Source organism: Frigoribacterium sp. 2355 (assembly GCF_054060695.1).
Genome location: NZ_JBSSDL010000005.1, coordinates 57,672 through 171,597, shown reverse-complemented (window position 1 = coordinate 171,597; position 113,926 = coordinate 57,672). Strand labels below are relative to the sequence as shown.

Annotated in this window: 103 protein-coding genes, 2 tRNA genes and 1 pseudogene (1 of these 106 running past the window's edge); 78 read left to right on the top strand and 28 right to left on the bottom strand. The window is 71.1% G+C overall.

Annotated elements, in window-relative coordinates:
- Positions 1–13: 13 nt before the first annotated feature.
- On the bottom strand, positions 14–484 hold the full coding sequence (gene bcp, locus ACVJ1F_RS08500; RefSeq protein WP_456885609.1) for a thioredoxin-dependent thiol peroxidase: 471 nt from the start codon (positions 482–484) through the stop codon (positions 14–16).
- A 97-nt stretch (positions 485–581) separates the two neighbouring features.
- On the opposite strand from bcp, the gene ACVJ1F_RS08495 reads away from it, so the two are divergent.
- Positions 582–654: transfer RNA gene (locus tag ACVJ1F_RS08495), tRNA-Lys, on the top strand.
- Positions 655–1,083: 429 nt separating this feature from the next.
- Here the strand turns inward: ACVJ1F_RS08495 and ACVJ1F_RS08490 are convergent.
- Positions 1,084–2,622, bottom strand: a complete 1,539-nt coding sequence (locus ACVJ1F_RS08490; RefSeq protein WP_123570384.1) for an amino acid permease — start codon at positions 2,620–2,622, stop codon at positions 1,084–1,086.
- A 490-nt stretch (positions 2,623–3,112) separates the two neighbouring features.
- Between ACVJ1F_RS08490 and ACVJ1F_RS08485 the strand changes: the two genes are divergently transcribed.
- From ACVJ1F_RS08485 to ACVJ1F_RS08470, 4 genes are all read left to right on the top strand, one after another.
- Positions 3,113–4,384, top strand: coding sequence for a quaternary amine ABC transporter ATP-binding protein (locus ACVJ1F_RS08485; protein ID WP_200412242.1), 1,272 nt, complete (start codon positions 3,113–3,115; stop codon positions 4,382–4,384).
- Positions 4,381–5,337 carry an ABC transporter permease gene (locus ACVJ1F_RS08480; RefSeq protein WP_456885608.1) on the top strand — a complete coding sequence of 319 codons (957 nt, stop codon included), beginning with the start codon at positions 4,381–4,383 and terminating at the stop codon, positions 5,335–5,337. Before ACVJ1F_RS08485 ends, ACVJ1F_RS08480 begins: the two co-directional genes overlap by 4 nt.
- Before the next feature lie 75 nt (positions 5,338–5,412).
- Complete coding sequence (locus tag ACVJ1F_RS08475) at positions 5,413–6,327, top strand: glycine betaine ABC transporter substrate-binding protein (RefSeq protein ID WP_056046265.1); 915 nt, start codon at positions 5,413–5,415, stop codon at positions 6,325–6,327.
- 249 nt (positions 6,328–6,576) lie between these two features.
- Positions 6,577–6,816 carry a hypothetical protein gene (locus ACVJ1F_RS08470; RefSeq protein WP_148053626.1) on the top strand — a complete coding sequence of 80 codons (240 nt, stop codon included), beginning with the start codon at positions 6,577–6,579 and terminating at the stop codon, positions 6,814–6,816.
- 62 nt (positions 6,817–6,878) lie between these two features.
- Here the strand turns inward: ACVJ1F_RS08470 and ACVJ1F_RS08465 are convergent, their stop codons facing one another.
- Positions 6,879–7,694 (bottom strand): alpha/beta hydrolase, encoded by an 816-nt coding sequence (locus ACVJ1F_RS08465; RefSeq protein WP_456885607.1) that lies wholly within the window; start codon positions 7,692–7,694, stop codon positions 6,879–6,881.
- Positions 7,695–7,755: 61 nt separating this feature from the next.
- Here ACVJ1F_RS08465 and ACVJ1F_RS08460 point away from each other — a divergent pair, with 61 nt between their 5' ends.
- Positions 7,756–9,048 carry a mechanosensitive ion channel family protein gene (locus ACVJ1F_RS08460; protein WP_082460288.1) on the top strand — a complete coding sequence of 431 codons (1,293 nt, stop codon included), beginning with the start codon at positions 7,756–7,758 and terminating at the stop codon, positions 9,046–9,048.
- Between the two features lie 69 nt (positions 9,049–9,117).
- On the opposite strand, the gene ACVJ1F_RS08455 is transcribed toward ACVJ1F_RS08460, so the two are convergent.
- Positions 9,118–9,297 carry a hypothetical protein gene (locus tag ACVJ1F_RS08455; RefSeq protein WP_043593989.1) on the bottom strand — a complete coding sequence of 60 codons (180 nt, stop codon included), beginning with the start codon at positions 9,295–9,297 and terminating at the stop codon, positions 9,118–9,120.
- Positions 9,298–9,419: 122 nt separating this feature from the next.
- Here ACVJ1F_RS08455 and ACVJ1F_RS08450 point away from each other — a divergent pair, with 122 nt between their 5' ends.
- A complete protein-coding gene (locus ACVJ1F_RS08450) occupies positions 9,420–10,574 on the top strand; it encodes an SLC13 family permease (protein ID WP_456885606.1) in 1,155 nt (384 codons plus the stop codon).
- 71 nt (positions 10,575–10,645) lie between these two features.
- Here ACVJ1F_RS08450 and ACVJ1F_RS08445 read toward each other — a convergent pair.
- Positions 10,646–11,374 (bottom strand): annotated as a pseudogene (locus ACVJ1F_RS08445) (sugar phosphate isomerase/epimerase family protein); the annotation flags it as partial.
- An 83-nt stretch (positions 11,375–11,457) separates the two neighbouring features.
- Positions 11,458–12,498, bottom strand: a complete 1,041-nt coding sequence (locus ACVJ1F_RS08440) for a magnesium transporter CorA family protein (RefSeq protein ID WP_123570380.1) — start codon at positions 12,496–12,498, stop codon at positions 11,458–11,460.
- A gap of 18 nt (positions 12,499–12,516) precedes the next feature.
- Between ACVJ1F_RS08440 and ACVJ1F_RS08435 the strand changes: the two genes are divergently transcribed.
- The 17 genes from ACVJ1F_RS08435 to serA all read left to right on the top strand — a co-directional run bounded on the left by ACVJ1F_RS08435 (position 12,517) and on the right by serA (position 31,658).
- Entirely contained in the window at positions 12,517–13,287 is a 771-nt protein-coding gene (locus ACVJ1F_RS08435) for a fructosamine kinase family protein (RefSeq protein WP_456885605.1), read from the top strand.
- 108 nt (positions 13,288–13,395) lie between these two features.
- A complete protein-coding gene (gene otsA / locus ACVJ1F_RS08430) occupies positions 13,396–14,895 on the top strand; it encodes an alpha,alpha-trehalose-phosphate synthase (UDP-forming) (protein WP_456885604.1) in 1,500 nt (499 codons plus the stop codon).
- Positions 14,892–15,671: a trehalose-phosphatase gene (otsB, locus tag ACVJ1F_RS08425; protein ID WP_456885603.1), complete on the top strand. Its 780-nt coding sequence runs from the start codon at positions 14,892–14,894 to the stop codon at positions 15,669–15,671. The genes otsA and otsB overlap by 4 nt, the downstream gene beginning before the upstream one ends.
- 141 nt (positions 15,672–15,812) lie before the next feature.
- Positions 15,813–18,815 (top strand): Na+/H+ antiporter subunit A, encoded by a 3,003-nt coding sequence (locus ACVJ1F_RS08420; RefSeq protein ID WP_456885602.1) that lies wholly within the window; start codon positions 15,813–15,815, stop codon positions 18,813–18,815.
- Positions 18,812–19,324 carry a Na(+)/H(+) antiporter subunit C gene (locus ACVJ1F_RS08415; protein ID WP_456885601.1) on the top strand — a complete coding sequence of 171 codons (513 nt, stop codon included), beginning with the start codon at positions 18,812–18,814 and terminating at the stop codon, positions 19,322–19,324. Before ACVJ1F_RS08420 ends, ACVJ1F_RS08415 begins: the two co-directional genes overlap by 4 nt.
- Positions 19,321–20,958 carry a Na+/H+ antiporter subunit D gene (locus ACVJ1F_RS08410; RefSeq protein ID WP_082460283.1) on the top strand — a complete coding sequence of 546 codons (1,638 nt, stop codon included), beginning with the start codon at positions 19,321–19,323 and terminating at the stop codon, positions 20,956–20,958. The genes ACVJ1F_RS08415 and ACVJ1F_RS08410 overlap by 4 nt, the downstream gene beginning before the upstream one ends.
- Complete coding sequence (locus tag ACVJ1F_RS08405; protein WP_056046254.1) at positions 20,955–21,575, top strand: Na+/H+ antiporter subunit E; 621 nt, start codon at positions 20,955–20,957, stop codon at positions 21,573–21,575. Before ACVJ1F_RS08410 ends, ACVJ1F_RS08405 begins: the two co-directional genes overlap by 4 nt.
- Positions 21,572–21,835: a monovalent cation/H+ antiporter complex subunit F gene (locus ACVJ1F_RS08400; protein WP_054145652.1), complete on the top strand. Its 264-nt coding sequence runs from the start codon at positions 21,572–21,574 to the stop codon at positions 21,833–21,835. Before ACVJ1F_RS08405 ends, ACVJ1F_RS08400 begins: the two co-directional genes overlap by 4 nt.
- Complete coding sequence (gene mnhG, locus ACVJ1F_RS08395) at positions 21,832–22,392, top strand: monovalent cation/H(+) antiporter subunit G (RefSeq protein ID WP_456885600.1); 561 nt, start codon at positions 21,832–21,834, stop codon at positions 22,390–22,392. Before ACVJ1F_RS08400 ends, mnhG begins: the two co-directional genes overlap by 4 nt.
- A 53-nt stretch (positions 22,393–22,445) precedes the next feature.
- On the top strand, positions 22,446–24,158 hold the full coding sequence (gene ilvD, locus ACVJ1F_RS08390; RefSeq protein ID WP_456885599.1) for a dihydroxy-acid dehydratase: 1,713 nt from the start codon (positions 22,446–22,448) through the stop codon (positions 24,156–24,158).
- A gap of 104 nt (positions 24,159–24,262) precedes the next feature.
- Positions 24,263–26,155, top strand: coding sequence for an acetolactate synthase large subunit (locus tag ACVJ1F_RS08385; RefSeq protein WP_082460282.1), 1,893 nt, complete (start codon positions 24,263–24,265; stop codon positions 26,153–26,155).
- Entirely contained in the window at positions 26,152–26,658 is a 507-nt protein-coding gene (ilvN, locus tag ACVJ1F_RS08380; protein WP_456885598.1) for an acetolactate synthase small subunit, read from the top strand. Before ACVJ1F_RS08385 ends, ilvN begins: the two co-directional genes overlap by 4 nt.
- A gap of 72 nt (positions 26,659–26,730) precedes the next feature.
- Entirely contained in the window at positions 26,731–27,756 is a 1,026-nt protein-coding gene (gene ilvC, locus ACVJ1F_RS08375) for a ketol-acid reductoisomerase (RefSeq protein WP_456885597.1), read from the top strand.
- 102 nt (positions 27,757–27,858) lie between these two features.
- Positions 27,859–28,998: a mannitol-1-phosphate 5-dehydrogenase gene (locus tag ACVJ1F_RS08370; RefSeq protein ID WP_456885596.1), complete on the top strand. Its 1,140-nt coding sequence runs from the start codon at positions 27,859–27,861 to the stop codon at positions 28,996–28,998.
- Positions 28,995–29,498, top strand: coding sequence for a hypothetical protein (locus ACVJ1F_RS08365; protein ID WP_456885595.1), 504 nt, complete (start codon positions 28,995–28,997; stop codon positions 29,496–29,498). Before ACVJ1F_RS08370 ends, ACVJ1F_RS08365 begins: the two co-directional genes overlap by 4 nt.
- On the top strand, positions 29,495–29,908 hold the full coding sequence (locus tag ACVJ1F_RS08360) for a hypothetical protein (protein WP_456885594.1): 414 nt from the start codon (positions 29,495–29,497) through the stop codon (positions 29,906–29,908). The genes ACVJ1F_RS08365 and ACVJ1F_RS08360 overlap by 4 nt, the downstream gene beginning before the upstream one ends.
- Before the next feature lie 160 nt (positions 29,909–30,068).
- Entirely contained in the window at positions 30,069–31,658 is a 1,590-nt protein-coding gene (gene serA / locus ACVJ1F_RS08355; RefSeq protein ID WP_056046242.1) for a phosphoglycerate dehydrogenase, read from the top strand.
- Positions 31,659–31,744: 86 nt separating this feature from the next.
- Here serA and ACVJ1F_RS08350 read toward each other — a convergent pair whose 3' ends face one another.
- Entirely contained in the window at positions 31,745–32,380 is a 636-nt protein-coding gene (locus ACVJ1F_RS08350; RefSeq protein ID WP_456885593.1) for an MBL fold metallo-hydrolase, read from the bottom strand.
- Between the two features lie 102 nt (positions 32,381–32,482).
- Between ACVJ1F_RS08350 and ACVJ1F_RS08345 the strand changes: the two genes are divergently transcribed.
- Positions 32,483–32,558: transfer RNA gene (locus ACVJ1F_RS08345), tRNA-Glu, on the top strand.
- 202 nt (positions 32,559–32,760) lie between these two features.
- Here ACVJ1F_RS08345 and ACVJ1F_RS08340 read toward each other — a convergent pair.
- From ACVJ1F_RS08340 to ACVJ1F_RS08310, 7 genes are all read right to left on the bottom strand, one after another.
- The gene (locus tag ACVJ1F_RS08340) at positions 32,761–33,744 is read right to left on the bottom strand and encodes a carbohydrate ABC transporter permease (protein ID WP_043593968.1); all 984 of its coding nucleotides are present in this window, start codon (positions 33,742–33,744) and stop codon (positions 32,761–32,763) included.
- Positions 33,741–34,880 (bottom strand): carbohydrate ABC transporter permease, encoded by a 1,140-nt coding sequence (locus ACVJ1F_RS08335; RefSeq protein WP_456885592.1) that lies wholly within the window; start codon positions 34,878–34,880, stop codon positions 33,741–33,743. The genes ACVJ1F_RS08340 and ACVJ1F_RS08335 overlap by 4 nt, the downstream gene beginning before the upstream one ends.
- 131 nt (positions 34,881–35,011) lie before the next feature.
- Entirely contained in the window at positions 35,012–36,370 is a 1,359-nt protein-coding gene (locus ACVJ1F_RS08330; RefSeq protein WP_056046236.1) for an ABC transporter substrate-binding protein, read from the bottom strand.
- Between the two features lie 129 nt (positions 36,371–36,499).
- A complete protein-coding gene (locus ACVJ1F_RS08325; protein ID WP_456885591.1) occupies positions 36,500–37,531 on the bottom strand; it encodes a LacI family DNA-binding transcriptional regulator in 1,032 nt (343 codons plus the stop codon).
- Positions 37,532–37,618: 87 nt separating this feature from the next.
- On the bottom strand, positions 37,619–38,263 hold the full coding sequence (locus ACVJ1F_RS08320) for an alpha-ketoglutarate-dependent dioxygenase AlkB (protein WP_456885590.1): 645 nt from the start codon (positions 38,261–38,263) through the stop codon (positions 37,619–37,621).
- Between the two features lie 52 nt (positions 38,264–38,315).
- Positions 38,316–39,761, bottom strand: a complete 1,446-nt coding sequence (locus tag ACVJ1F_RS08315) for a hypothetical protein (protein WP_456885589.1) — start codon at positions 39,759–39,761, stop codon at positions 38,316–38,318.
- Complete coding sequence (locus tag ACVJ1F_RS08310) at positions 39,758–41,257, bottom strand: outer membrane protein assembly factor BamB family protein (RefSeq protein WP_456885588.1); 1,500 nt, start codon at positions 41,255–41,257, stop codon at positions 39,758–39,760. Before ACVJ1F_RS08310 ends, ACVJ1F_RS08315 begins: the two co-directional genes overlap by 4 nt.
- Before the next feature lie 218 nt (positions 41,258–41,475).
- Here ACVJ1F_RS08310 and leuC point away from each other — a divergent pair, with 218 nt between their 5' ends.
- The 6 genes from leuC (at position 41,476) to ACVJ1F_RS08280 (ending at position 48,067) form a co-directional block, all read left to right on the top strand.
- Positions 41,476–42,966, top strand: coding sequence for a 3-isopropylmalate dehydratase large subunit (leuC, locus tag ACVJ1F_RS08305; RefSeq protein ID WP_456885658.1), 1,491 nt, complete (start codon positions 41,476–41,478; stop codon positions 42,964–42,966).
- The gene (gene leuD, locus ACVJ1F_RS08300; protein ID WP_456885587.1) at positions 42,966–43,562 is read left to right on the top strand and encodes a 3-isopropylmalate dehydratase small subunit; all 597 of its coding nucleotides are present in this window, start codon (positions 42,966–42,968) and stop codon (positions 43,560–43,562) included. Before leuC ends, leuD begins: the two co-directional genes overlap by 1 nt.
- Entirely contained in the window at positions 43,563–44,930 is a 1,368-nt protein-coding gene (gene murA / locus ACVJ1F_RS08295) for a UDP-N-acetylglucosamine 1-carboxyvinyltransferase (protein ID WP_043593953.1), read from the top strand.
- Between the two features lie 7 nt (positions 44,931–44,937).
- Positions 44,938–45,720, top strand: a complete 783-nt coding sequence (locus ACVJ1F_RS08290; protein WP_233568353.1) for a lysophospholipid acyltransferase family protein — start codon at positions 44,938–44,940, stop codon at positions 45,718–45,720.
- Positions 45,721–45,793: 73 nt separating this feature from the next.
- The gene (locus ACVJ1F_RS08285; protein WP_277958990.1) at positions 45,794–46,807 is read left to right on the top strand and encodes an NAD(P)H-dependent glycerol-3-phosphate dehydrogenase; all 1,014 of its coding nucleotides are present in this window, start codon (positions 45,794–45,796) and stop codon (positions 46,805–46,807) included.
- Positions 46,808–46,975: 168 nt separating this feature from the next.
- The gene (locus ACVJ1F_RS08280) at positions 46,976–48,067 is read left to right on the top strand and encodes a D-alanine--D-alanine ligase family protein (RefSeq protein WP_456885657.1); all 1,092 of its coding nucleotides are present in this window, start codon (positions 46,976–46,978) and stop codon (positions 48,065–48,067) included.
- 28 nt (positions 48,068–48,095) lie between these two features.
- On the opposite strand, the gene ACVJ1F_RS08275 is transcribed toward ACVJ1F_RS08280, so the two are convergent.
- On the bottom strand, positions 48,096–48,659 hold the full coding sequence (locus tag ACVJ1F_RS08275; protein WP_056046223.1) for a DUF3515 family protein: 564 nt from the start codon (positions 48,657–48,659) through the stop codon (positions 48,096–48,098).
- A gap of 24 nt (positions 48,660–48,683) precedes the next feature.
- Between ACVJ1F_RS08275 and thiL the strand changes: the two genes are divergently transcribed.
- Entirely contained in the window at positions 48,684–49,703 is a 1,020-nt protein-coding gene (thiL, locus tag ACVJ1F_RS08270; protein ID WP_159826257.1) for a thiamine-phosphate kinase, read from the top strand.
- A 28-nt stretch (positions 49,704–49,731) separates the two neighbouring features.
- Here the strand turns inward: thiL and rsmD are convergent, their stop codons facing one another.
- Positions 49,732–50,307 carry a 16S rRNA (guanine(966)-N(2))-methyltransferase RsmD gene (gene rsmD / locus ACVJ1F_RS08265; protein WP_043593946.1) on the bottom strand — a complete coding sequence of 192 codons (576 nt, stop codon included), beginning with the start codon at positions 50,305–50,307 and terminating at the stop codon, positions 49,732–49,734.
- Positions 50,308–50,457: 150 nt separating this feature from the next.
- Between rsmD and ACVJ1F_RS08260 the strand changes: the two genes are divergently transcribed.
- From ACVJ1F_RS08260 to ACVJ1F_RS08210, 11 genes are all read left to right on the top strand, one after another.
- Entirely contained in the window at positions 50,458–52,164 is a 1,707-nt protein-coding gene (locus tag ACVJ1F_RS08260; RefSeq protein ID WP_456885586.1) for an acyl-CoA dehydrogenase family protein, read from the top strand.
- A gap of 61 nt (positions 52,165–52,225) precedes the next feature.
- The gene (locus tag ACVJ1F_RS08255; protein WP_456885585.1) at positions 52,226–54,436 is read left to right on the top strand and encodes an ATP-dependent DNA helicase RecG; all 2,211 of its coding nucleotides are present in this window, start codon (positions 52,226–52,228) and stop codon (positions 54,434–54,436) included.
- Between the two features lie 81 nt (positions 54,437–54,517).
- The gene (coaD, locus tag ACVJ1F_RS08250; RefSeq protein WP_056046215.1) at positions 54,518–55,000 is read left to right on the top strand and encodes a pantetheine-phosphate adenylyltransferase; all 483 of its coding nucleotides are present in this window, start codon (positions 54,518–54,520) and stop codon (positions 54,998–55,000) included.
- Positions 55,001–55,029: 29 nt separating this feature from the next.
- Positions 55,030–56,061 carry an AAA family ATPase gene (locus tag ACVJ1F_RS08245; RefSeq protein WP_369794384.1) on the top strand — a complete coding sequence of 344 codons (1,032 nt, stop codon included), beginning with the start codon at positions 55,030–55,032 and terminating at the stop codon, positions 56,059–56,061.
- A gap of 2 nt (positions 56,062–56,063) precedes the next feature.
- On the top strand, positions 56,064–57,392 hold the full coding sequence (locus tag ACVJ1F_RS08240; protein ID WP_123570360.1) for a DUF58 domain-containing protein: 1,329 nt from the start codon (positions 56,064–56,066) through the stop codon (positions 57,390–57,392).
- On the top strand, positions 57,385–59,700 hold the full coding sequence (locus tag ACVJ1F_RS08235; protein ID WP_456885584.1) for a transglutaminase family protein: 2,316 nt from the start codon (positions 57,385–57,387) through the stop codon (positions 59,698–59,700). The genes ACVJ1F_RS08240 and ACVJ1F_RS08235 overlap by 8 nt, the downstream gene beginning before the upstream one ends.
- Before the next feature lie 77 nt (positions 59,701–59,777).
- On the top strand, positions 59,778–60,299 hold the full coding sequence (locus tag ACVJ1F_RS08230; protein WP_082452364.1) for a YceD family protein: 522 nt from the start codon (positions 59,778–59,780) through the stop codon (positions 60,297–60,299).
- A 71-nt stretch (positions 60,300–60,370) separates the two neighbouring features.
- The gene (gene rpmF, locus ACVJ1F_RS08225; RefSeq protein ID WP_043593937.1) at positions 60,371–60,574 is read left to right on the top strand and encodes a 50S ribosomal protein L32; all 204 of its coding nucleotides are present in this window, start codon (positions 60,371–60,373) and stop codon (positions 60,572–60,574) included.
- Positions 60,575–60,611: 37 nt separating this feature from the next.
- On the top strand, positions 60,612–61,364 hold the full coding sequence (gene rnc, locus ACVJ1F_RS08220) for a ribonuclease III (RefSeq protein WP_056046210.1): 753 nt from the start codon (positions 60,612–60,614) through the stop codon (positions 61,362–61,364).
- Between the two features lie 2 nt (positions 61,365–61,366).
- A complete protein-coding gene (locus tag ACVJ1F_RS08215) occupies positions 61,367–62,368 on the top strand; it encodes an Fpg/Nei family DNA glycosylase (protein ID WP_456885583.1) in 1,002 nt (333 codons plus the stop codon).
- 103 nt (positions 62,369–62,471) lie between these two features.
- Complete coding sequence (locus ACVJ1F_RS08210) at positions 62,472–66,212, top strand: chromosome segregation SMC family protein (RefSeq protein ID WP_456885582.1); 3,741 nt, start codon at positions 62,472–62,474, stop codon at positions 66,210–66,212.
- An 87-nt stretch (positions 66,213–66,299) separates the two neighbouring features.
- On the opposite strand, the gene ACVJ1F_RS08205 is transcribed toward ACVJ1F_RS08210, so the two are convergent.
- Both ACVJ1F_RS08205 and ACVJ1F_RS08200 read right to left on the bottom strand, forming a co-directional pair.
- Positions 66,300–66,881, bottom strand: a complete 582-nt coding sequence (locus tag ACVJ1F_RS08205; protein ID WP_056046205.1) for a histidine phosphatase family protein — start codon at positions 66,879–66,881, stop codon at positions 66,300–66,302.
- Positions 66,882–66,968: 87 nt separating this feature from the next.
- On the bottom strand, positions 66,969–67,985 hold the full coding sequence (locus ACVJ1F_RS08200; protein WP_456885581.1) for a TerC family protein: 1,017 nt from the start codon (positions 67,983–67,985) through the stop codon (positions 66,969–66,971).
- Between the two features lie 197 nt (positions 67,986–68,182).
- Between ACVJ1F_RS08200 and ftsY the strand changes: the two genes are divergently transcribed.
- Positions 68,183–69,064: a signal recognition particle-docking protein FtsY gene (ftsY, locus tag ACVJ1F_RS08195; protein ID WP_369813588.1), complete on the top strand. Its 882-nt coding sequence runs from the start codon at positions 68,183–68,185 to the stop codon at positions 69,062–69,064.
- A 20-nt stretch (positions 69,065–69,084) separates the two neighbouring features.
- On the opposite strand, the gene lipA is transcribed toward ftsY, so the two are convergent.
- Positions 69,085–70,071: a lipoyl synthase gene (gene lipA, locus ACVJ1F_RS08190; protein WP_456885580.1), complete on the bottom strand. Its 987-nt coding sequence runs from the start codon at positions 70,069–70,071 to the stop codon at positions 69,085–69,087.
- The gene (lipB, locus tag ACVJ1F_RS08185; RefSeq protein ID WP_056046200.1) at positions 70,068–70,751 is read right to left on the bottom strand and encodes a lipoyl(octanoyl) transferase LipB; all 684 of its coding nucleotides are present in this window, start codon (positions 70,749–70,751) and stop codon (positions 70,068–70,070) included. Before lipB ends, lipA begins: the two co-directional genes overlap by 4 nt.
- 104 nt (positions 70,752–70,855) lie before the next feature.
- On the opposite strand from lipB, the gene ffh reads away from it, so the two are divergent.
- Positions 70,856–72,427, top strand: coding sequence for a signal recognition particle protein (gene ffh / locus ACVJ1F_RS08180; protein ID WP_456885579.1), 1,572 nt, complete (start codon positions 70,856–70,858; stop codon positions 72,425–72,427).
- Positions 72,428–72,518: 91 nt separating this feature from the next.
- Here the strand turns inward: ffh and ACVJ1F_RS08175 are convergent, their stop codons facing one another.
- Entirely contained in the window at positions 72,519–73,664 is a 1,146-nt protein-coding gene (locus ACVJ1F_RS08175) for a glutamate--cysteine ligase (protein ID WP_456885578.1), read from the bottom strand.
- Between the two features lie 303 nt (positions 73,665–73,967).
- Here ACVJ1F_RS08175 and rpsP point away from each other — a divergent pair, with 303 nt between their 5' ends.
- From rpsP to trmD, 4 genes are read left to right on the top strand one after another with little or no spacing between them, the layout of a single operon-like run.
- Positions 73,968–74,384, top strand: coding sequence for a 30S ribosomal protein S16 (rpsP, locus tag ACVJ1F_RS08170; RefSeq protein WP_123570351.1), 417 nt, complete (start codon positions 73,968–73,970; stop codon positions 74,382–74,384).
- Positions 74,385–74,387: 3 nt separating this feature from the next.
- Positions 74,388–74,624: an RNA-binding protein gene (locus tag ACVJ1F_RS08165; RefSeq protein ID WP_043596309.1), complete on the top strand. Its 237-nt coding sequence runs from the start codon at positions 74,388–74,390 to the stop codon at positions 74,622–74,624.
- Between the two features lie 4 nt (positions 74,625–74,628).
- Positions 74,629–75,276: a ribosome maturation factor RimM gene (gene rimM / locus ACVJ1F_RS08160; RefSeq protein ID WP_456885577.1), complete on the top strand. Its 648-nt coding sequence runs from the start codon at positions 74,629–74,631 to the stop codon at positions 75,274–75,276.
- A gap of 3 nt (positions 75,277–75,279) precedes the next feature.
- The gene (trmD, locus tag ACVJ1F_RS08155; RefSeq protein WP_056046189.1) at positions 75,280–75,972 is read left to right on the top strand and encodes a tRNA (guanosine(37)-N1)-methyltransferase TrmD; all 693 of its coding nucleotides are present in this window, start codon (positions 75,280–75,282) and stop codon (positions 75,970–75,972) included.
- Between the two features lie 76 nt (positions 75,973–76,048).
- On the opposite strand, the gene map is transcribed toward trmD, so the two are convergent.
- Positions 76,049–76,819 (bottom strand): type I methionyl aminopeptidase, encoded by a 771-nt coding sequence (gene map / locus ACVJ1F_RS08150; protein WP_200412781.1) that lies wholly within the window; start codon positions 76,817–76,819, stop codon positions 76,049–76,051.
- 38 nt (positions 76,820–76,857) lie between these two features.
- Between map and ACVJ1F_RS08145 the strand changes: the two genes are divergently transcribed.
- The 9 genes from ACVJ1F_RS08145 to ACVJ1F_RS08105 all read left to right on the top strand — a co-directional run bounded on the left by ACVJ1F_RS08145 (position 76,858) and on the right by ACVJ1F_RS08105 (position 84,053).
- Entirely contained in the window at positions 76,858–77,427 is a 570-nt protein-coding gene (locus tag ACVJ1F_RS08145) for a hypothetical protein (RefSeq protein ID WP_456885576.1), read from the top strand.
- 160 nt (positions 77,428–77,587) lie between these two features.
- Positions 77,588–77,935 (top strand): 50S ribosomal protein L19, encoded by a 348-nt coding sequence (gene rplS, locus ACVJ1F_RS08140; RefSeq protein ID WP_043596315.1) that lies wholly within the window; start codon positions 77,588–77,590, stop codon positions 77,933–77,935.
- 67 nt (positions 77,936–78,002) lie between these two features.
- On the top strand, positions 78,003–78,752 hold the full coding sequence (gene lepB, locus ACVJ1F_RS08135; protein ID WP_456885575.1) for a signal peptidase I: 750 nt from the start codon (positions 78,003–78,005) through the stop codon (positions 78,750–78,752).
- The gene (locus ACVJ1F_RS08130; RefSeq protein WP_123570348.1) at positions 78,749–79,387 is read left to right on the top strand and encodes a ribonuclease HII; all 639 of its coding nucleotides are present in this window, start codon (positions 78,749–78,751) and stop codon (positions 79,385–79,387) included. Before lepB ends, ACVJ1F_RS08130 begins: the two co-directional genes overlap by 4 nt.
- Before the next feature lie 73 nt (positions 79,388–79,460).
- Positions 79,461–79,784, top strand: coding sequence for a DUF2469 domain-containing protein (locus ACVJ1F_RS08125; protein WP_056046179.1), 324 nt, complete (start codon positions 79,461–79,463; stop codon positions 79,782–79,784).
- Between the two features lie 153 nt (positions 79,785–79,937).
- Positions 79,938–80,303: a YraN family protein gene (locus ACVJ1F_RS08120; protein WP_173151084.1), complete on the top strand. Its 366-nt coding sequence runs from the start codon at positions 79,938–79,940 to the stop codon at positions 80,301–80,303.
- Positions 80,300–81,829, top strand: coding sequence for a YifB family Mg chelatase-like AAA ATPase (locus ACVJ1F_RS08115; protein WP_456885574.1), 1,530 nt, complete (start codon positions 80,300–80,302; stop codon positions 81,827–81,829). The genes ACVJ1F_RS08120 and ACVJ1F_RS08115 overlap by 4 nt, the downstream gene beginning before the upstream one ends.
- Positions 81,826–83,088, top strand: a complete 1,263-nt coding sequence (gene dprA / locus ACVJ1F_RS08110; RefSeq protein ID WP_456885573.1) for a DNA-processing protein DprA — start codon at positions 81,826–81,828, stop codon at positions 83,086–83,088. Before ACVJ1F_RS08115 ends, dprA begins: the two co-directional genes overlap by 4 nt.
- 50 nt (positions 83,089–83,138) lie before the next feature.
- Positions 83,139–84,053 (top strand): tyrosine recombinase XerC, encoded by a 915-nt coding sequence (locus ACVJ1F_RS08105; RefSeq protein ID WP_456885572.1) that lies wholly within the window; start codon positions 83,139–83,141, stop codon positions 84,051–84,053.
- A 95-nt stretch (positions 84,054–84,148) separates the two neighbouring features.
- On the opposite strand, the gene ACVJ1F_RS08100 is transcribed toward ACVJ1F_RS08105, so the two are convergent.
- Positions 84,149–84,709 carry a murein hydrolase activator EnvC family protein gene (locus ACVJ1F_RS08100; protein ID WP_456885571.1) on the bottom strand — a complete coding sequence of 187 codons (561 nt, stop codon included), beginning with the start codon at positions 84,707–84,709 and terminating at the stop codon, positions 84,149–84,151.
- Positions 84,710–84,842: 133 nt separating this feature from the next.
- On the opposite strand from ACVJ1F_RS08100, the gene ACVJ1F_RS08095 reads away from it, so the two are divergent.
- The 10 genes from ACVJ1F_RS08095 to ACVJ1F_RS08050 all read left to right on the top strand — a co-directional run bounded on the left by ACVJ1F_RS08095 (position 84,843) and on the right by ACVJ1F_RS08050 (position 93,561).
- The gene (locus tag ACVJ1F_RS08095; protein ID WP_456885570.1) at positions 84,843–86,291 is read left to right on the top strand and encodes a sugar porter family MFS transporter; all 1,449 of its coding nucleotides are present in this window, start codon (positions 84,843–84,845) and stop codon (positions 86,289–86,291) included.
- A 356-nt stretch (positions 86,292–86,647) separates the two neighbouring features.
- Positions 86,648–87,595 (top strand): 30S ribosomal protein S2, encoded by a 948-nt coding sequence (gene rpsB, locus ACVJ1F_RS08090; RefSeq protein WP_056046166.1) that lies wholly within the window; start codon positions 86,648–86,650, stop codon positions 87,593–87,595.
- A gap of 44 nt (positions 87,596–87,639) precedes the next feature.
- The gene (gene tsf, locus ACVJ1F_RS08085; RefSeq protein ID WP_056046164.1) at positions 87,640–88,467 is read left to right on the top strand and encodes a translation elongation factor Ts; all 828 of its coding nucleotides are present in this window, start codon (positions 87,640–87,642) and stop codon (positions 88,465–88,467) included.
- A gap of 151 nt (positions 88,468–88,618) precedes the next feature.
- The gene (gene pyrH / locus ACVJ1F_RS08080; protein ID WP_056046162.1) at positions 88,619–89,338 is read left to right on the top strand and encodes a UMP kinase; all 720 of its coding nucleotides are present in this window, start codon (positions 88,619–88,621) and stop codon (positions 89,336–89,338) included.
- A gap of 77 nt (positions 89,339–89,415) precedes the next feature.
- Positions 89,416–89,934, top strand: a complete 519-nt coding sequence (gene frr, locus ACVJ1F_RS08075; RefSeq protein WP_054145670.1) for a ribosome recycling factor — start codon at positions 89,416–89,418, stop codon at positions 89,932–89,934.
- Positions 89,934–90,932, top strand: coding sequence for a phosphatidate cytidylyltransferase (locus ACVJ1F_RS08070; protein WP_402751821.1), 999 nt, complete (start codon positions 89,934–89,936; stop codon positions 90,930–90,932). The genes frr and ACVJ1F_RS08070 overlap by 1 nt, the downstream gene beginning before the upstream one ends.
- Before the next feature lie 63 nt (positions 90,933–90,995).
- Positions 90,996–91,550 carry a DivIVA domain-containing protein gene (locus ACVJ1F_RS08065; RefSeq protein WP_056047652.1) on the top strand — a complete coding sequence of 185 codons (555 nt, stop codon included), beginning with the start codon at positions 90,996–90,998 and terminating at the stop codon, positions 91,548–91,550.
- 302 nt (positions 91,551–91,852) lie between these two features.
- Complete coding sequence (locus tag ACVJ1F_RS08060; protein WP_456885569.1) at positions 91,853–92,473, top strand: aggregation-promoting factor C-terminal-like domain-containing protein; 621 nt, start codon at positions 91,853–91,855, stop codon at positions 92,471–92,473.
- Positions 92,474–92,521: 48 nt separating this feature from the next.
- Positions 92,522–92,821, top strand: coding sequence for a hypothetical protein (locus tag ACVJ1F_RS08055; RefSeq protein WP_056046157.1), 300 nt, complete (start codon positions 92,522–92,524; stop codon positions 92,819–92,821).
- On the top strand, positions 92,818–93,561 hold the full coding sequence (locus ACVJ1F_RS08050) for an alpha/beta hydrolase (RefSeq protein ID WP_456885568.1): 744 nt from the start codon (positions 92,818–92,820) through the stop codon (positions 93,559–93,561). The genes ACVJ1F_RS08055 and ACVJ1F_RS08050 overlap by 4 nt, the downstream gene beginning before the upstream one ends.
- Positions 93,562–93,627: 66 nt before the next feature.
- Here the strand turns inward: ACVJ1F_RS08050 and ACVJ1F_RS08045 are convergent, their stop codons facing one another.
- Together ACVJ1F_RS08045 and ACVJ1F_RS08040 are read right to left on the bottom strand one after the other, a co-directional pair.
- Positions 93,628–94,686, bottom strand: a complete 1,059-nt coding sequence (locus tag ACVJ1F_RS08045) for an AI-2E family transporter (protein ID WP_285062825.1) — start codon at positions 94,684–94,686, stop codon at positions 93,628–93,630.
- 73 nt (positions 94,687–94,759) lie between these two features.
- Positions 94,760–96,643 (bottom strand): hypothetical protein, encoded by a 1,884-nt coding sequence (locus ACVJ1F_RS08040; protein WP_456885567.1) that lies wholly within the window; start codon positions 96,641–96,643, stop codon positions 94,760–94,762.
- 241 nt (positions 96,644–96,884) lie between these two features.
- Between ACVJ1F_RS08040 and ACVJ1F_RS08035 the strand changes: the two genes are divergently transcribed.
- Both ACVJ1F_RS08035 and ACVJ1F_RS08030 read left to right on the top strand, forming a co-directional pair.
- Positions 96,885–98,687 (top strand): hypothetical protein, encoded by a 1,803-nt coding sequence (locus tag ACVJ1F_RS08035; protein WP_456885566.1) that lies wholly within the window; start codon positions 96,885–96,887, stop codon positions 98,685–98,687.
- Positions 98,684–99,691 carry a tetratricopeptide repeat protein gene (locus tag ACVJ1F_RS08030; RefSeq protein WP_456885565.1) on the top strand — a complete coding sequence of 336 codons (1,008 nt, stop codon included), beginning with the start codon at positions 98,684–98,686 and terminating at the stop codon, positions 99,689–99,691. Before ACVJ1F_RS08035 ends, ACVJ1F_RS08030 begins: the two co-directional genes overlap by 4 nt.
- Before the next feature lie 78 nt (positions 99,692–99,769).
- On the opposite strand, the gene glgB is transcribed toward ACVJ1F_RS08030, so the two are convergent.
- Together glgB and ACVJ1F_RS08020 are read right to left on the bottom strand one after the other, a co-directional pair.
- Positions 99,770–101,950: a 1,4-alpha-glucan branching protein GlgB gene (gene glgB, locus ACVJ1F_RS08025; protein WP_456885564.1), complete on the bottom strand. Its 2,181-nt coding sequence runs from the start codon at positions 101,948–101,950 to the stop codon at positions 99,770–99,772.
- Between the two features lie 10 nt (positions 101,951–101,960).
- Positions 101,961–104,129, bottom strand: a complete 2,169-nt coding sequence (locus ACVJ1F_RS08020; RefSeq protein WP_456885563.1) for an alpha-1,4-glucan--maltose-1-phosphate maltosyltransferase — start codon at positions 104,127–104,129, stop codon at positions 101,961–101,963.
- A 233-nt stretch (positions 104,130–104,362) separates the two neighbouring features.
- Here ACVJ1F_RS08020 and ACVJ1F_RS08015 point away from each other — a divergent pair, with 233 nt between their 5' ends.
- From ACVJ1F_RS08015 to ACVJ1F_RS07995, 5 genes are all read left to right on the top strand, one after another.
- Positions 104,363–104,941 carry an alternate-type signal peptide domain-containing protein gene (locus ACVJ1F_RS08015; RefSeq protein WP_159826312.1) on the top strand — a complete coding sequence of 193 codons (579 nt, stop codon included), beginning with the start codon at positions 104,363–104,365 and terminating at the stop codon, positions 104,939–104,941.
- Positions 104,942–105,093: 152 nt separating this feature from the next.
- Positions 105,094–105,693 carry a TasA family protein gene (locus ACVJ1F_RS08010; protein WP_056046140.1) on the top strand — a complete coding sequence of 200 codons (600 nt, stop codon included), beginning with the start codon at positions 105,094–105,096 and terminating at the stop codon, positions 105,691–105,693.
- Entirely contained in the window at positions 105,690–106,595 is a 906-nt protein-coding gene (locus ACVJ1F_RS08005; RefSeq protein WP_456885562.1) for a hypothetical protein, read from the top strand. Before ACVJ1F_RS08010 ends, ACVJ1F_RS08005 begins: the two co-directional genes overlap by 4 nt.
- On the top strand, positions 106,586–107,494 hold the full coding sequence (locus ACVJ1F_RS08000; protein WP_456885561.1) for a hypothetical protein: 909 nt from the start codon (positions 106,586–106,588) through the stop codon (positions 107,492–107,494). Before ACVJ1F_RS08005 ends, ACVJ1F_RS08000 begins: the two co-directional genes overlap by 10 nt.
- On the top strand, positions 107,491–108,096 hold the full coding sequence (locus ACVJ1F_RS07995) for a signal peptidase I (protein WP_233568348.1): 606 nt from the start codon (positions 107,491–107,493) through the stop codon (positions 108,094–108,096). Before ACVJ1F_RS08000 ends, ACVJ1F_RS07995 begins: the two co-directional genes overlap by 4 nt.
- 30 nt (positions 108,097–108,126) lie before the next feature.
- Here ACVJ1F_RS07995 and ACVJ1F_RS07990 read toward each other — a convergent pair whose 3' ends face one another.
- A complete protein-coding gene (locus ACVJ1F_RS07990; RefSeq protein ID WP_456885560.1) occupies positions 108,127–109,800 on the bottom strand; it encodes an ABC transporter family substrate-binding protein in 1,674 nt (557 codons plus the stop codon).
- A 219-nt stretch (positions 109,801–110,019) separates the two neighbouring features.
- Here ACVJ1F_RS07990 and ACVJ1F_RS07985 point away from each other — a divergent pair, with 219 nt between their 5' ends.
- The 3 genes in view from ACVJ1F_RS07985 to ACVJ1F_RS07975 are tightly spaced (at most 9 nt apart) and all read left to right on the top strand, a layout consistent with a single transcriptional unit that may run on beyond the window.
- A complete protein-coding gene (locus ACVJ1F_RS07985; protein WP_456885559.1) occupies positions 110,020–111,006 on the top strand; it encodes an ABC transporter permease in 987 nt (328 codons plus the stop codon).
- A gap of 9 nt (positions 111,007–111,015) precedes the next feature.
- Positions 111,016–112,113 carry an ABC transporter permease gene (locus tag ACVJ1F_RS07980; protein WP_159826324.1) on the top strand — a complete coding sequence of 366 codons (1,098 nt, stop codon included), beginning with the start codon at positions 111,016–111,018 and terminating at the stop codon, positions 112,111–112,113.
- A protein-coding gene (locus ACVJ1F_RS07975) for an ABC transporter ATP-binding protein (RefSeq protein WP_456885558.1) crosses the window boundary here: on the top strand, positions 112,110–113,926 show its 5' portion. Its footprint extends 301 nt past the window's final position; the window shows 1,817 of its 2,118 coding nt (coding positions 1–1,817); its start codon is at positions 112,110–112,112; the stop codon falls past the right edge of the window. The genes ACVJ1F_RS07980 and ACVJ1F_RS07975 overlap by 4 nt, the downstream gene beginning before the upstream one ends.

Here is a 113,926-nt window from a genome sequence, read left to right as displayed (position 1 = left end):
GTCGCCGAAGGGGTCAGTCGAGGCCGAGCTTCTTGCGGAGCGACGCCACGTGCCCCGTCGCCTTCACGTTGTAGAGCGGCAGCTCGACGGCGCCCTGCTCGTCGACCACGAACGTCGAACGGATCGTGCCCGTCACGATGCGCCCGTAGTTGTTCTTCTCGCCGTAGGCGCCGTACGCCTGGTGCACCGTCAGCTCGGGGTCGCTGAGCAGCGGGAAGTTCAGCCCCTGCTCGTCCTTGAACTCCTGCAGGGCGGCGGGCTCGTCCTTCGAGACGCCCAGCACCTGGTAGCCCGACGACTTCAGCGAGCTGATGTTGTCGCGGAAGTCACACGCCTCCGTCGTGCAGCCCGGCGTCGACGCCGCCGGGTAGAAGTACACGATGACCTTCTGCCCCGAGTAATCCGCCAGCGAGACGGGCGAACCGTTCTCGTCGTCGAGGGTGAACGTCGGCGCGGCAGCGCCCTTCTCGAGCTTCGTGGACATGGTGCTCCGATCTGCGGGCGCCGCGGACGGCGCCGGTGGTTCTGAGTGGGTCGGATCTCATGCTAGTGTTGACCGTCGTTGCGAGAGATCGCAGCACGCACCTCTAGCTCAATTGGCAGAGCAACTGACTCTTAATCAGTGGGTTCTCGGTTCAAGTCCGAGGGGGTGCACGAAAGAATTGGGTCCCCCGTGTTCTGCAGTCGCAGAAGCGGGGGATTCTTTCGTCGTATGGGTCTGGTCCGCTCCGCGGACCGCGGCCCACCTCGCACGGGGAACCAGCCGGGCCCGCCAGGTCGCCGTGGCTCGGGGGTGACGTCGCTTCGCTCGTCACGGGGGGATGACATCGCTTCGCTCGTCACGGACGGGGAGCAAGCCGGGCTGGTCAGGTCGGCGTTGCTCGGGGGTGACGTCGCTTCGCTCGTCACGGAGGGTGACGTCGCTTCGCTTGTCACGGAGGGTGACGTCGCTTCGCTTGTCACGGAGGGTGACGTCGCTTCGCTCGTCATGGGGGAGTGACGTCGGGTGGGGCGTCAGCGGGGGGTGACGGCAGGAGGCGGGGGCGGGCGGCCCGCGCCTCCTGCGCTCAGGGGGTGGCGGGGTTACTGGCCGTCGCGGGGGACCTGCGAGGCGGCGTCGCGGCCGGTCACGGGGTACGGGCCCGTCATGCCCTCACGGAGGCGGGCGGCAGCCAGGATGCGGTCGCGCTGCAGGTGCCACCCGAGCATCAACAGAGGGATGATCACGACGAGCGACATGACCGTGAACGACCCGATCGGCCAGTCGATCGCCATCAGGACGACGACCGCGGCCAGGAAGGCCAGCGTCAGGTAGCTCGTGACCGGCGCCCCCGGCAGCCGGAACGAGGGCTCCTTGGCCTTGCCCTGCTTCGCCCACTGACGCAGTCGCATCTGGCAGAGGATGATCGTGCCCCACGCCGTCAGGATGCCCAGAGACGCGATGTTCAACACGATCTCGAACGCCGTGTTCGCCCCCACGATGGCGTTCAGCACGACGCCCAGCAGGGTGATGCTCGCGGTCAACAGGATGCCGCCGAACGGCACCCCGCCCTTCGACATCTTCGTCGTGAACTTCGGGGCCGAGCCGTTCATGCCCATCGAGTGCAACACGCGGCCGGTCGAGTACAGCCCGGCGTTTAGGCTCGACAGCGCGGCCGTCACGACCACGAAGTTCATGATCGACCCCGCGACGTCGCCCACCTCGGGGCTGCCGATGCTGCCGAAGAACGTGACGAACGGGCTCTCGCCCGCCTTGTACGCCGTGTAGGGCAACAGCAGCGAGAGCAGCACCAGCGACCCGACGTAGAACACCGCGATGCGGATGATGACCGTGTTGATCGCGCGCGGCACGACCTTCTCGGGGTTCTGGGTCTCGCCCGACGCCGTGCCCACCAGCTCGATCGCGGCATAGGCGAAGACGACGCCCTGCACCACGATGACGGCCGGCAGCAGGCCGTTCGGCAGGATGCCCGACGACGCCACGAGGCCCCAGCCGGTGTCGACCGCGGCACCGTCGTGCGTCACGGGGAACGCCGCCGCGAGCCACACGACGCCGACCACGAGGAACACCACGAGAGCGGCGACCTTGATGATCGCGAACCAGAACTCCATCTCGCCGAAGACCTTCACGGCCAGCAGGTTGACCGAGAGCACCACGGCGAGGGCCACCAGGGCCAGCAGCCAGTCGGGTGCTGCGGTGAACGCGGACCAGTAGTGCAGGTACAGGGCGACCGCGGTGACGTCGACGATGGCCGTCATCGCCCAGTTCAGGAAGTACATCCACCCGGCCGCGTAGGCGAACTTCTCGCCGAAGAACTCGCGGGCGTACGAGACGAACGACCCCGAGGAGGGGCGGTGCAGCACCAGCTCGCCGAGGGCACGCAGGATGAAGAACGCGAAGACGCCACAGATCGCGAACACGATCGCGAGAGCCGGACCGGCCGAGGCCAGTCGACCGCCGGCGCCGAGGAAGAGCCCCGTGCCGATCGCCCCGCCGATGGCGATCATCTGCAGCTGACGCGGCTTGAGCCCGTGCTGGAAACCCTCTTGCTCGTGCGAGAAGTCTTGCGGGAGGTGCGTCTCGGTGGAGGCGTCGCCGCCCCCGTTCGTGGGACTCGTCATCGGTCGACCGTAGCCCCTATCGCTTTCGCCCGCATCACCGCCGCGAGACGGGCGAACCCCCAGGAGGCTCGGTGCCGATTCACATGCGGGTAACGAATGGGTGACGATCACCAGGCCCGTAGGCATGGGCGACACGCCGGGACGCAGGGTGCGCGGGGTACACCCGCGGCGACGTCGGGCCGGTTCGCAATTCGGATGGACGACGGATGTCGGCTACGGTCGTGGAGGCCCGGGAGACCGGGCCCGTCATCATCAGGACGCGCCGACCGATGGTCCGATCAGTTCGGGTTCCGGTCGTCGTACGGTCTGGTGGCGCGAGGGTCCGGTCCCATGACCGACCCGGCGGAGGACAGGTTCGCCCCGTGGTTCCACGGTGGGCTTGAGCCGACACGGTCCGCACGCGTCGTCGACCCGTTCGCCCGACCCGATCGCCGCCGACGGCGAACCGGCCCGAGCGGCCGGTGCCCCCTCGGCGCGCCTGGAGACACCTGTGACCACTACGCCTGCCGTGCGTGCCCGGAACCTGTACAAGGTGTTCGGCCGCCGACCCAAGGACGCCGTCGCCCGACTCGAGGCCGGCGCCTCCCGCTCCGAGGCCGCCGGCCTCGGCACCGCTGCCGTCATCGACGCCTCGTTCGACGTCCGGCCCGGCGAGATCTTCGTCGTGATGGGGCTCTCCGGCTCGGGCAAGTCGACCCTCATCCGCATGCTGAACGGCCTGCTCGAGCCCACGTCCGGCTCGGTCGAGGTCGCGGGCTCCGCGATCTCGGACGTCCCGGCCAAGCGGCTCCGCGAGGTTCGTCGGCAGAACGTGTCGATGGTGTTCCAGCACTTCGCGCTGCTGCCGCACCGCACCGTCATCGACAACGTCGCCTACGGCCTCGAGGTGCAGGGGGTCGCGAAGGCGGCTCGTCTGGCCAAGGCTCGGGAGGTCACCGAGATCGTCGGCCTCGCGGGTTGGGAGGACGAGCTGCCGAGCCAGCTCTCGGGCGGCATGCAGCAGCGCGTCGGCCTCGCCCGCGCCCTCGCCGCCGAGACCGACATCCTGCTGATGGACGAGGCGTTCTCGGCCCTCGACCCGCTGATCCGCCGCGAGATGCAGGAGCAGCTCGTCGAGCTGCAGGCGAAGCTCGGCAAGACGATCGTCTTCATCACCCACGACCTGAACGAGGCGATGTTCCTCGGGGACCGCATCGCCGTGATGCGCGACGGCCGCATCGTGCAGATCGGCACGCCCGAGGACATCCTCACCGACCCCGCCAACGACTACGTCGCCCAGTTCGTGCAGGACGTCGACCGGGCGCGGGTCCTCACGGCGGCCAGCGTCATGGAGCCCGCCCGGGCGGTCGTCCCGCTCACGGTCGGCCCCCGGGGCGCCCTGCGTTCCCTGCGCGACCTCCAGACCGCCGCCCTGTTCGTCACCGGCCGTGACCGCAAGCTCCTCGGCTGGGTGCGCGACCGGCACGTCATGCGCCAGGTCAAGGCGAACGACACCGACCTCGCCGCCATCGTCAACGCGGAGTTCTCGAAGGTCGGGCCCGAGGCCGCGCTGGTCGACCTCTTCGAGTTGGCGGTCGAGAGTCCGCTGCCGATCGCCGTCGTGGACGACGCCGACCGCCTGCTCGGCGTCATCCCGCGCGTGACCCTGCTCGCGGCGCTCGGCAACGTCGACACGACCACCTCGCCCATCCCCGTGCTCGAGCCCGTCACCCGCATCTCGGACGTCGAGCTCGACGCCACCCTCGAAGGAGCCACCCGATGAACGAGTACCTCCGCATCCCCTTCGGCTCCTGGGTCTCGGACGTCGTCGACTGGATCACCACCCACCTGGGCGGCTTCTTCGAGGTCGTCCGCCTGGTCTTCACGTTCTTCTACGAGTGGGTCGCGTACTTCCTCGGCGCACCTCCCTTCTGGGCGGTCGTGATCGTGATCGCCGCCCTCGCCTTCGTCGCGAAGGGCTGGAAGTTCTCGGTCGGCACGGCCGTCGGCCTGCTGTTCATCGGAACGGTCAACCAGTGGGACAACGCGATGTCGAGCCTCGCCCTCGTGCTCGTCGCCAGCACGCTCGCCATCGCGCTGAGCATCCCGCTCGGCGTGCTCGCGGCGAAGTCGGGCGTCGCGTCGCAGATCATCCGGCCCGTGCTGGACTTCATGCAGACGACGCCCGCGTTCGTCTACCTCATCCCCGCCCTGCTGCTGTTCCGCGTCGGCGTCGTGCCCGGCATCGTCGCCACCATCGTCTTCGCCATGGCCCCCGGCGTCCGCCTGACCGAGCTCGGCATCCGCGGCGTCGACAAGGAGGTGGTCGAGGCCGGCCAGGCGTTCGGCTCGTCACCGTGGCGCATCCTGCGTCAGATCCAGCTGCCCCTCGCGAAGCCCAGCATCATGGCCGGCGTCAACCAGGTGATCATGCTCTCGCTCTCGATGGTCGTCATCGCCGGCATGGTCGGCGCGGGGGGACTGGGCGGCGACATCGTCGCGAGCCTCAACCGCATCGACGTCGGGCTGGGTGCCGAGGCCGGCATCTCGGTGGTCATCCTGGCGATCGTCCTCGACCGCATGACGGCGGCCCTCGGGTCCGACCGTCACGGCCGACGGCTGGCCCGGGCGCAGAACCGCCGGTCCGTTCCGCCGACCCCGGCTCCCGACCGCGCCGAGGCCGAGCAGCCCCTGCCCCCGGCCGACCGCCGCGAACCCGCGACGGCCTCGGCCTAGACATCGACCACCTGCGGGACGGGAGCAGCACGTACCCACCCGACCCGCGCCTCCTGCACCACCCGAAAGGAACACATGAAGAAGCGCACCATCGCCGCATCGATCGCCCTCGGCACCACCGCCGTCCTCGGACTGGCCGCCTGCTCGCCTCCCGGCAGCGGCTCGTCGGCCGAGGGCGAGACCCTCGACAACGGCGACCAGGCCGTCGTCGACCTCGCCGTGTTCAACGGCTGGGACGAGGGCATCGCGGCCTCCTGGCTGTGGAAGACCGTCCTCGAGGACGAGGGCTACACGGTCAACCTCGAGCCGGCCGACGTGGCCCCCGTCTACAGCGGGCTCACCACCGACGACTACGACGTCGTGCTCGACACCTGGCTGCCGACCACCCACGCCTCGTACATCGAGCAGTACGGCGACGACCTGACCGATCTCGGCGCCTGGAACGACGGCGCCAAGCTCGCGGTCGCCGTGAACGAGGACGCCCCGATCGACTCGCTCGACGAGCTGGCGGCCAACGCGGACCTGTTCGGCGGCAAGATCGTCGGCATCGAGCCGGGCGCGGGCCTCACGGCCGCCGTCCAGGACGAGACCATCCCCACCTACGGCCTGAGCGACCTGCAGCTGCAGACCTCGTCGACCGCCGCCATGCTGACCGAGCTCAAGAGCGCGACCGACGCGGGCGAGAACATCGCGGTGACGCTGTGGAGCCCGCACTGGGCCTACGACGCGTTCCCCATCAAGGACCTCGCCGACCCCGAGGGCACCCTGGGCGACGCCGAGGGCATCCACTCGTTCGGTGGCAAGAGCTTCACGGCGGACTTCCCGCAGCTGACCGAGTGGCTGCAGGGCTTCGAGATGGACACCGAGACCCTGTCCTCGCTCGAGAACGCCATGTTCAACGGTGACGAGGTCGACGGCGACGACTACGCCCCCGTCGTCGAGAAGTGGATCTCCGAGAACCAGGACTACGTCGACGGCCTCACCAGCTGATCCGATCCGCCTAGGACGTCGCCCCGGCCGGGCCCCGCTCGTCCGGGGCGTCGTCGTACCGGGCGCCCGGCGGGGTGCCGGGGCGGGCCCGGCTGGTGGGTGACGGAGCCGGGTGAAACCACAGCCGGACGACACCCGACGCACAGCGAACCCCGAGGTCACACCCCGGGAGGCGCGGGTAGCGTCGTCGACGGACGTCACCGAGACGTCGTCGCACCACCCGCACGAGCACCACGAGAGGCACCACCCGTGAGCACCACCGCACCGACCGACGTCCTGAGGAGAATGGCCCGCGTCATCACGCGCACCGTCTCGTCCGACCTCGTCCAGGTGTCGACCCCGGACCGCGTGCTCGGCCACGTCCGAGCCGAGCAGGGCGCCTTCGTCGCGCTGCGCGGCGCCGACCCCCGCTGGGGCGAGGTCGTCGGGCGGTACCCCTCCGAGGGGCTCGCCCTCGAGGCCCTGCGGCAGCGCAAGCGTTCGATCTGAACCGCCGCCGGGCCCGCCCGTCCGTGCGGCGCCACCGGTAGGGCGCAACGGGCGCTCGGGGGCTAGACGCCGACGCCCGCGAAGAACGACGTGAGCTGGCGCGTGATGCGGTCGCGCGCCTCCTCGTCCGAGATCGTGGCCGAACCGTCTCCGGACTGCTCGCCGTAGCTGCCGAACTGTGCGTGGTTCGACCCGTCGATCTCGACCACCGACGCGCTGCCCGGCAGCATGTCGCGGTAGGTCGCGATCTTCGCGGGGGTGCTGAGGCCGTCCTCGGAACCACCGAGGCTGAGGACGGCGAGCTCGTCGTCGTCCGAGAGGTCGGTCGTCGCGCAGTACGAGCCGAGGAGCACCAGGGCGTCCACCGACCTGTCGTCGGCGGCGTACTGACAGGCACGCACCCCGCCGAGCGAGTGACCGCCGACCGCCCACGCGTCGACCTCGGGGGCGAGGTCGGTGAAGGTCGAGAGCGGGCGGGGGTCGAGGATGCCGAACCCGAGCGTGGGTCGTTCGACGACGACGGTGACGCCGGTGGCGACGAGCCCCGCGAAGGTCTGTTCGTAGGCCTGCGGGTCGACCCGGGCGCCGGCGACGAAGACGAGACCCTGGCCGGTGGCGGTCGTCTCGGCCGGTCGCATCACGACCGTGTCGGGTCTGCTCGTCACCTCGACCCGTTCGTCGGCGGACACCGAGGCGAGCGAGGACGCCGTCGCCGACATCGGCGTCTTGGCCCAGACGAAGAACCCCGTGGCGGCGAGCACGACCACGGCGAACAGTCCGAGGGCCACGCCCTCGAGCACGCGTCGTCGCCGGGAGGCGTGACGCCGGGGAGGAGAGGGCGGGGCGGACTCGCGACGGGAAGCTGTGGATCGTCTCACCGTTCCATCGTCCCAGGGGCCAGCCGGGACGGAGCCGTGCGTCATGCGACAGGCTCGGGGGATGCCCTGGATACAACTCGTCATCTCGCTCGTCGCCGCCGTCGTCCTCACCTTCGTCATCTCGGCCGTCGTCGGCCTGGTCGTCGGCGTGGTCGCCAAGCGCAAGGAGTGGGCGCAGGCCTTCGTGACGCGCATGCGCCGCCCCTTCCGCGCCACGCTGCTCGTCGTGCTGCTCGTCGTCGCGCTGACCACGTCGTTCGACGCCCTGCTCCCCGCCGACTACCCGGGGGAGGGGTGGGTGTCACAGGCCTTCCGCTGCGCCGTCATCGTCGTCGTCGCCTGGTTCGTGGGTGCCCTCGCGATCTTCTTCGAGGACCTCGGCCTGTCGCGCTACCGGGTCGACACACCCGACAACCGGGTGGCGCGTCGGGTCCGCACCCAGGTGCTCATCCTCCGACGGCTGACCGTGGCCCTGATCGTGATCCTGGCCGCGGGCACCGTGCTGCTCGGGTTCCCGGGGGTCGAGGCGGTCGGTGCGAGCGTCCTCGCGAGTGCGGGGCTGGTCTCGGTCGTCGCGGGCCTCGCGGCGCAGTCGACCCTGGCGAACGTCTTCGCGGGCATCCAACTGGCCTTCAGCGACGCCATCCGCATCGACGACGTCGTCGTGGTCGAGGGGCAGTGGGGCCTGATCGAGGAGATCACCCTGTCGTACGTCGTCGTCCACGTCTGGGACGACCGGCGTCTCGTGCTGCCGTCGACCTACTTCACGACCACGCCGTTCGAGAACTGGACGCGGCGCAACAGCGAGCTGCTCGGAGCGGTCGAGTTCGACCTGGACTGGCGGGTCGACCCGGGGGCCATGCGGAAGGAGCTCGACGTGATCCTCGCGGGGACGGACCTCTGGGACGGACGCACCAAGGTGCTCCAGGTCACCGACGCCCAGGCCGGCTACGTGCGGGTGAGGGTGCTCGTCACGGCCAAGGACGCACCGACCCTGTTCGACCTGCGCTGCCTCGTCCGCGAGGACCTGATCGCCTGGCTGCACGCGAAGAGCCCGCAGTCGATCCCGCGGACGCGGGTGCAGATGGTCGAGGCCGAACCGGCGCCGAAGGGACGGGCACACCGGTCGACGTCGGAGGCCTCCGCCCTGTTCAGCGGCGACAACGCCGACTCCGAACGCACGGCGCTCTTCACGGCGGCCATCCCGATCCACGACGTCGCCGAGTACCAGGCCTCGCTCGGCGCCGAGGCGGAACACGACCCGCACGTCGCGGGACGACCCGGTGGCCTGCCGACCGGCCGTCCCGACGGCGACCCGGCCGGGCCGACGCCCGGCGTCGACGGGCGTCGCTGACGCGACCACACGGACGAGGAGGCGCGCCCCGCCAGAGCGGCACGCGCCTCCTCGGTGTCTCGGCGGACGTCAGTCGTCGTCGTTCGCGGCCTCGATGACGTTGCCCACGGCGATCGCGGTCGACGCCGCCCAGCTGATCGCCATGAGGGCGAGGCGCCAGTCACGAGGGCCGGCGCTCAGGCTCTTGAGGAGGCTGATGCCGGAGAAGATCGCGCTGATGATCGCGCCGTTGAAGAGGAATTTGCGCACGGTGGGGCTCCCAGGGGTCGTTTCGACCACGGTACCGCGTGACGTGGCACGAGTCCGGGTGGGGGTAGGTTGAGCTGCCCGGCGTCCCGTGCCGGTGCGTCCTGCGGTCGAAGGAGAATGCCGTGCGCACTGCCCTGCTCGGAGGCGTGTTCGTGTCGCTCGGCCTCGTGGCCGTGTTCACCGGCGTCCTGACCGGTGACGAACTGCTCGCGCTCGTCGAACGGGTCGCGCCCGTGCTCGGCTTCGTCGTCGGCCTGACGATCGTCGCGGAGCTCGCGGCGGAGGCCGGACTCTTCTCGTGGCTGGCGTCCGCCTCGGCCCGGCTGGCCGGAGGGCGGGTGCTCGTGCTGTGGCTCCTGGTCGTGGCGCTCGCGGTGCTCTGCACGGTGTTCCTGTCGCTCGACACGACGGCGGTGCTGCTCACGCCGGTGGTCGTGATCGTGGCCCGGCACGCCGGCCTGCCGCCGATGCCGTTCGCGCTGACGACGGTGTGGCTCGCGAACTGCGCCTCGATGCTGTTGCCGGTCTCGAACCTCACCAACCTGCTCGCGCTGCACGAGCTCGGATCACCGGCCCCCGTGCAGTTCGCCGCCTTGGTCGCACCCGCCGCCGTGGTGGGCGTCGTCGTCCCCGTCGTGGCCATCGGACTGCGCTACCGCCGTCAGCTGGTCGGCCGGTTCGAGGCGCCGGCGTCCGAGCCCGTGGCCGATCGCGTGCTCTTCGGCGTCGCCGCGGTCGCGACGGGGCTGCTCGTACCGGCCCTGGTCTCGGGCGTCGAGGTCTGGATCCCCGCCGCCGTCGCGGCTCTCGTGCTCGTCGTCACCACGGCCGTCCGCCGCCGCGGCGTCCTCCGACTCGGGCTGGTGCCGTGGGGCACGCTGCTCTTCGCCGGCGGGCTGTTCCTCGTCGTCGAGGCCGCTCACTCGCTCGGCCTGGCGGACCTGCTCGGAGCCGTCGTGGGCAGCGGCGACCAATTGCCCGACCTGCTGCGACTGGCGGGCGGCAGCGCGGTGGCCGCGAACGTGGCCAACAACCTCCCGGCCTACCTCGCCCTCGAGCCGGTGGCCGGGTCGCCGCTGCGGCTCGTCGCCGTGCTCGTCGGGGTCAACATCGGCTGCCTCGTGACGCCGTGGGCCTCGCTCGCCACGCTGCTCTGGCACTCGCGCTTGTCGTCGATGGGCGTCGAGGTCGCGTGGGGGCGTTTCGTGCTGGCCGGCCTCGGGGTGGCGGCGGTCGCCGTGCCGCTCGCGGTCGTCGCGACGGTGCTGTTCGCCTGAGGGTCCCGGGCGCTCGGGCCCGACGCGGGTGCGGTCGCGAGGTGACGACGCGCGAAGGCGAGTGTCCGCCGGAGCTGGCCGAGCCGCGCCTCCTCGTCCCCGTCGGTGTGCACCTCGGCGGCGACGGTGCCGGCCCACCCCGACCGGGCCAGGTGGGTGAGCACCTCGGCGACCGGCTGCGTGCCGCGACCCGGCACCCGGTGCTGGTCGTGCAGCCCGCCGGGGCGGGACGAGACGACGCCGTCGGTCAGGTGGACGTGGCGCAACCTCGGCCCGAGCGCCAGGGCGAGGTCGAGCGCGTCGCGCCCGGCGACGGCGGCGTGCGAGAAGTCGAGGGTGGCCGCCTCCACGTCGAGGGACGAGGGGTCGTGTCCCGGGCGGTAGGGGTCGAACCCGGCCGGCCCGAACCTCACGGGGAACATGTTCTCGACGGCGAGGGTGACGCCCGTCTCGGTCGCGATCTCGCGGACGACGTTGACGAACCGCGCCGCGTAGGACCGCTGCCAGACGAACGGCGGATGGACGACGACGGTCGTGGCGCCCAGCTCGCGGGCCAGTCCGGCCGAGCGCCGCAGCTTGTCGACCTGGTCACGACCGAAGGCGAAGTGCGCGACGGGCAGGACGGGGGCGTGCACCGAGAGCACGGGCAGGCCCCACCGGGCGGTCGCCGCACGGAGCAGCTCGGGTCGTCGGGTCGCCCGGTCGGCCGTCACCATCACCTCGACCCCGTCGAAGCCGGTGAGCCGCGCGAGCCGGAAGGCCTCGTCGGTCGACAGCGGGAAGACGCAGGACGTGCTCATTCCGACCGTGATCACGCGGCCAGGCTACGACCGGGGCGTCGCGGCGGCGTCGACACCGCGGTGAACAGTGCGGGAACGGCGGGCTACAGCCAGTCGCGGCGCTTGAACTGCCACCAGAGCAGGCCGCCGATCGCCACGATCAGCACGCACGAGGTGACGAAGCCGGTAACGGACTGGAACCCCGGATACGGCACGTTCTGCCCGTAGAACCCGGTGATCGCCGTGGGGACCGCGATGATGGCCGCCCAGCTCGTCACCTTCTTCATGATGAGGTTCATGCGGTTGGACTGCAGGTTGAGGTTCGTGTCGAGGATGGTCGAGACGAGGTCGCGCAGGGAGTCGTTCTGCTCGGCCACGCGCAGCACGTGATCGTAGACGTCCTGGAAGTACGGGTGCATGGCGGAGTCGACCTCCTTCAGGTCGCGGCGCAGCAGCGTGTTCAGCACCTCGCGCATCGGCGACGCGACCCGGCGCAGCTGGACGAGGCTCTTCCGCAGGGCGAACGAGCGCTTCTGCACGTCGATTGTCCGGGGCGCGGGGTCGAAGAGGTCGTCGGCGATGCCCTCGATCTCGTCGTCCAGCGCATCCGTGGCGTCGAAGTGCCGGTCCACGACGCAGTCGAGCAGACCCCAGAGGAAGTACGAGACGCCGTGCGACGCCAGGTCGCGGTTCTGGTCGAAGGTCGCCTGCAGCCGGGTGACGTCGAACTCCGGATGGTGGATCGTCACGAGGGCGCGCTCCGTGATGAACGCCTTCACCTCGCTCGTGTCGAGCACGCCGCTGGCCCGGTCGAACCGCACGTCGTAGAGAGCGGTGAACAGATGGTTGTCGTAGCGGTCGACCTTGGGTCGCTGTCCGTCCTGCAGTGCGTCCTCGACGGCGAGCTCGTGCAGTCCGAGTTCGTCCTCGAGCGAGGCGAGGTCGCCGGCGGTCGGGTCGGTGAGGTCGATCCACACGTGACAACCGTCCGTCTCGAGGTGGTCGCTCACCTCGTGCAGCGGGAAGTCGTGGGCGATCAGCTGGCCCCCTCGGTAGGCGCGCGTGACGATGGTCGTGTCGGGACGGGCGCCGTCGTCGGCGGGGCCGCGGGGTCCCTCGGTGCGCGGGGGACGGGTGTCGGTCATGGGGCGCATGCTATTCCCGTGACCTCCTACACGAAGCAGCGTGCCGACGCCCCCGCCGGGTTCTTCGAGGCCGAGGCGGCCGGTCTCGCCTGGCTCGCCGAGGCCACGCCCCGAGGAGGCGCGCGCACGGTCGGCGTCCAGGCCGCGTCCCCGGGGCGCATCGACCTCGATCCCGTGCACGAGGTCCGTCCCACGGCGGAGGCCGCACGGGCCTTCGGCGAGGCCCTCGCGGTGACCCACGCGAGCGGCGCGGAGGCGTTCGGTGCGCCTCCTCGGGGGTGGGCGGGGCCGTCCTTCATCGGCAGCCGTCCGATGACGGTGCGACCGAAGGCGACCTGGGGGGTCTTCTACGCCGAGCAGCGGGTCCTGCCCTACGCCCGCGTCGCCGTCCGGGCGGGCGGTCTCGACCGGGCGGGCCTCGAGGTCGTCGAGCGAGCCTGCCGCCTCGTCGCCGAGGGCGCGTTCGACGACGACCTGCCCCCGGCCCGCCTCCACGGGGACCTGTGGGCCGGCAACGTGCTCTTCGACGCCGGGGGAGTCGTGCTCATCGACCCGGCCGCCCACGGCGGTCATCCCGAGACCGACCTGGCGATGCTGGCCCTGTTCGGCTGCCCGCACCTCGAGGACGTGCTGGCGGGCTACGAGGCGCGCTCGCCGCTGGGCGAGGGGTGGCGGGGTCGCGTGCCACTGCACCAGCTCCACCCGTTGGCCGTGCACGCCGCCGGACACGGACCGAGCTACGGGGCGTCCCTCGTGCGGGCCGCCGAGGCGACCCTGCGCCTCGTCTGACGATCGTCCGGGTGGGGTACGCCGGTCGCCGGGAGCCGTCTGGGGCACCGCTGATAATCTGGCCGTCCCGCGTCCGTGCGGGCGATGCGACAGGAGCCGACCCACCCCATGCCCGACACCCCCGAACGTTACGGCTTCGTCGTCGTCTCCAACCGCCTCCCCGTCGACCGGGTCATCGCCGACGACGGGTCGGCGTCGTGGCAGCACTCGCCCGGGGGTCTCGTCACGGCCCTCGAACCCGTCATGAAGGCCAACGACGGGGCGTGGGTGGGCTGGGCGGGCCAACCCGACCTCGAGTTCGAGCCCTTCGAGTCCGACGGCATCGAGATCGTCCCCGTGCCGCTCAGCGCCGACGAGGTGCAGCGCTACTACGAGGGCTTCAGCAACGACACGCTCTGGCCGCTCTACCACGACGTCATCGCCGCTCCGACCTACCACCGGGTCTGGTGGGAGTCCTACGTGCAGGTCAACCAGCGCTTCGCCGACCGCGCGGCCGAGATCACCGAAGAGGGCGGCACCATCTGGGTGCAGGACTACCAGCTGCAGCTCGTGCCGAAGATGCTGCGCGAGGCCCGACCCGACGTCACCATCGGGTTCTTCAACCACATCCCGTTCCCGCCGCTCGGCATCTTCTCTCAGCTGCCCTGGCGGCAGCAGATCGTCGAGGGCCTGCTCGGTGCCGACGTCATCGGCTTCCAGCGGGCGGACGACGCGTCGAACTTCTCCCGCGCCGTCCGCCACCTGCTCGGGTACTCGACGACGCGCCCCTACATCGAGGTCCCGGTCGACGACGAGTCCGCGCCGGTCTCGCGCCGGGGCACCAAGGTCCGCCGGGTGCTGGCGAAGCACTTCCCGATCTCGATCGACGCCGCCAGCTACGAAGAGCTCGCCGCGCGCCCCGACGTGCAGGCCAGGGCCCGCGAGATCCGCGAGGGCCTCGGCAACCCCAAGACGATCATGCTCGGCGTCGACCGTCTCGACTACACGAAGGGCATCCGGCACCGCATGAAGGCGTTCGGCGAGCTGCTCGCCGACGGTCGGCTCAGCGTCGAGGACGCCACGCTCGTGCAGGTCGCGAGCCCGAGCCGTGAGCGGGTCGAGACGTACAAGCTGCTGCGCGACGAGATCGAGCTCACCGTCGGCCGCGTGAACGGCGACTACGGCACCATGAGCCACACGGCCATCAGCTACCACCACCACGGCTACCCGCGCGAAGAGATGGTGGCGTTGTACCTCGCCGCCGACATCATGCTGGTCACGGCCCTCCGCGACGGCATGAACCTGGTCGCGAAAGAGTACGTGGCGGTGCGGCGCGACAACGACGGCGTGCTCGTGCTGAGCGAGTTCGCCGGCGCGGCCGACGAGCTCAAGAGCGCCCTGCTGATCAACCCGCACGACATCGGCGGCCTCAAGAACACCATCATGCGCGCCGTCGAGATGCCCAAGCGCGACCGCACCACCCGCATGCGGGCCCTGCGCCGACGCGTCCTCGAGAACGACGTGGCCAAGTGGTCGGCGTCCTTCCTGCAGGCCCTCGAGAACGTGCGACCCGGGCAGCAGATCACGCCTGCCCCGGCCCCGACGACGACGGACGGTGACGTCTCGTGACCGGTTCCGACCCCCTGGCCCTGAGCGACGCGCTCGGTCGTCTCGCGACGACCCCGCGCCTCCTCGTCGCGCTCGACTTCGACGGCACCCTGGCGCCCGAGGTCGACGCGCCCCTGCGGGCCCGGGCGTTGCCCGCGGCCATGGACGCGATCATGCGCCTGTCGGCACTCGACCAGACCACCGTCGCCCTCGTGTCCGGGCGCGACCTCGCCTCGTTGATCGAGGTCAGCCAGACCCCCGACGAGGTGCTGTTGGTCGGCTCGCACGGCATCGAGGTGCGGGTCGACGGTCACGAGACCTCGTTGAGCGACGACGAGAAGGCTGGCCGTGCGCGCTTGTCCGATGCCGTCCACGGTGTGGCTGAGGGGCGTGAGGGCGTCTTCGTCGAAGAGAAACCCGCAGGCCTCGCCCTGCACACGCGGCTCGCGGACGCCGCGACCACCCAGGCCGTCCACGCGGCGGCCCGCGAGGCCGTCGAGGCGCTCGGCGGCATGCACGAGCGCGTGGGCAAGAACGTCCTCGAGTTCGCCGTCCGGGCGACCGGCAAGAACGACGGCATCGACCGGCTCCGGGAGGCCGTCCAGGCCACGGGCGTCCTCTACGCCGGGGACGACGTCACCGACGAGGACGGCTTCCGGGCACTCGGCGAGGGCGACCTGTCGATCAAGGTCGGCCCGGGCGAGACGGGGGCGATGCATCGCGTCGCCGACCCTTCCGCCGTGGCGGACCTGCTCGTCGAACTGGCCGGCCTGCGTGGGCATCTCGGTCATGCCTGACAGCGCATGCCTTGAACGGGTGTGATGTCCGGGTCTGAGCATTCCCAGGCGACTGCAAGGTAGTCTGGACACCCCGCCGCGACTCCCCGCCGCCGCTCAGCCGAGCCGGTCCGACGAGGTCGCCAGCCGACGGAGGTCCTCGTGATCGTAGTCCTGACAGCGTTCGCCGTGGCGGCCGTCGTCGTGGCCTGCGTCGGCGGACGACTCGGCCGTTCGCTCTTCCTCTGGGCGTCCGTCGTCCCCTTCGCCGCCTTCGCCTTCACGGCCCTCCAGGGGCCCGCCGTGTTGTCGGGCGAGGTGCCCACCGAGGCCGTGCCGTGGATTCCGCAGCTCGCCATCTCGCTCACCCTGCGCATGGACGTCCTCGCCTGGGTCCTCGCGCTCGTCGTCACGGGCATCGGCGGCCTCGTGCTCGTCTACTGTGCGCGCTACTTCGAGCGGGACGAGGCCGGTCGGGCACGCTTCGCCGCCGTGCTGGTGGCCTTCGCCGGAGCGATGTACGGCCTCGTCACGAGCGACGACGTGTTCGTCCTGTTCGTCTTCTGGGAGGCCACGAGCGTCTTCTCGTACCTGTTGATCGGGCACTACACGGCGAAGCAGGCCAGCCGCGGGGCCGCGTTGCAGGCGCTCATCGTGACGACCGCGGGCGGGCTCGCGATGCTCGTCGGCCTCGTGATCCTCGCCGTCCAGGGCGGCACGAGCTCGTTGTCCCAGCTCGTCGAGCAGCCACCCACCGGGACGGTCGTCACGGTCGGCGTCGTGCTCGTACTCGTCGGGGCGCTGTCGAAGTCGGCACTCGTGCCGTTCCACTTCTGGCTCCCGGCCGCGATGGCGGCTCCGACGCCGGTCAGTGCCTACCTGCACGCCGCCGCGATGGTCAAGGCCGGCATCTACCTCGTCGCCCGTCTCGCCCCCGGCTACCACGACCAGCCCGGCTGGCAAGAGATCATCGTCACCGTCGGGGTGGTCACGATGGTCCTCGGCGGGTACCGCGCGCTCCGTCAGCACGACCTCAAGCTCGTCCTGGCCTACGGCACGGTGAGCCAACTCGGCTTCCTGACGATCGTGGTGGGGTTCGGCACCCGCGACGCGGCCCTCGCCGGGCTCGCCCTGCTGGTCGCCCACGCCCTGTTCAAGTCGACGCTCTTCCTCGTGGTGGGGGTCATCGACCACCGGGCGGGCACGCGAGACCTGCGCAAGCTCTGCGGGCTCGGTCGTCAGGCTCCCGTCCTCCTCGTGGTGACGCTCCTCGCCCTCGCCTCGATGGCCGGCGTGCCGCCGACCTTCGGCTTCGTCGCGAAGGAGGCCGTGCTCACGGCCCTCTACGACGACGCCGTGACCGGGTCGGCCTGGGGCGTCGTCGCCCTGGTCGGCGTCGTCGTCGGGTCGATCCTGACCACCGCCTACAGCCTGCGCTTCCTCTGGGGGGCCTTCGGTCGCAAGAAGGGCGTCGAGCCGGTCGACTTCGTCCGTGAGCACGTCGACTTCCTGGCGTCGCCGATCGTCCTGGCCGTCGCTGGCCTGGTGCTCGGCCTCGTCTCGTACCAGGTCGGTCCGGTCTTCGCTCGTTATGCCGACACGCTCCCCTCGGCCCCGGGCGAGCACGGCCCCTACTACCTGGCGCTCTGGCACGGTCTCGAGCCCGCGCTCGGCTTCACGGCGGTCTCGCTCGGGGTCGGGGCCCTCCTCTTCTGGCAGCGCGACCGGGTGTCGCAGGTGCAGAAGGCCGTCTCGTTCCTGCCCCGCGCCTCCGACGGGTACGTGCGGATCATGGCGACCATCGACCGGACGGCGTCGCGGACGACCGCCACGACGCAGCGCGGTTCGTTGCCCTTCTACCTCGCCACCATCCTCGTCGTGTTCATCGCCTCGTCGGTGGTGACGCTGGCGCTCAACAGCGACTGGCCGACCACCGCCGTGCTCTGGGACTACCCGGCGCAGCTGGCCATCGGCGGGTTGATGATCATCGGCGCCATCGCGTCGGCGCTCTCGAACAAGAGATTCCAGGCCGTCGTCCTGGTCGGGGTGACCGGCTACGGCATGGCCGCGCTCTTCGCGCTGCACGGGGCCCCCGACCTGGCCCTGACACAAGCGCTCATCGAGACCATCACGCTCATCGCGTTCGTCCTCGTGCTGCGTCGGCTGCCGGCCCGCCTGGGCGAGCGCAACGGGCGCACCCACCGGGCGATCCGAGCCGTCATCGGCATCTCGGTCGGGTCCGTCATGGCCGCCATCGCCGTCGTCGCCCTCGGGGCGCGATCGATCCCCACCATCTCCGGCGCCTTCCCCGATCTCGCCGTCGACGGTGGTCACGGCCGCAACGTCGTCAACGTGACGCTCGTGGACATCCGCGGGTGGGACACCATGGGCGAGATCGCCGTCCTCATCGTCGCCGCCACGGGCGTGGCGAGCCTCGTCTTCCTGACCTCTCGCGCCGACGTCCTGCCCCGGCCCGAGCGGCGGACGCGGGCGCAGCGCTTCCTGGCACGGGTCCGACCCGTGCGCGAGCCGGCTCCCGTCGTGCCCGTCGGCGGGGCGACGGCGCAGATCGGCGACAGCACCGAGGGCGACCGCCGCGCCTGGTTGCTGGCCGGGCGCAAACTCGCCCCGCAGAACCGGTCGATCCTGCTCGAGGTGGTCGTGCGGCTGATCTTCCACGCCATCATCGTCGTCTCGATCTACCTGCTCTTCGCCGGTCACAACCTGCCCGGCGGCGGCTTCGCCGGCGGTCTGGTGGCGGGCTTCGCCTTCGTGGCCCGGTACCTCGCGGGCGGTCGGTACGAACTCGGTGCGGCCGCGCCCCTCGATGCCGGCAAGCTCCTCGGTGCCGGTCTCCTGACGGTCGCCGCGACGGCACTCGTCCCGCTCTTCTTCGGCGTCGACGCCCTGACCTCGACCTGGGTCGAGGCCGAGGTGCCGCTGCTCGGCCACGTCGAGTTCGTCACGTCGACGTTCTTCGACGTCGGCGTCTACCTGGTCGTCGTCGGGCTCGTCCTCGACGTGCTCCGGAGCCTCGGAGCCGAGGTCGACCGTCAAGAAGAAGAGGACGCGTTCGGCCACCCGAGCGAGGTGTCCGAACCCGAAGAGGAGGCGCTCCCCGTGTCCGTCGCCGGTACGCCCCGGACCGAGCGGGGCCGCGCATGAGCGTCTCCCTCGTCCTGATCGTCGTCATGGCCGCGCTGTACGCCTGCGGCGTCTACCTGCTGCTCGAGCGCAGCATGACCCGTGTGCTGCTGGGCTTCCTGCTCGTCGGGAACGCCACGAACATCCTCATCCTCCTCATGTCCGGACGGCGCGGCGCGGCCCCCGTGGTCGACGGCCAGGCCGATCCGGCCGACTTCGCCGACCCGCTGCCGCAGGCGTTCGTGCTGACGGCCATCGTCATCACCTTCGGCATCTCGGCCTTCATGCTCGCGTTGATCTACCGGTCGTGGCGGCTGGCCCAGGGAGACACCCTCGCGGACGACGCCGAAGACCTCGAGATCGGGCGTCGAGGCGTCCCGGCCGAAGAAGAGTCCGAACAGGGCGACGGTGACGACGAGGCCGGTGGCGACAGCGAGTTCGGTAGCCGTGCCGAAGCGGCCGTGCCGACGGACGACCGGTCGCTGCGCGTCGACCGGCCTCACCACGACGAGAAAGGGCACCGAGCATGAACCCCAGCTACCTCGTGCCGCTCGTCGTCCTCATCCCGCTGCTCGGAGCCGCGGCGGCCCTGATCGCCGGTCGGCGGCCCCGCTCGCAGGCCGTGGTCTCGATCGTCGCCCTGGCGCTCGTCGTCGTCATCAGCCTGGTGCTGCTCGTGGTCGTCGACACGCACGGAGCGATCGCCGTGCAGGTGGGCGGTTGGCAGGCGCCGTTCGGCATCACGCTCGTCGTCGACCGACTCGCGGCGCTCATGCTCAGCATCTCGTCGATCGTCCTGCTGGCCGTCTTCGTGTTCTCTGTCGGGCAGGGCCAGGCCGACGGCGACGGCGAGGCACCGGTCTCGATCTACAACCCGACCTACCTCATCCTCGCCACGGGCGTGTTCAACGCCTTCATCGCGGGTGACCTCTTCAACCTCTACGTGGGCTTCGAGATCCTCCTGGTGGCCAGCTACGTGCTGATCACCCTCGGCGGCACCGAGCAGCGCATCCGGGCCGGCGTGGTCTACATCGTCGTCAGCCTGGTGTCGTCCGTCCTGTTCCTCGCCTCCATCGCGATGATCTACGGAGCGCTCGGCACGGTCAACATCGCCGACATCGCCCAGAAGATGGACACCATCCCGCCCGACGTGCAGACGATCATCCACGTCATGCTGCTCACGGCGTTCGGCATCAAGGCGGCGATCTTCCCGCTGTCGTTCTGGCTGCCCGACTCGTACCCGACCGCTCCCGCCCCCGTCACCGCCGTGTTCGCCGGCCTGCTGACCAAGGTGGGCGTCTACGCCATCATCCGCACCGAGACGGTGCTGTTCGTCGAGAGCAACGTCAACGTCTACCTGCTGATCATCGCGTTGCTGACGATGATCGTGGGCATCCTCGGGGCCGTGGCCCAGGCCGACATCAAGCGTCTGCTCTCGTTCACCCTGGTCAGCCACATCGGCTACATGATCTTCGGCATCGCACTCGGGACCGTCGAGGGCCTGGCCGCCACGATCTACTACGTCGTGCACCACATCACGGTCCAGACCACGCTCTTCCTCGGGGCGGGCCTGATCGAACGGCGAGGCGGCACGGCGTCGATCACCCGCCTGGGCGGTCTCCTCAAGGCGGCACCGATCGTCGCCGTCCTCTTCTTCATCCCGGCCCTCAACCTGGGCGGCATCCCGCCGTTCTCCGGTTTCATCGGCAAGGTCGCGCTCTTCGAGGCCGGTGCCCGGCTCGACGATCCCCTCGTGTACGTCCTCATCGGAGCCGGGGCCCTCACGTCGCTGCTGACGCTCTACGCGCTCATGCGTGCCTGGAACCTCGCGTTCTGGCGCCCGAAGGCCGATGTCGACGACCACGAGTCACCCTTCACCGAGCACCTCGAGGAGGCCCCGGGTCGGGTGGCCGTCCAGCGACGTCGCACCAACCCCCGCACCATGGTGGGCGCGACCGCGGGCATGGTGCTCGTCTCGCTCGCCCTGACGTTCGCCGCCGGCCCGCTCTACGGCGTCGCCGAACGTGCGGCCGGCCGGGTCTACGGCTCGAACGACTACGTGCAGACGGTCTTCCCGGGCGGTCAGGGCGAGACGACGTCCGACCCGTCGTCGCCCGAGCCCGAACCCGCCTCGGACTCCGCAGACGAGGGGAGCACCCCGTGACCGGCCGTCCCACCCGCGGCGAGGTCGGCCGCAGCCTCGCCCGGCAGCTCCCCCTGCTCGTCGGACTGGTCGTCCTCTGGATGGCCTTGTGGAACCAGTTCACCGTCCTGGCCTTCGTCACCGGCGTCGCCGTGGCGCTGCTCGTGACCCGGGTGTTCTTCCTGCCCCCGGTCGAACTGAGCGGCCGGTTCAACCTCTGGTACGCCGTGGTCTTCCTGGCGCACTTCGTGGTCGACCTGGTGCGCGCCTCCGTCATCGTCGCCTGGCAGGCCGTCCGACCTCGCGGCGTGACCTCGAACGCGATCGTCGCGGTGCAGCTGCACACGAGGTCGGACTTCATCATGACCCTCGTCGCCGAGGCGATCTCGCTCGTCCCCGGGTCGCTCGTGGTCGAGGCCGACCGCGAGCGGTCGATCCTCTACCTGCACGCGCTCGCGGTCGAGGACCTCGCCGGTGTCGAGGGCGTCCGCGACGGCGTCCTGGTCGTCGAGGCCCGCCTCGTCCGGGTGCTCGGCAGCGACGACGACCGCCGTCGCATCGCGGAGGGCACCCCGGCCGCGGCCGAGGTCCACGAAGCGGTCAGCCGTTCCTCGTCCCACGAAGGAGGTCCCTCGTGACCGTCGTCGCCTACGTCGTCGGAGCGCTCTTCGCGTTCGCCGGCCTCGCGTCGGTCATCCGCATCGTGCGGGGGCCGTCCATCCTCGACCGCATGATCGCGTCCGACATGCTGCTGACCACCCTGATCTGCGTCCTCGCCGCCGACATGGTGTTCAACGGCCACACCCGGACCATCCCGGTCATCCTCGCCCTCGCCCTGACGGCCGTCCTCGGCTCCATCACGGTCGCGCGCTACGTCTCGAAGCAGGATCCCTCGTGATCCCCGAGACGGTCTACGACGTGGCGGCCTCGGTCATGCTCATCGGCGGGGCGCTGCTCTCGGTCGCGGCGGGCATCGGCCTCCTGAGGTTCCCCGACGCCCTGTCGCGCATGCACGCCGCGACCAAGCCGCAGATCTTCGGCCTCATCCTGGTCCTGGCGGCGATCGCGCTCGACCAGCACACCGTGGGGACGATCGCGTCCCTGCTCGTCGTCCTCGTCTTCCAGATGCTCACCGCACCCATCTCGGCGCACATGATCGGTCGGGCGGGGTACCGCAACGGCGACCTCCTGCGCGATCGGTTGGTCGTGGACGAACTCGACGACGCCGTGGCCCGGGCAGCCGGCGAGATCGCCGAGACGACCGAGGGCGACGTCGCCGATCTCGACGTGTCCGACCTGCCCGTCGGGTCGGCCGACGCGTTGGCCGTCGAGATGGACCGGGTCGCGGACTCGTCCGGGCTCGACGACAGCGAGGGTGACGACGACGCCCGCGACCACGAGGGTCGGCGGACGCGGTCGAGCGGAGACGCCGCGGGGGAGCCGGGGGAGCTCTGAGGCCCTCGGCGACGGTGGACGGCGCGAGCGCGGTCACGCCCTAAACTCGACCCATGCCAGAGAAGCCCACCCCGGACGGGATCGACATCAAACCGCGCAGCCGCGTCGTCACCGACGGCGTCGAGGCCACCACGTCGCGAGGCATGCTCCGTGCCGTCGGCATGGGCGACGAAGACTGGAGCAAGCCCCAGATCGGCATCGCCAGCAGCTGGAACGAGATCACCCCCTGCAACCTGTCGCTCGACCGTCTGGCCCAGGGTGCCAAGGAAGGCGTCCACGCCGGGGGAGGCTACCCGCTCCAGTTCGGCACCGTCTCGGTGTCCGACGGCATCTCGATGGGCCACGAGGGCATGCACTTCTCGCTGGTCTCACGCGAGGTGATCGCCGACAGCGTCGAGGTCGTCATGAACGCCGAGCGGCTCGACGGGTCGGTGTTGCTCGCCGGTTGCGACAAGTCGCTGCCCGGCATGCTGATGGCCGCCGCCCGGCTCGACCTCGCCAGCGTCTTCCTCTACGCCGGCAGCGTCGCCCCCGGTTGGGTCAAGCTCAGCGACGGCACCGAGAAGAACGTCACGATCATCGACTCGTTCGAGGCCGTGGGCGCCTACAAGGCCGGCAACATGAGCGACGACGACCTGAAGGCGATCGAGTGCGCCATCGTGCCGGGCGAGGGTGCCTGTGGCGGGATGTACACGGCCAACACCATGGCCAGCGTCGCCGAGGCCCTCGGCATGAGCCTCCCCGGTTCGGCGGCCCCGCCGTCGGCCGACCGCCGCCGCGACTACTTCGCCCACCGTTCGGGCGAGGCCGTCGTCGAGATGCTCCGTCAGGGCATCACGACGCGCGACATCCTCACCAAGAAGGCGTTCGAGAACGCCATCGCCGTGGCCATGGCCTTCGGTGGCTCGACCAACGTCGTGTTGCACCTGCTCGCCATCGCGTACGAGGCCGAGGTCGACCTGACCATCGACGACTTCAACCGCATCGGCGACAAGGTGCCGCACATCGGCGACCTCAAGCCCTTCGGCAAGTACGTCATGAACGACGTCGACCGCATGGGTGGCGTCCCCGTCGTCATGAAGGCGCTGCTCGACGCGGGTCTGCTGCACGGCGACTGCCTCACCGTCACCGGCAAGACCGTCGCCGAGAACCTCGAGTCCATCAAGCCGAAGCCGCTCGACGGCGAGGTGCTGCGGACGCTCGACAACCCGATCCACGTGACCGGCGGCCTCACCGTCCTCAGCGGCTCGATGGCCCCCGAGGGCGCCGTCGTCAAGACGGCGGGCTTCGACGCGTCGGTGTTCGAGGGTCCGGTGAAGGTCTTCGAACGCGAACGTGGCGCCATGGACGCCCTCACCGAGGGGCGCATCGAGTCCGGCGACGTGGTCGTCATCCGCTACGAGGGCCCCAAGGGCGGCCCGGGCATGCGCGAGATGCTCGCCATCACCGCGGCCATCAAGGGCGCAGGGCTCGGCAAAGATGTACTACTGTTGACGGACGGACGATTCTCAGGCGGCACAACCGGCCTGTGCATCGGCCACATAGCACCCGAAGCGGTCGACTCCGGTCCGATCGCCTTCGTGCGCGATGGTGACTTGATTCGGGTCGACATCGCCGCTCGCTCGATCGACCTACTCGTCGACGCCGCAGAGCTGGAAGCCCGCCGAGACGGCTGGGCACCGCTTCCCCCGCGCTACACCCGCGGTGTCCTCGCGAAGTACGCACGCCAGGTCCGCTCTGCGGCCGAGGGCGCCGTCACCTACTGACGCGTCCCACCGCCGGCCGAGCCGTCGCGACGTCGCACCCCGTGCACGGCCGCGTCCCGCACCGTCACCATCGATCACCGACCACGAACAGGGAACCGGCACTGATGCCTGCAGAGTCCACCCCCACGCCCGGCACCGCGACGCGGACGGCCCGGCCGAGCGCCGGCGCGTCCGTCGGGGCGCCGACCGCGCCTCCCGTGCTGACCGGGTCGGGCGCCATCCTCAAGTCGCTCGAGCACCTGGGCGTGACCGACGTCTTCGGGTTGCCCGGCGGAGCCATCATCCCGTTCTACGACGAGTTGATGGCCTCGACGGCGATCCGACACATCCTGGTCCGCCACGAGCAGGGCGCCGGGCACGCCGCCGAGGGCTACGCCGCCGCATCCGGTCGCGTCGGCGTCGCGATCGCGACGTCCGGCCCCGGCGCGACGAACCTCGTCACGGCGATCGCGGACGCCTACATGGACAGCATGCCGCTGCTGGCCATCACCGGGCAGGTCTTCTCGACCCTCATGGGCACCGACGCCTTCCAGGAGGCCGACATCGTCGGCATCACGATGCCGATCACGAAGCACTCGTTCCTGGTGACCAAGCCCGAGGACATCCCGGCGACGCTCGCCGCCGCGTACCAGATCGCGAGCACGGGGCGTCCCGGCCCGGTGCTCGTCGACATCACGAAGGACGCGCAGCAGAACAGCGCACCCTTCATCTGGCCGCCCGTCGTCGACCTGCCGGGCTACCGACCGGTGACGAGGGCGCACGGCAAGCAGATCACCGCCGCGGCCCAGATGATCGCCGACGCCAAGCAACCCGTCTTCTACGTCGGCGGCGGCGTGATCCGCGCCGGGGCGTCGGCCGAGCTCAAGGCCCTCGTCGAGCTCACCGGGGCTCCCGTCGTCACCACCCTGATGGCCCGCGGTGCGTTCCCCGACACCCACCCGCAACACCTCGGGATGCCCGGCATGCACGGCACGGTGCCGGCCGTGCTGGGACTCCAGGAGAGCGACCTCATCATCGCCCTCGGCGCGCGCTTCGACGACCGGGTGACCGGCAAGGCCGAGCTCTTCGCGCCCGGTGCCAAGGTCGTCCACGTCGACATCGACCCCGCCGAGATCTCGAAGATCCGCATCGCCGACGTGCCCATCGTGGGTGACGCCAAGGTCGTCATCCCCGACCTCACGAGCGCGTTCGCCGAGGTCACGGGTGGGGTCAAGCCCGACATCGCGGCCTGGTGGGAGCACCTCGAGGGTCTTCGCGAACAGTTCCCGCTCGGCTACACCCAGCCCGACGACGGCCTGCTGTCACCCCAGGCGATCATCCAGCGCATCGGGCAGCTCTCCGGCCCCGAGGCGATCTACGCCTCCGGCGTCGGCCAGCACCAGATGTGGGCGGCCCAGTTCATCGAGTACGAGCGCCCGCACGCCTGGCTCAACTCCGGAGGCGCGGGCACGATGGGCTATTCGGTCCCGGCCGCCATGGGGGCCAAGGTCGCCCAGCCCGACCGCGTGGTGTGGGCGATCGACGGCGACGGCTGCTTCCAGATGACCAACCAGGAGTTGGCCACCTGCGTCATCAACGACATCCCGATCAAGGTCGCGATCATCAACAACTCGTCGCTCGGCATGGTGCGGCAGTGGCAGACGCTCTTCTACGAGGGGCGCCACTCGTTCACCGACCTCAACACGGGTCACGAGACGCGCATGGTGCCGGACTTCGTCAAGCTCGCCGACGCCTACGGCGCCCTGGGCATCCGGGTCCGCACCGAGGACGAGGTCGACGCGGCCATCGAGCTCGCCCTCGCGACCAACGACCGCCCGGTCGTCATCGACTTCGTCGTCAGCCGCGACGCGATGGTCTGGCCGATGGTGCCGCAGGGGGTCTCGAACTCCGAGATCCAGCACGCCCGCGCCCTCGCTCCCGAGTGGGACGACGAGGCGCCGGGCACGAGCGCCTCCGACACCACCCGCGACGGCGACATGACCGGAGAACACGCATGAGCCACGTCCTGTCCCTGCTCGTCGAAGACAAGCCGGGTCTGCTGACCCGTGTCGCCGGCCTCTTCGCCCGGCGCGGCTTCAACATCGAGAGCCTCGCCGTCGGCAAGAGCGAGGTCGAGGGGCTGAGCCGCATCACGGTCGTCGTCGACGTCGAAGAACTGCCGCTCGAGCAGGTCACCAAGCAGCTGAACAAGCTCATCAACGTGATCAAGATCGTCGAGCTGGACTACGCGCAGTCCGTGCAGCGCGAGCACCTGCTGATCAAGGTGCGCGTCGACAACACGACCCGCTCGCAGGTGCTCGAGGCCGTCACCCTCTTCCGCGCCTCGGTGGTCGACGTGTCGACCGACGCCCTCGTCATCGAGGTCACGGGCGACACCGGCAAGACGACGGCGCTGCTCCGCGTGCTCGAGCCCTACGGCATCAAGGAGATCTCGCAGTCGGGCCTGTTGGCCATCGGCCGCGGCGCGAAGTCGATCACCGACCGCGTCTTCAAGAACTGAACCCGCGAGGGGTCGCGCACCGCGCCTCCTCGCCCCGACACCCCACCGTCACCACCCAAGGAGAACCACACCGTGACTGAAATCGTCTACGACAACGACGCCGACCTGTCGATCATCCAGGGCAAGAAGGTCGCCGTCATCGGCTACGGCTCGCAGGGCCACGCCCACGCGCTGAACCTCCGCGACTCGGGCGTCGAGGTCGTCGTCGGCCTCAAAGAGGGCTCGAAGAGCCGCGCCAAGGCCGAGGAGGCCGGCTTCACGGTGCAGACGCCCGCCGAGGCCTCGGCCTGGGGCGACGTCATCGTGATCCTCGCGCCCGACCAGGTCCAGCGTCACGTGTACGCCGACGACATCGCGCCGAACCTCGCCGACGGCAAGGCCCTCGTCTTCGGCCACGGCTTCAACATCCGCTTCGGCTACATCGAGGCGCCCGAGGGCGTCGACGTGGTCCTCGTCGCCCCCAAGGGCCCCGGCCACACCGTCCGTCGCGAGTTCGAGGCCGGCCGCGGCGTGCCCGTCATCGTCGCCGTCGAGAAGGACGCATCCGGCGCCGCGTGGGATCTCACCTGGTCGTACTCCAAGGGCATCGGCGGCCTGCGTGCCGGCGGCATCAAGACCACCTTCACCGAAGAGACCGAGACCGACCTCTTCGGCGAGCAGGCCGTGCTCTGCGGCGGGACCTCGCAGCTGATCCAGTACGGCTTCGAGACCCTGACCGAGGCCGGCTACCAGCCGCAGATCGCCTACTTCGAGGTGCTGCACGAGCTCAAGCTGATCGTCGACCTGATCTGGGAGGGCGGCCTGGCCAAGCAGCGCTGGAGCGTCTCCGACACGGCCGAGTACGGCGACTACGTCTCGGGCCCCCGCGTCATCACCCCCGACGTCAAGGACAACATGAAGGCCGTGCTCGCCGACATCCAGTCGGGCGCCTTCGCGAAGCGCTTCATCGAGGACCAGGACGCCGGCGCGCCCGAGTTCAAGGAGCTCCGCAAGAAGGGCGAGGAGCACCCGATCGAGGCCACCGGCCAAGAGCTGCGTGCCCTGTTCGCCTGGAAGCAGCAGGACTCCGACTACGTCGACGGCAGCGCTGCGCGCTGACCTCGACGCAGCACCGGAACCACCCGAGAGGGCCCCGCACCACCCGGTGCGGGGCCCTCTCGCCGTCCGCCGACGCGGTGACGTCGTGGCATGATCTATGGCATGGCTCACAGCAAGAAGGCCGTGCACTTCGGCGCCGGCAACATCGGTCGGGGCTTCGTCGCCCAGTTCCTCCACGCGAGTGGTTACGAGGTCGTCTTCGCCGACGTGAACGACGACCTGATCGGGGCGCTGCAGTCGCAGTCGTCGTTCGAGGTGCACGAGGTCGGTGAAGACAGCCGTACGACCGTCGTCGACGGTTATCGCGCCATCAACAGCCGCACCGACGAGGCGGCCCTCGTCGCCGAGATCGCGACCGCCGACGTCGTGACCACCGCGGTCGGTGCCCGCATCCTGCCGTTCGTCGCACCGGTCATCGCTAAGGGGCTGGCCCAGCGGTCCGCTGATCGGGCGCCGCTCTCCGTCATCGCGTGCGAGAACGCCATCAACGCCACCGACTCGCTGGCGGCCGCGGTGCGCGAGCACGATCCGGCCACGAACGCCGTCTTCGCGAACTGTGCCATCGACCGGATCGTGCCCGAGCAGGCCGGGGGCACGCTCGACGTCACCATCGAGTCGTTCTTCGAATGGGTCGTCGAGAGCACGCCGTTCGGCGAGCACCGCCCCGACATCGAGGGCGTCACCTGGGTCGCCGACCTCGAGCCCTTCATCGAGCGCAAGCTCTTCACGGTCAACACCGCCCACGCCGCGGCCGCTTACCACGGGTTCCGCAAGGGGCTCACGAGCATCCGTGAGGCCCTGGACGACGCCGAGGTCATGGCCGAGGTCCGCGGCGTCCTCGCCGAGACGAAGGGCCTGCTCGTGGCCAAGCACGAGCTCGACGCCGACGAGCAGCAGTCCTACATCGAGAAGAACCTCGTCCGCATCGCCAACCCGCACCTCCCCGACACGACCGAACGCGTCGGCCGCAACCCCCTCCGCAAGCTCAGCCGCCACGAGCGGTTCGTCGGGCCGGCGGCCCAGGCCGCCGAGCGTGGACTGCCCTACGACGCACTCGTCCGCGCCGTGCGTGCCGCCCTCGACTTCTCCGTGCCCGACGACGTCGAGAGCGTCGAGCTGCAGTCGCTGCTGAGCTCGGGCCTCGCCGCCGACGAGCTGACGCGCACGCTGACCGGCGTCCAGGACGACCACCCGCTGTTCCCCGCGTTGCTCGCGGCGGTCTCGTCCAAGCTCACCGCATGACGCCAGCCGACCCGCGGGTGCCGACCGGCGGCGACGCCGACGACGCCCTGACCTGGGGTGACGAGGCCGACAGCAGCCACGTCGAGGGTCCTGCGCCGACGGGTGGTCCGCGTCGTACCCGGCGGTCGGACCGTGCAGGCGATGAGCCCGTCGACGAGTCCGACGACCCGGACGCAGAAGACGAGGACGACGTCGACGACGGCCCCGCGGTGATGAGTTCGTCGTCGCTCGTGGTCCACGGCGTCCTCGGCGGCGTGTTCCTCCTCTGGGCCGCGGGCTGGATCGTCGCCGTGGGCGACTTCACCAACCCGTTCGCCGATGCGATCTCGTCGCTCATGTGGAACCTCGGCGAACTGTTCGCCGTGGTGGCCCCGATCGCGTGGTTCGTGGCGGTCATCGTCCTCGTGCCCGTCGATCGCACGGGCCGTCGCCTCGCATGGATGGCCCTCGGTGCGCTCCTCGTGGCCCCCTGGCCCCTTGTGACGGGAGGCTCCGCATGAGCGACCGCGACCACGAGCACGACTACGACTACGACGCCGTCTCGGTGACGGCCGGCGACGCGAGCGAACCGGGCCGCGCCTCCTTCTTCTTCTACCTCGCCGTCGCGATCGTCTTCGCCGTCTTCTTCGCCTTCGACCTGTTCGAGGCCGTCTCGAACCTCGTGCTCGTGCCGCAGGTCTTCACGCAGAACAACGAGTTCTACCGTGAGAACGGCCTCGACGGTCTGGTGGTCTCACCCCCGTGGGTGCCGCTGATCGTGGGTGTCGTCGTGCCGCCTCTGGCCTTCGTCGCGGCGATCGTGGTGGGGCGCCGTCGTGAACTGTGGAAGTTCACGCTGGCGCTGTTCGCGGCCCTGGGTGTCGTGGCGGCCGTGTCGCTGACCCTGACGGCCTACGTCACGACCGTCTGAGCGAGCCCAGGAGGCGCGGGCCGCGTCCGTGACGCCGCCCGCCGGGGACGTCGTCATGCGGACGTAACGATCCGCGCGAGTCGATAGAGTCGTCATCAGCCGCGCCCACGGCGCGTCGCGGCCCCTCACCGAACATCACCCAGAGAAGGACGTCCGCCCCGTGGCCAAGCCCGTCGTGTTGATCGCAGAAGAACTGTCACCCGCAACCGTCGACGCCCTCGGGCCCGACTTCGACGTGCGATCGGTGGACGGCACCGACCGCCCCGCACTGCTGGCCGCCCTGGCCGATGCCGACGCGATCCTCGTGCGGTCGGCGACGCAGGTCGACGCCGAGGCCATCGCCGCCGCCCCGTCGCTCAAGGTCGTCGCGCGCGCCGGCGTCGGGCTCGACAACGTCGACATCAAGGCGGCCACCACGGCCGGTGTCATGGTCGTCAACGCACCGACGTCGAACATCATCTCCGCCGCCGAGCTGACGGTCGGTCACATCCTCAGCCTCGCGCGTCACATCCCGGCAGCGCACTCCGCCCTGGCCCAGGGGCAGTGGAAGCGGTCGAAGTACACGGGCGTCGAACTCTACGAGAAGACGGTCGGCATCGTCGGTCTCGGCCGCATCGGCGCCCTCATCACCGCGCGCCTGCAGGCCTTCGGCGTGAACGTCGTCGCCTACGACCCCTACGTCACGCCGGCCCGCGCCCAGCAGCTCGGGGTCACGCTGTTGTCGCTCGACGAGCTGCTCGCCACGAGCGACTTCGTGACGATCCACATGCCCAAGACCCCCGAGACGACCGGCATGATCGGCCTCGAGCAGATGAAGGCGATGAAGAAGTCGGCCTTCGTCGTCAACGTGGCCCGCGGAGGCCTCATCGACGAGGACGGCCTGTACGAGGCCCTGACCACCGGCGAGATCGCCGGTGCCGGACTCGACGTGTTCGTGAAGGAGCCCCCGGTCGACCAGAAGCTGTTGGGTCTCGAGAACGTCGTGGTCACCCCGCACCTGGGAGCCTCGACGGACGAGGCGCAGGAGAAGGCCGGCGTCTCGGTGGCCCGCTCGGTGCGGCTCGCACTCGGCGGCGAGCTCGTCCCCGACGCGGTCAACGTGGCCGGCGGCGTCATCGACCCCTACGTGCGACCCGGCATCCCCCTGGTCGAGAAGATCGGTCAGGTGTTCTCGGGCCTCGCCGACAGCCCGTTGACGAGCGTCGACGTCGAGGTGCGCGGCGACCTGGTCGAGTACGACGTCAGCGTGTTGAAGCTGGCGGCTCTGAAGGGCATCTTCACGAACATCGTCAGCGAGTCGGTGAGCTACGTGAACGCCCCGTTGCTGGCCGAGCAGCGCGGCATCACCGTGCGTCTGCTCACCGACCCGACCAGCGACGAGTACCGCAACGTCATCACGCTGCGTGGCTCGCTCAGCGACGGCTCGCAGATCTCGGTCTCGGGCACCCTGACCGGCACGAAGCAGGTCGAGAAGATCGTCGAGATCAACGGCTACGACGTCGAGGTCCCCCTCGCGGCCCACCACCTCGTGATGGTCTACACCGATCGCCCCGGCATCGTGGCGGTCTACGGTCGCGAGTTCGGTGACGCCGGCATCAACATCGCGGGCATGCAGATCGCCCGGCAGAGCGCCGGTGGTCAGGCCCTGAGCGTCCTGACCATCGACAGCCCCGCGCCCGACGAACTCGTCGAGAAGGTGCGCGTGGCCATCGACGCGAAGACGCTGCGCGAGATCGACGTCACGCTGTAGCCACGGCGGCCGACGACGAACCGCCCCTCATCCGGTCACGCCGGAGGGGGGCGGTTCGTCGTCGGGGGAGTGCCCCTCGCGTGGGGCTAGAGGCCGATCGACTCGTGCGCCTCGAGCTTCACGGCGTCGCCACCGATCGACTGCGCGGACGCCTTCATGCGGTCGAAGTGCATGGCGAGCCCGGGGCCGGAGAGGGTCTGCTCGTGGGTGGGGAAGGCCAGTCGGGGCGCGACCGCCGCGACGTAGTCGATCACCTCGGCCACCTTGAGCCAGGGCGCCCCGACGGGCGTCGCGAGGACGTCGACCGGCACCGGCGGGACCGTGAACTGGTCACCCGGGTAGAACAGCGATCCGTCGACGAGCACGCCGACGTTGTCGACGACCGGGATGCTCTCGTGGATGACCGCGTGGCGCGAGCCGTGGAACGCCAGCGTGAAGGGGCCGACCTCGACCGTGTCTCCGTCGCCGACCACGTGCACGTCGAAGCCCTCGGCGGCCGTGGCCACACCCGCGGGGCCGTAGACCGTCGCGCCGGGGTTCGTGGCGAGCAGGTGGGTCAGCTGGTCGGGCGTCCAGTGGTCGGCGTGCTCGTGGGTGACCACGACGGCGTCGACGTCGTGCAGGTCGATGAGGGGAGCCGTGAACGACCCGGGGTCGACGACGAGCTTGCGCCCGTCCTTCTCGAGGATCAGGCAGGCGTGTTCGAGCTTCGTGAGGCGCATGACAACGACTGTACGCGCGTCAGCTGGCTCGATCTCGACGCGCCGGTGCCTCGATTTGTGACGGGCTCGCGCGGTGTGGCATACTCGACGAGTTGCAAATACGGCCCCATCGTATAGCGGCCTAGTACGTCGCCCTCTCACGGCGGTAACACGGGTTCGAATCCCGTTGGGGTCACCAGCACCGACAAGAAACCGCCAGGCTCTCGCCTGGCGGTTTTTTCGTTTCCGGTACGTGGTCCGACACGGCACGGCCCGGCATGGTCTGACCCGGCACGGTCCGACCCGACACGGTCCGACACGGCACGGCCCGGCGCAAGACCGGACGACATGACGAGAGACCGCCGGGCGATCGCCCGGCGGTCTCTCGTGCTGCGACGGGGTCAGCCCTTCGTGGCGCCGGCCAGCAGGCCGCGGACGAAGAACCGCTGCAGGGCGAAGAACACGATGAGCGGCACGATGATCGAGATGAACGCCCCGGCCGTGAGCAGCTCCCACGACTGGCCGTACGACCCCGAGAGGTCCTGCAGCGCCTTCGTGATCGGCAAGCCCTGGCCCGAGGTGAAGACCGTGGCCACGAGGAGGTCGTTCCAGACCCACAAGAACTGGAAGATGCCGAACGAGGCGATCGCGGGCATCGACAGCGGCAGCACGATGCGGAAGAACACCTGCCCGTGACCGGCGCCGTCCATGCGGGCGGCCTCGATCACCTCGGCCGGGATCTCCGAGATGAAGTTGTGCAGCATGAAGATGGCCAGCGGCAGGGCGAAGATCGTGTGGGCGATCCAGACCTTCGCGAACGAGCCGTCGAGACCGTTCACCCCGAGCCCCGGCAGGATGTACAGACCGCCGATGCGCAGACCGTCCGAGAACAGGCGCAGCAGTGGCACGAGAGCCATCTGGATCGGGACGATCTGCAGGGCGAACACCAGCACGAACATCGTGTTGCGTCCCTTGAAGTCGATCCAGGCGAACGCGTACGCCGCGAGACTGGCGATCGTGATCGGGATCAGCGCCGCCGGCAACGTGATCACCAGCGAGTTCAGGAACGCCTTCCCGAGCGTGAGGCTGTCGCCCGAGTTGAGGGCGTTCACGTAGTTGTCGAGCGTGAACCCCGGGTTGGCGAAGACGGTCCACCATCCGGTGGTCTTGATGTCGTTCGCGGGCCGGAACGACGAGATGAACAGCCCGGCCGTGGGCAGGGTCCAGATCACGGCGATGATCAACGCGGCGATGGTGGCGCCGCGGCTGGTCGTGCCCTTCTTCAGCTTGCCGCTCGAGGTCTCGATCTTCGCGATTCCTCGCTTGAGCTGTCTCTCGGTGCCCGAGCCGACGGCGACCCCGACGGGGGTGGGTGTGGCAGTCATCGGATCTCCCTCTGCTTCTGGATCTGGCGGGCGTTGTAGATGACGATCGGCAGCACGAGCACGAAGAGGATGACCGCCAGCGCCGAGCTGTAGCCGGTACGGCTGCCGAGCTGGAACTGCCGGACCATCTCGAACGCGAGGATCGTCGTGTCGTTGCGTCCGCCGGTCATGGCCGAGACGATGTCGTAGACCTTCAGCGAGGCGATCGAGATGGTCGTCAGCACGACGATGATGGTCGTTCGGATGCCGGGGACGGTGATGTGCCGGAACGCCTGGAACCCGTTGGTGCCGTCGAGCGACGCCGCCTCGAGTTGCTCGGCGGGGACGCCCTTGATCGCTGCCGACAACACGGTCATGGCGAATCCGGCCTGGGTCCAGATCAGCACGATCACGAGCAGCAGCGTGTTCCACGGTTCGAGCCCCAGCCAGTCGACGGGCTGGCCGCCGAAGGCGACGAGGATGCCGTTGAGCAGGCCGATCTGTTCTCCCTGGCGGATGTCGTAGAAGAACTTGAAGATGATCGAGGCGCCGACGAACGAGATGGCCATCGGCATGAACACGAGCAGCTTGAGGAACTTCTCGCCCCGGCTCTTGTCGATGAAGACGGCGTAGGCGAGGCCGATCGCGGTCGCCGTGATCGGTGCGAGCAGCACCCAGACGAGGGTGTTGCCGAAGGCGGTCAGGCCGTCGGGGCTCGTGAACACCCAGACGAAGTTGTCGAGCCCGGCGAAGCCCGATCCGTCGTTCTTCATGAAGGCCTGGCCGGCGGTCGTGATGGTCGGGTAGATCAGGCCGATGACGAGGAAGAACACGGCCGGGGTCATGAAGGCGATCAGCTGCAGCGAGAAGCCGGCACCGCGTTTCGAGCGGTAGTCGAGCAGGAACAGTCCGCCTCCCAGGACGGCCGCGACGGCGGCGACCCAGATGACCGAGTTGTAGAGGCCGAACGCCAGCAGCACGACGACCGGGACGACCACGCAGACGGCCAGTCGGATGATCGTGTACTGCGTGCCTCGGCGGGGGGCGAACTCGACGAAGACGAGCACCACGGCCACGAGGGCGGTGAAGGCGATGAGGATCAAGGGGATCTGCGCCAGGGGCGGGATTCCCGCCAGCCACTGGAAGAAACTGGACATCTCTGTCCTTTCACGTTCGGGTCCGAGCAGGACGCGGCCCGTCGCCGCCGCCGCTCGGAGCGGCGAGCGGGGCGGCGAGCGGGCGCGGGGTCAGGGGCCACCGACGTGCGGTGGCCCCTGTGGCGCGGGTGTTACGAGGTGTAGCCGGCCTGGATCTCGTCGAGCACCGTGTCGGTGTCGGTGCCGTCGATCCAGTCGACCATGCCCTTCCAGAAGCTGTCGGAGCCGACCGACTTGGGCATCAGGTCGGAACCGTCGAAGCGGAAGGTGGTGTCGGTGCCCTGCAGGATCTCGACGGCGCCCTTCAGCAGGTCGCTGCCGGCGTTCTCGGGGTCGAGTCCCTTGTTGGCCGAGATGACTCCGCCGAGCGAGACGCGGCTGTTCGCCCAGTCGGCGCTGGCGAGGTAGGCCTGCACCTTGGCGGTGTCGTCGTCGTTCGAGAACGCCGCGACGAACTCGCCACCGCCGGTGACGGCTGCGGGGTCGCCTTCCTTCATGGGCGGGGTGAGGAAGGCCCAGACGTCGCCGTCCTCGGCGACCGTCGCCGGCTGTCCGCTCGCGTTGTTCGCCGCCGTCAGGAAGCCCTCGAAGAACGAGGCCTGGTGGGTCAGGGCGCAGCTGCCGTTCGCCACGTTGGTCGCGACGTCTCCGAAGGCCGTCGAGTTGATCGACTTCACGTCGCCGTAGCCGGCGTTGACGAGGGTCGGGTCGAGCAGGATGTCGCCGACCGAGTCGAACGCGGCCTTGATCTCGGGGTCGGTGAACTCGGTGTCTCCCGCGACCCACGAGTCGTAGGCGTCGGGTCCGGCCTCGCGCAGGACGAGGTCCTCGACCCAGTCGGTGCCGGGCCAGCCGCTGGCCTCGCCCGAGTTGAAGCCGGCGCACCACGACGGGCCGCCGGTCTTCTCCTGGATGGTCTTGGACAGGGCGACGAGTTCGTCGTAGGTCTTGGGGACCTCGACGCCCCACTCCTCGAACTTGGCGGGGGAGTACCAGACGTAGCCCTTGACGCTCGCCATCAACGGGGCCCCGTACTGCTTGCCGTCGACCTGACCGTACTTCTGCCAGTCCTCGGACCAGCCCTCCTTGACGTTGGCCAGGGCGTCGGCGGGCAGCTCTTGCACCTTGCCCGAGGCGACCGTGTCGGCCAGCAGGCCGGGCTGGGGGAAGATCGCGAGATCGGGGGTGTCGCCACCCTGCACCTTGATGCCGATCTGCTTCTCGAACTCCTTGTCGCCCGTGTACTTGATCTCGATGTCGTTGGCCTTCTCCCAGTCGGCCCACGACTGCTCGAGCAGGGTCGCCTCGTCGCCGTTGATCGTGCCGTAGACGTTGACCACGCCGTCGGCGGTTCCGACGTCACCGGCACCCGCGCCTCCGGCGTTCGGGTCGTTGGGGTCGGCCGTGCCGGAGCATCCGGCCAACAGGAAGCTCGACGCCGCCAGGATGGCCAGGGGGCCCGTGAAGCGGCGGTGCAGGGATGCTCGCATTGGTGTCTCCTCATTGAGTCGCAAGAACGGACGGCCCGTGCTGTCGGGGTGATCGTCCGCCGCACGTCGTCGTCGACGCGCGTCGACGATGAGTGTCACATACTCGCAGGAGGCGCGCAACCGCGTCTGCTACCGAGTCCGCTCCGACGGGGCGGCGGCCGACGTGCCCCGCACGACGAGACGGGGGGCGACGAGGACGTGGGGGGCGTCGTGGCGTCGACCCTCGATGCGGTCGACGAGGTCGTCGACCGCGGCGGCGGCGATGTCGGCTCCGGGAGGGTTGACGGTCGTGAGCGGCGGCGAGGTCATCTCGGCGGCGAGGTCGCCGATGCTCAGCGCGACGACCGTGAGGTCGTCCGGGATGGACCGGCCTGCCGCCGCCGCGGCCTGCACGAAGCCGGCGAGGGCCATCTCGTTGAACGCCAGCACGGCCGTGGGGCGGGCCGTCGAGGCGGCGAACGCGTCGAAGGCCCGGCGGCCGCCCGGGACGGAGTCGGTGGCGGCGTGCGTCTCGAGCGACAGGCCCCGCTCGTCGGCCGGGCCGCGCAACGCCCTCGTCGTGCGGTCGAGCGGACCCGACCCGCGCTCGGGGGCCCGGCTGCTCTGACCGAGGAAGAACACGCGTCGGTGGCCGAGGTCGGCGAGGTGGTCGACGGCCTGTCGGGCCAGCGAGTCGTAGTCGGCGTCGACGAACCAGAGTCCCTCGACGTCGTCGGGGCGACCGATGTTCGTGAACGGCAGGCGCGACCGCGACAGCACGGCGACACGGTCGTCGCGCGGGGTGAGCTCCATGAGGATCACGCCGTCGACGAGGCCTTCGCTGACGAGGCTGCCGAGTCCTTCGACGTCGTCGATGGGGTTCGACCACAGCAGCAGGTGGTAGCCGCGCTCTCTCGCCCGGTCGGTGGCCGCCGCCACGTACTCGAACTCGGACGACGTGACGCCGCGGCGTCCATAGGGGTAGTGCAGGGCGAGGATGCCGCCCCGTGCTCCGGCGAGACCCCGGGCGAACGCGTTGGGGGTGTAGTTCAGCTCGGCCATCGCCGCCTCGACCCGGCGGCGGGTGGCGACGGAGATGGTCCGTCGCCCGCTGATGGCGTACGACACGGTGCTCGACGAGACGCCTGCCAGACGCGCCACGTCGTCACGGGTTGCCGGCATACTCGTCCACCTCGTCGTCGATCGTGTGCACAGCATACGAGCGACGGCCCCGTGGTCCACGCGGCCGGCCGGTCCGTCAGAGGCGGGCTAGGTGGGCCACACCGGTCGGAACTGCACGCTGATTCGCGGGCCGACGGCCTTCTTGGTCTTGGCGATGGCGTGCTCGTGGGTCCGCTGGCAGCTGCCGCCCATCACCAGGAGGTCGCCGTGGCCGAGCGGGAACCGCCGGGTCGTGCCGGTCGATCGGGACCGCACCGCGAGCGTGCGCGGTGCCCCGAGCGAGAGGATGCCCACCATCGTGTCGCGGTCGATCGTGCGCCCCACGTGGTCGCCGTGCCAGGCGATGCTGTCGTCGCCCGTCCGGTAGAAACACAGCCCCGCCCGGTCGAAGCGCTGCTCGACGGGGGCGCCACGCTCGAGCGCGTAGTACGCGTTGAGGTCGTCTCGAGCCTGGGCGAGCACGGGGTCCGGGAGTGCGTCGCCCACGTCGTAGGACGACACGAGCCGGGGCACCTCGACGACGCGGTCGTACATCTGGCGGCGGTCGGCTCGCCACGGCACGTCGGTCACGAGACGTTCGAAGAGGGCGTCGGAGTTCGACGCCCAGCCCGGGACGACGTCAAGCCAGGCGCCCTCGCCGAGGTCGAGGTGGTCGACGCGCGCGCCGAGCGGCGCGAGGTCGGGGCCGTCGGACAGGCCGTCGAGCAGCGAGGCGGTGAAGGGGAGGCTCATGCCGACACCCTACGCCCGATTCGAACACGTGTTCGAACGGGTGGCCGAGGCGTCACCCTCCGGACGAGCCCGCCGGGACCGCGACGCGCTCGGGGGAGACCAGCACCCGCGCGACCCCCTCGACGTCCACGTCCACCAGCCGCCCCGCCCAGGCGTAGACCTGCAGCTCCGCGGCGTGCTCCCAGAGGGCGCGCCCGCTCGAGAGGTCGAACGCGACGAGGGTCGACCGCCCACCCGAGGTGCCGTAGGCCAGGGCGTAGCCGACCGTCCGGCCCGCCGCCGCGAGGACGGCTCCGTCGGGCAGCGACAGGCGGGCGCCGGCCGAGCCGCTGGAGCCGTCGAGCGCACGGACCACCACGGGCCCCGGGCCTGCGGCGGTCGCCGTCGCGAAGACGCGGTCGTCGGTCTGGCCGGGCAGGCCGTCGACGGCGGACGAGCTCGACGCCGGGTCGGTCCACCGCACGTCTCCCGTCGCGAGGTCGAGGCAGGTCACCGTCTGCGCGCGCACGTCGGTGACGGCGAGACAGGAGCGCGTCACCGAGTAGCCGCCCCGGACGTCCCGGTCCGAGCTCCAGAGGCGCTCGCCGTCGGCGGTCAACGCGACGAAGCCGGCGTCCCCTCGTCCCGTGGCCGCGCCTCCTCGGGGGGCGTAGACGACGTCGTCGTGGACGACGTAGCCGATGAGGCGGTCGAGCCGTGCCGCCCAGGGGCGCTCGGTACCGGTGGCGAGGTCGACCTGGACCGAGCCGTCGGCCCGCGCGACGACCAACCGGTCGCTCAGCGCGAGGGCGACGCCCATGGTCGAGGCGGGTCCGCTCCACGTCACGTGGTCGAGGTCGCGGGCGTCGCGCAGGTCGTAGCGGTAGACGCCGCCGACGCCCTGCTGCCGACCGGTCACCACGACGGCCCCCACGGTCTGGAACTGGTCCCCGTCACCCGCCGAACCGGTCTCGACCACCTCGACGGGTCGCCCGGTCTCGACGGACAACGTCATCAGCACCTGCTCGCCGTCGACCGAGGCCCGGACGAGCACGAGGCCCGCCTCGTGCACCGCCGTCACGGACGAGACGAGGGCCGGACCCATCAGGCCGAGCCCGGCGAGGTCGTCGGCGACGTCGTGCACCCAGCGGAAGGTGCCGCGGTCGACGTCGAGTGCTCCGATGCGCGTGCCGACCCCCTGGGTCGGGGTGGCGCAGTCGCCGTCGTTGGCGAATCCGTAGGTCCAGGCCCCGGCCGCGCTCACGAGTGCGAGCCCCTGCGCGACGGGCGTCGCCCGGTAGCGGAGGCACTCGGCGGGGGCCCCGGGGGCGAGAGCGGCACGGAGGTCGACGCGCCACCCGGTGGTGCCGGGTTCCTGCCGGAGGTCGTCGACGGCGATGCCCTGCCACGGCGGGTCCGACCCGTACTCGGGCTGCGTCGGCGCGACCAGCACCGTGGTCGCCAGCGTCGCCAGGACCACGGCGGCGTAGGCCGCGGCGAGACGACGCCCCGCCCTCACGACGTCGCCCCGACGCGGGCGGTGTCCACGAGTCGTCGGGCGACCCCCTGGTCGTCGATGCGCACGAGATGACCGCCCCAGAACACCACGGTGCCCGAGGACGAGGTCGCCCACAGCGGCCGACCGTCGTCCAGGTCGAGGGCCGCGACCTCCCGCCCCGACGAGCGACCGTCCTCCGTCTGTAGGTAGAGCACCGACCGGCCCGCCGCCGCGAGGTCGTCGAGCAGCCCCACGGACGAGCTGAAGCGGGTGTGCCCGTCGGCGCCGTCGAGGGCGAGCAGGCGCGACCCGCCCGACCGCTGCACGACGACGAAGACGTCGGTCGCGCGCTGACCCGGCACGGCCTCGACCGCGAACGGGGCGCCGAGGTCGGTCCTCCAGCGGACCGAGCCGTCGCGGGGATCGAGGCATTCCGCGGCCGTGTCGCCGTCGGTGACGACGACCACGCAGGACGGCGTGACGGCCAGGCGGCGCCCGGAGGTGGGTCGGCTCCAGACGGCCTCCCCGTCCTCGTCGAGCGCCTCGACGGTGCCGTCGGCCCTGGTCCTCTCGATGCCGAAGGCGACGACGCGGCGCCCGTCCCCGGTCGTCACGGGCGAGCCGACGGGCGGCACGGCGATCTCGTCCGGTGTGGCCGCGAAGGGACGTTCCCGGCCCGTGGCGGCGTCGACGAACACGGTCTCACCGCCCCGTGACACGAGGGCGCCGTCGTTCAGCAGCGCCGGAGAACTGCCCGAGTCGACCCCGCCCTCCCACACCGGGTCGGCCAGACGCGAGGCCTCGACGAGTTGGTACCGATCGCCCGACCCGGCGATGCCCGAGAAGGTGCGCAACTGCAGGGGTCCCCGCGAGTCGACGCTCACGCTCGGCAGGTCGCGCCGGCCGCGGGTCGACTCGACGAGCGAGCCGTCGCGCAGGTCGAGGGCGGCCAGCACGGTCGCCCCCGTCGTCTGCGTCTGGACGAGCACGCGACCGGCCGAGGGGACGACCTGCGTCGCGGGGATGCTCAGGGCGTCGGTGTCGGGGACGTCTCGGGCCAGGTCGTGCACCCAGCGGACCGTGCCCGTGGCCGTCTCGACCAGCCCGACGAGGCTCGTGCTCGCCTCGGACGCGTACGAGCGGCAGGCCGGCGCCCCCAGGGCGTCCCCGAAGTCCAGGTCGACCGAGGTGCCGACCGCCACGAGTCCGTCGACCGCGGGGGACGTCCAGAAGTTCAGGCACCGCCGCGGGGCGTCGGGCGCGAGCGTCGCCGCCAGGTCGAGCGTCCAACCGGTCGCGTCCGGCGACCGTCGGAGGTCGTCGACCGCGAGCCCCGTCCACGGGCGGCCGTCCCCGTAGTGCGGAGCCACCGAGACCGCCCCGGCGGCCACGAGCGTGGACGCCACCACCAGGGCGCCGAGCACGGCGGCGACGCGACGACCCGGGGAGGCGCGGTGCCAGCGACCGACGACCCGTGCCTCCCCGGGGTGGTCGCGTGGGCGCTCGGGGTGGCTCATGGTCGGCCTCCTCGTCGAGCGCAGCCGTCGTCCGCCCGACGGGTGTCGTCATGCTATTCGGAGCCCTCGTCCCACGCGCTCGCCGCAGCCCCCGGGTGCGCCGGGAATGGCCGTCCTCGGGGCGGGGTTCACCCCACGACCGTCGAGAAACGTGCCGGAGGCACTGGCGTAGACTCCACGGATCATCTTTCCGTCGATACAGGAGAAGGGGCGTGCCCGTGGGTAGGACGCTGGCCGAGAAAGTGTGGGACGACCACGTCGTCGTCAAGGGCGAAGACGGCGCCCCCGACCTTCTCTACATCGACCTCCACCTCGTGCACGAGGTCACCAGCCCCCAGGCGTTCGACGGACTGCGCCAGGCCGATCGGCCGCTGCGTCGCACCGACCTGACGATCGCCACCGAAGACCACAACACGCCCACCCTGGCGATCGACAAGCCGATCGCCGACCTCACCAGTCGCACGCAGATCGAGACGCTCCGTCGCAACACGGCCGAGTTCGGCGTCCGCCTGCACCCGTTGGGCGACGCCGAGCAGGGCATCGTGCACGTCGTCGGCCCGCAGCTCGGACTGACCATGCCGGGCATCACCGTCGTCTGCGGCGACTCGCACACCTCGACCCACGGGGCCTTCGGCGCCATGGCCTTCGGCATCGGCACCAGCGAGGTCGAGCACGTCATGGCGACGCAGACCCTGCCGCTGAAGCCGTTCAAGACGATGGCGGTCACCGTCGAGGGCGCGCTGCGCCCCGGCGTCACCGCGAAGGACATCATCCTCGCCGTCATCGCGCAGATCGGCACCGGCGGCGGGCAGGGCTACGTGCTCGAGTACCGCGGCAGCGCGATCCGCGCCCTCTCGATGGAGGGGCGCATGACGATCTGCAACATGTCGATCGAGGCGGGTGCCCGGGCCGGCATGGTCGCTCCCGACCAGACCACGTACGACTACCTGCAGGGTCGTCCGCACGCCCCCACGGGTGCCGACTGGGACGAGGCGATCGCCTACTGGGACACCCTGCCGACCGACGACGACGCGGTGTTCGACGCCGAGATCTTCCTCGACGCCGACACGCTCGAGCCCTTCGTCACGTGGGGCACCAACCCGGGCCAGGGCGTGTCGCTCAGCGACTCCGTGCCCGACCCCGAGACCGTCGTCGACCCCAACGAGAAGGCCGCGGCGACGCGGGCGCTCGAGTACATGGCCCTCGAGGCCGGAACGCCGATGAAGGCCATCCCGGTCGACGCGGTGTTCATGGGGTCGTGCACCAACAGTCGCATCGAAGACCTCCGTGCGTTCGCGTCCATCATCCGCGGGCGCACCAAGGCCGAGGGCGTGCGCGTCATGGTCGTGCCGGGGTCGGCCCGCGTCCGCCTCGAGGCCGAGGCCGAGGGGCTCGACGAGGTCTTCACCGCCTTCGGTGCCGAGTGGCGCTTCGCCGGGTGCTCGATGTGCCTGGGCATGAACCCCGACCAGCTCGCACCGGGCGAGCGATGCGCGTCGACCTCGAACCGCAACTTCGAGGGTCGCCAGGGCAAGGGCGGTCGGACGCACCTCGTGTCGCCCCTCGTCGCCGCGGCCACCGCGGTGCGTGGGACCCTGTCCTCGCCGTGGGACCTCCAGGCCGACGACGACGCGGCGGCCTCCACCGCCGTCCGCGCGTCCGACGAACCCGTCCTCGCCGACGGCACCGACCGGGCAGGGGTCCGCTGATGCAGAAGTTCACCACCGTCACCGGCGTCGCCGCGCCGCTGAAGCGCTCGAACGTCGACACCGACCAGATCATCCCGGCTCAGTTCCTCAAGCGGGTCACCAAGACCGGCTTCGAGGACGCCCTCTTCTTCGGGTGGCGCAACGACCCCGACTTCGTGTTGAACCGACCCGAGTTCCAGGGCGCGCGCGTCCTCGTCGCGGGTCCCGACTTCGGCACCGGCTCGAGCCGTGAGCACGCCGTCTGGGCGCTGCGCGACTTCGGCTTCGACGTGATCATCAGTTCGCGGTTCGGCGACATCTTCCGAGGCAACTCCGGCAAACAGGGGCTCCTCGCGGCGGCCGTCGCCGAGGACGACGTCGAGCGCATCTGGGCCGAGATCGACCGGCAGCCGGGCGTCGAGATCACGGTCGACCTCGTGGCGCAGACCGCCACGGTCGGCAGCCTCACCGTCGGATTCGAAGTCGATGCCTACACTAAGTGGCGACTCCTCGAAGGCCTCGACGACATCGGCCTGACCCTCCGCGACGAAGCGGCCATCACAGAATTCGAATCCCGCCGCGCCGCCTGGCGCCCGAAGACATTGCCGGTGAAGTAAGTGAACTCTCTCGTCCAAGACGCAGCAGCAGCAGGTGCCCGTGTGGGGCTCACCTCCGATGAGATCGTCATCCGGGGCGGCAAACCGCTGATCGGTCGCATCGAGGTGCGCGGTGCCAAGAACCTCGCCACGAAGGCCATGGTCGCCGCCCTCCTGGGAGACACCCCCAGCATCCTCAAGGACGTCCCCGACATCAGCGACGTCAACGTCGTCCGCGGCCTCCTCTCGGTCCACGGGGTGCGCATCACCGACCCGGCCCGCGGCGAGATGATCCTCGACCCGTCCAACGTCGAGTCCGCCCACTTCGCCGAGATCGACGCCCACGCCGGGTCGAGCCGCATCCCGATCCTCTTCTGCGGGCCGCTGTTGCACCGCCTGGGCGAGGCGTTCATCCCCGACCTCGGCGGCTGCCGCATCGGCGACCGGCCCATCGACTTCCACCTCGACGCCCTCCGCGCCTTCGGCGCCGTCGTCGACAAGTCGTACAACGGCATCCACCTCACCGCGCCCGACGGGCTCACCGGTGCCAACATCGAGCTGCCCTACCCGAGCGTCGGGGCCACCGAGCAGGTGCTGCTGACCGCGGTCCTCGCCAAGGGCGTCACCGAGCTGCGCAACGCCGCCATCGAGCCCGAGATCATGGACCTCATCGCGATCCTGCAGAAGATGGGCGCCGTCGTCTCGGTCGAGCCGAACCGCGTGATCTTCATCGAGGGCGTCGAGAAGCTCCGCGGCTACACGCACCGGGCGATCAACGACCGCAACGAGGCCGCGAGCTGGGCCTCGGCCGCACTCGCGACCAAGGGCGACATCTTCGTCGAGGGCGCCGACCAGAAAGACCTGATGACGTTCCTCAACGTCTTCCGCAAGGTCGGCGGCGACTTCGACGTCCACGAGGACGGCATCCGCTTCTTCCACCCCGGTGGCGAGCTCAAGCCCGTCGTCGTCGAGACCGACGTCCACCCCGGGTTCATGACCGACTGGCAGCAGCCGCTCATCGTCGCCCTGACGCAGGCGCAGGGCACCTCGGTCGTGCACGAGACGGTCTACGAGAACCGCTTCCAGTTCACCGAGGCCCTCAACGACATGGGCGCCGACATCACGGTGCACAAGGACGGACTGCCCGACCACGACCGTCGCGTCGCGCGTCGCGAATTCGAGCAGGCCGCGGTCATCAACGGACCGACGGCCCTGCACGGTGCCGACATCCGCGTGCCCGACCTGCGGGGCGGCTTCAGCCACCTCATCGCGGCCCTGACCGCCGAGGGCGAGTCCAAGATCAGCAACGTCGGCATCATCAGCCGCGGCTACGAGCACTTCATCGCGAAGCTGCGCAAGCTGGGCGCCGACTTCGACTTCAAGGGCTGATCGGCCGGTGTCGACAGCCGACCCCGACGCTCCCGTCGTCCCGGTCCCGGCGCGGAGGCGTCGCAAGGAGAAGGGTGCCTTCTTCCGCGTCCTCGCGACTCCGGCGGCACCGCTCTTCGACCTGATGGCCCGGATCGACATCGTCGACGGCGACAAGCTGCCGGCCGAGGGTGCGTTCGTGCTGACCCCGAACCACTACACGAACATCGACCCGGTGGTCGTGGGCCGTGTGATGTGGTCTCTCGGGCGGGTGCCGCGCTTCCTCGCGAAGGCGTCCCTCTTCCGGGTCCCCGTCTTCGGTCGCATGATGCACGCGATGGGGCACATCCCCGTCGAGCGGGCGGGTCGCACCCACGACCACGACCCCCTGGCGGCCGGGCGTCTGCTCGTCGCCCGGGGCGGTGGCGTGATCGTCTACCCCGAGGGCACCCTCACCCGCGACCCCGACCTCTGGCCCATGAAGGGCAAGAGCGGTGCCGTGCGCCTCGCCCTCGCCGCCGGGGTGCCGCTCGTCCCGATGGCGCACTGGGGCAGTCAGCATCTCATGGGTCGCTACTCGAGTCGGCTGCACGCCTTCCCGCGGAAGCGCATCACCGTCGTGATCGGCGACCCCGTCGACCTCTCGGCCTTCCGCGATCGTCCCCTCGACCAGGCCTCGGTCACGGCCGCCACCGCCCTGGTGATGGACGCCGTCACCGAGCTGGTCGAGCGGCTGCGGGGCGAGAAGGCACCCGCCGAACGCTGGAACCCCACCAAGAACCACCAGAAGGAGACAGGCCGCTTTGAGTAGCTCCGAGTCACGCGAAGGCGCCATCGAGGCCCTCGGAGAAGGGGCGGTCACGACCGAGGCGATCTCGATCGTCATGCGCGACTCGATCCCGCGCCGGGTCGCCGTCCTGGGGTCGGGCAGCTGGGGCACGACCTTCGCCAAGGTCCTCGCCGAGGGGGGCGCGGACGTCACGCTCTGGGCCCGCCGTCCCGAGGTGGCCCGCGAGATCACCGAGAGCAAGCGCAACAGCGACTACCTGCCGGGCATCAACCTGCCCCGCACCCTCGTCGCCACCCCCTCGGTCGAACAGGCTCTGGCGGGTGCCGAGCAGGTCTACCTGTCGGTCCCCAGCCAGACGCTCCGCGACAACCTGACCGCCATCCGCGGCATGGTCCCGTCCGGCGTGCCGGTCGTCAGCCTGATGAAGGGCGTCGAGAAGGCCACCGGGTTGCGCATGAGCGAGGTGATCGAGGCCGAGCTCGGCGTCGACCGCGACCTGATCGCCGTCGCGTCGGGGCCCAACCTCGCCCTCGAGATCGCGAAGCGGCAGCCCACGGCCGCGGTCGTGTCGTCGTACAGCCTCGACACGGCGACCCTGGTCGCGGCCACCGCCACCAACCCGTACTTCCGTTCGTTCGTCAACACCGACGTGATCGGTACCGAGTTCGGCGGGGTCCTCAAGAACCTGATCGCCGTCGCCATCGGCATCGTCGACGGCGTGGGGTACGGCGAGAACACCAAGGCCTCGATCATCACGCGCGGGCTGGCCGAGATGACCGCGTTCGCGGTGTCGTTCGGGGCCAAGGCCGAGACCCTCGCCGGTCTCGCCGGCCTGGGCGACCTCATCGCCACGTGCGAGTCGCCCCTCTCGCGCAACAACACCGCGGGACGACTGCTCGGGCAGGGATACGCCTTCGGCGACGTCGTGCGCCAGATGAACCAGACCGCCGAGGGACTGGCCTCGGTCGCTCCGATCCTCGAACTCGCGCGGTCCCGCGGCGTCGACATGCCCATCGTCCAGCAGGTGGCCGAGGTGCTCGCCGGTACACTCGACCCGCGCAACATCGCCCCGCACCTGACCGAGACGGACGAGCCGCAGGGCGAGTGACCGCTGGTCGGCCGTGCCGGGAGGCGTGACGACCAGAGCCCGCCCACCGCGGGTCGGCCCGCGGGCCGTGACACCGACGAAAGGCCCCTCATGGCGAGCACCGAGCCCACCACGACCCCGCGCGTCGCCGCGAACGACGCCTCGTCCGTCGGTGCCTCGACACCCGGGGTGGCGAAGACCGTCGTGGCCGTCCTCTTCGGCGGCCGCTCGAGCGAGCACTCGATCAGCTGCGCGACGGCCGGGGGAGTCCTCTCGGCGATCGACCGCTCCCGCTACGACGTGGTGCCCGTGGGCATCACCGTCGAGGGGGCGTTCACGCTCCAGCCCGACGACGCCGCACGGTTCGAGCTCGACGCCGAGACGCTGCCGACCGTCGTCGACAACGGCACCCGCGTCCACTGGCCCGAGTCGTCCACCACCCGCGAGCTGACCGTCACCGAGCCCGACGGCACGACGCGCCTGCTGGGCGAGGTGGACGTGGTGTTCCCGATCCTGCACGGTCCGTTCGGCGAGGACGGCACGGTGCAGGGCCTGCTCGAGCTGACCGGGCTGCCCTACGTCGGCGCGGGCGTGCTCGCCTCGTCGCTCGGCATGGACAAGCACTTCACCAAGACCGTGCTGCAGGCCGCCGGCGTGGTCGTCGCCCCCTGGCGCACCGTGCGTCGTCGGGACTGGGACGCCGCGCCCGAGCGAGTGGCCGCCGACGTCGAGGCGCTCGGTTACCCGATGTTCGTCAAGCCCGCCCGAGCCGGGTCGAGCGTGGGGGTGTCGCGCGTCGACTCGCCCGCCGGCCTCCCGGCGGCCATGCGGAAGGCCTTCGCCGAGGACCACAAGGTGCTCGTCGAGTCCGCGGTCGTCGGCCGCGAGATCGAGTGCGCCGTGCTCGGCGGACGCGACGGCGCGCCTCCCCGCACCTCGGTCGCGGGCGAGATCGTCCTCGCCGGCGACACGTTCTACGACTTCGAGTCGAAGTACCTCGGCGCCCCCGGGGCCGACCTGGTCTGCCCCGCCGACCTCGCACCCGGTGACCTGACCGAGATGCAGCGTCTCGCCGCTCTGGCCTTCGAGGCCATCGACGGCACGGGCCTCGCCCGCGTCGACTTCTTCCTGACCGACGACGGCTGGGTCGTCAACGAGGTCAACACGATGCCCGGCTTCACGCCCATCTCGATGTTCCCCGCCTGCTGGCTCGCGAGCGGCCTCAGCTACCCGGAGCTGATCGACGAGCTCATCGCCCTCGGCCTCGAGACCGAGCGCTGACGGAACCCGTCCGTCCCGGCCACCGGGCCTACGGCGTGGGTGTCGCCGACGGGTCGTCGGCCGATCCGGCCGAGCCCGGCAGGTCGCCCGCGCCGACGCACTCCTTGCCGTCGTTCGGCAGGTAGCCGACCGAGTCGGCCAGGTCGCGCAGCACGTTGCCGCCGTTGGCCTTGGTGGTGTCGACGATCACCTGCACGCCCGGCTCACGGCCGTACGTGGTGAGGATCGAGGTCTCGGCGTCGTCGGGGTCCTGGTCGACGAGCCAGTCCACGCCCTGGATGTCGTAGCAGGGCAGGTCGGACACGGCGGGCGTCTCGACGCCGCAGTGCAGCAGCACGCTCGTCGGCGAACCCCAGGCGCCGGTCGCCTGCGCGTCGGTCTCGCGGCGGTCCTGACCGTCGTCGACGACCTCGGGCAGGTGGACGGTGACCTGCGCGCAGGCCGGGTCGTTCGCCCCCGCGGCGGGCTGCATCGGGACCGCTTGCGAGCAGCCGACGAGCGTCGTCGCGAGACCGGCCCCGACGAGCACGAGGGCCGGGACGCGAAGGCGGGGACGGAGGCGCGCGGTGAGGCGCGAGGACGGGTTCGACATCGCATCCAGGCTACCGTTCAGCACATGGAACGACGCTCCACGGACCCCCGCCCGGACGACGCCGACACCGTCGAGGGCGTCGGCGAGCTCGCCACCCTCGCCCGCATCCTGCCCCGCCTGCCCCGCGGCGACGACACGCTGCTCGGTCCCGGTGACGACGCCGCCGTCGTCGCGGCGCCCGACGGTCGGTTCGTCGTGACGACCGACCTCATGGTGCACGGACCCGACTTCCGGCGCGCGTGGTCGACGTCGTACGACCTCGGTTGGAAGGCCGCGGCGTCGAACCTGTCCGACGTCGCGGCGATGGGCGCTCGGCCCACGGCGCTGGTGGTCGCCCTCGCGGTGCCCGGCGACACGGGCGTCACCGAACTCGAGGCCTTCGCGGACGGTCTGCGCGCGGGTTGTTCCGTGATGGCCCCGGGCGCGGGGGTCGTCGGCGGCGACCTCTCGGTGTCGCCGACCTTCACGGTCGCGGTGACGGCGTTCGGTGACCTCGAGGGGCGCGCGCCCGTGCGGCGGGACGGGGCGCGCGTCGGCGACGTCGTCGCCGTGTCGGGCGCGCTCGGCCGCTCGGCGCGGGGGCTCGACCTGCTGTTCCGTCTCGGCGTCGACCACGACGGGTCGCCCGACACCGCCGCGGCCGCCGCCCTGCGCGAGCGCGACCCGGACGTCGGCTGGCACCTCGCCCCGACCCCGCCCGTGGCCGACGGCCGCTCGGCGGCGCTGGCAGGGGCGACCGCCATGCTCGACCTGTCCGACGGCCTCGCCCTCGACGCCGGTCGGGTGGCCCGCGCCAGCGGTGTCGTGGTCGACCTGTGGGGCCCTGCCCTCGGCGACGACCCACGGCTCGCGCTCTCGGGTGGTGAGGACCACTCCCTGTTCGCCACGTTCCCGCCCGACGTGGCGTTGCCCGGTGGGTTCCGCGCCGTCGGCACGGTCCGTGACCCGGCAGGAGGCGCGCCCCGCGTCACCGTCGACGGTTCCGAACCCGGCGAGGCCGGCGGGTGGGACCCGTACCGCCTGTGGTCGGGGGCGCAGGGCTGACGAGCCGACCCGCGCCTCCTGCGGGGGGTCAGTCGCGCAGCGCGAACCAGACGGTCGTGTCGCCGTACTGCTTCTTCACGTCGAGGGTGAGGCCCTCGGGCCAGCCCGGTTCGCCGTCGCGCGAGGCGCGTTCGACGACGACGAGGGCCTGCTCGTCGAGCGAGGGCAGCAGGGCCGTGAGGTCGGCGGTGAGGTCGGCGGCCGACAACTCGTAGGGCGGGTCGAAGAAGACGAGGTCGACGAGCGCCGAACCGCCCTCGAGGTAGGACCGCACGGGCTGGGTCACGACGTCGACGCGCGGGGGAGTGCCGCGCGGCGGGCGGGGAGCCCGGGCCAGCACCGACTCGACGTTGCGACGCAGCACCTTCGCGGCGGCCGGGGCCTTCTCGACCAGCACGACCGAGGCGGCTCCTCGCGACGCGGCCTCGAGCCCGAGGCCGCCCGTCCCGGCGTAGAGGTCGAGCACGCGCCGACCCCGGATCTCGTCGCGCGCGTCGAGCGACGAGAACAGCGCCTCGCGGACCCGGTCGCTCGTGGGCCGCGTCCCGACCTTGGGGACGACGAGCGAGAGGTTGTCGGCGAAGCCGGAGATGATGCGGGACATGGGGTCAACCATGCCAGGTCGACGCCCGCCACCCGCCGCCCGTCGGGTTCGAGCATCCCGACAACGCGCGACCGTCGACTCCCGCGCCCGGTCGTCGGACCTGCACAACCGAGTTGTCGCCGCCCGCCCGCGTCGGCAGCATCGGGTCCCATGACCAGCGTCGATCGCACCGTGAGGCCCTCGTTCACCAAGTCGCTGTTCGCGGGGCGCATCGCCTCCGAACTCGCCTTCCCGTACCCGCACATGACGGCGGCCGAGAAGTCCCGGGTCGAGACGGTGTCCGCGTCCGCCCGCGAGGTGCTCGCCGGCTACGACCCGCTGAAGGCGGAACGCGAGGGGTGGATCGGCGACGACCTCGTGCGCGAGCTGGGCGAGCGGGGCCTGATGGGACTCTTCGTCGCCGAGGAGTACGGCGGCCTCGGGCTCGGCCAGAGCGCCTACTGCCGCGTGTACGAGGAGTTCGGTCGGGTCGACGGCACCCTGGCCACGGTGATGGGGGTGCACCAGTCGATCGGCACCAAGCCGCTGCACCTCTTCGGCACCGACGACCAGAAGGCCCGCTGGCTGCCCGACCTGGCGAGCGGCCGCAAGCTCGCGGCGTTCGTGCTCACCGAGCCGAACGTGGGCAGCGACGCCTACGCGCTCGAGACCCGGGCCGAGCGGCAGAGCGACGGCAGCTGGCTCCTGAACGGCGAGAAGCGGTGGATCGGCAACGGCGACAAGGACGTCCTGACGGTCTTCGCGCAGAGCGACCTCGGGCACGTCGCGCTCATCGTCGAGAAGGGCATGGAGGGGCTGAGCGCCGGCCCGCGGTTCGAGACGCACGGCCTCAAGGCCAACCACCTGCAGCGCGTGCACTTCAAGGACGTCCGCGTGCCCGCCGAGAACCTGCTCGGCGAGCCCGGTGACGGCTTCCGCATCGCCGTCAACACGCTCAACAACGGTCGCATGTCGATGGGCACGGCCATCGCGGGCGGCATGAAGCGGTTCCTCGAGCTGAGCCTCGAGCACACGGAGGCGCGGCACCAGTTCGGCAGGCCGCTCGCGGACTTCGAGATGGTCGGTGACAAGCTCGCGTGGATGACCCAGCAGATCTACGGCGTCGAATCGATGTCGTACCTGACCACGGGCCTCGTCGACCGCGGCGACACCGACTTCGCCCTGGAGTCCGCCCTGACCAAGGTCGCGGCGAGCGACACCGGCTGGTACGCCCTCAACCGGGCCGTCCAGCTGCACGGCGGCGAGGCGTACATGGAAGGTCACCCGCTGTCGAAGGCCCTGCGCGACTTCCGCATCTTCCCGATCTTCGAGGGGGCCAACGACGTCCTGCGCGCGTTCGTCGCCCTGAACGGCCTCAAGACGCTCAGCGAGGAGCTGCCCGACGTGGCGTCGCTCCGCATCGGCGACCCCGGGCGGGCGCTCGGGGTGCTCGCGCCGTACGTCGCCGGCCGCGTCCAGCGCCGCATCCGGCCCGAACGGCCGGTCGGGGTCCATCCCGCGCTCGCCAAGCAGGCCGCCGAGCTCGGCGACCAGGTCTCGCGACTGCGCGAGCGCACCGAGGGCGCCTTCCGCAAGCACGGCAAGAAGGTGCAGGAGAAGCAGCTCGTGCAGAAGCGCCTCGCCGACGCGGCGAGCGGCATCTACGCGCAGACCGCCGTCCTGTCCCGCGCCTCGACGGCCCTCCAGGAGGCGCGGGCCGACTCCGACGCGGAGCGTCACCTCGCCGTCGGCTTCTGCAAGCAGTCCGCGCGCGGGGTGGGGCGACAGCTGAGGGCCCTCGAGGTCAACGACGACGGGCACGGGGCCGACCTCGCGAAGGCGACCCGCGCCTCCGGCGGGTACTCCTTCACCCTCTGAGGCCGGGCGGCGCGTCCGCCGGGGGCGGGCGCTGTCGGGGGCGGGCGCTAGCGTGGTGTGCGTGCCCGACTCACCCCTCGACGCGTCGCTGGCCGGGGCCCTCGGCGGCCGGACGGCCACCGCCCTGCAGAAGGCCTTCGGCCTGCGCACGGTCGGCGACCTGCTGACGCACTTCCCTCGGCGCTACGCCCGTCGGGGCGAGCTCACCGCCCTCGACCAGCTGCCGCTCGGCGAGTCCGTCACCATCGTGGCCCAGGTGCTCGACGTCCGTGAACGCACGATGCGGGCCCGGCGCGGGTCGATCCTCGAGGTGCGCATCGGCGACGGCCAGGGCATCCTCACGCTCACCTTCTTCAACCAGGCCTGGCGGGCGAGGGACCTCGTGCCCGGCGCCCGCGGCATCTTCGCGGGCAAGGTCGGCGACTACCGGGGGCTCCGTCAGCTCGCGCACCCCGACTACGAGCTCTTCGACGCCTCGCACGAGGCCGTCGCCGGGGTCGGCGACCAGCAGGCCCAGAAGTGGGCGAAGCAGCCCATCCCGATCTACCCGGCCAGCGCCTCCGTGGCGTCCTGGCAGGTGCAGAAGTCGGTCGAGGTGCTGCTCGACGGACTGCCGCCGATCGACGACGCGGTGCCGGCGTCGGTCCGGTCCGAGCTCGACCTCATGCCCGTGTCCGAGGCGTACGAGCGCATCCACCGGCCCGAGAGCGATCGTGACCACCTCACGGCTCGTGACACCCTGCGGTTCGACGAGGCCTTCGTGCTGCAGAGCGCGCTGCTCCAACAGCGGGCCCTCGTGCGTCGATCGGCCGCGACCCCCCGTCGTGCCGCCCCCGACGGCCTGCTCGCCGTCTTCGACGCGGCCCTGCCGTTCGAGCGGACGGGTGACCAGCGCCTGGTCGGCGACGAGATCACCCGCGACCTCGAGGCCGAGGTGCCCATGAACCGCCTCGTGCAGGGCGAGGTCGGCTCGGGCAAGACCCTCGTCGCCCTCCGGGCGATGCTCGCCGTGGCCGAGAGCGGTGGGCAGTCGGCCCTGCTGGCTCCGACCGAGGTGCTCGCGGCCCAGCACCTGCGGTCGATCACGGCCACCCTCGGGCCCGACCTCGCCGCCCGACTGCGCCCGACCCTGCTGACCGGCCAGATGACGGTGGCCCAGCGCAAGAAGGCACTGCTCTCCATCGTCAGCGGGCAGGCGCACGTCGTGGTGGGCACCCACGCACTGATCAGCGAGGCCGTCGAGTTCTTCGACCTCGGCCTCGTCGTCGTCGACGAGCAGCACCGCTTCGGCGTCGACCAGCGCGAGGCGCTCCGCAAGAAGGGTGCCACGCCGCCGCACGTTCTCGTCCTCACGGCGACGCCGATCCCACGCACCGTGGCCATGACGGTCTTCGGCGACCTCGACGTCTCGACCATCGCCGAGCTGCCGAAGGGCCGTCAGCCGATCGAGTCGTTCGTCGTCCCCCTGGCCGACCACCCGACCTGGGGCGGCCGCATCTGGCAACGTTCGGCCGAAGAGGTCGCGAAGGGGCGACAGGTCTTCGTCGTGTGCCCGGCGATCGACGCGGTGACGGCCGAGCCGGGTGACCCGCCCGACGCCGAGGTCGCGCCCGGTGACGACCCCGACGGTGCCGAGCCCTCCGACGCGCCGGCGCCGGAACGCGCCAGCGTCGAGGGGGTCATGGCCCGGGTGCCCACCATCCCCGTGTTGCAGGGCCTGCGGGTCGAGCCCCTGCACGGCCGCATGTCGTCCGACGAGAAGGACGACGTCATGCGCCGCTTCGCGGCCGGTGACATCGACGTCCTCGTCGCGACGACGGTCGTCGAGGTGGGGGTCGACGTGCCGAACGCCTCGACCATGGTCGTGCTCGACGCCGACCGCTTCGGCGTCTCGCAGCTCCATCAGCTGCGCGGCCGCGTCGGCCGTGGCGGCCACCCGGGCCTCTGCCTGCTCGTCACCCACGCGGCGGCCGACACCGTGGCCCGCGAGCGGGTCGACGCGGTCGCGGCCACACTCGACGGCTTCGAGCTCGCGCAGGTCGACCTCGACCTGCGCCGAGAGGGCGACGTGCTCGGCAACCTCCAGTCGGGTGGCCGCTCGTCGCTCCGGCTGCTGAGGGTCGCCCGCGACGGCGACCTCATCGGACTCGCCCGCGAGCACGCGGCCGAGGTCCTCGACGCCGATCCCCGCCTGGTCGACCACCCCGCCCTCGCCGCCGCCATCGCGCGGCGCCTCGACGACCGGGGCCGCGAGGCCATGGGCAAGAACTGAGCCGGTGGTGACGCGTGACGCGTCCTCGACCCGGTCCTCGCCCTGGGCATCCGTCCGGGGTCGGCGGGCTACAGTGACCGGATGAGCAGGATCGCCGTCGTCCCGGGTTCGTTCGACCCGGTGACCCTCGGTCACGTGGACGTGATCGCCCGGGCCGCCAACATCTTCGACGAGGTCCACGTCCTCGTGGTGCACAACCCCGAGAAGAGCGCGTTGTTGCCCCTGGCGCAGCGGGTCTCGTTGCTCACCGAGTCGCTCCGGGCGGCGGGGCTGCCCGACACCGTCACGGTGCACAGCTGGAGCGTCGGGTTGCTCGTCGACTACTGCACCGAGGTCGGGGCGAGCGTGCTCGTCAAGGGCATCCGCTCGCAGGTCGACGTCGCCTACGAGACCCCGATGGCGATCATGAACCGCAGTCTGGCCGGTGTCGAGACCGTCTTCCTGCTGCCCGATCCCGCCCACGCGCACGTGTCGAGCTCGCTGGTGCGACAGGTGGCCTCGCTCGGCGGCGACGTGTCGCCCTACGTGCCGGCGGCCGTCGCCGCCTACCTCAGCACGACCTGACCCCGACCCCACCCGACGAGGACGCCGCGATGACCACGACCAACGACCCCACCGTCGAGCCCGCCGCCGTCCGGGCGGCCGGCTCCGGTCCCACGATGTCGCTCGACGAGGTCCAGCAGCGGGCACGGGGCGTCCTCGAGGCCGTGGCCACCGTCATCGACGGCAAGGACGGCGCCATCTCGACGGCGCTCACCGTGTTGCTCGCCGAGGGCCACCTGCTGATCGAGGACGTCCCCGGCGTCGGCAAGACCCAGCTCGCCCGGGCGCTCGCCAAGGCCGTCGACGCGACCGTGACCCGCATCCAGTTCACCCCCGACCTGCTGCCGAGCGACATCACGGGCGTCTCGGTCTACGACCGGCAGAGCGGCGGCTTCGAGTTCAAGCCCGGTCCGGTCTTCGCCAACGTCGTCATCGGCGACGAGATCAACCGTGCCTCGCCGAAGACGCAGTCGGCGCTTCTCGAGAGCCTCGAAGAGCGCCAGGTGACTGTCGACGGCATCACGCATCCCCTCCCGTCGCCCTTCCTCGTCGTGGCGACGCAGAACCCCGTCGAGATGGAGGGCACCTACAACCTGCCCGAGGCCCAGCGCGACCGGTTCATGGCCCGCATCTCGCTGGGGTACCCGGACGCCCGCAGCGAGCTGCGCATGCTGCAGCAACGCGAGCGGGTCAGCCCTCTCGACACCCTGCGCCCGCTGGTGTCGCTCGACGAGCTCACGCGCATGATCGCCGCCGTCCGCACCGTCTACACCGCCCAGGCCGTCGAGGAGTACGCCGTGCGGATCGTCCAGGCGACCCGGGTCCACCCCGACGTGCGGCTCGGGGCCAGTCCCCGCGCGACCCTGCAGCTCATGCGCGCGGCGAAGTCCTGGGCCGCGCTCAATGGCCGCGGCTACGTGGTCCCCGACGACGTCGACGCCCTCTCCGGTCCCGTCCTCGGTCACCGGGTGATCCTCGCCGGTCGAGCCGGTGCCGGTGCCGCCTCGGCGGCCTACGACCTCGTGGCCGAGATCGTCGAGCAGACCGCCGTCCCGCTCGGCGACGCGGCCGACGCGCGCTGACCATGGGACGGGGTGGGGTCCCCAGGCCGACCGGCCGTGGCGTCGGCGTGCTCGCCGCCGGGGTGCTGGTCGTGCTCGTGGGCTGGCTGCTCCAGGCCCCCGCCCTCGTCTTCGCCGGCACGACCCTGGTCGTGCTCATCGTGGCCGTCACGATCTCCTTGCTGTTCCGCACGGCCGACGTGCGGGTCACCCGTCGCTTCACTCCCGACCGGGGCGTCGCGGGGTGGTCCGCCGTCGAGACGGTCGCGGTCCTCCCTCGTGGGGGACGGACCTCCGGCACCGTGCGGGTCCGCGAACAGCTGCCGTTCGGACGACTGTCCGATGCCGAGGCCGCAGCCGTCCTGCTGGTGCCGGGCCGCGCCTCCTCGGCGGTCTTCCGCCACCACGACCTGCCGCGCGGCCGACACCGCATCGGCCCGCTGCACGTCGACCTCGTCGAGTCGTACGGCGTGGCCCGTCGACGGGTCGTGGCCGCCGGCGTGGCGGAGTTCGTCGTGGTGCCCGAGGTCGTCGAGGTGGGACTCGGCCGCGAGTCCCGTGCGCTGGGCGACGGGTCGAGGCGCCAGCGCGAGCACAGCCTGGCTGGCGGCGAGGACGATCCGGTCACCCGCGAGTACCGCCGGGGCGATCCGATGCGACGGGTGCACTGGAAGGCCACGGCGCGGCACGGCGAGCTCATGGTCCGGCAAGAAGAGCAGCACGGCCTGCCGAGTGCGCGGGTCGTCATCGCCGTCGCGGCCGAGGGATGGCCGGACGCCCGTCCGACCCTGCCCCCGACGAGCAGGGTCGGGGTCAGGGCGGCGACGGCCGCGATTCCTCTCGTCAGCGACGCCTTCGAATGGGCGGTGTCGTTCGCCGCGACGGTCGCGGTCGAGGTGGGCCACGCGGGCTCGGCGACCCTGCTGACGACACCCGGCGGCACGCTCGTCGCCCGGCACGATCCCGACTCGACCACGATGTTCCTCGACGACCTCGCCGACCTGCGGCTCGACGACGCGCCCGGGGCGCCCGCTCCGGCCCCGTCACCCCGGGAGCCCGTCGTGGCGGTCGTCTCCGGGCTGGGCCGACCCGACCTCGACCTGCTCGTCGCCTCGAGGGCCCCCGGATCGTCGGCGGTCGCGGTCGTCGTCACGGCCGCGCTGCCCCTCGGCGCCGGCCTGACCTCGCGACCCACCCGCCCCGCCGACGGTCGTGCTCGGGCCGACGACCGCGTGCTGACCCCCGACGAGGTCGCCGGTGCGCTGCGTGACTCGGGCTGGCGGGTCGTCGAGACCGACTCGAGCGTCGACGTCGGCCGCCTGATCACGACGTCGGGAGTCCTCGATGACTGAGTCGCCGACCCGCACGGGGTTCTTCGGTGCCGAGCCCGCGGGCGCCGTCCGCGGGCAGACCACGGCCCTGCTCTGGCTCGTGCTCGTCCTGTCGCTCGCGAGCCTGCACCCCGTCTTCGTCGGGATCGGCTGGTGGGTGGCCGGGGCCGTGGTGGCCGCCGTCGTGCTGGGCGGTTCCCTCGTCGTGCGGGCGCTGGGGGGCGCCTCCTGGCTGGGCGTCGTCGGTGGAGCGGTGCTGGGCGCCCTCGTCACGACGGCCTTCGCCTCGGGCGGCACGGCCCTGCTGGGCGTCGTGCCGACGGGGTCCACCTTCGCGCGCCTCCCCGAGCTGTCCGCGCAGGCGAACGCGGCGATCGTCGAGGGCTCGGCCCCCGTCGAGGTCAACGACGGCCTGCTGGTCACGGTCGCCCTCTCGGTGCTCGTCGTCGCCGTCGTCACCGACCTGCTGTCGTCGGTGGGGCAGCTGCCGGTCGTGACCGGAGTCTTCCCCGCCCTCGTGCTGGCGGTGCCGACCTTCGTCCCGGGCGTCGTCACGAGCTGGCCCTGGGTGGTGGCCACCGTGCTGGCCTTCCTGGTGCTGCTGATGGTGTCCACCGGCCGACGACCCTCGCGCGCCGGCCTCGTCGGAGCCGCCGCGTCGGTCGCCGTGGCGGGGTTGCTGACGGCCGTCGTCCCGCTCACGGGCGTGGCGCCGTTGACCGGTTCGGGCACCGGGACCGGACTCGCGACCGGCGTCAACCCGATCATCGACCTCGGCGACGACCTCCGGCGGGGGGCCCCGGTCACCGTCCTGTCGTACCGGACGGACGACCCGCAGGGCAACTACCTCAAGCTCGTCGACCTCGTCGACTTCTCGGGCCGCACCTGGAGCCCCGCCGACGTGCCGCTCGACCCGCTCAACACGCTCGACGCGCTGCCCGACGCTCCCGGCATCGACCCCGGCACCGCTCGACGCGACGTCACGACCGACGTCACGATCGGGGCGCTCCGCAGCCCGTACCTGCCCGTGCCGGTGCCGCCCGCGACCATCGAGGGCCTGGACGACGGGTGGCGGTTCATCGACGAGAGCGGCGTCACCGTCCGCAGCGATTCCGAGGGCACGCAGGGCCTCGAGTACGAGGTGACGAGCCGGCCCGTCGATCCCAGCCCCGAGCAGGTCGTCGCCTCGCTCGACGACACGGGGCCCGACATGGCGCCCTATCTCTCGGTGGACGAGGTGCCGCAGTCCGTCACCGACCTCGCGGCGCAGGTGACGGCCGGTTCCGCGAACCCCTTCGACGCGGCCGTCGAGCTGCAGGACTTCTTCCGCGACGGCGACTTCACCTACTCGGAGGACACCCCGGTCGAGCGCGGCTACGACGGCAGCGGCCTCGACGCGATCGAGACGTTCCTGCAGGTCCGCAGCGGGTACTGCGTGCACTTCGCCTCGGCGATGGCCGTCATGGCGCGGACGCTGGGCATCCCGTCGCGGGTGGCCGTGGGCTTCCTGCCGGGCGACCTGCAGGGCGTCGGCGACGACGCCGCGTTCCGGGTCAGCAGCGACGACCTGCACACCTGGCCCGAGCTGTACTTCGCCGGACTCGGGTGGGTCCCCTTCGAGCCGACCGTCGGCCTCGGCGCACCGCAGCAGTACCTGCAGCAGACCGGCGTCGAACCGAGCGACGTCCCGAGCGACGACGCCAGCACCGCGCCCGACGCGAGCACGGCGCCCTCGGCGTCGGCCGCCCCGACGAGCGCGGCCCCGGGTGCGAGTGCCACGCCGACGTCCACCGCCTCCGGCCAGGGAGCCGGCGGCGGTCCCGTGCCGACGATCGCCCTGTCGGTGCTCGCGGCGCTCGCGCTGGCGGCCCTCGTCGTCCCCTCGGGGCTGCGGGCCGGTCGCCGTCGCCGCCGCCTGTCGGCGTCGCCTCCCGACCTGGCCCTGCACGCCTGGCACGAGGTGGTCGACACCGCTCGGGACCTCGGCGTCCCTGTGACGGCCGCGATGACCCCTCCGGCCGTCGTCGACCTGCTGGCGCAGCGACTGGCGGCTCTCGGCGACGGTGCCGCGGCGACGACGTCACACGCACCGTCCGCCGGCCGGACGGCGACGGCCCAGGAGGCGCGGGCCGCGTCCGTCGCGCTGCTGGACGCCCTGCAGGCCGAGCGCTTCGGAGCCGAACCGGCCGCCCGACAGGTGCAGGCGGACGCGCGTCGGGTCATCGCCGGGCTCCGTGCCTCGTCGTCCGTGGGGCAGCGTCTCACCGCCACGATCGCGCCGCGATCGCTCGTCGGGGGTACGGAGGCGGCGTCCGGCTCGACGGCGTAAACTCTTCGTTCGTGCCTCATTTCACCCAGACCCCCTACACCGTCCCGGTGTTCGACCTCGTGCACCGTCCGGGCGAGATGCGCGAGCACGAGCTCGACGTCGTCGTGCCCGAGAAACTCGGCGAGGGCCAGATCTCGGTGCCGAAGGGTGCCGAGATCGCGATCGACGTCAAGCTCGAGGGGCTGCACGACGGCATCCTGGTGTCCGCACACGTGTCGGGCACGGCGGTCGGCGAGTGCAGCCGGTGCCTCCGTGACATCTCCGAGCCCGTCGAAGTCGATTTCGCCGAGCTTTTCGCGTACGATGTCGACGAAGCTTTTGACTATCAGGTTCAAGACGATCACGTGGATCTTGAACCCGTGGTCAGAGACGCAGTGGTTCTGTCACTGCCCTTCCAGCCGGTCTGTCGGCCGGATTGTCCGGGCCTCGACCCCGAAACGGGCGAGCGCGTGGACGACATCCCCGACTACCAGCCCCGCGAGATCGCCGACCCCCGCTGGTCGGCACTGGCAGGGTTCCAGGCTGAATCGGCACCCGCCGACGGCACGTCACAGGGCACCGGTCACGACGACCAGCGCCCGGCCGACGAGCAGCACTGAACACCACCGCGTCACCCACCATCGTCAGACCCAGGCACCCGCGAGGGTGCCGACAGAGAGAAGAGAAACCCATGGCCGTCCCGAAGCGCAAGCAGTCACGCTCCAACACGCACGCTCGTCGTTCGCAGTGGAAGGCCACGCCGGTCCAGCTCGTCAAGACGATCGAGAACGGCAAGGTCACCTACAGCCTCCCGCACCGTGCCAAGGTCGTCGAGGACAGCGCCGGCACCGCCCTGTACATGGAGTACAAGGGCCGCAAGGTCGCCGACGTCTGATCACCGACGTGAACCCGTCCACCCTCGCGGTGAGCGCATGAGTCAGCCCGAGTCGAGCCCTGGTGCCGACCGGGCTGTTCTCTTGTCCCGACTGCAGATCGAGCTCAGCGACGACCTGATCGACCAGGCGCTGACGCACCGGTCGTACTCGTACGAGCACGGCGGCGTCGGCAACAACGAGCGCCTCGAGTTCCTCGGCGACTCGATCCTGGGCCAGGCCGTCACGGTCATGCTCTTCACCGAGAACCCCGACCTCGACGAGGGCGACCTCGCCAAGCGTCGGGCCAGCCTGGTCAGCACCGTCGCCCTGGCCGAGGTGGCGCGGATCATCGGCCTCGGCCCGCACCTGCGCCTCGGTCGCGGCGAAGAGCTGACCGGTGGTCGCGACAAGCACTCGATCCTGGCCGACACGGTCGAGGCCATCATCGGGGCGACTTACCTCGAGGCCGGCGGTGAAGCCGCCACGGCGCTCGTCCTGCGTCTCGTGGCCCCTCTGCTCGTCGACCCGGATCGATTCGGCGCCGCCATGGACCCCAAGACCAGCCTGCAAGAACTCGCGGCGACCCTCGGCCGGGGCATGCCCTCGTACTCGGTGACCGACAGCGGGCCCGACCACGACAAGCGGTTCCACGCCGTCGTCGCCCTGGGCGACGACCAAGGAGTCGCCGAGGGGTCCGGCAGCAGCAAGAAGCAGGCCGAGATGGCCGCCGCCCTCGGGGCGTGGACGTCCCTCAACGCGTCGGCTGCCGGCGTCGCCGCCGCCCGTCGGGCCGCCGCCTCCGTCGACTGACCGTGCCCGAACTGCCCGAGGTCGAGGTCGTCCGCGCCGGTCTGCACCCGGTGGTGTCCGGCGCCGTGGTGACGGCCGTCGAGGTGCTCGACCAGCGGTCGCTCAAGCGGCACCGTGGCCCGAGCGACGACTTCGTCGACCGGCTCGTCGGGGGCACGATCGATTCGGCCGTCCGTAGGGGGAAGTTCCTCTGGTTCCCCTTCGAACCGGTCGAGCGGCACGAGCGACCCCTGGCCCTGGTCGCGCATCTCGGCATGAGCGGGCAGGTCTTGCTCCGCAGCCGGGATGCCGAGCCCGACCGCCTGATGCGCATCCGGCTCGACGTCGAGAGCCCGTCGCTCGGCCCCGTGCGGCTCGCCTTCGTCGACCAGCGCATCTTCGGCTCGATGGCCCTCGACGAGACGGTGCCCACCCTGGACGGGCGCGCGGCGGGGTTCGCCGGCCCGCGACTCCTGGGTTCCGACGTCCTGGCCGCGGGGGAGGCCACACCCGGCACCACGGCCGTCGGCACCGACGCCGACCCGGCCGCCTGGGTGCGCCGCGTCCCGCAGCAGGTCTCGCACATCGCGCGCGACCCGCTCGACCCCGCCTTCGACGAAGCGCGGGTGATCACCCGTCTGCTGGACCGCCGCACGGCGGTGAAGCGGGCGCTCCTCGACCAGGGTCTGCTGAGCGGGGTGGGCAACATCTACGCCGACGAGAGCCTCTGGGCCGCGCGGGTGCACCCCGAACAGCCCACCGAGTCGTTGTCGAGGGCTCGGGCGCGGGTGCTGCTGGCCGAGGTGCGGGTCGTGTTGCTCAAGGCCCTCGGCGAGGGGGGCACGAGCTTCGACGCCCAGTACGTCAACGTCAACGGCCAGTCGGGCTACTTCAGCCACAGCCTCGCGGCGTACGGGCAGCAGGGGCGTCCGTGCCCACGGTGCGGCACGCTCATCGTGCGCGAGGCCTTCATGAACCGGTCGAGTCACTTCTGCCCCCGCTGCCAGCGGGTGCGCACGCGCTGAACCCCGACGGCCGAGGGCGTCCGCCTCCCCGGTCCGCGGCGCCTCCGCCCCTATCCTTGAGCGCGGGTCACCACCCGTCACGAGTCCCGAGGAGGCGCGGCGCATGTACCTGAAGAGCCTCACGCTCAAGGGCTTCAAGTCGTTCGCCTCCGCGACCACGTTCGCCTTCGAGCCGGGGGTCACCTGCGTCGTCGGCCCGAACGGTTCGGGCAAGAGCAACGTCGTCGACGCCCTCGCCTGGGTGATGGGCGAGCAGGGGGCGAAGAACCTGCGCGGCGGCAAGATGGAGGACGTCATCTTCGCCGGCACGTCGACCCGTGGGCCGCTCGGTCGGGCCCAGGTCGTGCTGACGATCGACAACTCCGACGGGGCCCTGCCCATCGACTACACCGAGGTGACGATCAGTCGGACGCTCTTCCGCAACGGGGGCAGCGAGTACGCCATCAACGGCGAGGGCTGTCGACTGCTCGACGTGCAAGAGCTCCTCAGCGACTCCGGCCTCGGCCGCGAGATGCACGTCATCGTGGGGCAGGGGCAGCTCGACGCCGTGTTGCGCGCCACTCCCGAGGACCGCCGGGGCTTCGTCGAGGAGGCCGCCGGCATCCTCAAGCACCGTCGTCGCAAGGAGAAGACCCTCCGCAAGCTCGAGGCCATGCAGACGAACCTCACGCGCCTCAGCGATCTCGCGGGCGAGATCCGCCGCCAGCTCAAGCCGCTCGGGCGCCAGGCCGAGATCGCCCGTGAGGCGCAGACCATCGCGGCGGTCGTCCGCGACGCCCGCGCCCGTCTGCTGGCCGACGAGGTCGTCGCCCTCCGCGAGTCGCTCACGGCCCGGTCGAGCAGCGAGGCCGAGCGCAAGAGCGAGCGCCTCGTCCTGCAGGGCCGCCTGGACGAGAACAAGCAGCGCGAGCACCGCCTCGAGCAGGCCATGGTCGGCGACGCCGTCGACGAGGCCCGTCGGGTCGTCTTCGGACTCGAGTCGGTCCACGAGCGCCTGCGCAGCCTGTCGAGCCTCGCGCAGCAGCGACTCCAGCTGCTCGCCCAGCAGGGGGACCGACCCGCCGTGGCGACCACCGTCAGCTCGGGCATGGTCGCCGACGCCCGCGACGAGGCCGAGCGCCTGCGCGGCGACGTCTCGCAGGCCGAGGCGGCGGTGGGGCAGGCCGGGGCCGACCTGGCCACGGCCCGGGCCTCCCTCGACGCCCTCGACGTCGAGATCCAGGCCCAGAGCGTCCTCGTCTCGCAGCACGACCTCGAGGCGACCCGCCTGCGCGGCGCCCTCGAGGCGGCACGGTCGGGGCTCGCGGCCGTCCGGGGCGAGCAGCTGCGGCAGCGCGCGGCACTCGAGGCCGCCGAGGCGCGTCGCGACGCCGGGCGGGCCGAGTACGCCGAGCTCGAGCAGCGGTCCCCGCGGGCCGACGCCGACGGCGTCGACCACGCCGCCGTCCAGGCCGAGGCCGAAGAACAGCTGTCGACCCTCACGGCGAGCGTCGACGAGCAGCGCGACCGCCTGCACGCGGCCGAGCGTGAGCGCGACGCCCTCGCGGCCCGCCGCAGCGCGCTCTCGTTGGCCCTCGACCAGAACGACGCCACGGCCGCCCTGGTCGCCGCGGGCCGACCGGGCATCCGCGGCCTGGTGGCCGAGCACGTCCAGGTGAGTCCCGGTTACGAGGCCGCCGTCGCGGCGGCGCTCGGCAGCGTGGTCGACTCGGTGCTGGCCGACGACGTCGAGGCCGCGGTCCACGCGGTCGCGCACGCCACCGAGGCCGAGCTCGGTCGGGTCGAGGTCGTCGTGGCCGAGCCCGAGCGGCCCCGGTCGACGCTCGACGTCGACCTCCCGGCCGGGACCGTCGCCGCCACGGCCGTCGTCACCGCGCCTCCCGGGGTGCTCGGACTGCTGGCCGCCACCATCGTGGCCGACGACCTCGCGGTCGCTCGCTCGGCCTGGCGGGCACTCGCCGGCCACCCGGTCCCCGTGACCGTCATCACGCGGGCCGGCGAGGTGCTGACCGACTACGTGCTGCGCGGCGGGTCGGGCGTCGAGCGGTCGCGTCTCGAGCTCGTCGCCGAGCGTGATGCGGCCGCCGAGCGGCTCACCGGCGTGGCCACCGAGATCGAGCGGCTCGCTCCCGGGCTCGCCGAGCTCCGGGAACGGCTCGCCACGACGCGCACCCGAGCGAAGGAGGCAGCGGCCGCCGCCCGGGACGAGGAGGCGCGGGTCACCTCCCACGGGCAGCAGCTCGGTCGTCTGCGTGCCCGGGTCGAGGCCGCCGAGGCCGAGGTCGATCGGCTCTCGGTCGCGCTCGACGCGTCGGTCGAGGCCGTCGACGCCGCGAGCCGCGCCGTCGACGCCGCGGCGGCCGCCCACGACGAACACGCCGCCCGCCCGCGTCCACTGCTCGACGCGTCGGCGCGCGACGGCCTGCTGGCCGAGGTCGAGACGGCGCGCGCCGTCGAGACCGAGCGCCGCATCGCCCTCGAGACCGTCCGCGAACGGGTCCGGGCCGAGATCGCCCGCGCCGAGGCCCTGCAGCGTCAACTCGACGAGCAACGGGCGGCCGCCGAACTCCAGGCCCGTCAGACGGTGGTGCGGCATCGCCAGATGGCCGCCACGTCGTCGGTGCTCGAGGCCCTGCCGCCGACCCTGGACGCCGCGGCCCGGTCGGTGGCCGAGGCGCGCGCGGTCCTGGCGGAGGCCGAGGCGGCCCGGACCGAGCAGAACACCGAGCTGCAGGCGCTCCGCAGAGCCGAGCGCGAGCTGCGCGACCGGCTCGCCACCGTGACCGAGAGCGTGCACGGCCTCGAGATGGAGATCTACGAGAAGACGCTGCACCTGTCCGGGCTGCTCGAACGGGCCGGCTCCGAGCTCGGCCTCGTCGAGGACGTCCTCGTCGCCGAGTACGGACCGCACGTGCTCGTGCCGAGCGACGACGAGGTCGCGACCCGCCCGTCCGTGGACGACGAGGTCGACCTGGTCGACGTCGACGCCGCGGGCGAGGACGACGTCGCGGGCGAGGACGACGCCGCGGGGGAGGGCACTGGCCGTGCCGCCCGGGGAGCCGACGGTGCCGCCGACCTCGACGACGCGACCCTCGCCCTCGCCGGGGCCGCCACCGCGCCTCCTCGGGGCGTGCCCTTCGACCGGGCGACGCAGCAGCGCCGGCTCGCCGTGGCCGAGAAGAAGCTTGCCCGGCTCGGCCGGGTGAACCCCCTGGCCCTCGAAGAGTTCGCGGCGCTCGAGCAGCGCCATCTCTTCCTGACCGAGCAGCTCACCGACCTGACCGGCACGCGCGCGGACCTGCTGACGATCATCGACGAGATCGACGACAAGATGCAGACCATCTTCGCGAGCGCGTTCGCCGACACCCAGGCGGCCTTCGACCGGGTCTTCCCGATCCTCTTCCCCGGGGGCAGCGGTTCGCTCCACCTGACCGACCCCGACGACCTGCTGGCGACCGGGATCGAGGTGACGGTGAAGCCTGCCGGCAAGAAGATCGAGAGGCTGTCGCTGCTGTCCGGTGGCGAGCGGTCGTTGGCCGCCGTGGCGTTGCTGATCGCGATCTTCAAGGCCCGGCCGAGCCCGTTCTACATCATGGACGAGGTCGAGGCGGCCCTGGACGACGCCAACCTCGGCCGGTTGCTGACGATCTTCGAGGACCTCCGCGAGTCGAGCCAACTGATCGTCATCACGCATCAGAAGCGCACGATGGAGATCGCCGACGCCCTCTACGGCGTCTCGATGCGTCAGGACGGGGTCAGCGCCGTCGTCGGCCAGCGCGTCGTCGCCGAGCGCGGCACCGCCGCGGGCCCCACGGACGAGCGCGGCATCGCCGACGCCTCCTGAACCCCGCCCCGACGGGAGACGCAGGAGGCGCGACCTGCGTGGCCGCGCCTCCTGCGTTCTCGTCGCGCCCCGTGGGGCACCGGGGTGTCAGTCGATCGGCGTGTCGACGACCCCGCCGTTGATGCTCAGCACGTGCCAGGCGGTGCCGTCCCACTCGACGGTGTTCGCCGCGGCGTTCTCGATGTGCGGCACCTCGCGACCGAGGATCTCGGCGAGGGTGAACCGGATGATCGTGCCGTGGCAGACGACGACGATGTGGGCGTCGTCACCGTCGAGGGGCAGCCGCGTGTCGCGGATCATCTCGAGGGCGCCGAGTCCGCGGGCCGCCACCGACTCGCGCGGTTCGATGTCGGGGTAGTCCGCGTTCGGCTGGTCGGGGATCGGCGACTCGGGGGTGCGGCCCTCGTGCGACGCGTAGTCGCGCTCGATCAGTTCGTCGTAGGCGTCACCCAGCTCGATGCCCAGTTCGGCGGCGATGATCTCCGCGGTCTCGCGGGCACGCCCGAGCGGCGACGACACGATGGCGCTCCACTCGACGCCGGCCAGCAGGCGAGCCGCCTCGAGGGCCTGGCCGCGGCCCGTGTCGTTCAGGGGGATGTCCGAGGAGCCCTGGAGCTTGTCGGCGAGGTTCCAGTCGGTCTGACCGTGGCGGATGAGTTCGAGGCGCATCGGGGTGTTCCGTTCCGTGGTGCGGCCGCGGGGGTGCCGCGGGGGAGTGGCGACGGGCGGCCCCGGTGGGGACCGCCCGTCGGGGGATCAGTGGTCGTCGTCGGTGCTCGTCGTGACGCCGGCCTTCGCCCGGGCGTCCCGACGGGTCTTCGCGAGGCTGGCGACGGTCGCGACGGCGATCGTCAACACGATGAAGCCGAGGGAGAACCAGATCGGGATCTCGGGGATCCAGGTGATCGGCTCGCCGCCGTTGATGAACGGCACCTCGTTGACGTGCAGGGCGTGGAACAGCAGCTTGACGCCGATGAAGGCGAGGATGACCGCGAGGCCCTGGGCGAGGTAGACGAGGCGCTCGAGCAGGCCCGAGATGAGGAAGTACAGCTGGCGCAGGCCGAGCAGCGAGAACGCGTTCGCCGTGAAGACGATGTAGGCCTCTTGCGTGAGGCCGAAGATGGCCGGGATCGAGTCGAGCGCGAAGAGCACGTCGGTCAGTCCGATCGCGACCATCACGAGGAAGAGCGGGGTGAAGAGGCGCTTGCCGTCGACCTTGGTGGTCAGCTTCTGGCCGTCGTAGTCCTGCGAGGTGGGGATGACGCGGCGCAGGGCGCGGATGAGCTTGCTGTCCGCCTCGTCCTTCTCGTCGTCTCCGTGGCCGCCCTTGACCTGGCTGTAGGCGAGCCAGAAGAGCAGGATGCCGAAGAGGTAGAAGACCCACGAGAAGTTCTCGATGATCACGACGCCCGCCGCGATGAACAGACCACGCGACAGCAGGGCGATGGCGATGCCGACGAGCAGCACCTTCTGCTGGTAGATGCGGGGCACCGCGAAGCTCGTCATGATGATCAGGAAGACGAACAGGTTGTCGACCGAGAGGGCCTTCTCGGTGATGTAGCCGGCGAAGTACTCGCCACCGAACGTCCAGTTCGAGAAGACGCCGACCCCGACGCCGAACAGGACGGCGATGCCGATGTACACGCCCGACCAGATGGCCGATTCGCGGATGGTCGGCTCGTGCGGCGTGCGCACGTGACTGAAGAAGTCGAAGAACAGCAGGCCGATGATGCCGGCGATGGTGATCGCCCAGGTCAAGAAGTGGACGTCCATGTGTGTACCTCCAGTACGCAGCGGGTACCGAAGGTCTCCTCCACTCGCGACGCGTCCTGATCAGGACGGCTGCGAACCGGTGCACCGGGTCGAGATCGGTCTCTTCCGTATTGACGACGCCACCGCGTGGGAGTACTCCCCTTCAACCTGGCGAGCTTACAGCCTCTGCACGTCCGCGGTCTCGCCCGGGGCCGAATATGCTGGCCCGCATGGCTTCTCCCTGGTCCCTCTCCGGTGCCCTCCGTGGCATGTTCGCCAAGAAGACGATCGACGAGACCACGTGGGACGACCTCGAGGCCGCCCTGATCGGCGCCGACTTCGGCCCGGACGTGACCGAGCAGATCATCGACGACCTGCAGGCGAAGGTGCAGCGCTACTCGACCACCGACCCCGCCGACCTCAAGCGCATGCTGCGCGAGACCCTCGAAGAGCGCCTCTCCAAGCTCGACTCGACCCTCAAGCTCAGCGCGCGACCCGCCGTCGTGCTCATGGTCGGCGTCAACGGCGTCGGCAAGACGACCACCATCGGCAAGTTCGCCAAGTTCCTCCGCAACTACGACCGCTCGGTCGTCGTGGGCGCGGCCGACACGTTCCGGGCCGCGGCCGTCGAGCAGGTCGCGACCTGGGCCGAGCGGGCGGGGGCGCGCATCGTCCGCCCGCAGCAGCAGGGGCAGGACCCCGCGTCCGTGGCGTTCCAGACGGTCGAGCTCGCCATGCGCGAGGGCATCGAGATCGTCCTGATCGACACCGCGGGGCGCCTGCAGACGAAGTCGGGCTTGATGGACGAGCTCGGCAAGATCAAGCGCGTCGTCGAGAAGCAGACCGAGATCGCCGAGGTGCTGCTCGTGCTCGACGCGACGACGGGTCAGAACGGCCTCGCCCAGGCGCAGGCCTTCATCGAGCACGCCGGGGTCACGGGCCTCGTGCTGACGAAGCTCGACGGTTCGGCCCGCGGCGGCTTCGTCCTCGCGGTGCAAGAACAGACGGGCATCCCGATCAAGCTGGTCGGGCAGGGCGAGGGCATCGGCGACCTCACGGGCTTCACGCCGCACGTGTTCGTCCAGAACCTCATCGCGTAGCGAGCCCCGGCGGGCACGGGTCACACGGCCTGGCGCCCGGCCCCGGCCTCGAGCAGGAGTCGCAGCGCCTCGGGCACGACCTCGCCCCGCGCCTCGGTGGCCCTCGCCCAGAGTCGGCCCGCCCGGTACGACGAGCGCACGAGCGGCCCGGCCAGCACGCCGCTGAATCCCATGTCCTCCGCGATCTCCCGGAAGTCGACGAACTCGTCCGGGTGCACCCATCGCGCCACCGGCAGGTGTCGCGGGCTGGGACGCAGGTACTGGGTCAGCGTGATGACGTCGGTGTGCGCCTCCCTCAGGCGCTCGAGGGCGTCGATCACCTCGTCGCGTTCCTCACCCATGCCGAGGATGAGGTTCGACTTGGTGACCAGGCCGGCGTCGTGCCCCTGCCGGATGACGTCGAGCGACCGCTCGAAGGTGAACGCGGGGCGGATGCGCTTGAAGATGCGCGGCACGGTCTCGACGTTGTGGGCGAAGACCTCGGGACGGGCGTCGAAGACCTGCGCGAGCAGTTCGGGGCGACCGTTGAAGTCGGGGACGAGGATCTCGACGCCCGTGCCCGGGTTCAGCTCGTGGATGCGACGGATGGTCTCGGCGTAGAGCCACGCGCCTCCGTCGTCCAGGTCGTCGCGCGCGACGCCCGTGACGGTCGCGTAGCGCAGCCCCATCTCGCGCACCGACTCCGCGACCGAGAGGGGCTCGCGGCGGTCGATCGGGCTCGGCCTGCCCGTGTCGATCTGACAGAAGTCGCAGCGCCGCGTGCACTGCGAGCCGCCGATCAGGAACGTGGCCTCGCGGTCCTCCCAGCACTCGAAGATGTTCGGGCAGCCGGCCTCCTGGCAGACCGTGTGCAGCTTCTTGTCGACCACGAGCTCGGTCAGGGCGCGGTACTCCGGGCCCTGCCTCGCGGTCGTCCTGATCCAGGTCGGCTTCTTCTCGATCGGGGTCTCGGCGTTGCGGGCCTCGACGCGCAGCAGGCGTCGTCCCTCGGGGGCGGTCGTCGTCATCGGTGGGCTCCCACGGGGTCGGGTCGGGCCGGCACGCGGCCGGCGGTCTCGAGGCTGGTCAGGTAGGCGGTCAGGGAGGTCTCGAGGGCGTCCGCGACGTCGGTCACGGCCACGCGCCTCCCGGAGGCGCGGGTCAGGCTGGTCACGCCGGCGTCGGTGATGCCGCAGGGCACGATCCCGGCGTACGACGACAGGTCGGCGTCGCAGTTGAGGGCGACGCCGTGCATCGTCACCCCCTCGGCGACCCGCACGCCGACCGCCGCGACCTTCTCGTCGCCGAGCGGTCCGCGCACCCAGGCGCCGCTGCGCCCCTCGACGCGGACGGCCGACACCCCTACGCCCGAGCACACGGCGATCAGGCACGCCTCGAGCGCCCGGACGTGGGCGACCACGTCCAGCGGTTCGGGCAGGCGGACGATCGGGTACGCCACGAGCTGGCCGGGGCCGTGCCACGTGATGCGTCCGCCGCGGTCCACCCGGGTCACGGGGGAGCCGTCGCGCGGCAGGTCGGCGGGCTGCGTCCGCGTGCCCGCCGTGTACACCGACGGGTGCTGGCAGAGGACGAGGGCCGAGTCCAGCCGGCCGGCCACGACGTCGGCGTGCAGCTCGCGCTGCAGGCGCAGGCCCTCGTCGTAGTCGAGTGGCGGGCCCGTGAGGCCCGTGCGTCGCGTCGTGGTCACACCCCGAGGCTAGGCCCATTGATGCACTCGGTACAACAACGACGGGCCGAGGAGGCGCGGCCACGCAGCACAGGAGGCCGACGGTCGGTTAAGATGGGCGCACCATGGCCACTTTTGGAACCCTCTCCGACCGCCTCGCGGAAACGTTCAAGAACCTCCGCAACAAGGGCAAGCTGAGCCCCGCCGACGTCGACGGCACCGTGCGCGAGATCCGTCGTGCCCTGCTCGACGCCGACGTCGCGTTCGACGTCGTCAAGGCCTTCACGAACACGGTCCGCGACCGCGCCCTCGGCGACGAGGTCAGCAAGGCCCTGAACCCGGCGCAGCAGGTCGTCCAGATCGTCAACGAAGAACTGGTGCAGATCCTCGGTGGTCAGCAGCGCCGGCTCGAGTTCGCGAAGAACCCGCCGACCGTGATCATGCTCGCGGGCCTCCAGGGTGCCGGCAAGACGACCCTCGCGGGCAAGCTGGCCAAGTGGCTCGTGAAGGACGGCCACACGCCCATGCTCGTGGCGGCCGACCTCCAGCGCCCCAACGCGGTGACGCAGCTGCAGGTCGTCGGCGAGCAGGCCGGGGCCCACGTCTTCGCGCCCGAGCCGGGCAACGGCGTCGGCGACCCCGTCAAGGTCGCGAAGCAGGCCATCAAGTACGCCCGCGACAAGCAGTACGACACGGTCATCGTCGACACGGCAGGCCGTCTCGGCGTCGACGCCGAGCTCATGAAGCAGGCCGCGAACATCCGCAAGGCGGTCGATCCCGACGAGGTGCTCTTCGTCATCGACGCGATGATCGGTCAGGACGCCGTCGCGACCGCCAAGGCCTTCCAGGACGGTGTGGACTTCACCGGCGTCGTGCTCTCGAAGCTCGACGGAGACGCCCGCGGTGGTGCCGCACTCAGCGTGGCCTCGGTCACCGGCCGCCCCATCATGTTCGCCTCGACGGGTGAGTCGCTCGACGACTTCGAGCCGTTCCACCCCGACCGCATGGCGAGCCGCATCCTCGACCTCGGCGACATCCTCTCGCTGATCGAGCAGGCCCAGCAGGCCTTCGACGAAGAAGAGGCGATGGCGGTCGCGCAGAAGATCGCGACCGACTCCTTCACGCTCGACGACTTCCTCACGCAGATGCAGCAGCTGCGCAAGATGGGTTCGATCAAGGGCATGCTCGGCATGCTGCCGGGTGCCAAGGGCATGCGCGAGCAACTCGAGAACTTCGACGAACGCGAGATCGTCCGCACCGAGGCGATCATCCAGTCGATGACCAAGCAAGAGCGAGCGATGCCCAAGCTGCTCAACGGCTCGCGTCGCCTCCGCATCGCCCGCGGTTCGGGCATGACGGTCACCGACGTCAACCAGCTCGTCCAGCGCTTCGAGCAGGCGTCGAAGATGATGAAGACCGTCGCCAAGGGCGGCGTGCCCCAGGTGCCCGGCATGGGGCCGATCCCCGGGGCCTCGTACGCCGGCAAGAAGGCACAGCCCAAGAAGAAGGGCTCCAAGGCCGGCAACCCGGCCAAGCGTGCCGCGCAGAACGCCGCCCTCACCACGGGTGCCAGGCCGGCGTCCTCGGCTCCGGGCGGCTCGGGCTTCGGGCTCGGCGGCGGCGGGGCCGCCGCGGGTGGCGCGGCGCCCTCGCCCGAAGAACTCGCGTCGCTGCAGAAGATGCTCGGGCGCGGCTGAGCCGACTCGCGCCTCCTGACGGTCCTCGACGCCCGCCCCGCCTGCTGCGGGGCGGGCGCCGTCGTGTGCCCGCCGCGCCGCAGGCGGCTGGTCACTCGGCTGCGGACAGCCCTTCGTCGAACTCGCGGACCAGCGACGCCACGACGGGGCGCAGGTCGCCCCCGTGCGCGGCGGCGACGGTGAGCTGGCGTTGGTAGCTGGCCCCGCGGTCGGTGATCGTCGCGAGCGAGTGCAGTTCGTCGAGACAGCCGAGACGTTCGGCCGCCGGCTCGAGCGACGTCACGAGTTCGCGCAGGTCGTCCGTCACCAGTCGTTCGTCGCCGGCCGCGTTCTGGATCACGATGGCGTCCATGCCGTACCGGGCGGCGCGCCACTTGTTCTCGCGGACGAACCACGGCTGCATGCTCGTCAGGGTCTCGCCGCGGTCGAGCCGCCCGGACATGTCGTCGACGAGGCACTGCACCAGTGCCGTCACGGCGGCGAGCTCGTCGGTCGTCGCGATGCCGTCGAAGACGCGCGTCTCGAGGGTGCCCCACTTCGGTGAGGGGCGGAGGTCCCAGCGCAACTCGCTGTGGTCGTCGATCACGCCGGTGTGGGTCATGTCGGCGACCATGGCCTCGTACTCGGACCAGGTCGCGAACTGGGGCGGCAAGCCCGCCGTCGGGAGCTGCTGGAACATCAGGGCGCGGTTCGAGGCGTACCCGGTCTCCTCGCCGACCCAGAACGGGCTCGACGCCGTCAGCGCCTGGAAGTGCGGCAGGTAGGTGAGCATGCCGTTGAGGATCGGCAGCACCTTGTCCTGGTCGTCGATGCCGACGTGGACGTGGACGCCCCAGATCATCATCTGGCGGCCCCACCACCGCGTCCGGTCGATCAGGGTGGCGTAACGCTCTTTGTCGGGCGTCACCTCCTGGTCGGCGTAGCGGCTGTAGGGATGCGTCCCGGCGCACATGAGGTCGGCACCGAGCACGGAGGCCGGGCCGCGGACCAGGTCGATCGTGCCCCTGAGGTCGTCGACGGCGTCGGCGACCCGGCGGTGCACGCCCGTGACGACCTCGACCGTGTTGGTGAGCAGTTCGGTGGTCAACCGTTCCGGACCGCCGTCGTTGACGTGGGCCAGGTCGGCGAGGATCGCCGGGGCGTGCGGCGCCAGTTCTCCCGACTCGTGGTCGACGAGGGCGAGCTCCCACTCGACGCCGAGGGTCGACCGCTCTGAGGTCGTGAAATCGATGCGCATCCGCGTGGCCTTCCCATGGGCGTCAGGGCGGTTCCATCCTGCCAGTCGGGTGCCGGTCGGGGCCGTCCGGCGGGCCGGCCTGCGCCGCCCGCGACGTCCGGTGACGCCGAGGAGGCGCGGTGTCGGACACGACGCAACGCAATTCGTGCAGATGGCCTTTCGTCTGCAACAATGGGAGGTCGAGTCTTCTGTCGTCCGACCCTCTAATCAGACGACGTTCGACTCCCATCAGAGCTTTCGAGCCGAGTGTGCCCCCACGCTCACGGCTGGCAACTCGCCCACATCACATCACACAGGAGAATTGTGGCTGTCAAGATCCGTCTCAAGCGCATGGGCAAGATCCGCGCCCCCTACTACCGCATCGTCGTCGCCGACTCGCGCACCAAGCGCGACGGTCGCGTCATCGAAGAGATCGGCAAGTACCACCCCACCGAGGAGCCCTCGTTCATCGAGGTCGAGTCCGAGCGTGCGCAGTACTGGCTCGGCGTCGGCGCTCAGCCGACCGAGCAGGTCGCCGCGCTGCTGAAGCTCACGGGCGACTGGGGCAAGTTCAAGGGCGACGCCGACGCCGTCAGCACCGTCAAGACCAAGGCTCCGAAAGAGGCCTTCGTCGCCGACGAGAAGAAGAAGCCGGTCCTCGTGCCCAAGACCGAGAAGCCCGCGGCCAAGGCCGAGGCTCCCGCCGAGTCCAGCGACGACGCCGAGACCACCGAGGCGTAGTCGGTGCTCGCACCTGCACTCGAACACCTCGTCCGGGGGATCGTCGATCACCCGGACGAGGTGCAGGTCGTGGAGAAGAACTCCCCACGAGGCGACGTCCTCGAGGTGCACGTCCACGCGGACGACCTCGGTCGCGTCATCGGCCGTGCCGGTCGCACCGCCAAGGCCCTCCGGACCCTGATCACCGCGCTGGCCGACGGCAAGCGGGTCCGGGTCGACGTCGTCGACGGCGATCTCTAGAACCGTGCCGTCCGACCGCAAGACCGAACTCCGGGTGGGGCGCCTGACCAAGGCCCACGGCCTCAAGGGCGCCCTCAAGCTCGAACTCTTCACCGACACCCCCGAGCAACGCTTCGTGCCGGGTGCCGTGTTCCGCCTCCAGGTGCCCGCCGACAGCGCCTGGCACGACAAGACCCTCACCCTCACCGAGCTGCGCTGGTACAACAGCCACCCGGTGGGCTTCTTCGACGGGGTCGACGACCGCACGGCGGCCGAGTCGCTCGTCAAGGCGATCCTCTGGGTCGACCAGGACGCCGACGAGCTGCCCCACGAGGACGACGCCTGGTACGACCACCAGTTGGTCGGCCTCCGCGTCGAGCGTGACGGCGTCGTCGTGGGCACCGTGGCCCGGGTCGACCACCTGCCGGCCCAAGACCTCCTCGCGGTCGACACCGCGTCGGGCGAAGTCCTCGTTCCGTTCGTCTCGGCCCTCGTGCCGAAGGTCGACGTCGAGGCCGGCGTGGTCGTCGTGACCCCGCCGCAGGGGCTCTTCGAAGAGCTGGCCGACGACACCGACGACGAGCCGGCCTCCGACGACGTCGACCGGTCGGTCGCCGACGGCGTCGACGAACCGGCCTCCGACGGCGAGTCCGCTCCCGACGACGAGCGCTGACGCGTGCGCATCGACATCGTGTCGATCTTCCCCGAGTTCTTCGGGGTGCTCGACATCTCGCTGCTCGGCAAGGCGCGGCAGCAGAAGCTGCTCGACGTCGAGGTGCACGACCTGCGTGACTTCACGCACGACCGGCACCGCACCGTCGACGACACCCCCTACGGTGGCGGGGCCGGCATGGTCATGCGGCCCGAGCCCTGGGGCGAGGCGCTCGACCACGTCTTCGGCGAGACGTCCACGCCCGACGACACGATCATGATCGTCCCGTCGCCGGCCGGCACGCCGTTCACCCAGGCCACGGCTCGCGAGCTCGCGTTCGCGCCGCACCTGGTCTTCACCTGCGGCCGGTACGAGGGCATCGACCAGCGCGTCGTCGAGCACGCCGCCAGCCGGGCGACGGTGCGCGAGATCAGCTTGGGCGACTACGTGCTGAACGGTGGCGAGGTCGCCGTCACGGCGATGATCGAGGCCATCGGTCGTCTCGTCCCGGGCGTCGTGGGCAACCCCGAGAGCCTCACCGAAGAGAGCCACGAAGACGGCCTGCTCGAGTATCCCAGCTACACCAAGCCGGCGTCCTGGCGGGGTCTCGACGTGCCTCCGGTGCTGCTGAGCGGCAACCACGCGGCGATCGCGACCTGGCGTCGCGAGCAGCAGCTCGAGCGCACCCGCCGGGTACGGCCCGACTTGCTCGACTGATCGGGCCGAGCCTGCGCGGTCCGGGCGTCCCGGCCCGACCCGCCGGGGAGGGCCCGCCGGGGACGGCCCGTCCGGGTCACCCGCGCGCGGTGAGCACGAGCGGCCCGTCCTCGGTGACGGCGACGGTGTGCTCGACGTGTGCGGCCCGCGAGCCGTCGACGCTGCGGAGCGTCCAGCCGTCGGCGTCGGTCACGATCGCGTCCGTGCCGCGCATCAGCCACGGCTCGATCGCGACGACGAGGCCCGGTCGGACGGGCCACCCGCGCCCCGCGCGCCCGTCGTTCGGCACGTGGGGGTCGCCGTGCATGGTGCGTCCGACCCCGTGGCCGCCGAACTGCAGGTTGACGCCGTAACCCGCCCCGCGAGCGACCTGTCCGATCGCGGCCGAGACGTCGCCGAGCTTGGCGCCCGGCCTCAAGGCCGCGATGCCGGCGTCGAGGGCCACCTCGCAGGTCTCGATCAGGCGGAGGTCCTCGGGCGACGCCCGCTCGCCGACGACGAACGACACGGCCGAGTCGGCGACCCAACCGTCCACCGAGGCGGCGAAGTCGAGGCTGAGCAGGTCTCCGTCGCGCAGGCGGTAGCGATGCGGCAGGCCGTGCAGGGCCGCGTCGTTGACCGACGTGCAGATGACCTTGCCGAACGGGCTCGCCCCGAACGACGGGTGGTAGTCGACGTAGCAGCTCTCGGCCCCCGCCTCGCGGATCATGCGGTGCGCGAGCGCGTCGAGGTCGAGCAGGTCGACGCCGGGTCGCGCGGCCGCACGGGTCGCCTCGAGCACGCGGGCGACGAAGGCTCCGGCGGGTCGCATGCGTTCGATCTCGTCGGGGGTGCGCAGTTCGATCATGCAGCCATTCTTCACGAAGCCCTCGTAGCCTCGACCGCATGACGACGCGCCGGATCTTCTACCGCCTCCTCTGGGTGGCCGTCTTCGTGCTGCCGCTCTGGGTGCTGCTGGGTCGGGCGTTCTTCGGCGTGCCGTTGGGACTGCAGTTCGTCGGCCAGTTGCTGCTCGTGCCCCTTCTCTTCATCGGGCAGGCGGTGGCCACCGGCGTGGTGGTGGGTCGCCGCAGCGTCCGGCGGGCGAAGGCCGTGTCGTGGGCCGACGCGGGTCTGCTCGCCCTGTCCTGGTTCGGCCAGCTCGGCCTGGGGTTCTTCATCGTCGACAGCTCCGCCGAGTCCGCGTCCGCGTCGGCCTTCACGCAGGTCGCCGGCGGGGTCTCGTCCCTCGACCTCTCGACCGCCCTGTTCGCCCTCTGCGCCGTCGTCACGATCGCGGCGGGCGTGGGCCTGTTCGCCTGCGCTCTCTGGCAGTTCGCGAAGGAGGCGCGGGCCCGCATGGCCACGTCGCTCGCCGATCTCGAGCGGGTCGCGTCGGGCACCGGGGCCGCCGCGGGGCGTCGGCCCGGCTACGGCGACGACGGCCCCGTCATCACCATCACGCCGCGAGGCTGACACGGGTGCCCGCGCTGTGGCACAATAGGCGCTTGTGCCTGCGCACGACTCTGCCACAGGGGAGTCTGCCGATCCAGAGCACACCTTCTTCATCATGACGGGCGCGTGACGCGCCCCAGACACGCAGTCGACCTGTGGCGGTTGCAGAGAGCGAACGACAATGCACATCCTCGACGCGGTTGACTCCGCCAATCTCCGCTCGGACGTCCCCGACTTCCGCGCCGGCGACACCGTCAAGGTGCACGTCAACATCATCGAAGGCACGCGCTCGCGCGTCCAGGTCTTCCAGGGTGTCGTCATCGGCAAGCAGAACGAGGGCATCCGCGAGACCTTCACGGTCCGCAAGGTGAGCTTCCAGGTCGGCGTCGAGCGCACCTTCCCGGTGCACTCCCCGGTCATCGACCACATCGAGGTCGTCAGCCGCGGTGCCGTCCGTCGCGCCAAGCTCTACTACCTGCGCGAACTGCGTGGCAAGAAGGCCAAGATCAAGGAGAAGCGCGACAACTAGTCACGCCCCTCAGCGACATCATGCGAGCTCCTCGCCATCTAAGATGGCGGGGAGCTCGGGTGGTTAAATGACGAATGACACAGTGAGGCGCGCCCTGCGTCCTCGACGCGACGACGGCGGAAAGCGCGGCATCGGCACCTTCGTGCGCGACGTGCTCGTCATCTTCCTGGCGGCCCTCCTGATCTCGTTCCTGATCAAGACGTTCTTGATCCGGTCGTTCTACATCCCCTCCGGGTCGATGGAGCAGACGCTCCAGATCAACGACCGCATCATCGTCAACGAGCTCGTACCCGACCTCGTGGACGTCAAGCGGGGCGACGTGGTCGTGTTCACCGACCCGGGCGGTTGGCTCGACGGCACGGCTCCCGTCAGCACGACGACCGGCAACCCGGTGTCCGACGGCTTCTCGTGGTTCCTCACGCTGGTCGGGCTCGGCGCACAAGACAGCAACGACCACCTGATCAAGCGGGTCATCGGCCTTCCGGGCGACACCGTCGAGTGCTGCAACGACTTCGGCCAGATGTCGGTCAACGGCGTCCCCCTCGACGAGCCCTACGTGAACCTGCCCCCGGGCGAGACCCGGGTCTCGGCCGACGACTTCTCGGTCACGGTGCCCGCCGACTCCCTCTGGGTGATGGGCGACAACCGCTACAACTCGAAGGACAGCCGCTACAACGGCGCCACCCCGAGCAAGGGGTTCGTCCCGATGAGCGACGTCGTCGGACGCGCCTTCGTCATCAGCTGGCCGACCGAGCGCTGGACGTGGCTCGGCGACTATCCCGACGTCTTCCGCGGCACCGAGCGAGAGGGCGAATGAGCCCCGTCGTCGACCCCACCCTCGACTACGAACGAGAGCTGCACGCCGCCGGCGCGACCTGGGTGATCGGCTGCGACGAGGTCGGTCGGGGCGCCATCGCCGGGCCGGTCGCGGTCGGGCTCGGGGCGGTCCACGTCGAGTGCCTCGACGTCCCCGCGGGTCTGCGCGACTCGAAGCTCCTCTCCGAGAAGCGACGCGAGGCCCTCTACCCGCTGGCGACGTCGTGGGTGTCCCATCACGCGGTGGGCTTCGCCGAAGCGCACGAGGTCGACCGGCTGGGCATCGTCGTCGCCCTCGGGCTCGCGGGCAAGCGTGCCCTCACGGCGCTGCACCACGCCGGTGTCGGCATCATGCAGTCCGTGGTGGTGCTCGACGGCAACCACGACTACCTGTCACCCCAGCTCGCCACCCCTCCGCGCATCACGACCAGGGTCAAGGCCGACCGCGACTGCGCGTCGGTGGCGGCGGCGTCGGTCATCGCCAAGGTCGAACGCGACCGGCTGATGATCGAGGCCGACGGCGTCCACCCGGGCTACGCCTGGGCCGGCAACAAGGGCTACGGCTCGTCGGCGCACTACGGGGCCCTGTCCGAATTGGGCCCGTCGCCGCTGCACCGCCTCACCTGGCTGCACTGACCTCGAGCGCCTACGCCGGCAGCAGAGGGACGACGGCGACCGCTGCCCCGAGGGCCGCGTAAGCTCGACTCCGATGGACGAGGACGATTTCGAAGACTACGACCGCGAGGTCGAGCTCGCGCTCTACCGCGAGTACCGCGACGTGGTGTCGCAGTTCCGCTACGTGGTCGAGACCGAGCGGCGTTTCTACCTGGCCAACGAGGTCGACCTGGTCCGGCGTGACACCGAGCACGACTTCTACTTCGAACTGTCGATGACCGACGTCTGGGTCTGGGACGTCTACCGCTCCGATCGATTCGTCAAGTCGGTCCGGGTGCTCACCTTCAAGGACGTCAACGTCGAAGAGCTCACGAGCCGCGACCTCGAGCTCCCGAAAGAACTCGCACTCGACGAGTAGTCGTCCGTCGCCACGCGACCACCTGGCGCGGGACGCGCTGCGTCTCGACTCGGCTCGTCCCCAGCCGCGGCTGGGTCGGTGGCGTCCCCAGCCGATGCTCCGCCCGCCCTCCGAGGGGCGCGCCTCCGCCAGCCTGCTGGCAGGAGGTCAGACATGGCGAAGAAGGACGAATTGGGTCGGCGCGGCGAAGACGTCGCGGCCGAGTACGTCGAGGCGCAGGGCATGCGGGTCGTCGAGCGCAACTGGCGGTGCCGCGAAGGCGAGATCGACGTGGTCGCCCTGGACGGCGACGAGGTGGTCGTCGTCGAGGTCAAGACGCGGTCGGGCACCGGCTACGGTCACGCGCTCGAGGCCGTGACGCCGGCCAAGCTGGCCCGTCTGCGACGGCTGGCGGGGGCCTGGTGTCAGGCGCATCCCACCTCGACGCCCCGGGGGTTGCGCATCGACGTCGTGGGCATCACGGTCGAGCGGTGCGCGGGGCACGAGCGGATCGACCACGTCCGCGGGGCCGGAGCATGAGCGTGGCACGGACGCGGGCGGTCGCCCTGCTGGGCGTCGACGGAGCCCTCGTCGAGATCGAGGCGGACATGGGTGCCGGGCTGCCGGCGTTCGTGATCATCGGACTGCCCGACACGTCGCTGGGTGAGGCCCGTGACCGGGTCCGGTCCGCAGCGACCAACTCCGGGTGCGCCTTGCCGGCGCGCAAGCTGACCGTCAACCTGTCACCTGCGTCGCTGCCCAAGCAGGGGTCGTCCTTCGACCTCGGCATCGCCATCGCGGCCCTGGCCGCAGCCGAACTCGTCCCCGCCGAGTCCGTCGAGGGCGTCGTCCACCTGGGCGAGCTCGGGCTCGACGGCCGGCTCAGGCCCGTCGACGGGGTCCTGCCGGCCGTGTTGGGTGCGCGCCGGGCAGGGGCCGCCACCGTCATGGTGCCGACCGACAACGCGGACGAGGCCGCCCTCGTCCCCGGCATCCGCGTGGTGGCCGTGCCGAGCCTCCGCGAGGCGGCCATCTGGCACGGTGCAGGGCTCGAACCCGAGCCGGTCGAGGCCATCACGCGATCGCGCACCGAACCGGCAGTGCCGGCCGAACTCGACCTCGCGGACGTCATCGGCAACGTCGACGCCGTCGAGGCGCTCGTCGTCGCCGCGGCCGGCGGCCACCACCTCCTCATGGTGGGGCCGCCCGGCGCAGGCAAGAGCATGCTGGCGGCCCGTCTGCCCGGTCTGTTGCCCGACCTCGACGCCGATTCGGCCCTCGAGGTCGCGTCGATCCGTTCGTTGGCCGGGGTCGCCGTCACGGGCGATCTCGAGCGGAGGCCGCCGTTCGAGGCGCCCCACCACACCTGCAGCGCGGCGGCCCTGGTCGGCGGGGGCAGCGGGGTCATCAGGCCCGGCGCCGCGTCGAGGGCGACCCGGGGCGTGCTGTTCCTCGACGAGGCGCCCGAGTTCCAGCAGACGGTCCTCGACTGCCTTCGCCAGCCTCTCGAATCGGGTGAGACCGTCGTCCACAGGTCACGGGCGGTGGCGCGTTTCCCCGCGAGGTTCCAACTGGTCGCGGCGGCGAACCCCTGTCCGTGCGGGCAATACGGCTCCCGCGACTCCGACTGCAGTTGTTCCCCGCACCAGCGGCGTCGCTACCTGGGCAAGCTCTCCGGGCCGCTCGTGGACCGCATCGACCTGCAGTTGCGGGTGGCCCGCATCAGCTCGTCTCAGTTCCGCGCCTCGGCCGACGTCGTCCCGACGACGACACGCCAGGCCCGCGAACGCGTCGACCGGGCGCGCGGCCGTGCCGCCCGCCGGCTCGACGGAACACCCTGGCGGTCGTCCGGCGAGGTCCCGGGAACCTGGCTGCGTGATCCGGCGAACCGCCTGGCCGTGGCGGACTCACAGCCCGTCGACCGGGCGCTCGAGACCGGTGCCCTGACGATGAGGGGTTACGACCGCGTGCTGCGCGTCGCCTGGACCCTCGCCGACCTCGACGACGACCCTGCCCCCGTCCGCCGTCACGTCGTGCGGGCACTGAGCATGCGGCAGTCGCTGTGAGCGACCTGCTCCGGGCGACCCCCGCCGAGCTGGCCGACCTCGTCCGGCCCCTCCTGCCCGGCGCCCACGAGTTCAGCGAGGCACAGACCCTCGAGGCGTTCGCCCTGGGCGCCTGGACAGGTGTGGTCGAACCGGGTGACGCGGTGGGTGGCGTCGTCCGGTCCCTGCTCGGGCCGACCGTGGGGCTCCGCCTCGTGCTCGAAGCGGCGGTCGGTCACGACGACCCCCGCGCGGGTCTGCTCGCGGGGGCCCTGGTCGAGGCAGGGGCCACCCGCGACGACGTGGAGCGGCTCGACCTCGGACGGGCGCTCACGAGATGGCGGCCCCGTCTCGAGACCAGCGTGATCCTCCGGTCGTTCCGCACGGCGACCGTGGTGGGATCGAGGCTGCTCGTGCCGGGCACCCCGCTGTGGCCCGAGGCCCTCGACGACCTCGGCCATCACGCTCCCGTGGCCCTCTGGGCACGAGGTCCGGCGTCCGTTCCGGCGCCGACGTCGAGCATCGCGATCGTCGGCTCGCGGGCGGCGACGGCCTACGGCGAGCAGGTGTCGGCCGAGCTCGCCGGCGGCGTGGCCGACCGAGGTCTCGCGGTCGTCTCGGGTGCCGCCTACGGCATCGACGGTGCCGCCCACCGGGCGGCCCTGGCCGCCTCGGCGACGACGGTGGCCGTCATGGCCGGGGGAGTCGACCACCTCTACCCGGCCGGTCACGACGCCCTGCTGCGACGCGTCCTCGAGACGGGGCTGATGATCTCCGAGGCTCCGTGCGGGGGCAAGCCGTCGCGGTGGCGGTTCCTGCAACGCAACAGGCTGATCGCGGCGTTGACGGCCGCGACCGTCGTGGTCGAGGCCGGCGCCCGCTCGGGGTCGCTGAACACGGCCGCCCACGCGCAGTCGCTCGGTCGTCCGGTCGGGGCCGTGCCCGGCCCGGTCACCTCGCCGTCGTCCGTCGGCTGCCACGCCCTGATCCGGTCCGGTCTGGCCGAGTGCGTGACGGGTGCCGACGAGGTCCTCGCACTCGCGGGGGTGTCGACCGACCTCGTCGTCGCCTCGTACGAGGGCCGACGGCTCGACCCCGAGACGATGCGGGTGCTGGACGCGCTCAGCACGACGGCGACCCGGGAGACCGACGAACTGGCCGTCGCGAGCGGGCTGTCGCTCGAGACGGTCCGCGACGTGCTCGCCGAGCTCGACCTGTCGGGTGCGGCCCGGCGCTCCGGCTCGGGGTGGCGACGGGTGAGGGGGCGCCGCGATGGTTAGCCTGTCGGCATGCGCGAGCCGGGGTCGAGACGCGAGGGGCGGGTGCTGCCGTGACGCGCCTCCTGGGCGAGGTCGAACGGTTCGCCGACCACCTGCACGACGGCCGGGGGCTCAGCGACCACACGGTGCGGTCGTACGCGGCCGACCTCGACTCCCTCGTCGCCTTCACCGAGAACCGGCTCGGTCGCCCGGGTGAGGTGGGCGACCTCGACCTCGACCTGCTTCGCGACTGGCTCTGGCAGGGCACGCAGGCCGGGCTCGCCCGGGCCACCCTCGCCCGGCGGTCGGCGAGCGTCCGGGCCTTCACCCGGTGGCTCGACGAGACCGACCGCACACCGGTCGACGTCGGTGCCCGACTGCGTTCGCCGAAGCCCGAGAGTCGCCTGCCGCGCGTCCTCACGCGCGAGCAGGTCGACGGCCTGTTGGCGTCCCTCGCCGTCCGGGCGGACACGGGCGACCCCGGGGCACGCCGGGACCTCGCCGTCGTCGAACTGCTCTACGGCGCGGGCCTGCGCGTGTCGGAGCTCGTCGGGGCGGACCTCGGCGACGTGGACCTCGAACGGCTGACCGTGCGGGTGACCGGCAAGGGGGCGAAGGAGCGCGTCGTGCCGTTCGGGGTGCCGGCGGCCGAGGCCCTGGGGCGGTACGTCGACCTCGCCCGCCCGACGCTCGTCACCCCGGTCACGGACGCCGCCTTCTTCGTGGGGTCGACCGGGGGGCGGCTCGGCACGAGGGCCGTCTACCGACTGGTCGCCGGGCTGCTCGCCGACCTCCCGGGCGGCGGGCCGGCGGGGCCGCACGCGTTGAGGCACACGGCCGCCACCCATCTGCTCGACGGAGGGGCCGACCTCCGGGCCGTCCAGGAGCTGCTCGGTCATGCGAGCCTCGGCACCACGCAGATCTACACGCACGTCTCGACCGACCGGCTGCGGGACAGCTATCGTTCGGCACACCCGCGCGCCTGACGGCGCCGAGCCCACCGACGACGCCGAGCACACCGGCACGGCCCGAGGCGCATGACGCACGCGCCCGAGCGACGCGTCCCGAGTCGCACCGGTGCTCAGCGGGGCCGTGTCGGCAGCAGCACCGACGGCTCGATCGCGCCCAGGAACAGGAGGGGCGAGACGTACTCGCCGTCGATCCGCGCCCCCAGGTGCAGGCACGGTCGGTCGGGGCAGTGCCCTCGCTCGAGCACACCGACGGTCTGCCCCCGCGTGACGGCGTCGCCCTTCGAGACACCGGCCACCACCGGTTCGAAGCTGCTCAGCACCCCACCCGGGTGGGCGATCGACAGCACCGGCCGGTCCACCACGACCCCGGCGAAGTGCACGACGCCGTCGTCCGGGGCCATCACGACCGAGCCCTCGACCGTCCCGACGTCGAGGCCGCGGTGCCCCGGCGACCACGGGTTCGGCGGCCCGACGAAGGGCCGGACCACCGGATGGGGCGAGGCGACCGGCCAGGCCCACACCGCGCCTCCTGCGCTCGCTGCCCGGGGGTTCGCTGTCCGGGGGTTCGCGACCGCGGGCGTGACCGAGAGCGACCCGGCGAGGACCGTGACGAGGGCCGCCGTCGTGAGGGTGACGAGAAGCCGCGTCGTCGGCCGTAGGTGAGAGCGCATACCGGCACCTTGCCGGTTGCGCAAGCTTTCTCGGCGAGGCGTAAGGTTCACCCGTGCACGAACACCCCGTGCACATCGTTTGTGGGGGAGTCGTGGCCACGAGCCCTGCTCCTCGAGCCGTGAAGGAGTACAGGTGTCGAACACCACTGCAACGACGAAGAGCTTGAACAGGCGGGTGACCGCGCTGGCCGTGGCGGCGGCCATCGGCGGGTTCCTGTTCGGTTTCGACTCGTCCGTCATCAACGGCGCGGTCCAGTCGATCACCGACGAGTTCGGTCTCACCGAGTTCGCCTCGGGCTTCGCGGTCGCCTCGGCCCTGATCGGTTGTGCCATCGGTGCCTACGTCGCCGGCCGCCTCGCCGACAAGATGGGTCGCATCAAGGTGATGCTGATCGGTGCCGGTCTGTTCCTGATCAGCTCGATCGGTGCGGCCGCGGCCTTCGCCGTCTGGGACCTCGTCCTCTGGCGCGTCATCGGCGGCCTCGGCATCGGCATCGCGTCGGTCATCGCGCCCGCCTACATCAGCGAGGTGTCGCCCAAGGCGATCCGCGGTCGCCTGGCGTCGTTCCAGCAACTCGCCATCACCCTCGGCATCTTCGCCGCCCTGCTGTCGGACCAGCTCTTCGCGGTCACGGCGGGTGGCGCATCCGAGCCGTCGCTCTTCGGCCTCGCCGCGTGGCGCTGGATGTTCCTGGTGGGCATCGTCCCGTCGGTCGTCTACGGCATCCTGGCCTGGCGTCTGCCCGAGTCGCCGCGGTACCTCGCCGGTGACGGGCGCGAGGCCGAGGCCAAGAAGGTCCTCCAGACGATCGTCCCGGCCGAGACGGTCGAGACGAGCCTGAAAGAGATCACGGACTCGATCCGCACCGAGGCAGAGCTCGAGAAGAAATCGTCGATCCGCGGCACCCGCTTCGGCCTCCAGCCCATCGTCTGGGTCGGGATCATCCTCGCCGTACTGCAGCAGTTCGTCGGCATCAACGTGATCTTCTACTACTCGACCACCCTCTGGCAGGCCGTCGGCTTCCAGGAAGAGGACTCGTTCCTCATCTCGACCATCACCGCGGTCGTCAACGTCGCGGTCACGTTCATCGCGATCGGGCTCGTCGACAAGGTCGGCCGTCGGCCCATGCTGCTCACCGGCTCCATCGGCATGTTCGTCAGCCTCGCCGTCACCGCCCTGGCCTTCAGCCAGGCGACCACCTCGGCGAGCGGCGACCCGTCGCTGCCCGGCGCCTGGGGCCCCGTGGCCCTCGTCGCGGCCAACCTCTTCGTCGTGTCGTTCGGTGCCACGTGGGGCCCGCTCATGTGGGTGCTGCTCGGCGAGATGTTCCCCAACAGCATCCGTGCCACGGCACTCGGCGTGGGCAGCATGGCCAACTGGATCGCCAACTTCATCGTGACGGTGTCGTTCCCCACCCTCGCCGCCCTCAGCCTCACGCTGTCGTACGGCATCTTCGCGTTCTTCGCGCTCGTCTCGTTCTTCTTCGTCCTGGCGAAGATCCCCGAGACGAAGGGGCGCTCGCTCGAGGAGATGGGCACCTCGGCCGTCCAGGCCGACGCGGGGCGGTCGGGGAAGGCCTGAGCCCGACACGATCCACGAACGTCCCGTCCAGATCCTGGGCGGGACGTTCGTGCACGTCGGGGTCCCCGCCCGGGGTCGACCTCCACCTCACCGGGCCCGTGGTGGTGCTAACATGAGCGATGCAGCCTGCTCAGCAGGCTGACTTCGCGTGCCCTGTGCGTCCCCGGACGCACCGACGTCGAGGCGACCTGGTCGCCTCGCGCCGCTCCCGGCCTCCACGTCCATTCGGTCCGAACCGCCTCACGGTGGGCTCGGCGGACGTGTGCCCGGGCACCAGGCAGTGGCGACCGACCGGTCGCCCGACAACCGACAAGCAGGCACACCCGCGGGTGTGCCCAGAAACAAGGAGAACGACCATGGCCGTCGTCACCATCCGCCAGCTGCTCGACAGCGGCGTCCACTTCGGACACCAGACCCGCCGCTGGAACCCGAAGGTGAAGCGCTTCATCCTCGCCGAGCGCTCGGGCATCCACATCATCGACCTGCAGCAGTCGCTCGGCTACATCGACAAGGCGTACGACTTCGTCAAGGAGACCGTCGCACACGGTGGCACCATCCTCTTCGTCGGCACGAAGAAGCAGGCCCAGGGCTCCATCGCCGAGCAGGCGAACCGCGTCGGCCAGCCCTTCGTCAACCAGCGTTGGCTCGGTGGCCTCCTGACCAACTTCCAGACGGTCTCGAAGCGCCTCGCCCGCATGAAAGAGCTCGAGGACATCGACTTCGACGACACCACGCAGGGCTTCACCAAGAAAGAACTGCTGATCAAGAAGCGTGAGCTCGACAAGCTCCACAAGACGCTCGGCGGAATCCGCAACCTCACCAAGACGCCGTCCGCCCTCTGGGTCGTCGACACCAAGAAAGAGCACCTCGCGATCGACGAGGCCAAGAAGCTGGGCATCCCGGTCATCGGCATCCTCGACACGAACTGCGACCCCGACGAGATCAACTTCCCGATCCCGGGCAACGATGACGCCATCCGTTCCGTCGGCCTGCTGACGCGCATCGTCGCCGACGCTGCCGCCGAGGGTCTGGTGCAGCGTCACCAGAAGCCCGAGGACGCCGACCAGCCCGTCGAGCCCATGGCCGAATGGGAGGCCGAGCTGCTCGCGCAGGGCGAGGCCAAGGCCGCCGACGCCGCCGCCGAGGCACCTGCTGCCGAGGCCCCCGTCGCCGAGGCCCCCGTCGAGGAGAACGACGCCGACGCGCAGGTCGCCGCGAAGCCCCTGGGCGAGCCGGTCGTCGAGCCCGTCGCCGAGGCGACCGAGGCCACCGCGGCCGAGCCGGCCGACGCCGACTCGAAGTAGTCCTCTCCTTCACCCTTCCGACTCCACGAAAGGAAGTCAGACACATGGCCAACTACACCATCGCTGACGTCAAGATCCTCCGTGACCGCCTCGGCGCGGGCATGGTCGACAGCAAGAACGCCCTCGAAGAAGCCGACGGCGACATCGAGAAGGCCGTCGAGATCCTCCGCGTCAAGGGACTGAAGGGCGTCGCCAAGCGCGAGGGCCGTCAGACCACCGCGGGTCTCGTCGCCGCCAAGCCCGGTTCTGGGTACGCCACGCTGATCGAGCTCGCCAGCGAGACCGATTTCGTCGCGAAGAACGAGAAGTTCGTCGCCCTGGCCGACCAGGTCCTCGAGGCGGTGCACGCGGGCGGAGCCTCCAGCGCCGCCGAGGGCAACGCCGCCGCGATCGGCGGCCAGACCGTCGAGGCCTTCGTCAACGACGAGGCCGCGCTCATGGGCGAGAAGGTCGAACTGCGCACCGTCAACCGCATCGAGGGCGAGCAATTCGCCATCTACCTGCACAAGACCTCGAAGGACCTGCCCCCGCAGGTCGGCGTGGTCGTGGGCTACACGGGTGACGACGCCGAGACCGCTCGGTCGATCGCTCAGCACATCGCCTTCGCCGCGCCGACGTACCTGTCGCGCGACGACGTGCCGACCGAGCAGGTCGACAAGGAGCGAGCCATCGTCGAGGAGACCGCGAAGAACGAGGGCAAGCCGGAAGCGGCCCTGCCCAAGATCATCGAGGGACGCCTCACCGGCTTCTTCAAGGAGATCGCCCTGCTCGACCAGGCCTACGCGAAGGACAACAAGTTGTCCGTCGCGAAGGTGGTCGCCGAGGCCGGACTGACGATCACGGGCTTCGCCCGCATCAAGGTCGGCGCCTAGACAGCACCGTGACGGGGTCCGAGACGAACGTGTCTCGGACCCCGTTCCCATGCCCGGCCGAGGTGACGACGTCGGGTGCATCATCGGCGACGGACGGCGACCAGCCCGAACTCGCTAACCTGGCTACGGCCACGACGAGACGGAGACTCGCATGACATCGGAAACCACCGGACGACGACGCGTCCTGCTGAAGCTCTCGGGTGAGGCCTTCGGCGGCGGCCAGCTCGGCGTGAACCCCGACGTGGTCGGCTCCATCGCCCGTGAGATCGCCGACGCGGCGACCGACGTCGAGATCGCCATCGTGGTCGGTGGCGGCAACTTCTTCCGCGGCGCCGAACTCAGTCAGCGCGGCATGGACCGGGGCCGGGCCGACTACATGGGCATGCTGGGCACCGTCATGAACGCCCTCGCCCTCCAGGACTTCCTCGAGCAGGCCGGCGCTGCGACCCGCGTCCAGTCCGCCATCGCGATGACCCAGGTCGCCGAGCCGTACATCCCCCGTCGCGCCGAGCGGCACCTCGAGAAGGGGCGCGTCGTCATCTTCGGTGCCGGCGCCGGCCTGCCGTACTTCTCGACCGACACCGTCTCGGCCCAGCGAGCCCTCGAGATCGGGGCCTCCGAGGTGCTCGTCGCCAAGAACGGCGTGGACGGCGTCTACTCGGCCGACCCCCGACACGACCCGTCGGCGGTCAAGCTCGACCAGCTCACGTACCAAGAGGCGCTGATGCAGGGGCTCAAGGTCGTCGACTCGACCGCCTTCAGTCTCTGCATGGACAACGGCATGCCCATGCACGTGTTCGGCATGGAAGGCGAGGGCAACATCGCCCGCGCCATCCGCGGCGAACGCATCGGAACAATCGTCAGCAACTAGACGACTAAACTCGACCGCGAACCGAACAAGGAGCACCAGTGGCGATCAACGACGTACTCACCGAGACGCGCGAGAAGATGGACAAGGCGCTCGACGCCGCCAAGAACGACTTCGGGACGGTGCGCACCGGCCGCATCAACCCCGCTCTGTTCCAGAAGATCCCGATCGACTACTACGGGACCCCGACCCCGCTGGCCCAGCTCGCTTCGCTGCAGGTGCCCGAGGCGCGCACCATGATCGTCACCCCCTACGACAAGACGGCCCTCAAAGAGATCGAGAAGGCCATCGCGACCTTCCCGAACCTCGGGGCCAACCCGACGAACGACGGCACGATCGTCCGCGTCACCATCCCCGAGCTGACCCAAGAGCGTCGCAAAGAGTTCGTCAAGCTCGTGCGCAGCAAGGGCGAGGACGCCAAGGTGCAGGTGCGCAACGTCCGTCGCAAGTCGAAAGAGGCGCTCGACGCCCAGAAGACCGAGGTCGGCGACGACGAGGTCGCTCGTGCCGAGAAAGAGCTCGAGTCGATCACCAAGGGATACATCGACTCCATCGACGACGCGTTGAAGAAGAAAGAAGCGGAGCTGCTCGAGGTCTGATGAGACAGCGACCCGACGGCGCCGGCCCCGACGACTCGTCACCGGCTCAGAAGAGCACTCTCGGTAGTCGCCGGGCCGACTTCGACGCTCGAGCGCAAGCGGCCCGCCACGACATCGAGAACCAACTGCGGGCAGGCAAGGCGCGCCTCGACTCGCGCAACGAGAAGTTGACGGCGCGCACCGGTCGCAACCTGCCGGCCGCCATCGCCGTGGGTGTCCTGCTCGGGGCCGCGGTCTTGTTGAGCCTGATCTTCGTCAAGGCGTTCTTCATCATCGTGGCGGCGGCCCTGATCGGTTCGTTGTGCTTCGAACTCGCCAGTGCCCTGCGCTTCGCCGGGCGTGACGTGCCCCGCCTCCCGAGCGTCCTCGCCGGCGTGGCCGTGGTCCCCGCGGCCTTCTACGGCGGAGCCGGTGGCCAGTGGGCCGCTCTGGTGGGCGGCATCGTCGTCGTCTCCGTGTGGCGCCTCGTCGAGACGGCCCGTCCGTCGCACCGAGCCGGCGCCTCCGCGCTGGGTCGTGATCTCGGTGCCGGTGCGTTCGTCCAGATCTACTGCTCGTTCCTCGGCAGCTTCATGGCCCTCATGGCTGCTCGACCCGACGGCCAGTGGTGGACCCTGTCGGCTCTCATCGTCGTGATCGCGGTCGACACCGGTGCCTACGCGACCGGCCTGAACTTCGGCAAGCACCCGATGGCGCCCCGCATCAGTCCCAAGAAGACCTGGGAGGGCTTCGCCGGTTCGGTGGCCGCCAGCCTCATCGCGGCCGTGCTGTTGTCGGTCTTCCTGCTCGACGAGCCGTGGTGGTTCGGTCTCGTCTTCGGTGGCGTCATCATCGTGACCGCCACCATCGGCGATCTGTCCGAATCCCTCATCAAGCGCGACCTGGGCATCAAAGACATCAGCACCTGGCTTCCCGGCCACGGCGGGTTCCTCGACCGGCTCGACAGCACGTTGCCCTCGGCCGCCGCGGCCTACGCCCTGTACCTCCTCTTCGCGTGACGCCCGTCCGCCGGTACTGACCGGCCGCGCGTCCAGCGGCTTGCCATCGGCCCATGCGGCATGATGGTGGCCGTGAGCAGCACATTCCCGATCGTTCCCAAGGGCAAGCGGGGTTACGACGTCGACGAGGTCGACGCGTTCCTGGTCGAGGCCCGGAAGGCCTACGCCGGCGAGACCGGCCTCGGCATCGACTCCGCCCGCATCCGACGCACGGCCTTCGGGTTGACCAAGAACGGGTACTCGACGGCACACGTCGACGCCGCGCTCGAACGTCTCGAGGACGCCTTCGCCAGTCGGGAGCGCGAACGGGCCGTCTCGTCGGGCGCCGAGTCGACCTGGTTCTCGACCGCGCGGTCCGGGGCGGAAGACATCGTGGCCCGTCTCGAGCGACCGCAGGGCCACCGCTTCGACCGGGTGGGCATCCTCACGACCGGCTACCACCCGCGAGACGTCGACCGCCTCACCCGGCGGCTGCACGGCTACTTCACCGACGGCCGCCCCCTCAGCATCGACGACGTCCGGGCGTCGGTCTTCCGGGCGAAGCGCGGCGGTTACCGCGAGAGCCAGGTCGACCTGGTGCTCGACACGGTGGTCGACGTCATGCTCGCCGTCCGCTGACGGTCACGGCCGGTCCTCTCCTCGTCCCCCGAGCCTCCGACACGCTGACGGGTCGTCCCTGGCCCTCCGGCGTCCCATCGGTTACCCTGGACGGACTCATGGGCAGGCACGCAGCGAATCCGACCCCCGGTCCCTCTCGACGAGAGCACCCGGCCGCGGTCGAACGACCCTCGACCCGCCGGCGCGTCCGCGTGCCGGCCTCGCAGAGCGTCGTCCGACGCCCGGCAGCCGGCTCCCTCGCGTTCACCGGTCCCGTCCGCGATGCCGTACCGGCCGCTCGTCGAACCGGATTCCCTCGACGGGTGGCCCTGCCCCTCGTCGGCTTCTGTGCGTCGTTCGCCTTCGTGTCGGCCTCGCTCGTCAACCCCTTGGCCGGTGCCGAGGCCGCGACGACCGTTCCGGGCGCCGCGTCGGTGCTGACGGCCCCCGGTCAGACCCTCACGGTCGCCGGTGCCGCCGTGACCGTCGCCGACCGGGACGCCTACGGCGTGACCGAGTACGTGCCGCCGCCGCCCCCGCCCGTCGTGGTGGCCGAGACCGAGAAGCCCGAGGCCCCATCGGGTGCGACGTCCGGCTCTGCCAAGAAGTCGTCGTCTGCTCCCGTGGCGGGTACCCCTGACCCGGGCAGCGCGAAGGCCGTCGCCGCCGAACTCGTGGCCGCTCGCGGCTGGGGTTCCGACCAGTACGACTGCCTGGTGTCGCTGTGGCAGAAAGAGTCGAGCTGGAACGTCTACGCGTCCAACCGGTCGAGTGGTGCCTACGGCATTCCCCAGGCCCTGCCGGGTAGCAAGATGAGCTCCGTCGGTGCCGACTGGCAGACCAACCCCGCCACGCAGATCACGTGGGGGCTGAACTACATCGGCGGCCGCTACGGCAACCCCTGCGGTGCCTGGGCCCATTCCGTCGCCAACAACTGGTACTGATTCGTCGCACGGCCCTCGACCTCGGGGGCCGTTGCTACGCTGGTCGTCATGCCCCGCAGCAACCGCTCCCGTCGCTCGCGCGACCGGCGTGACGCCGACGAGGCCTACGACGTCACCCGAGCGTCGTTCGGCGGCTTGACGGTCGAGACAAAGCACGGGCGTTCGTTCAACGTCCAGTCGGTCTCGGCGACGTCGGCCGTCAAAGAGTATGTCTGCCCCGGGTGCTCCTTGGGCATCGCTCCCGCGACGCCGCACGTCGTGGCCTGGCGTGCCGACGGGCTGTTCGGTGCCGAGGACGACCTGGCGGCCCGCCGCCATTGGCACACCCACTGCTGGAGGATCTCGTGACGACCCCCGACGCCGACGCTCTCGAGATCCGCGGGGGCGTCCTGCTGCCCGCGCGCCGCGAGGACGTCGAACTGCACACCGGCGACGGTCTGACCCTGGTGGGCGAGCTGAGCCTCCCGGCGGACCGCGAGCCCGTCGGCACGATCGTCGCGTTGCACCCTCTGCCCACCGCCGGCGGGTTCATGGACTCCCACGTCATCAGGAAGGCCGCGGCCCGTCTTCCGGCCCTGGCCGACCTCGCCGTGCTCAGGTTCAACTTCCGCGGGGTGTCGTCTCCGCGAGGTCGGTCCGAGGGCGAGTTCGGCGAGGGGGTGGCCGAAGCGGCCGACCTCGTCGCCGCCGTGGCCTTCGTGGGCGATCGCGGTCTGCCCACCCCGTGGTTGGTGGGTTGGTCGTTCGGCACCGAAGTCGCCCTGAAGCACGGCCTCGACGTCGAGGTGGCCGGCGTCGTGCTGCTGTCCCCACCACTGCACCGCACGTCCGACGCCGAACTCGGGGCGTGGCACGACTCCGGGCGGCCCGTGGTGGCCGTCGTGCCCGAGTTCGACGACTACCTGCGTCCCGACGAGGCGCGACGTCGCTTCGCCCTCGTTCCCGAGGCCGAGGTGGTCGCCGTCGAGGGAGGCAAGCACCTCTGGGTCGGCGAGAAGCAGACCAGTCGCGTGCTGACCGAGATCGTCCGTCAGGTCGCGCCCGGTGCGCTGCCGCTGCCGTCCACCTGGCCGCCCCGCGCCTCCTGACGGTGCGTCCGCCGTCGGCGGGCGGTCCGCCGCGCCGGGCCCGGAGCGACCGGGGCGTGGCGCGTCTCAGAGCTGGTTCTGGCGTGGCACGTAGACCTCGCGGATGATCAGCAGGATCGACGCGGCGACGGGGATGGCGATGAGTGCGCCGAGCACTCCCAGCAGGGTGCCACCGACGAGGGCCGCGATGACGACGATCACGCCCGGGACGCGGACCGCCCGCCGCATGATGCGCGGGCTCAGCAGGTAGGCCTCGACCTGCATGTAGACCAGGTAGTAGATGGCTGTCGTCACCCAGGTGGCCGGTGACTGGGGCAACAGCGCGATCTGTGCCAGCACGATGATCGCCGAACCGCTGATCGTGCCGACGAGGGGGATGATCGACCCCAGGAACGCGATGAACGCGAAGACGGCCGGCTGTTGGGCTCCGATGATGGTGAGGAACACGAAGCTCAGGATGCCGTTGAGCGCCGCGAGCGTGAACTGGCCGATGACGTACCGACCCACCGATTGGCTGATCTGTTCGGAGATGTCGACGAACGTGGCCCGCTTCGAGGCCGGGACGAGCTGGTAGAGCGCGCGCTTGACGCTGTTGATCGACGAGGTGAAGTAGATCGTCAGGATGACCACGACGACCGTGCCGAAGAGGCCGTTGCCGATCGCGACGCCGACGGCGAGGACCCCGCCGCCGATCGTGACGACGTTGTCGGGGTTGGTAAGGAAGTCGACGATGGAGTCGAGCGCGTCCTGCACGTCGAAGACGTTCTGGGGGACGAGTTCTTGCAGGTTGTCGACGAACTGCTGGGTGGTGACGCTCTGCAGGTACGACGTCAGCGCCTGGATGAGGCTCGTGGTCTGTTGCACGATGACGGGCACGATCGCGAACACGACGCCCACGAAGGCGCCCACCACGGCCACGAGGACGATCACGATGGCGATACCCCGGGGCACCCGACGCTTCTCGAGCCACGAGACGACCGGGTCGAGCCCCAGCGAGATGAACAGGGCCGCGCCCACGTAGGTCAGGATCGTCGAGAGCTGGCCGACGGCACCCCCGATGACGAGGGCGACGAGCACTCCCAGCCCCGCGAGCAGACCGATGCGGAACGGGTTGTGGATCTTCACGGGCGGGCTCCTGTCGACGGCACGGGCCGGTCGAGGTCACGGCGGCACCGACTGCCCGACACGGCCTGTCGCCCTACTCTGACGTACCGCCGCCGACTTGTCCGATCATGCCACGCAGGTTCTCGAAGTACTCCGCGACGGCGTCGCGTTCGGCCGTGATCTCGGCCAGGCGTTCTTCGGCGTCGCCGATGAGGTCGTCGGCGCGCTGCTGGGCATCGGCCAGGATCGACCGTGAGCGTTCGTCGGCGTTGGTGAGCACGTCGTGGGCCGTCTCGTCGGCGTCCGTCCGGGTGGTGCGGGCGTGCTCGAGCGTGGTGCGTTCGAGGTCGTCGGCCTCGCGCCGCACCTCGGCGGCACGGCGGGTGGCCTCGGCGAGCTGCTCGGCCGCCGCGTCGAGCAGCTCCTGGGTCTCGGCGACGGCGTGCTGGTGTCGCTGCGTGAGCTCGACCTCCGCCTCGTCGCGACGGGCCAGCAGCTCGACCTCGAGATCGGCGCGCCCCTGGTCGACGTCGCGGCGCAGGTCGGCGATGGCCCGTTCGCGGTCGGCCTCGAGCCCGGCGCGGACCCGGACGTCGTCGGCGGCCAGGCGGGCGCGCTGTGCCTCGGTCTCGTCCGCCAGGGCGGCGCGGGCCTCGGCGGTCTCGGCGGCGAGTTCGGCGCGTGCCTGCTCGATCTCGGTCGCGAGTTCGGCCCGCCGGTCGGCGTCCTCGCGGGCGAGACGGTCGGCCTGCGCCTCGCTCTCGCGGGTGAGGCGCTCGTCGGTCTCGACGGTGATGCGGGCGATGCGTTCGCGTGACGTGGTCTCGGCGAGGTCGAGTTCGTCGCGGCGGCGCCGGGTCTCGCGGTCGAGCTCGGTGCGGGCGTCGCCGACCTCTTTCTCGAGTTCGGCACGGGCCTGTGCGATCTCGGCCGCGAGGCGGTCACGACCGGTCGCGATCTCGCGCTCGAGCTCGACCCGGGTGGATTCGACCTCGTCGGTGAGGTCGGCACGGGTGGCGTCGACGTCGCGGGCGAGGAGCGCGCGGGTCTCGGCGACCTCGTGGGCGAGCTCGGCACGGGCCGCGGCGACGTCGCGTTCGAGTTCGGCGCGCTGGGCCGCGACGTCGTCGGCCAGCTCGGCGCGTGCGGACGTGATCTCGCGGTCGAGTTCGGCGCGGCGGGCGCCGACCTCGGCGTCGAGGTCGGCGCGGGTGGTCTCGTCGAGTCGGGCCAGCTCGGCGCGGACGGTGACGCCCTCGCGGTCGAGGTCGGCACGCTGGCGCCCGGAGTCGCTCTCGAAGACGGCTCGGGCCTCGCGCGTGTCGGCGGCGAGGGTCTCGGCCTCGTCGCGGGCCTCGGCGAGGTCGCGGGCGACGGCGGCCCGCTGCTCGGCGACCTCGTGCTCGACCTCGGCACGCAGTGCGGCCGCCTCGCGTCGAGCCGTCGAGACGTTCTGGGCCGCCTCGGTGGCGGCCGAGCCGCGGATCGAGATGGCGTCGCGCTGGGCCTCTTGCAGCAGGTCGCGTGCTTCGGCCTTGGCGCGTGCGACCAGACGGTCGGCGTCGGCGGTGGACTCGGCGACCTGCGCCGCGGCGCGGCCACGGGCGTCGTCGAGCACCGCCGTGGCCCGTTCGCTCGCGTCGTCCAGCAGGCGCTTCGCCTCGGCCGTCGAGGACGAGCGCAGGGCCTCGGCGTCGATGTCGGCCTGGCTGATCACCAGGGTGGACTGCTGCTCGGCCAGACGCAGGGTCTGCTCGAGCTTGCTGCCGAGACCGGAGTACGTGGGGGTGCCGGCCTCTTCGAGCTCGGCACGGATCTCGTCCACCCGCTGCTGGAGGAACGCGACCTCGCTCGCCCGGTCGGCCCGGTCGGCGTTGGCCTTGATGAGTTCCCGCCGCAGGTCGCCGAGCACCCGGTCGACCTCGTCCTTGCGGTAGCCCCGGAGTTCGATGCCGAAATCGGCTTCGTCAGCAGCCACGGTGTCTCCTTCGATGCAGGGTTCGGACCAGGGGAGCGCGGCCCGCGACACGATGCTAGTGGGAGGCCCTCGACGGACCCCGATCCACGGGTTAGGTGCCTCTCAGCCTCGTCGGATACGCTGAGCCGTCTTAAATTCTGCTGCCGCGCCCGGCCCCCTGGCCAGGCTCGTGCGAGGCCCGTCGTCGACCACGACGGTTCCTGGCGCCCCGACCGGGATGGTGGCTCGGAGGGAGAGAAACGTGCGTTTCATCGTCGCAGTCGTCGTCGTCGTCCTGGCGGCGGTGATGGTGGCGTTGGGCTTCGCCCAACGCACCGTCTTCGCACCGCCGCCGAGCGTGTCGTCCCAGGTCGACACCGCCGACTCCGACGCGACCGTCACGGTCGTCCCGGCCTCGGCGCTGCACGGCCGCGACGGGCGTCAGACGGTCTCGGTGTCGGGCGGCGACACCGCCTTCGCCGCCTACGGCCGCACGTCGGACGTCCTCGGGTGGGTCGGCGACGCCAGCTACAACGAGGTGGAGTACGACGAGGCGGCCGGTCGGCTCGTCAGCCGCACGGTCGCCGGCGACACCACCGAGGTGCCCGACCCGACCGACTCCGACCTCTGGTTCGACCAGTTCGCGGGCAACGACCTCACCTTCTCGCTCGACGCGCCCGACGACGTCTCCCTCGTCATCGTCTCGGACGGCAGCCAGCCCGCCCCGTCCGACGTCCGCATCACCTGGCCGCTCTCGACCGCGACGCCCCTGGCCGGGCCGCTGATCGTCGGTGGGCTCGTGGTCCTGCTGATCGGCATCGGCCTGTACGTCTGGGCGATCCTGCACCACCGCCGGACGCGTGGCCCCCGTCGGCGCTCGGGTGACGGGAAACGACCCCGCCTGTCGCGTCGGGCCGGTCGCAAGGCGGTCAAGGCGCTCGACGCCGCCGGCACCGAGACCCTGGCGCCCGGCCGTGGTCGTGCCCGCGGCATCCGTCGGTTCGTCGCCGTGGCGCCGATCGTGCTGGTCTCCTCGCTCGCCCTGTCGGCGTGCACCGCCGACTACTGGCCGCAGCAGGCGCCGGCGGCGGGTTCCGACTCGTCCACGCCGACCCCGACGCCCACCTCGACCGACGGCACGGACTCCGGCGACCAGGGCAACGCGCTGCAGCCCCCGGTGATCAGCGTCGCCCAGGCGAAGCGCATCGTCGAACGCATCTCGGCCACGGCGACCGAGGCCGACGCCTCGCTGAACGCCGACCTCGCCGCCACCCGTTTCACGGGTCCGGCCCTCGAGCAGCGTCAGGCGAACTACACGATCCGTTCCAAGGACGCCGCCGCCGCCGCGCCCCTGGCGATCCCCACCGGCACCGTCACGCTGACGCTGCCCCAGCAGGCCGACTCCTGGCCGCGCTCGGCGTTCGTCGTCGTGCAGGACGCCGACGCGAGCGTGGCGCCCGTCGCCCTCACCCTCGAGCAGGAGAGCGCCCGCGACCCGTACAAGGTCGAGTACGCGGTCAGCCTGCAGACGCAGACCCCGTTGACCGTCGCACCCGCCTCGATCGGCGCCGCCCGGCTCTCGCCCGACGTCAAGCTGCTCACGCTGCAGCCCGACCAGCTGGCCGAGGCCTACGGCGACATCCTGCGCAACGGCGACGAGAGCCAGTACGCCGCCCAGTTCCAGACCGAGGGCGACACGCTGCGCGAGAAGATCGGCAAGGCCTACAAGGACGCGAAGCGTGCGGCCCTGCCCACCACGGCGTCCATCGACTACACGTCCCAGGCCGACGACGAGACCCCCGTCGCCTTCGCCACGAACGACGCCGGTGCCATCGTCTCGGTCGCGCTGAACGAGATCGAGACCGTCAAGCCGACGGCCACGGGTGCCAAGGTCAACCCCGAGGGCACCGTCAAGACCCTGCTGGGGCTCGACGAGTCGTCGAAGGGCATCGAGGCGACCTACGGCGTCGAGCTCTTGTTCTCCGTCCCGCCCGTCGGCAGCGACGACCCCATCGTCCTGCTCGGTTTCAGCCAGGCCCTCACCTCTGCCAAGGAGCTGCCATGACCAACCTCCCTCCCGTCCCCGCCGGTCTCCGCGGTGCCGTCGACCTCTCGTCGCTCGTCAACCGTCCGCCGGCCCCCGCCCCGGCGGGTCCGTCCGCCGAGGCGCCCGTCGACGGTGCGCCCGCAGGAGGCGCGGGTGGCGTCCCGGCCCCGTCCGCCGGTCAGGTCGCGGTGCCGGGGCTCGTGCTCGACGCGACCGACGCCACCTTCACGCAGGTCCTCGAGATCAGCAACACCGTCCCCGTGATCGTCGACCTGTGGGCGGAGTGGTGCGGCCCGTGCAAGCAGCTGTCGCCCGTCCTCGACAAGCTGGTCGGCGAGTACGCCGGCCGCCTGCTGCTCGTCAAGGTCGACGTCGACGCCAACCCCCAGCTGACGCAGGCCTTCCAGGCGCAGTCGATCCCGGCGGTCGCCGCCGTGATCGGCGGTCGTCCCGTCCAGCTCTTCGTCGGGGCCCTGCCCGAGGCCCAGGTCCGCGACGTCTTCGAGCAGGTGCTCGAGCTGGCCGCGCAGAACGGCGTCACCGGCACGGCGGTCGTCGACGGCGCCCCGGTGGGCGAGGCCGACGAGGTCGAGCCCGAGCCGGAACCGCTGCCCCCGCACCACCAGGACGCCTACGACGCGATCGACCGGGGCGACTACGCCGCGGCCATCACGGCCTACAAGACCGCCATCGCGCAGGACCCTCGTGACCAGCTCGCCGTGGCGGGCCTCGCCCAGGTCTCGCTGCTCGAGCGACTGCAGGGCGCGTCGCTGGCCGACGTCCGCGCGGCGGCCGCGGCTGCGCCCACCGACCTCGACGCCCAGCTCGCCGTGGCCGACCTCGACCTCAGCGGGGGGCACATCGACGACGCCTTCGACCGCGTGCTGACCGTGTTCCCGTCGCTCGACCCCCAGGGCCGTGACGCCGCCCGGGCCCGCCTGCTCGAGTACTTCGAGATCGTCGGGGTGGACGACCCCCGGGTGGCGACCGCCCGTCGTCGTCTGGCGATGCTGCTGTACTGAGCCGCGCCTCCTGCACGGACGACGGAACCCCCGCGACCCGGAAGGGGCGCGGGGGTTCCGTCGTGTGCCGGCGTCGGATCAGCGGCGCAGCTTGAGCCAGACGACCCCGAGCGGCGGCAGCTGGACGTCGGCGGCCGCGGGGCGACCGGCCCAGGGCTCGTCGGTTGCGGTGACTCCGCCGAAGTTGCCCACGCCCGAACCGCCGTAGACCTCGGCGTCGGTGTTGAGGATCTCGTCCCAGCGACCGGCCTCGGGCAGGCCGAAGCGCATGTGCACCGGTTCGCCCGAGAAGTTCGCCAGGACGGCGATCGACTCGCCCGAGCCGGACTTGCGCATGAAGGCCACGACGCTGTGCTGCGCGGCGCCGCCGTCGATCCACTCGAAGCCGTCGGTGTCGAAGTCGTGCGCCCAGAGAGCGGGCTCGTCGCGGTAGACCTCGTTGAGGCGGGCCACCAGGCCGTGGAGCCCCTGGTGGGCGGGCTGGTCGAGGATCCACCAGTCGAGCCCTCGTTCTTCGCTCCACTCGCCGGGCTGACCGAACTCGCTGCCCATGAAGAGCAGCTGCTTGCCGGGGTGGCCCCACATGTAGGCGAGGTAGGCCCGCACGTTGGCGAGCTTCTGCCACTCGTCGCCGGGCATCTTGTTGAGCAGGGACCCCTTGCCGTGCACGACTTCGTCGTGGCTGATCGGCAGCATGAAGTTCTCGCTGAACGCGTAGACGAACGAGAACGTGATCTCGCCGTGGTGGTGCGAGCGGTAGAGCGGGTCCTCGGCGACGTAGCCGAGGGTGTCGTGCATCCAGCCCATGTTCCACTTGAGGCCGAAGCCGAGGCCGCCCTCGCTGGTCGGGCGGGTGACGCCGGGCCAGCTCGTGCTCTCCTCGGCGATCATGACGATGCCGGGGTGGCGCTTGTACGCCGTCGCGTTCGCCTCTTGCAAGAAGCTGATCGCCTCGAGGTTCTCGCGCCCGCCGAACTCGTTCGGCAGCCACTCGCCCTCGTTGCGGCTGTAGTCGAGGTAGAGCATCGAGGCGACGGCGTCGACGCGCAGCCCGTCGATGTGGAACTCCTCGAGCCAGTAGAGCGCGTTCGAGACGAGGAAGTTGCGCACCTGCGAGTCGCCGAAGTTGAAGACCAGCGTGCCCCAGTCGGGCTGCTCGCCGCGGCGGGGGTCGGAGTGCTCGTAGACGGCGCGACCGTCGAACTTCGCGAGGGCCCACTCGTCCTTCGGGAAGTGCCCGGGCACCCAGTCCATGATGACGCCGATCCCGGCCTGGTGCAGGCGGTCGATCAGGTAACGCAGGTCGTCCGGGCTGCCGAAGCGGCTGGTCACGGCGTAGTAACCGGTGACCTGGTAGCCCCAGGAGCCGCCGAAGGGGTGCTCGGCGAGCGGCATGAATTCGACGTGGGTGAACCCGAGCTCGCCGACGTACTCGATGAGCTGGTCGGCGAGTTCGCGGTAGTTCAGGCCCGGCCGCCAGGAGCCGACGTGCAGCTCGTACACGCTCATCGGTCCGGAGTGGACGTCGTTCTCGGCCCGGGCGGTCATCCAGGCGTCGTCGGCCCAGGCGTGGGCGGCCTTCGTGATGACGGACCCGGTGAGCGGCGGCACCTCGGAGGTGCGCGCCATGGGGTCGGCGCGCTCGACCCAGACCTCGTCGGGGGTGAGCACCTCGTACTTGTAGATCCCGTCCGTGACGCCGGGCACGAAGAGCTCCCAGACGCCGTTGCCGTCGAGGCGGCGCATGGCGTGCCGCTCGCCGTCCCAGCCGTTGAGGTCGCCCTTGACGCGGACGGCGCGGGCGTGCGGCGCCCAGACGGCGAAGGAGGTGCCGGTCACGCCCTCGTGCTCGCGGACGTGGCTGCCGAGCATCTTCCAGAGCTGCTCGTGGCGGCCCTCTCCGAAGAGGTACAGGTCGAACTCGGTGACGGTGGGGGCGAAGCGGTAGGGGTCGTCCGAGACCCACGCCGCGCCTCCTTCGTAGGTCGCCTCGACGGTGTACGCGCCGACGGGCTCGCTCGTGACGCCCTGCCAGAGGCCGTGGCCCACGTGCTCGAGGGCGAAGGACGACCCGGAGGCGCCGGTCACGGTGACGGTGTCGGCCAGCGGTCGGACGACGCGGACGGCGGTGCGACCGCCGCGGGGGTGGGCACCCAGGACGGCGTGCGGGTGGCCGTGGGTGCCGTTGGCGGCCGAGAAGACCTCGTCGTCGCCCAGGGCGAAGGAGGTGTCGGGCTCGGTCGGGGGAGTGGTGGTCATCGGGTCGCTCCTACGGGGCTCGGTTGAGGTCGACGGAGAGGACGTGCACCGGTTCGACGAAGGCGTCCAGTCGGACGTAGTTGTCGTCGCCCCAGGTCCACGACTGACCGGTGATCAGGTCGCGGACGGTGTAGGTGCCACCGGGCTGCAGGCCGAACTTCGTGACGTCGAGGTGGACGGTCGTCTCGCGCGCCGAGTGCGGGTCGACGTTGGCGACGACGATGATGCCGTCGGCGCGTCCGCTGCGGGTGTGCGCACGGGACAGGTACTTCGAGAACACGAGGATCGACTCGTCGTCGCTCGAGTGGATCTCGAGGTTGCGCAGCTGGCGCAGGGCCGGGTGGGAGGCGCGGATGCGGTTGAGCTGCGTCAGGTACGGCGCCAGCGACGCCCCCGCCTCTTCGGCGGCGGCCCAGTCGCGGGGCTTGTACTCGTACTTCTCGTTGTCGATGTTCTCTTCGCTGCCCGGGCGGGCGACGTCCTCGAAGAGCTCGTAGCCCGAGTAGACGCCCCAGGTCGGCGAGGCCGTCGCGGCGATCGCGGCACGGATCTTGTAGGCCGCGGGACCGCCGAACTGCAGGTAGGGGGTCAGGATGTCGTGCGTGTTGACGAAGAAGTTCGGGCGCAGCCAGGCGCTCGTCTCCTTCGACAGCTCGTCGAGGTACTCCTCGAGCTCCCACTTCTCGTTGCGCCAGGTGAAGTACGTGTACGACTGGTGGAACCCCACCTGCGCCAACGCCTGCATCATGGCCGGCTTCGTGAACGCCTCGGAGAGGAAGACCACCTCGGGGTTCGTCTGCCGGATCTCGTGCAGCAGCCACTCCCAGAAGCGCACGGGCTTCGTGTGCGGGTTGTCGACGCGGAAGATCGTGACGCCGAGTTCGATCCAGTGACGCACGATGCGCAGCACCTCGCGGCTGACGCCCTCGTAGTCGTTGTCGAAGTTCAGGGGGTAGATGTCCTGGTACTTCTTCGGCGGGTTCTCGGCGTAGGCGATCGTCCCGTCGGGCAGGGTCGTGAACCATTCGGGGTGCTCGGTGACCCAGGGGTGGTCGGGCGAGCACTGCAGGGCCAGGTCGAGCGCGAGTTCGAGACCGGCGTTCTTCGCCGCGTCGACGAACCAGCGGAAGTCGGCGACCGTGCCGAGGTCGGGGTGCACCGCGTCGTGCCCGCCGTCGGGCGAACCGATGGCGTAGGGCGACCCGGGATCGTTCGGCCCCGCGGTCAGCGTGTTGTTCGGGCCCTTGCGGAAGGTCGTCCCGATCGGGTGCACGGGCGGGATGTACACGACGTCGAAGCCCATGCGGGCGATCGAGGGCAGGCGGCGGGCCGCGGTGCGGAACGTGCCGCTCTTCCAGGTGCCGTCGGCCTGCTTCCGGGCGCCCTCGCTGCGGGGGAAGAACTCGTACCAGCTGCCGAGGCCGGCGCGGCTGCGTTCGACGCGGAGCGCCTCGGGGGCGCTGCGCGTGACGAGGCTCGCGAGGGGCTTCACCAGGAGGACCGCGGCGAGGCGCGGATCGGTGGCGACGCGGAGCCGCGAGGCGGGGGAGAGGGCGGGGTTCGCGAGGGCCTTGGCCGCGTCGCGGATCAGGGTCGTGTCGGGGTAGTCCTCGACGGCCTCGGTCAGCAGTCGACTGCCGAGGGCGAACGTGACCTCGACGTCGAGACCGGCCGGCACCTTGATCTCGGCCGCGTGCAGCCACGTGGCCCAGTCGTCGGTGTAGGCCTCGACCTGCCAGGTCCAGTCGCCCTCGACCTCGAGCTGTACCTGGGCCGTCCACCGGTCGGTGCCGGGGATGCCGGCGACCATGCGGTGCCGGGTCTCTGCGCCCTCGGGGTCGATCGTGACGAGGTCGGCCCCGATCAGATCGTGACCCTCGCGGAAGACGGTCGCCCCGAAGGTGACCACCTCGCCGGAGAAGGCCTTCGTCGGGAACACTCGGTCGGGGGTCGTCGGGGTGAGGCCCGTGATGGGGATCCGCCCGACTCTGGGTTCGTATGCTGTCGCCACGTTGTCGACCGTACCCGGTCTGGCCCGCCCGGTCCCGGCCCGGGGCCCCGCAGGGCCGACGGTCGACGATCGGGGTGCGGAAGAGGCGATTCGGGGTACAAAAACGTGTCCGCCCTGTCGCCGACAGACGCCCCGGTCCGTTTTGTCCCCCCAACTGGGTGCATGCATCGGCATGAATCCCCTGTCGGCACTTTGGGGGACCGCGTAATGTCGATCCTGTCGTCGCGGCCTGCCCGCCCGAAGAACCCGAACTCCTCGAGAGCCCGGCGCCCGACGACACCGATCGGCCGCCCGACCCGGAGCCGACAGCCCCTGCAGCGCCGTGCGCCACCCCGAAGTCGACCCGACCGACGGCGCACGGCGGTGCTCGAGCGCGCCTCGGCGCGCGGAACAGGACCGACATGAACAAGCTCGTCACGGGTGCCGTCGCCGGTGCCGCCGGCATCGCCCTCCTCCTCGGCGGCGCCGGGACCTTCGCCCTCTGGAACGCCAGCACCGAGGTCAACGCCGCCAGCGTCGCCTCGGGCACGCTCTCGCTCACCCAGTCGTCGGCGGGCAGCTGGACCGACGTGACGAACGGTCGCAGCACGGCCCTCACGGCCGCCCAGGTCGCCGCCTACAAGATCGTCCCGGGCACCAAGCTGCAGTTCACGCAGCCGATCACGATCGCCGCCTCGGGCGCCGACCTGCGCGCCGACCTGACCTACGACGCGGCCTCGGTCACCGGCAGCCTCAAGCCGTACGTGACCAACACGATGGCCCTCTCGACGGCCGCCGGCGGCACGACCCTGCCCTCGGGCGTGACCGCGGGCAGCACGGCCGGCAGCTACGTCGTGGCTCCCGTCTCCGCGGGCAGCACCTCGGCCGTCGTGACCTTCGTCGTCGAGCTGCCCTCGACGGTGTCCGACGCCGCCAGCCAGGGCGGCACGCTCGACCTGAGCAAGCTGACCTTCACGCTGAAGCAGCGCGCCATCGCGTAGCGGGTGTCGGCGGCCCGACGGCCACCGCACCCCGTCACCCACCGGCGACCGGACCGCACCCGACGCGGTCCGGTCGCCCCCTCCGTCCGTCCGTCCCGCCCAGGGACCCACGGGCCGCCGCATCGCACGATCGACCACCAGGGGGTGAGACGTTGACCGGACCGTCCCGCGGACGCGCGCGTCACCGCTCGGTCGAGCGCGCCTCCTCGTCCCGCCGTCCGCTGCGCTCCCTGTGGGCGGCGACCGCCGTCGTGGCCGGCGCGGTCACCGTCGCCCTCGTGGCGACCGGGGGGACCTACGCGCTGTGGAACTCCTCCGTCAAGCCGACGGCCGTCACGGTCGGTTCGGGGACGGCGGGCCTCTCGGTCGGCGCCGTCAAGGCCCTCGACACGTCCGCGCTCGGCCCCGGCGGCGCGACCGCGGGGACGTTCACCGCGACCAACACGGGGTCGGTCGACCTGGCCATGCGGGTGTCGGCCGGGACCACCACGGCGTCCGCGTCCGCCCTGCCCGGCGAGCTGACCGTCAGGCTCGCCGCCGTGGCGAGGGCCGCGGACTGCGTCGTCGGCGTCGGCGGCTACTCGGCCCGGCCCGCCGCGTTCGACACGGGGAGCGGGTACTTCACGCTGCCGGCCGGAGTCACCGTCACCGGCTGCGTCGTCGTCACGCTCGACTCGGACGTCCCGGCGACCCTGCAGAACCAGACCTCGTCGATCGGGCTCGTCCTGACCGGGACGCAGGTGGCCCCGTGACCGGGCGCCGGCCCCGGACGACCACGCGATCGACGCTGGCCGCCGTCGTCGTGGGCGTGATCGTCGGTGTGGCCCTGGCCTCGGGAGGCGCGGCGTCCGCCCTCTGGACGGCGTCCGCCACCGTCACCGAACAGGTCAGGACCGGCGCCGTCGGCCTCACGGCCGGCACCCTCGACGCCCTGCAGGCCGACTACGCCGGATCGACCAGGTCGCTCACGGCGCCCTGGACGTTCACGAACTCGGGGACGGTCGCGGCGTCCTACTCGACGAGCGGCAGCCTGAGCTCGGGCAGCTCCGCCGCCCTCGCCGCGTCGATCGCCGTCGTCGCGTGGCCGGTGACCGCCGCGTCCGCCTGCACGTCGACGACCGCCGTCGGCCCGGGCAGCGTCAGCGGCACCTGGTCCGCCGTGCCGAACCTCACCGGGACGTTGGCGAGCAAGGCCGCCGCGACCTGGTGCCTCCGCACCTCGATCGCGACGTCCTCTCCCACCGGGCGCGTGAACCCGGTCCTCACGGTGTCGCTCGCCTCCGGGTCGTGGGCCGCCACGCCGCAGGACCGCCGGATCGTCCAGAACAACACGATCGTCCCCCCGCAGACGGCGGTCTGCCGCACCGACGGCGAGGCCTACGCCTGGCTCGACTTCGACCCGTCGACCCGGGCGACCGCGACCCGGTACGCGACCTACGTCGGCGGCACCCGGATCTCGAACGACGAGCGGACCGGCGACTACCCGCACTTCGCGTTCACCCGCGACAACCTGCCCAGGGACCCCTTCGGCGACGGCCCGATCCACGTCGACATCCGCGTGATGGTCGACGGGCAGCCGACCGACCTCATGGCCGTCGGCACGGTCACGGTGGTCTACGACCAGTACGGCACGAGGAACATCCAGTGCGGGTGACCGGCGGTCGGGCGGTCGCGGTCGTCGTCGCCGTCGCGGCGGTCGTCCTGGGCCCCGGCGTCGTCTCGGCCGCGGCTCCCGCCACGGCCTCGACCGCGCCTCGCCTCATGGTGAGCGACGACGGCCGGCACTGGCAGGGTCGCCTCGACTCCGCTCTCTTCGGCGACGGGCTGCGGCTCGTCCCCGGGGCAGGCACGACGGGCACCTTCTTCGTCAAGAACCTCTCGAGCGAGCCCGCCGTGCTCAGCGCCCGCCTCGTCGACGTCACGACCTCGTCGCCCGCGTTCGCCGAGGCGGTCACGGTCCGTTCGCACTCCGACCTCGACGTCGGCGACCTGCCGCCCGTCACCCTGTCCGGAGACGGATGCACCCCCGTGCTCGCGCCGGTCCGCCTCGCCGCCGGGCAGGAGGCCCCGGTCACCGTCTCGGTCGACCTCGACGCCTCCGCCGCCGCGGGCACCGGTGACCAGACCCTGGACTTCGCCGTGCTCGTCACGCTCACGGGGCTGGCCGGGTCGGCCGTGCCGGCGGGCTGCGCGTCGGCCGGGACCGCCGGCGCGGCGGACCCCGCCGAGACGAGCACAGGAGGCGCGGGAGGCGACCGTGCCTCGAGCGCGACGATCGAGGCGGTGGCGACCCGCGCCTCCTCGGCCGGTGCGGCCGGCGGGACGGCGCCCTCCGTCGGCGACGGCGCCTCGGGCGGGGCCGCCGACGGGTCGGGCGCGGACACCGAGCTGCCCGTCCACTCCCTGGACGTGCTCGACGACTTCGTGCCGGAGCCCTTGCGGGGCAGTTGGCTGCCGCTGCTGATCGCGGCGATCGCGGTGCTGTCGGGCGCGTTCGTGGCGGTCGGACGCCGTCGCCCGGACGAGGTCGACCCCTCGGGGGAGCAGCCGTGAGCGGCCGCCGCGCCGCCGTGAGCGGCCGCCGCGCCGCCGTGCGCGAGAAGGGGCTGCTGCACGCTCTCGGCCTCGGCCTCAGTGCGGGGCTGTTCGTGCTCGTGCTCGGCCTCGCGACCGTGTTGGTCGTCGTGCCGAAGGTCGCGGGGGCGACGCCCCTGACCGTGTTGACCAGTTCGATGGAGCCGCGGCTGCCCCCGGGCACGCTGATCGTGGTGAAGCCGACCCCGACCGACGAGATCCGGATCGGTGACGTCGTGACCTACCAGATCGAGAGCGGCCGCCCCGAGGTGATCAGCCACCGGGTGACCGAGATCGTGTCGTCGTCGGACGGCGGCACGGCGTTCGTCACCCAGGGCGACAACAACTCCGAACCCGACGAGGCGCTCGTGCTGCCCGAACAGGTCCGCGGCACGCTGTGGTACTCGGTGCCGTGGCTCGGCTTCGTCAACCAGGTCGTGAACGGCGACGCCCGGTCGTGGATCGTGCCGCTGCTGGCGATCGCGCTGCTCGGCTACGCGGGCTACTCGCTGGCCGCCGGCCTCGTGGAGGCGCAGCGACGGCGGGCGGGGACGCGGAAGGCCCGCCCGGCCCCGCGCTGAGCGGGGGCCGGACGGGCCCGGGGGAGGCGTCTACTTCGTGAAGCCGACGACCGTCCAGTCCACGTCGCTGGCCCCGGCACGGGCGCCGAAGTTCGCGAGCTCGGGGCTCTGGAACGAGATGTACGGCGCCTGGATGATCGGCATCGAGTGCCCGATCTCCCAGATCTTCTCGTCGGCCTGGTTGTACAGGTCGGCGGCCTTCTCGGGGTCGCCCTCGGCGACGGCCTGGCTGAGCAGGTCGTCGATCTCGGGGCTCGAGACGCGACCGTAGTTCTGGCCCTGCTCGTCCGAGTTGTAGATGCTGACGCCGGACGCCTGGTAGCCGGTACCGGCCCAGACGAAGATCGTCATGTCGTAGTTGCCCGGGGTGACGTTGTCCTCGAAGAACGAGTCGACGCTGACGGCGTTGATCGTCAGCTTGATGCCGACCGCGGCGAGCTGGCTCTGCATGACCTCGGACAGCTGCTGCGAGATGGGCGTGCCGGACGGGATCGTCACGGCGATCTCGAGCTGCTTCCCGTCCTTCTCGAGCACGTCGCCGTTCAGCTCCCACCCGTCGTCGGCCAGGATCTTCTTCGCCTCGTCGACGTCGTAGTTCCCGGTCTCCTTCGCGTTGTCCTGGTAGGCGCCGTCGGTGCTGAGGAACAGGTGGTTGTTCAGCGTGGTCAGCTCGTAGGGCAGGGTGCCCGTGATGACCTTGCCGAGCGCCTCGCGGTCGACCGCGTGCTGGATCGCCTGACGGATCTTCTCGTCGGCGAGCACGCCCTTCGTGCTGAAGTCGACGTGCGTGTAGCGAGCCGACGGTGCCGCCCGGATGTCGGTGTCCTTCGCGTCCTTCAGGCGGTCGTAGCGCTCCGACGAGTTGCCCGTGACGAAGTCGATCTCACCGTTCAGGTAGGCGTCGACGTCGGCGTCGCTGTCGAGGGCGCGGAAGACCACCGAGTCCAGCTTCGGCGCGTCGCCCCACCAGGTCTCGTTGGGCACGATCGTGACCGTCTGGGCGGTCGTGTCGATCTTCTCGACCTTGTAGGGGCCGCCCGAGACGGGCAGGGTGTCGACGTAGGCCGTGTTGAAGGCGTTCGGGTCGTTGTAGAGGCTCGCCGGGTAGAGCGGCGCGAACATGCTCTTCCAGTCCGAGAACGGCTCGGCGTAGGTCACGACGACCTGTTTGTCGCTCGAGCCCGCCTCGACGGAGGCCATGCGGTCGGGGCCGAGGGTGCTGCCGACGAGGTACTCGGGGTTCGAGCCGTCGAGTGCGGTCTTCCAGGCCTGGAAGTCGGCGACCGTGATCGGGGTGCCGTCGTTCCACACCGCGTCGGGGTTGATGTCGTAGGTCACGACCAGCGGGTCCTCGCTGGTGGCCTCGGCACTCGTGACGAGGTTCTCGTCGATCTGCGCGACGCCCTTCTCGTCGATGCGGAACGGCTGGGGCAGCACGGCGCTCTCGATCAGCGAGGCGTCGGCCAGGGCGCCGTCGAGCTGGCCGTAGTTCCACTGCGAGGGCAGCTGGCTGAGCGGCAGGGTCAGCGTCCCGCCCTGCTCGACATCGGCCGCCGCCGTGGCGTTGATGTCGCCGTCGGGGGACAACTGGCCGTTCTTCGCGGCTCCGTCGCCGTCGTTGCCGCCGCCACCGCTGCACGCCGTGACGACGAGAGCGATGCTGACGAGGCCGGCCGCGAGGCCGAGCTTCTTCGTGATCTTCATGGCACTCCGAACTGAAGGGTGGTGAAAAGTGCTGATCAGACGGGATGCTGCATCGTCGTCGACTCGTGCGGGCACGCGTCGCGACACCTCCCGAGAGCTGACCGCGTGTGCCCAAATGTACGGACGCCTTGAATCCACGCAAACTTTCATGTGAATTTGTTACACGCTCGAAACCTGGCCAGCTGGTCGGGCCGCGGGGTACGTCTAGTGTGATCTGCCATGGCTCGATTCCTCGCCCGCCGGCTGGTGTACTACGTCGCCCTGGTCTTCATCGCGACGTCGCTCACCTACTTCCTCGCCTCGGCGACCCTCAACCCGCGCTCCGTCTACGCCGACCGCAACCCGCGTCCGTCCACCGAGATCGTCGACGCGAAGCTCAGCTCGATCGGGGTCAACGACAAGGACCCTCTCGGCGAGCGCTACGTGCACTGGGTCGGCGGCGCCCTCACGGGCGACCTCGGGCAGACCATCCAGGACAAGCCGGTGGCGCAGGAGTTCGGGCCGAGGCTGGGCGTCAGCCTGCGCCTCCTGCTGGTGGGATCGATCCTCGGCATCGTGCTGGCCGTCGTGGTCGGCACCTGGAACGCCATCCGGCAGTACGCGTTCTCGGACCGCGTGTCGTCGGTGCTGTCGTTCGTCCTGATCTCGACGCCGGTGTTCCTCACGGCGGTGCTGCTCAAGATCGGGGCGACGAAGCTCAACGACGTCCTGGGGTACCAGCTGATCACCTTCACGGGCGAGGCGACGCCCAACCTGACCGGCGGGTTCGGCACGATCGCCTGGGACCGCATCGCCCACCTGCTGCTGCCCACCATCTCGATCGGCGTCGGGCTGATCGCCGTCTACAGCCGGTACCAACGGGCGACGATGCTCGACGTGCTGCAGGCCGACTACATCCGCACCGCCCGGGCCAAGGGCCTGCGACGTCGGCCGGCGATCTTCAAGCACGGGCTGCGCACCGCGCTCATCCCGATGACGACGCTGTTCGCCTTCGCGTTCCTCGGGGTGCTGACCGGTGCGACCTTCACCGAGAAGATCTTCGCCTGGAACGGCCTCGGCGCCTGGTTCATCGACGCCGTCCAGGCCAACGACATCAACGTCGTCGTCACCTACACCCTCTACAGCGCCGTCGTCGTGCTGCTCGCCGGCTTCGTGTCGGACGTGCTCAACGCGGTGCTCGACCCGCGCGTCCGAGCGCAGAAGTAGGGCCGCCCCATGACCCGGTTCACACCCGACCTGCTCGAGGGGCCGTCCGACGCCGTCGTGCCCGAGTCGCGAGAAGAGGTCGCCGCCACGTCGACGAACCGCTTCGCGCTGACCTTCCGTCGCCTGTTCGCCAACCGCGGGGCCACCGTCGGGCTCGTGACGATCGTGCTGCTCTTCGTCTTCGCCTTCGTCGGCCCGCTCGTCTCGCCGTACGCCTACAACTACATCGACTACACGGCCCTGTCGTCGCCGCCGACCGGGGCGCACTGGTTCGGCACGAACAACATCGGCCAGGACGTCTTCGCGCAGACCGCGCGCGGCCTGCAGAAGTCGCTGCTGATCGGCCTGCTGGTCGCCCTGTTCTCGACGGTGATCGCGGGCATGCTCGGCGCGATGGCCGGCTACTTCGGCGGCTGGATCGACCGGGCCGTGATGGTCTTCGTCGACCTGCTGCTCGTGCTGCCGTCGTTCCTGATCATCGCGATCCTGTCGCCGCGCCTCAAGCAGTACGGCTGGTTGATCCTGGTGGCCCTGCTCGCCCTGTTCGGCTGGATGATCACGGCCCGCGTGGTGCGCTCGCTCACCCTCAGCATCAAGGAGCGCGAGTTCATCCGGGCCGCCCGGTACATGGGCATCGGCCACTTCACCATCATCGTGCGGCACATCCTGCCGAACGTGGCCTCGTTCCTCGTGATCGATGCCACCATCGCCATCGGGGCCGCGGTGCTCACCGAGTCCGGGCTGTCGTACTTCGGCTTCGGCGTGCAGCCGCCCGACGTCTCGCTCGGCACGCTGATCGCCCAGAACCAGAGCGCGGCGACCACCAAGCCGTGGCTGTTCTTCTTCGCGGCCGGTGCGCTGATCGTCTTCGCCCTCGCCAGCAACCTGCTGGGTGACGGGCTGCGGGACGCACTCGACCCGACCTCGACGGCCGGGCGCACCGGTCGTCGCCGTCCCACCCGCGGGCGGACGGCCGAGAGCCGAGGAGGCGCGGTGCCGCTCGGGCGCACCGGCGGCGTCTCCGAGGCCGCGAGCCCCGCCCCCGGGGCCGACGTCGGCTCGCCGGCGCCGACCCGTACGAACGACGAGAAGGGGGAGCGCGCATGACGCTCACCGAACCGGTCGACCGCACCCGCGCCTCCTCGGCTCCGGTGCTCGAGGTGCAAGACCTCACCGTGACCTTCCCGACCCCGGACGGCGACGTGCGCGCCGTCCGCGGCGTCGACCTGACGCTGCGCCGCGGCGAGGTGCTCGGCATCGTGGGCGAGTCGGGCTCGGGCAAGTCGGTCACGAGCCTGGCCGTGCTCGGCCTGCTTCCCGCCACGGCCAAGGTGACGGGGTCGATCACGCTCGACGGCGAAGAACTGCTCGGCCGCGGCGACAAGGCGATGTCGGCGATCCGCGGCAAACGGATCGCGATGGTCTTCCAGGACCCGCTCTCGGCGTTCACCCCGGTGTACACGGTCGGTCAGCAGATCGCCGAGACCGTCCTGATCCACCGCGGCGGCACGAAGAAGCAGGCTCGTGAGCGGGCGATCGAGCTGCTGGGGCTCGTGGGCATCCCCGAGCCGGAGCGACGCGTCGACTCGTTCCCGCACGAGTTCTCGGGTGGCATGCGGCAGCGCGCGATGATCGCCATGGCGATCGCCAACGACCCCGACGTCATCCTCGCCGACGAGCCGACCACGGCCCTCGACGTGACGATCCAGGCCCAGGTCATCTCGGTGCTGCGCACGGCGCAGCGCGAGACCGGGGCCGCGCTGCTGTTCGTCAGCCACGACCTCGGCGTCATCGCCGGGTTCGCCGACCGCATCGCCGTGATGTACGCCGGCCGCGTCGTCGAGACGGCGACGGCCGACGACCTCTTCGCCCACCCGCGCATGCCCTACACCGTGGGTCTCATCGGCGCGCTGCCGCGCCTCGACCAGCGGTCGGACCAGCCGCTCGTGCCGATCCCCGGCACGCCGCCGTCGCTGCTGTCGCTGGCGCCGGGCTGCCCGTTCGCGGCGCGGTGCCCCCTGGCGACGGCCGAGTGCAGGGTCGACGAACCCGCGCTCGAGCAGGCTCCGGCGGTCGAGGCGGGTCACCGCGCGGCCTGCCTGCACGCCGACCAGCTGGTGGGCGAGGGCACCGACCCCGAGGACGTCTACGACCTGCCGCCCGTGCCGACCTCGGGCCTCGCTGCCGTCCCGCGGGCGGAGCGGGACCGGGTGCTGCACGTCGACGGGCTCGTCAAGACGTTCCCGCTCACCAAGGGGTCGGTCTTCAAGCGACGCGTGGGCAGCGTCTGGGCGGTCGACGGGGTCGACCTCGACGTGCGCGAGGGCGAGACCCTCGGCCTGGTCGGCGAGTCCGGCTCGGGCAAGAGCACGACGCTGCACGAGATCATGGACCTCCGGGTGCCCGAGGCCGGCACCATCGAGCTGCTCGGCACGGCCCTCGACCGCAAGCTCGACGGGTCGACGGTGAAGAGGCTGCGCGGTGCCGTGTCGATGGTCTTCCAGGACCCGATGGCGAGCCTCGACCCGAGGCAGCCGGTCAGCGACATCATCGCCGAGCCGTTGCTCGCGATCGGTCGGCCCCGCGACGAGGTGTCGCGTCGGGTGCCCGAGCTGATGCGCCTCGTCGGGCTCGAGCCCGCCGCCGCGACGCGCTACCCCCACGAGTTCTCGGGTGGCCAGCGGCAGCGCATCTCGATCGCGCGGGCGCTCGCCGCCGACCCGAAGCTCATCGTGCTCGACGAGCCGGTGTCGGCGCTGGACGTGTCGATCCAGGCCGGCGTGCTGAACCTGCTGGCCGAGCTCAAGGCGAAGCTCGACCTGTCGTACCTCTTCGTGTCGCACGACCTCTCGGTCATCCGTCACGTGGCCGACCGCGTCACGGTGATGTACCTCGGCCGCACCGTCGAGACGGGTCCGGT

Excerpts from the sequence above, each read along its gene's own strand:
- bcp (WP_456885609.1), bottom strand. The coding sequence starts at position 484 with ATGTCCACGAAGCTCGAGAAGGGCGCTGCCGCGCCGACGTTCACCCTC.
- ACVJ1F_RS08490 (WP_123570384.1), bottom strand. The coding sequence starts at position 2,622 with ATGACGAGTCCCACGAACGGGGGCGGCGACGCCTCCACCGAGACGCAC.
- ACVJ1F_RS08480 (WP_456885608.1), top strand. The coding sequence starts at position 4,381 with ATGAACGAGTACCTCCGCATCCCCTTCGGCTCCTGGGTCTCGGACGTC.
- ACVJ1F_RS08475 (WP_056046265.1), top strand. The coding sequence starts at position 5,413 with ATGAAGAAGCGCACCATCGCCGCATCGATCGCCCTCGGCACCACCGCC.
- ACVJ1F_RS08460 (WP_082460288.1), top strand. The coding sequence starts at position 7,756 with ATGCCCTGGATACAACTCGTCATCTCGCTCGTCGCCGCCGTCGTCCTC.
- ACVJ1F_RS08440 (WP_123570380.1), bottom strand. The coding sequence starts at position 12,498 with ATGACCGACACCCGTCCCCCGCGCACCGAGGGACCCCGCGGCCCCGCC.
- otsA (WP_456885604.1), top strand. The coding sequence starts at position 13,396 with ATGCCCGACACCCCCGAACGTTACGGCTTCGTCGTCGTCTCCAACCGC.
- ACVJ1F_RS08415 (WP_456885601.1), top strand. The coding sequence starts at position 18,812 with ATGAGCGTCTCCCTCGTCCTGATCGTCGTCATGGCCGCGCTGTACGCC.
- ACVJ1F_RS08410 (WP_082460283.1), top strand. The coding sequence starts at position 19,321 with ATGAACCCCAGCTACCTCGTGCCGCTCGTCGTCCTCATCCCGCTGCTC.
- ilvD (WP_456885599.1), top strand. The coding sequence starts at position 22,446 with ATGCCAGAGAAGCCCACCCCGGACGGGATCGACATCAAACCGCGCAGC.
- ACVJ1F_RS08385 (WP_082460282.1), top strand. The coding sequence starts at position 24,263 with ATGCCTGCAGAGTCCACCCCCACGCCCGGCACCGCGACGCGGACGGCC.
- ilvN (WP_456885598.1), top strand. The coding sequence starts at position 26,152 with ATGAGCCACGTCCTGTCCCTGCTCGTCGAAGACAAGCCGGGTCTGCTG.
- ACVJ1F_RS08370 (WP_456885596.1), top strand. The coding sequence starts at position 27,859 with ATGGCTCACAGCAAGAAGGCCGTGCACTTCGGCGCCGGCAACATCGGT.
- ACVJ1F_RS08365 (WP_456885595.1), top strand. The coding sequence starts at position 28,995 with ATGACGCCAGCCGACCCGCGGGTGCCGACCGGCGGCGACGCCGACGAC.
- ACVJ1F_RS08360 (WP_456885594.1), top strand. The coding sequence starts at position 29,495 with ATGAGCGACCGCGACCACGAGCACGACTACGACTACGACGCCGTCTCG.
- ACVJ1F_RS08350 (WP_456885593.1), bottom strand. The coding sequence starts at position 32,380 with ATGCGCCTCACGAAGCTCGAACACGCCTGCCTGATCCTCGAGAAGGAC.
- ACVJ1F_RS08340 (WP_043593968.1), bottom strand. The coding sequence starts at position 33,744 with ATGACTGCCACACCCACCCCCGTCGGGGTCGCCGTCGGCTCGGGCACC.
- ACVJ1F_RS08335 (WP_456885592.1), bottom strand. The coding sequence starts at position 34,880 with ATGTCCAGTTTCTTCCAGTGGCTGGCGGGAATCCCGCCCCTGGCGCAG.
- ACVJ1F_RS08330 (WP_056046236.1), bottom strand. The coding sequence starts at position 36,370 with ATGCGAGCATCCCTGCACCGCCGCTTCACGGGCCCCCTGGCCATCCTG.
- ACVJ1F_RS08325 (WP_456885591.1), bottom strand. The coding sequence starts at position 37,531 with ATGCCGGCAACCCGTGACGACGTGGCGCGTCTGGCAGGCGTCTCGTCG.
- ACVJ1F_RS08320 (WP_456885590.1), bottom strand. The coding sequence starts at position 38,263 with ATGAGCCTCCCCTTCACCGCCTCGCTGCTCGACGGCCTGTCCGACGGC.
- ACVJ1F_RS08310 (WP_456885588.1), bottom strand. The coding sequence starts at position 41,257 with ATGAGCCACCCCGAGCGCCCACGCGACCACCCCGGGGAGGCACGGGTC.
- leuD (WP_456885587.1), top strand. The coding sequence starts at position 42,966 with ATGCAGAAGTTCACCACCGTCACCGGCGTCGCCGCGCCGCTGAAGCGC.
- ACVJ1F_RS08285 (WP_277958990.1), top strand. The coding sequence starts at position 45,794 with ATGCGCGACTCGATCCCGCGCCGGGTCGCCGTCCTGGGGTCGGGCAGC.
- ACVJ1F_RS08275 (WP_056046223.1), bottom strand. The coding sequence starts at position 48,659 with ATGTCGAACCCGTCCTCGCGCCTCACCGCGCGCCTCCGTCCCCGCCTT.
- thiL (WP_159826257.1), top strand. The coding sequence starts at position 48,684 with ATGGAACGACGCTCCACGGACCCCCGCCCGGACGACGCCGACACCGTC.
- rsmD (WP_043593946.1), bottom strand. The coding sequence starts at position 50,307 with ATGTCCCGCATCATCTCCGGCTTCGCCGACAACCTCTCGCTCGTCGTC.
- ACVJ1F_RS08260 (WP_456885586.1), top strand. The coding sequence starts at position 50,458 with ATGACCAGCGTCGATCGCACCGTGAGGCCCTCGTTCACCAAGTCGCTG.
- coaD (WP_056046215.1), top strand. The coding sequence starts at position 54,518 with ATGAGCAGGATCGCCGTCGTCCCGGGTTCGTTCGACCCGGTGACCCTC.
- ACVJ1F_RS08245 (WP_369794384.1), top strand. The coding sequence starts at position 55,030 with ATGACCACGACCAACGACCCCACCGTCGAGCCCGCCGCCGTCCGGGCG.
- ACVJ1F_RS08240 (WP_123570360.1), top strand. The coding sequence starts at position 56,064 with ATGGGACGGGGTGGGGTCCCCAGGCCGACCGGCCGTGGCGTCGGCGTG.
- ACVJ1F_RS08235 (WP_456885584.1), top strand. The coding sequence starts at position 57,385 with ATGACTGAGTCGCCGACCCGCACGGGGTTCTTCGGTGCCGAGCCCGCG.
- ACVJ1F_RS08230 (WP_082452364.1), top strand. The coding sequence starts at position 59,778 with ATGCGCGAGCACGAGCTCGACGTCGTCGTGCCCGAGAAACTCGGCGAG.
- rpmF (WP_043593937.1), top strand. The coding sequence starts at position 60,371 with ATGGCCGTCCCGAAGCGCAAGCAGTCACGCTCCAACACGCACGCTCGT.
- rnc (WP_056046210.1), top strand. The coding sequence starts at position 60,612 with ATGAGTCAGCCCGAGTCGAGCCCTGGTGCCGACCGGGCTGTTCTCTTG.
- ACVJ1F_RS08210 (WP_456885582.1), top strand. The coding sequence starts at position 62,472 with ATGTACCTGAAGAGCCTCACGCTCAAGGGCTTCAAGTCGTTCGCCTCC.
- ACVJ1F_RS08205 (WP_056046205.1), bottom strand. The coding sequence starts at position 66,881 with ATGCGCCTCGAACTCATCCGCCACGGTCAGACCGACTGGAACCTCGCC.
- ACVJ1F_RS08200 (WP_456885581.1), bottom strand. The coding sequence starts at position 67,985 with ATGGACGTCCACTTCTTGACCTGGGCGATCACCATCGCCGGCATCATC.
- ftsY (WP_369813588.1), top strand. The coding sequence starts at position 68,183 with ATGCTGGCCCGCATGGCTTCTCCCTGGTCCCTCTCCGGTGCCCTCCGT.
- lipA (WP_456885580.1), bottom strand. The coding sequence starts at position 70,071 with ATGACGACGACCGCCCCCGAGGGACGACGCCTGCTGCGCGTCGAGGCC.
- ffh (WP_456885579.1), top strand. The coding sequence starts at position 70,856 with ATGGCCACTTTTGGAACCCTCTCCGACCGCCTCGCGGAAACGTTCAAG.
- ACVJ1F_RS08175 (WP_456885578.1), bottom strand. The coding sequence starts at position 73,664 with ATGCGCATCGATTTCACGACCTCAGAGCGGTCGACCCTCGGCGTCGAG.
- map (WP_200412781.1), bottom strand. The coding sequence starts at position 76,819 with ATGATCGAACTGCGCACCCCCGACGAGATCGAACGCATGCGACCCGCC.
- ACVJ1F_RS08145 (WP_456885576.1), top strand. The coding sequence starts at position 76,858 with ATGACGACGCGCCGGATCTTCTACCGCCTCCTCTGGGTGGCCGTCTTC.
- rplS (WP_043596315.1), top strand. The coding sequence starts at position 77,588 with ATGCACATCCTCGACGCGGTTGACTCCGCCAATCTCCGCTCGGACGTC.
- lepB (WP_456885575.1), top strand. The coding sequence starts at position 78,003 with ATGACGAATGACACAGTGAGGCGCGCCCTGCGTCCTCGACGCGACGAC.
- ACVJ1F_RS08130 (WP_123570348.1), top strand. The coding sequence starts at position 78,749 with ATGAGCCCCGTCGTCGACCCCACCCTCGACTACGAACGAGAGCTGCAC.
- ACVJ1F_RS08125 (WP_056046179.1), top strand. The coding sequence starts at position 79,461 with ATGGACGAGGACGATTTCGAAGACTACGACCGCGAGGTCGAGCTCGCG.
- ACVJ1F_RS08120 (WP_173151084.1), top strand. The coding sequence starts at position 79,938 with ATGGCGAAGAAGGACGAATTGGGTCGGCGCGGCGAAGACGTCGCGGCC.
- ACVJ1F_RS08115 (WP_456885574.1), top strand. The coding sequence starts at position 80,300 with ATGAGCGTGGCACGGACGCGGGCGGTCGCCCTGCTGGGCGTCGACGGA.
- ACVJ1F_RS08100 (WP_456885571.1), bottom strand. The coding sequence starts at position 84,709 with ATGCGCTCTCACCTACGGCCGACGACGCGGCTTCTCGTCACCCTCACG.
- rpsB (WP_056046166.1), top strand. The coding sequence starts at position 86,648 with ATGGCCGTCGTCACCATCCGCCAGCTGCTCGACAGCGGCGTCCACTTC.
- tsf (WP_056046164.1), top strand. The coding sequence starts at position 87,640 with ATGGCCAACTACACCATCGCTGACGTCAAGATCCTCCGTGACCGCCTC.
- pyrH (WP_056046162.1), top strand. The coding sequence starts at position 88,619 with ATGACATCGGAAACCACCGGACGACGACGCGTCCTGCTGAAGCTCTCG.
- frr (WP_054145670.1), top strand. The coding sequence starts at position 89,416 with ATGGACAAGGCGCTCGACGCCGCCAAGAACGACTTCGGGACGGTGCGC.
- ACVJ1F_RS08070 (WP_402751821.1), top strand. The coding sequence starts at position 89,934 with ATGAGACAGCGACCCGACGGCGCCGGCCCCGACGACTCGTCACCGGCT.
- ACVJ1F_RS08065 (WP_056047652.1), top strand. The coding sequence starts at position 90,996 with ATGGTGGCCGTGAGCAGCACATTCCCGATCGTTCCCAAGGGCAAGCGG.
- ACVJ1F_RS08055 (WP_056046157.1), top strand. The coding sequence starts at position 92,522 with ATGCCCCGCAGCAACCGCTCCCGTCGCTCGCGCGACCGGCGTGACGCC.
- ACVJ1F_RS08030 (WP_456885565.1), top strand. The coding sequence starts at position 98,684 with ATGACCAACCTCCCTCCCGTCCCCGCCGGTCTCCGCGGTGCCGTCGAC.
- glgB (WP_456885564.1), bottom strand. The coding sequence starts at position 101,950 with ATGACCACCACTCCCCCGACCGAGCCCGACACCTCCTTCGCCCTGGGC.
- ACVJ1F_RS08020 (WP_456885563.1), bottom strand. The coding sequence starts at position 104,129 with ATGCATGCACCCAGTTGGGGGGACAAAACGGACCGGGGCGTCTGTCGG.
- ACVJ1F_RS08015 (WP_159826312.1), top strand. The coding sequence starts at position 104,363 with ATGAACAAGCTCGTCACGGGTGCCGTCGCCGGTGCCGCCGGCATCGCC.
- ACVJ1F_RS07990 (WP_456885560.1), bottom strand. The coding sequence starts at position 109,800 with ATGAAGATCACGAAGAAGCTCGGCCTCGCGGCCGGCCTCGTCAGCATC.
- ACVJ1F_RS07985 (WP_456885559.1), top strand. The coding sequence starts at position 110,020 with ATGGCTCGATTCCTCGCCCGCCGGCTGGTGTACTACGTCGCCCTGGTC.
- ACVJ1F_RS07980 (WP_159826324.1), top strand. The coding sequence starts at position 111,016 with ATGACCCGGTTCACACCCGACCTGCTCGAGGGGCCGTCCGACGCCGTC.